The organism is Massilia eburnea (assembly GCF_009720745.1).
GTDB lineage: Bacteria > Pseudomonadota > Gammaproteobacteria > Burkholderiales > Burkholderiaceae_D > Rugamonas > Rugamonas eburnea.
The window spans coordinates 1-113,494 of the sequence record NZ_WNKX01000020.1 but is presented as its reverse complement, the minus strand read 5'-3'; the positions used below and the strand labels follow the sequence as shown (position 1 = coordinate 113,494).

99 protein-coding genes are annotated in these 113,494 nt (G+C 62.1%); 60 read left to right on the top strand and 39 right to left on the bottom strand.

Features of this window, described 5'->3' with window-relative positions; genetic code table 11:
* Nucleotides 1-67: 67 nt before the first annotated feature.
* Nucleotides 68-550, bottom strand: a complete 483-nt coding sequence (locus GM658_RS22130; RefSeq protein WP_155456226.1) for a DciA family protein — start codon at nucleotides 548-550, stop codon at nucleotides 68-70.
* Between the two features lie 145 nt (nucleotides 551-695).
* On the opposite strand from GM658_RS22130, the gene secA reads away from it, so the two are divergent.
* Nucleotides 696-3,458, top strand: coding sequence for a preprotein translocase subunit SecA (gene secA / locus GM658_RS22125; protein ID WP_155456225.1), 2,763 nt, complete (start codon nucleotides 696-698; stop codon nucleotides 3,456-3,458).
* Nucleotides 3,459-3,659: 201 nt separating this feature from the next.
* On the opposite strand, the gene GM658_RS22120 is transcribed toward secA, so the two are convergent.
* The 3 genes from GM658_RS22120 to GM658_RS22110 all read right to left on the bottom strand — a co-directional run bounded on the left by GM658_RS22120 (nucleotide 3,660) and on the right by GM658_RS22110 (nucleotide 7,429).
* Entirely contained in the window at nucleotides 3,660-5,633 is a 1,974-nt protein-coding gene (locus GM658_RS22120) for an ATP-binding protein (RefSeq protein ID WP_155456224.1), read from the bottom strand.
* 145 nt (nucleotides 5,634-5,778) lie between these two features.
* Nucleotides 5,779-6,186 (bottom strand): type 2 periplasmic-binding domain-containing protein, encoded by a 408-nt coding sequence (locus tag GM658_RS22115; RefSeq protein WP_155456223.1) that lies wholly within the window; start codon nucleotides 6,184-6,186, stop codon nucleotides 5,779-5,781.
* Between the two features lie 10 nt (nucleotides 6,187-6,196).
* Entirely contained in the window at nucleotides 6,197-7,429 is a 1,233-nt protein-coding gene (locus tag GM658_RS22110; RefSeq protein WP_155456222.1) for a porin, read from the bottom strand.
* A 251-nt stretch (nucleotides 7,430-7,680) separates the two neighbouring features.
* Here GM658_RS22110 and argJ point away from each other — a divergent pair, with 251 nt between their 5' ends.
* From argJ to mutT, 3 genes are read left to right on the top strand one after another with little or no spacing between them, the layout of a single operon-like run.
* On the top strand, nucleotides 7,681-8,919 hold the full coding sequence (gene argJ, locus GM658_RS22105) for a bifunctional glutamate N-acetyltransferase/amino-acid acetyltransferase ArgJ (RefSeq protein WP_155456221.1): 1,239 nt from the start codon (nucleotides 7,681-7,683) through the stop codon (nucleotides 8,917-8,919).
* A gap of 5 nt (nucleotides 8,920-8,924) precedes the next feature.
* The gene (locus tag GM658_RS22100) at nucleotides 8,925-9,791 is read left to right on the top strand and encodes an ATP-binding protein (protein WP_155456220.1); all 867 of its coding nucleotides are present in this window, start codon (nucleotides 8,925-8,927) and stop codon (nucleotides 9,789-9,791) included.
* A complete protein-coding gene (gene mutT, locus GM658_RS22095; protein ID WP_155456219.1) occupies nucleotides 9,788-10,180 on the top strand; it encodes an 8-oxo-dGTP diphosphatase MutT in 393 nt (130 codons plus the stop codon). Before GM658_RS22100 ends, mutT begins: the two co-directional genes overlap by 4 nt.
* Nucleotides 10,181-10,221: 41 nt before the next feature.
* On the opposite strand, the gene yacG is transcribed toward mutT, so the two are convergent.
* From yacG to GM658_RS22060, 7 genes are all read right to left on the bottom strand, one after another.
* On the bottom strand, nucleotides 10,222-10,410 hold the full coding sequence (gene yacG / locus GM658_RS22090) for a DNA gyrase inhibitor YacG (RefSeq protein WP_155456218.1): 189 nt from the start codon (nucleotides 10,408-10,410) through the stop codon (nucleotides 10,222-10,224).
* Between the two features lie 8 nt (nucleotides 10,411-10,418).
* Complete coding sequence (zapD, locus tag GM658_RS22085) at nucleotides 10,419-11,174, bottom strand: cell division protein ZapD (protein ID WP_155456217.1); 756 nt, start codon at nucleotides 11,172-11,174, stop codon at nucleotides 10,419-10,421.
* A 61-nt stretch (nucleotides 11,175-11,235) separates the two neighbouring features.
* A complete protein-coding gene (coaE, locus tag GM658_RS22080) occupies nucleotides 11,236-11,838 on the bottom strand; it encodes a dephospho-CoA kinase (protein ID WP_155456216.1) in 603 nt (200 codons plus the stop codon).
* Between the two features lies 1 nt (nucleotide 11,839).
* Nucleotides 11,840-12,709: a prepilin peptidase gene (locus tag GM658_RS22075; protein ID WP_155456215.1), complete on the bottom strand. Its 870-nt coding sequence runs from the start codon at nucleotides 12,707-12,709 to the stop codon at nucleotides 11,840-11,842.
* Nucleotides 12,710-12,714: 5 nt separating this feature from the next.
* Nucleotides 12,715-13,926, bottom strand: a complete 1,212-nt coding sequence (locus GM658_RS22070; RefSeq protein ID WP_155456214.1) for a type II secretion system F family protein — start codon at nucleotides 13,924-13,926, stop codon at nucleotides 12,715-12,717.
* Between the two features lie 10 nt (nucleotides 13,927-13,936).
* The gene (gene pilB / locus GM658_RS22065) at nucleotides 13,937-15,664 is read right to left on the bottom strand and encodes a type IV-A pilus assembly ATPase PilB (RefSeq protein ID WP_155456213.1); all 1,728 of its coding nucleotides are present in this window, start codon (nucleotides 15,662-15,664) and stop codon (nucleotides 13,937-13,939) included.
* An 82-nt stretch (nucleotides 15,665-15,746) separates the two neighbouring features.
* Entirely contained in the window at nucleotides 15,747-17,036 is a 1,290-nt protein-coding gene (locus tag GM658_RS22060; RefSeq protein ID WP_155456212.1) for an HlyC/CorC family transporter, read from the bottom strand.
* A gap of 126 nt (nucleotides 17,037-17,162) precedes the next feature.
* Between GM658_RS22060 and GM658_RS22055 the strand changes: the two genes are divergently transcribed.
* Nucleotides 17,163-18,044 carry a helix-turn-helix domain-containing protein gene (locus GM658_RS22055; RefSeq protein WP_155456211.1) on the top strand — a complete coding sequence of 294 codons (882 nt, stop codon included), beginning with the start codon at nucleotides 17,163-17,165 and terminating at the stop codon, nucleotides 18,042-18,044.
* Nucleotides 18,045-18,120: 76 nt separating this feature from the next.
* On the top strand, nucleotides 18,121-18,606 hold the full coding sequence (locus GM658_RS22050) for a NuoB/complex I 20 kDa subunit family protein (protein ID WP_155456210.1): 486 nt from the start codon (nucleotides 18,121-18,123) through the stop codon (nucleotides 18,604-18,606).
* On the opposite strand, the gene uraH is transcribed toward GM658_RS22050, so the two are convergent.
* Complete coding sequence (uraH, locus tag GM658_RS22045; protein ID WP_155456209.1) at nucleotides 18,591-18,944, bottom strand: hydroxyisourate hydrolase; 354 nt, start codon at nucleotides 18,942-18,944, stop codon at nucleotides 18,591-18,593. The two genes, GM658_RS22050 and uraH, sit on opposite strands and share 16 nt — an antisense overlap.
* 93 nt (nucleotides 18,945-19,037) lie before the next feature.
* Between uraH and puuE the strand changes: the two genes are divergently transcribed.
* The 11 genes from puuE to GM658_RS21990 all read left to right on the top strand — a co-directional run bounded on the left by puuE (nucleotide 19,038) and on the right by GM658_RS21990 (nucleotide 36,699).
* The gene (puuE, locus tag GM658_RS22040; protein WP_155456208.1) at nucleotides 19,038-19,988 is read left to right on the top strand and encodes an allantoinase PuuE; all 951 of its coding nucleotides are present in this window, start codon (nucleotides 19,038-19,040) and stop codon (nucleotides 19,986-19,988) included.
* A 79-nt stretch (nucleotides 19,989-20,067) separates the two neighbouring features.
* Entirely contained in the window at nucleotides 20,068-21,534 is a 1,467-nt protein-coding gene (gene xdhA, locus GM658_RS22035; RefSeq protein ID WP_155456207.1) for a xanthine dehydrogenase small subunit, read from the top strand.
* Between the two features lie 12 nt (nucleotides 21,535-21,546).
* Entirely contained in the window at nucleotides 21,547-23,874 is a 2,328-nt protein-coding gene (gene xdhB / locus GM658_RS22030) for a xanthine dehydrogenase molybdopterin binding subunit (protein ID WP_155456206.1), read from the top strand.
* Between the two features lies 1 nt (nucleotide 23,875).
* A complete protein-coding gene (xdhC, locus tag GM658_RS22025; protein ID WP_155456205.1) occupies nucleotides 23,876-24,799 on the top strand; it encodes a xanthine dehydrogenase accessory protein XdhC in 924 nt (307 codons plus the stop codon).
* Between the two features lie 2 nt (nucleotides 24,800-24,801).
* Nucleotides 24,802-26,115: a guanine deaminase gene (gene guaD / locus GM658_RS22020; RefSeq protein ID WP_155456204.1), complete on the top strand. Its 1,314-nt coding sequence runs from the start codon at nucleotides 24,802-24,804 to the stop codon at nucleotides 26,113-26,115.
* Between the two features lie 28 nt (nucleotides 26,116-26,143).
* Nucleotides 26,144-27,574 carry an adenosine deaminase family protein gene (locus GM658_RS22015; RefSeq protein WP_229417017.1) on the top strand — a complete coding sequence of 477 codons (1,431 nt, stop codon included), beginning with the start codon at nucleotides 26,144-26,146 and terminating at the stop codon, nucleotides 27,572-27,574.
* A 424-nt stretch (nucleotides 27,575-27,998) separates the two neighbouring features.
* Nucleotides 27,999-31,412 carry a TonB-dependent receptor gene (locus tag GM658_RS22010; RefSeq protein ID WP_155456203.1) on the top strand — a complete coding sequence of 1,138 codons (3,414 nt, stop codon included), beginning with the start codon at nucleotides 27,999-28,001 and terminating at the stop codon, nucleotides 31,410-31,412.
* A 111-nt stretch (nucleotides 31,413-31,523) separates the two neighbouring features.
* The gene (locus tag GM658_RS22005; RefSeq protein WP_155456202.1) at nucleotides 31,524-33,176 is read left to right on the top strand and encodes a bifunctional metallophosphatase/5'-nucleotidase; all 1,653 of its coding nucleotides are present in this window, start codon (nucleotides 31,524-31,526) and stop codon (nucleotides 33,174-33,176) included.
* Nucleotides 33,177-33,188: 12 nt separating this feature from the next.
* Nucleotides 33,189-34,430, top strand: coding sequence for a phospholipase D-like domain-containing protein (locus GM658_RS22000; protein ID WP_155456201.1), 1,242 nt, complete (start codon nucleotides 33,189-33,191; stop codon nucleotides 34,428-34,430).
* On the top strand, nucleotides 34,427-35,449 hold the full coding sequence (locus GM658_RS21995; RefSeq protein ID WP_155456200.1) for a S1/P1 nuclease: 1,023 nt from the start codon (nucleotides 34,427-34,429) through the stop codon (nucleotides 35,447-35,449). Before GM658_RS22000 ends, GM658_RS21995 begins: the two co-directional genes overlap by 4 nt.
* An 11-nt stretch (nucleotides 35,450-35,460) precedes the next feature.
* Nucleotides 35,461-36,699 (top strand): MFS transporter, encoded by a 1,239-nt coding sequence (locus tag GM658_RS21990; protein ID WP_155456199.1) that lies wholly within the window; start codon nucleotides 35,461-35,463, stop codon nucleotides 36,697-36,699.
* Here the strand turns inward: GM658_RS21990 and GM658_RS21985 are convergent.
* From GM658_RS21985 to GM658_RS21965, 5 genes are all read right to left on the bottom strand, one after another.
* On the bottom strand, nucleotides 36,626-37,495 hold the full coding sequence (locus GM658_RS21985; RefSeq protein ID WP_229417016.1) for a transporter substrate-binding domain-containing protein: 870 nt from the start codon (nucleotides 37,493-37,495) through the stop codon (nucleotides 36,626-36,628). The two genes, GM658_RS21990 and GM658_RS21985, sit on opposite strands and share 74 nt — an antisense overlap.
* Before the next feature lie 75 nt (nucleotides 37,496-37,570).
* Entirely contained in the window at nucleotides 37,571-38,542 is a 972-nt protein-coding gene (locus tag GM658_RS21980) for an ABC transporter permease (protein ID WP_155456198.1), read from the bottom strand.
* 4 nt (nucleotides 38,543-38,546) lie between these two features.
* Nucleotides 38,547-39,629 (bottom strand): ABC transporter permease, encoded by a 1,083-nt coding sequence (locus GM658_RS21975; RefSeq protein WP_155456197.1) that lies wholly within the window; start codon nucleotides 39,627-39,629, stop codon nucleotides 38,547-38,549.
* Between the two features lie 2 nt (nucleotides 39,630-39,631).
* A complete protein-coding gene (locus GM658_RS21970; RefSeq protein WP_155456196.1) occupies nucleotides 39,632-41,161 on the bottom strand; it encodes an ABC transporter ATP-binding protein in 1,530 nt (509 codons plus the stop codon).
* A gap of 80 nt (nucleotides 41,162-41,241) precedes the next feature.
* Complete coding sequence (locus GM658_RS21965; protein WP_155456195.1) at nucleotides 41,242-42,240, bottom strand: BMP family lipoprotein; 999 nt, start codon at nucleotides 42,238-42,240, stop codon at nucleotides 41,242-41,244.
* A 392-nt stretch (nucleotides 42,241-42,632) separates the two neighbouring features.
* Here GM658_RS21965 and GM658_RS21960 point away from each other — a divergent pair, with 392 nt between their 5' ends.
* The 5 genes from GM658_RS21960 to GM658_RS21940 all read left to right on the top strand — a co-directional run bounded on the left by GM658_RS21960 (nucleotide 42,633) and on the right by GM658_RS21940 (nucleotide 47,802).
* Nucleotides 42,633-44,906 carry a TonB-dependent receptor gene (locus tag GM658_RS21960; protein ID WP_155456194.1) on the top strand — a complete coding sequence of 758 codons (2,274 nt, stop codon included), beginning with the start codon at nucleotides 42,633-42,635 and terminating at the stop codon, nucleotides 44,904-44,906.
* An 81-nt stretch (nucleotides 44,907-44,987) separates the two neighbouring features.
* A complete protein-coding gene (locus GM658_RS21955) occupies nucleotides 44,988-45,686 on the top strand; it encodes a DUF969 domain-containing protein (RefSeq protein WP_155456193.1) in 699 nt (232 codons plus the stop codon).
* Nucleotides 45,683-46,633 (top strand): DUF979 domain-containing protein, encoded by a 951-nt coding sequence (locus tag GM658_RS21950; protein ID WP_155456192.1) that lies wholly within the window; start codon nucleotides 45,683-45,685, stop codon nucleotides 46,631-46,633. Before GM658_RS21955 ends, GM658_RS21950 begins: the two co-directional genes overlap by 4 nt.
* Complete coding sequence (gene pcp / locus GM658_RS21945; RefSeq protein WP_155456191.1) at nucleotides 46,630-47,274, top strand: pyroglutamyl-peptidase I; 645 nt, start codon at nucleotides 46,630-46,632, stop codon at nucleotides 47,272-47,274. Before GM658_RS21950 ends, pcp begins: the two co-directional genes overlap by 4 nt.
* Before the next feature lie 48 nt (nucleotides 47,275-47,322).
* Nucleotides 47,323-47,802, top strand: coding sequence for a hypothetical protein (locus GM658_RS21940; protein ID WP_155456190.1), 480 nt, complete (start codon nucleotides 47,323-47,325; stop codon nucleotides 47,800-47,802).
* Between the two features lie 17 nt (nucleotides 47,803-47,819).
* Here GM658_RS21940 and GM658_RS21935 read toward each other — a convergent pair whose 3' ends face one another.
* Genes GM658_RS21935 through GM658_RS21925 form a run of 3 tightly spaced genes read right to left on the bottom strand, consistent with a single transcriptional unit; the run spans nucleotide 47,820 to nucleotide 50,742 of the window.
* Complete coding sequence (locus GM658_RS21935) at nucleotides 47,820-48,728, bottom strand: LysR family transcriptional regulator (protein ID WP_155456189.1); 909 nt, start codon at nucleotides 48,726-48,728, stop codon at nucleotides 47,820-47,822.
* A complete protein-coding gene (locus GM658_RS21930; RefSeq protein ID WP_155456188.1) occupies nucleotides 48,713-49,639 on the bottom strand; it encodes a pseudouridine-5'-phosphate glycosidase in 927 nt (308 codons plus the stop codon). Before GM658_RS21930 ends, GM658_RS21935 begins: the two co-directional genes overlap by 16 nt.
* 5 nt (nucleotides 49,640-49,644) lie before the next feature.
* Complete coding sequence (locus GM658_RS21925) at nucleotides 49,645-50,742, bottom strand: carbohydrate kinase (protein ID WP_170298916.1); 1,098 nt, start codon at nucleotides 50,740-50,742, stop codon at nucleotides 49,645-49,647.
* 220 nt (nucleotides 50,743-50,962) lie between these two features.
* Between GM658_RS21925 and xapA the strand changes: the two genes are divergently transcribed.
* The 7 genes from xapA to GM658_RS21890 all read left to right on the top strand — a co-directional run bounded on the left by xapA (nucleotide 50,963) and on the right by GM658_RS21890 (nucleotide 59,689).
* On the top strand, nucleotides 50,963-51,802 hold the full coding sequence (xapA, locus tag GM658_RS21920; RefSeq protein ID WP_155456187.1) for a xanthosine phosphorylase: 840 nt from the start codon (nucleotides 50,963-50,965) through the stop codon (nucleotides 51,800-51,802).
* Nucleotides 51,803-51,933: 131 nt separating this feature from the next.
* Nucleotides 51,934-53,127, top strand: a complete 1,194-nt coding sequence (locus GM658_RS21915) for a phosphopentomutase (RefSeq protein ID WP_155456186.1) — start codon at nucleotides 51,934-51,936, stop codon at nucleotides 53,125-53,127.
* Complete coding sequence (gene deoC, locus GM658_RS21910) at nucleotides 53,124-54,086, top strand: deoxyribose-phosphate aldolase (protein ID WP_155456185.1); 963 nt, start codon at nucleotides 53,124-53,126, stop codon at nucleotides 54,084-54,086. Before GM658_RS21915 ends, deoC begins: the two co-directional genes overlap by 4 nt.
* A 12-nt stretch (nucleotides 54,087-54,098) precedes the next feature.
* Nucleotides 54,099-56,486: an aldehyde dehydrogenase family protein gene (locus GM658_RS21905; RefSeq protein ID WP_371865216.1), complete on the top strand. Its 2,388-nt coding sequence runs from the start codon at nucleotides 54,099-54,101 to the stop codon at nucleotides 56,484-56,486.
* 132 nt (nucleotides 56,487-56,618) lie between these two features.
* Complete coding sequence (gene deoA, locus GM658_RS21900) at nucleotides 56,619-57,941, top strand: thymidine phosphorylase (RefSeq protein WP_155456184.1); 1,323 nt, start codon at nucleotides 56,619-56,621, stop codon at nucleotides 57,939-57,941.
* A gap of 118 nt (nucleotides 57,942-58,059) precedes the next feature.
* Nucleotides 58,060-58,464, top strand: coding sequence for a cytidine deaminase (locus GM658_RS21895; protein WP_155456183.1), 405 nt, complete (start codon nucleotides 58,060-58,062; stop codon nucleotides 58,462-58,464).
* 10 nt (nucleotides 58,465-58,474) lie between these two features.
* On the top strand, nucleotides 58,475-59,689 hold the full coding sequence (locus tag GM658_RS21890; protein WP_371865214.1) for a nucleoside deaminase: 1,215 nt from the start codon (nucleotides 58,475-58,477) through the stop codon (nucleotides 59,687-59,689).
* Here the strand turns inward: GM658_RS21890 and GM658_RS21885 are convergent.
* The 7 genes from GM658_RS21885 to GM658_RS21855 all read right to left on the bottom strand — a co-directional run bounded on the left by GM658_RS21885 (nucleotide 59,682) and on the right by GM658_RS21855 (nucleotide 63,543).
* Nucleotides 59,682-60,062, bottom strand: coding sequence for a YybH family protein (locus tag GM658_RS21885; RefSeq protein ID WP_155456182.1), 381 nt, complete (start codon nucleotides 60,060-60,062; stop codon nucleotides 59,682-59,684). The genes GM658_RS21890 and GM658_RS21885 overlap by 8 nt on opposite strands.
* Nucleotides 60,063-60,461 carry a VOC family protein gene (locus GM658_RS21880; RefSeq protein ID WP_155456181.1) on the bottom strand — a complete coding sequence of 133 codons (399 nt, stop codon included), beginning with the start codon at nucleotides 60,459-60,461 and terminating at the stop codon, nucleotides 60,063-60,065.
* Nucleotides 60,461-60,886 (bottom strand): VOC family protein, encoded by a 426-nt coding sequence (locus GM658_RS21875; RefSeq protein ID WP_155456180.1) that lies wholly within the window; start codon nucleotides 60,884-60,886, stop codon nucleotides 60,461-60,463. Before GM658_RS21875 ends, GM658_RS21880 begins: the two co-directional genes overlap by 1 nt.
* 78 nt (nucleotides 60,887-60,964) lie before the next feature.
* Complete coding sequence (locus GM658_RS21870) at nucleotides 60,965-61,744, bottom strand: LytR/AlgR family response regulator transcription factor (protein ID WP_155456179.1); 780 nt, start codon at nucleotides 61,742-61,744, stop codon at nucleotides 60,965-60,967.
* A 3-nt stretch (nucleotides 61,745-61,747) separates the two neighbouring features.
* Complete coding sequence (locus tag GM658_RS21865; protein ID WP_155456178.1) at nucleotides 61,748-62,644, bottom strand: sensor histidine kinase; 897 nt, start codon at nucleotides 62,642-62,644, stop codon at nucleotides 61,748-61,750.
* Entirely contained in the window at nucleotides 62,637-62,876 is a 240-nt protein-coding gene (locus GM658_RS21860; protein WP_155456177.1) for a hypothetical protein, read from the bottom strand. The genes GM658_RS21865 and GM658_RS21860 overlap by 8 nt, the downstream gene beginning before the upstream one ends.
* Nucleotides 62,877-62,991: 115 nt before the next feature.
* Nucleotides 62,992-63,543, bottom strand: coding sequence for a GNAT family N-acetyltransferase (locus tag GM658_RS21855; protein ID WP_155456176.1), 552 nt, complete (start codon nucleotides 63,541-63,543; stop codon nucleotides 62,992-62,994).
* Nucleotides 63,544-63,623: 80 nt separating this feature from the next.
* On the opposite strand from GM658_RS21855, the gene GM658_RS21850 reads away from it, so the two are divergent.
* The 4 genes from GM658_RS21850 to GM658_RS21835 are packed head-to-tail and all read left to right on the top strand — an operon-like array spanning nucleotide 63,624 to nucleotide 66,055.
* Nucleotides 63,624-63,995 (top strand): VOC family protein, encoded by a 372-nt coding sequence (locus tag GM658_RS21850; RefSeq protein ID WP_155456175.1) that lies wholly within the window; start codon nucleotides 63,624-63,626, stop codon nucleotides 63,993-63,995.
* On the top strand, nucleotides 63,995-64,678 hold the full coding sequence (locus tag GM658_RS21845) for a hypothetical protein (protein ID WP_155456174.1): 684 nt from the start codon (nucleotides 63,995-63,997) through the stop codon (nucleotides 64,676-64,678). The genes GM658_RS21850 and GM658_RS21845 overlap by 1 nt, the downstream gene beginning before the upstream one ends.
* Nucleotides 64,675-65,106: a nuclear transport factor 2 family protein gene (locus GM658_RS21840; protein ID WP_155456173.1), complete on the top strand. Its 432-nt coding sequence runs from the start codon at nucleotides 64,675-64,677 to the stop codon at nucleotides 65,104-65,106. Before GM658_RS21845 ends, GM658_RS21840 begins: the two co-directional genes overlap by 4 nt.
* A 4-nt stretch (nucleotides 65,107-65,110) precedes the next feature.
* The gene (locus GM658_RS21835; protein ID WP_155456172.1) at nucleotides 65,111-66,055 is read left to right on the top strand and encodes a sensor domain-containing diguanylate cyclase; all 945 of its coding nucleotides are present in this window, start codon (nucleotides 65,111-65,113) and stop codon (nucleotides 66,053-66,055) included.
* Between the two features lie 340 nt (nucleotides 66,056-66,395).
* Here GM658_RS21835 and GM658_RS21830 read toward each other — a convergent pair whose 3' ends face one another.
* Together GM658_RS21830 and GM658_RS28915 are read right to left on the bottom strand one after the other, a co-directional pair.
* Nucleotides 66,396-66,725, bottom strand: coding sequence for a hypothetical protein (locus GM658_RS21830; protein WP_155456171.1), 330 nt, complete (start codon nucleotides 66,723-66,725; stop codon nucleotides 66,396-66,398).
* Entirely contained in the window at nucleotides 66,722-66,895 is a 174-nt protein-coding gene (locus GM658_RS28915; RefSeq protein WP_170298915.1) for a hypothetical protein, read from the bottom strand. Before GM658_RS28915 ends, GM658_RS21830 begins: the two co-directional genes overlap by 4 nt.
* Before the next feature lie 157 nt (nucleotides 66,896-67,052).
* Between GM658_RS28915 and GM658_RS28910 the strand changes: the two genes are divergently transcribed.
* The 5 genes from GM658_RS28910 (at nucleotide 67,053) to GM658_RS21805 (ending at nucleotide 69,039) form a co-directional block, all read left to right on the top strand.
* Nucleotides 67,053-67,418, top strand: a complete 366-nt coding sequence (locus GM658_RS28910) for a hypothetical protein (RefSeq protein ID WP_170298914.1) — start codon at nucleotides 67,053-67,055, stop codon at nucleotides 67,416-67,418.
* Nucleotides 67,419-67,448: 30 nt separating this feature from the next.
* Nucleotides 67,449-67,724 (top strand): hypothetical protein, encoded by a 276-nt coding sequence (locus GM658_RS21820; protein ID WP_229417015.1) that lies wholly within the window; start codon nucleotides 67,449-67,451, stop codon nucleotides 67,722-67,724.
* Between the two features lie 58 nt (nucleotides 67,725-67,782).
* Nucleotides 67,783-68,097, top strand: coding sequence for an immunity protein CdiI family protein (locus GM658_RS21815; RefSeq protein ID WP_155456169.1), 315 nt, complete (start codon nucleotides 67,783-67,785; stop codon nucleotides 68,095-68,097).
* A gap of 44 nt (nucleotides 68,098-68,141) precedes the next feature.
* Complete coding sequence (locus tag GM658_RS21810) at nucleotides 68,142-68,495, top strand: hypothetical protein (RefSeq protein ID WP_211841911.1); 354 nt, start codon at nucleotides 68,142-68,144, stop codon at nucleotides 68,493-68,495.
* Between the two features lie 127 nt (nucleotides 68,496-68,622).
* Nucleotides 68,623-69,039, top strand: coding sequence for a hypothetical protein (locus GM658_RS21805; protein ID WP_155456168.1), 417 nt, complete (start codon nucleotides 68,623-68,625; stop codon nucleotides 69,037-69,039).
* A 156-nt stretch (nucleotides 69,040-69,195) separates the two neighbouring features.
* Here GM658_RS21805 and GM658_RS21800 read toward each other — a convergent pair whose 3' ends face one another.
* The 3 genes from GM658_RS21800 to GM658_RS21790 form a co-directional block, all read right to left on the bottom strand.
* Complete coding sequence (locus GM658_RS21800; RefSeq protein ID WP_155456167.1) at nucleotides 69,196-70,350, bottom strand: glycoside hydrolase family 5 protein; 1,155 nt, start codon at nucleotides 70,348-70,350, stop codon at nucleotides 69,196-69,198.
* A 66-nt stretch (nucleotides 70,351-70,416) separates the two neighbouring features.
* Nucleotides 70,417-71,052 (bottom strand): TetR/AcrR family transcriptional regulator, encoded by a 636-nt coding sequence (locus GM658_RS21795; protein WP_155456166.1) that lies wholly within the window; start codon nucleotides 71,050-71,052, stop codon nucleotides 70,417-70,419.
* Complete coding sequence (locus tag GM658_RS21790; RefSeq protein ID WP_155456165.1) at nucleotides 71,039-72,478, bottom strand: aminotransferase-like domain-containing protein; 1,440 nt, start codon at nucleotides 72,476-72,478, stop codon at nucleotides 71,039-71,041. Before GM658_RS21790 ends, GM658_RS21795 begins: the two co-directional genes overlap by 14 nt.
* Nucleotides 72,479-72,739: 261 nt before the next feature.
* Here GM658_RS21790 and aptA point away from each other — a divergent pair, with 261 nt between their 5' ends.
* The 8 genes from aptA to GM658_RS21750 are packed head-to-tail and all read left to right on the top strand — an operon-like array spanning nucleotide 72,740 to nucleotide 83,479.
* Nucleotides 72,740-74,056, top strand: a complete 1,317-nt coding sequence (gene aptA, locus GM658_RS21785; RefSeq protein WP_155456164.1) for an omega-aminotransferase AptA — start codon at nucleotides 72,740-72,742, stop codon at nucleotides 74,054-74,056.
* Nucleotides 74,057-74,068: 12 nt separating this feature from the next.
* A complete protein-coding gene (ald, locus tag GM658_RS21780) occupies nucleotides 74,069-75,184 on the top strand; it encodes an alanine dehydrogenase (RefSeq protein ID WP_155456163.1) in 1,116 nt (371 codons plus the stop codon).
* Between the two features lie 15 nt (nucleotides 75,185-75,199).
* The gene (locus tag GM658_RS21775) at nucleotides 75,200-76,702 is read left to right on the top strand and encodes a CoA-acylating methylmalonate-semialdehyde dehydrogenase (RefSeq protein WP_155456162.1); all 1,503 of its coding nucleotides are present in this window, start codon (nucleotides 75,200-75,202) and stop codon (nucleotides 76,700-76,702) included.
* A gap of 7 nt (nucleotides 76,703-76,709) precedes the next feature.
* Entirely contained in the window at nucleotides 76,710-78,077 is a 1,368-nt protein-coding gene (locus GM658_RS21770; RefSeq protein ID WP_155456161.1) for an NAD(P)-dependent oxidoreductase, read from the top strand.
* Nucleotides 78,077-79,363 (top strand): NAD-dependent dihydropyrimidine dehydrogenase subunit PreA, encoded by a 1,287-nt coding sequence (gene preA, locus GM658_RS21765; protein ID WP_155456160.1) that lies wholly within the window; start codon nucleotides 78,077-78,079, stop codon nucleotides 79,361-79,363. The genes GM658_RS21770 and preA overlap by 1 nt, the downstream gene beginning before the upstream one ends.
* Nucleotides 79,360-80,838 (top strand): NCS1 family nucleobase:cation symporter-1, encoded by a 1,479-nt coding sequence (locus tag GM658_RS21760; RefSeq protein WP_155456159.1) that lies wholly within the window; start codon nucleotides 79,360-79,362, stop codon nucleotides 80,836-80,838. Before preA ends, GM658_RS21760 begins: the two co-directional genes overlap by 4 nt.
* On the top strand, nucleotides 80,839-82,233 hold the full coding sequence (gene hydA / locus GM658_RS21755) for a dihydropyrimidinase (RefSeq protein WP_155456158.1): 1,395 nt from the start codon (nucleotides 80,839-80,841) through the stop codon (nucleotides 82,231-82,233). It begins immediately after the preceding gene.
* A gap of 10 nt (nucleotides 82,234-82,243) precedes the next feature.
* Nucleotides 82,244-83,479: a Zn-dependent hydrolase gene (locus GM658_RS21750; RefSeq protein ID WP_155456157.1), complete on the top strand. Its 1,236-nt coding sequence runs from the start codon at nucleotides 82,244-82,246 to the stop codon at nucleotides 83,477-83,479.
* Nucleotides 83,480-83,494: 15 nt separating this feature from the next.
* On the opposite strand, the gene GM658_RS21745 is transcribed toward GM658_RS21750, so the two are convergent.
* Entirely contained in the window at nucleotides 83,495-84,130 is a 636-nt protein-coding gene (locus GM658_RS21745) for a TetR/AcrR family transcriptional regulator (protein WP_155456156.1), read from the bottom strand.
* A gap of 96 nt (nucleotides 84,131-84,226) precedes the next feature.
* Here GM658_RS21745 and GM658_RS21740 point away from each other — a divergent pair, with 96 nt between their 5' ends.
* The 4 genes from GM658_RS21740 to GM658_RS21725 are packed head-to-tail and all read left to right on the top strand — an operon-like array spanning nucleotide 84,227 to nucleotide 89,766.
* A complete protein-coding gene (locus tag GM658_RS21740) occupies nucleotides 84,227-85,363 on the top strand; it encodes an acyl-CoA dehydrogenase family protein (protein WP_155456155.1) in 1,137 nt (378 codons plus the stop codon).
* Between the two features lie 10 nt (nucleotides 85,364-85,373).
* Nucleotides 85,374-86,579, top strand: a complete 1,206-nt coding sequence (locus GM658_RS21735; protein ID WP_155456154.1) for an acetyl-CoA C-acetyltransferase — start codon at nucleotides 85,374-85,376, stop codon at nucleotides 86,577-86,579.
* Between the two features lie 12 nt (nucleotides 86,580-86,591).
* A complete protein-coding gene (locus GM658_RS21730) occupies nucleotides 86,592-88,724 on the top strand; it encodes a 3-hydroxyacyl-CoA dehydrogenase NAD-binding domain-containing protein (RefSeq protein ID WP_155456153.1) in 2,133 nt (710 codons plus the stop codon).
* Between the two features lies 1 nt (nucleotide 88,725).
* Nucleotides 88,726-89,766, top strand: coding sequence for a CaiB/BaiF CoA transferase family protein (locus tag GM658_RS21725; protein ID WP_155456152.1), 1,041 nt, complete (start codon nucleotides 88,726-88,728; stop codon nucleotides 89,764-89,766).
* A gap of 25 nt (nucleotides 89,767-89,791) precedes the next feature.
* Here GM658_RS21725 and GM658_RS21720 read toward each other — a convergent pair whose 3' ends face one another.
* Together GM658_RS21720 and GM658_RS21715 are read right to left on the bottom strand one after the other, a co-directional pair.
* The gene (locus GM658_RS21720; protein ID WP_371865212.1) at nucleotides 89,792-91,549 is read right to left on the bottom strand and encodes an allantoate amidohydrolase; all 1,758 of its coding nucleotides are present in this window, start codon (nucleotides 91,547-91,549) and stop codon (nucleotides 89,792-89,794) included.
* Between the two features lie 80 nt (nucleotides 91,550-91,629).
* A complete protein-coding gene (locus tag GM658_RS21715) occupies nucleotides 91,630-92,559 on the bottom strand; it encodes a LysR substrate-binding domain-containing protein (RefSeq protein WP_155456151.1) in 930 nt (309 codons plus the stop codon).
* A 113-nt stretch (nucleotides 92,560-92,672) separates the two neighbouring features.
* Between GM658_RS21715 and GM658_RS21710 the strand changes: the two genes are divergently transcribed.
* Genes GM658_RS21710 through GM658_RS21700 form a run of 3 tightly spaced genes read left to right on the top strand, consistent with a single transcriptional unit; the run spans nucleotide 92,673 to nucleotide 95,567 of the window.
* Nucleotides 92,673-93,881: a urate hydroxylase PuuD gene (locus GM658_RS21710; protein WP_155456150.1), complete on the top strand. Its 1,209-nt coding sequence runs from the start codon at nucleotides 92,673-92,675 to the stop codon at nucleotides 93,879-93,881.
* Nucleotides 93,881-95,107, top strand: coding sequence for an ArgE/DapE family deacylase (locus GM658_RS21705; RefSeq protein WP_155456149.1), 1,227 nt, complete (start codon nucleotides 93,881-93,883; stop codon nucleotides 95,105-95,107). Before GM658_RS21710 ends, GM658_RS21705 begins: the two co-directional genes overlap by 1 nt.
* A 10-nt stretch (nucleotides 95,108-95,117) precedes the next feature.
* Nucleotides 95,118-95,567 carry an acyl-CoA thioesterase gene (locus GM658_RS21700; RefSeq protein WP_155456148.1) on the top strand — a complete coding sequence of 150 codons (450 nt, stop codon included), beginning with the start codon at nucleotides 95,118-95,120 and terminating at the stop codon, nucleotides 95,565-95,567.
* A gap of 113 nt (nucleotides 95,568-95,680) precedes the next feature.
* On the opposite strand, the gene GM658_RS21695 is transcribed toward GM658_RS21700, so the two are convergent.
* Complete coding sequence (locus tag GM658_RS21695) at nucleotides 95,681-98,050, bottom strand: S9 family peptidase (protein WP_155456147.1); 2,370 nt, start codon at nucleotides 98,048-98,050, stop codon at nucleotides 95,681-95,683.
* A 143-nt stretch (nucleotides 98,051-98,193) separates the two neighbouring features.
* On the opposite strand from GM658_RS21695, the gene GM658_RS21690 reads away from it, so the two are divergent.
* Nucleotides 98,194-99,534 carry a S41 family peptidase gene (locus tag GM658_RS21690; RefSeq protein ID WP_155456146.1) on the top strand — a complete coding sequence of 447 codons (1,341 nt, stop codon included), beginning with the start codon at nucleotides 98,194-98,196 and terminating at the stop codon, nucleotides 99,532-99,534.
* 49 nt (nucleotides 99,535-99,583) lie between these two features.
* Here GM658_RS21690 and GM658_RS21685 read toward each other — a convergent pair whose 3' ends face one another.
* Nucleotides 99,584-100,033 (bottom strand): outer membrane beta-barrel protein, encoded by a 450-nt coding sequence (locus GM658_RS21685; RefSeq protein ID WP_155456145.1) that lies wholly within the window; start codon nucleotides 100,031-100,033, stop codon nucleotides 99,584-99,586.
* Nucleotides 100,034-100,148: 115 nt separating this feature from the next.
* Between GM658_RS21685 and GM658_RS21680 the strand changes: the two genes are divergently transcribed.
* A complete protein-coding gene (locus tag GM658_RS21680; RefSeq protein WP_155456144.1) occupies nucleotides 100,149-102,452 on the top strand; it encodes a DNA polymerase II in 2,304 nt (767 codons plus the stop codon).
* Here the strand turns inward: GM658_RS21680 and GM658_RS21675 are convergent.
* Complete coding sequence (locus GM658_RS21675; RefSeq protein ID WP_155456143.1) at nucleotides 102,449-102,952, bottom strand: hypothetical protein; 504 nt, start codon at nucleotides 102,950-102,952, stop codon at nucleotides 102,449-102,451. The genes GM658_RS21680 and GM658_RS21675 overlap by 4 nt on opposite strands.
* A 301-nt stretch (nucleotides 102,953-103,253) precedes the next feature.
* Here GM658_RS21675 and GM658_RS21670 point away from each other — a divergent pair, with 301 nt between their 5' ends.
* The 4 genes from GM658_RS21670 to GM658_RS21655 all read left to right on the top strand — a co-directional run bounded on the left by GM658_RS21670 (nucleotide 103,254) and on the right by GM658_RS21655 (nucleotide 111,614).
* Nucleotides 103,254-106,325: a TonB-dependent receptor gene (locus tag GM658_RS21670; RefSeq protein WP_229417014.1), complete on the top strand. Its 3,072-nt coding sequence runs from the start codon at nucleotides 103,254-103,256 to the stop codon at nucleotides 106,323-106,325.
* 64 nt (nucleotides 106,326-106,389) lie between these two features.
* Nucleotides 106,390-107,910 (top strand): tryptophan halogenase family protein, encoded by a 1,521-nt coding sequence (locus tag GM658_RS21665; protein ID WP_155456142.1) that lies wholly within the window; start codon nucleotides 106,390-106,392, stop codon nucleotides 107,908-107,910.
* Nucleotides 107,907-110,549 carry a beta-mannosidase gene (locus tag GM658_RS21660; RefSeq protein WP_155456141.1) on the top strand — a complete coding sequence of 881 codons (2,643 nt, stop codon included), beginning with the start codon at nucleotides 107,907-107,909 and terminating at the stop codon, nucleotides 110,547-110,549. Before GM658_RS21665 ends, GM658_RS21660 begins: the two co-directional genes overlap by 4 nt.
* Nucleotides 110,550-110,627: 78 nt before the next feature.
* Nucleotides 110,628-111,614 carry a LacI family DNA-binding transcriptional regulator gene (locus GM658_RS21655; RefSeq protein ID WP_170298913.1) on the top strand — a complete coding sequence of 329 codons (987 nt, stop codon included), beginning with the start codon at nucleotides 110,628-110,630 and terminating at the stop codon, nucleotides 111,612-111,614.
* Nucleotides 111,615-111,624: 10 nt separating this feature from the next.
* On the opposite strand, the gene GM658_RS21650 is transcribed toward GM658_RS21655, so the two are convergent.
* The gene (locus GM658_RS21650; RefSeq protein WP_155456140.1) at nucleotides 111,625-111,834 is read right to left on the bottom strand and encodes a hypothetical protein; all 210 of its coding nucleotides are present in this window, start codon (nucleotides 111,832-111,834) and stop codon (nucleotides 111,625-111,627) included.
* A gap of 225 nt (nucleotides 111,835-112,059) precedes the next feature.
* On the opposite strand from GM658_RS21650, the gene GM658_RS21645 reads away from it, so the two are divergent.
* Nucleotides 112,060-113,208, top strand: coding sequence for a sugar-transfer associated ATP-grasp domain-containing protein (locus GM658_RS21645; protein ID WP_155456139.1), 1,149 nt, complete (start codon nucleotides 112,060-112,062; stop codon nucleotides 113,206-113,208).
* Nucleotides 113,209-113,494: the final 286 nt, after the last annotated feature.

Genomic DNA, 113,494 nt, shown 5'->3' with positions numbered 1-113,494 from the left:
GGGTCAGCTCTGGCAATCGGACATTTTGCGCAGCAAAATGTCCGATTGCCAGAGCTGACCCCGACTTTTATTTTGCATCCTTGACGCGGCGGCGAGCGACAAGGCGCCGCATCGCTTCGATTAGCGGCTCGTTGGCGGCAGTCGGCTCCAGCTTCTGGCTTAGCTCGTCGAAGGAATCGACGGCTGCTTCCGGCAGTTTCAGGCCTTCGCCGCTGGGGCCGACGTGGGCAATCCCTTTTGGCATCTGTACGCGGAAACGGATGTTGTTAATCTGCCACCCTTTTTCGTTCAGTGCCTGCTGCAATTTTGGCACCTGCTGCTTGAGTTTTGCCCCCACCGCGGGGTTGGGGATGGCCAAGGTCAGTTCGCCGCCGTCGAAAGCGAAGATTTCGCAGCTTTTGAAGGCCGAAGGCAGCACTTCCGCACAGTCGCGTTGTAAATTTACCATGCGCTGCACGGCCGGCAGCAAAGCGGCCAGGCGTGCGTTTCCGCGCAGGAAATCCGTGGCTTCCTGCGGGGCGTGCTTGCGGTCGGTGAATGAAAAGCGCATCCCATCATTTTACCGTGGCGGACCCAGCCGGTGAATTTTTCAACGCTAGCCTATTGTTATATAGGCCAAGATCCCAACCTTGCCCGGAACGCATGATAAAATCACGCACTTTTGCCATTGGCGGACCCGAGGAAGAATTTAAGAAATGTCCTTACTGACCCAGATTTTCGGCAGCCGCAACCAGCGTCTGCTTAAGCAATACCAAAAAACGGTAAAGGCGATCAACGCCCTGGAGCCGGAGTTTGAAAAGCTGTCGGATGCCGAGCTGCAAGCGAAAACGCCGGCCTTCAAGGAACGCGTTGCCAATGGCGAATCGCTGGACGACCTGCTGCCGGAAGCCTTCGCCGTCTGCCGCGAAGCATCCAAGCGCGTATTCAAGATGCGCCACTTCGACGTACAGCTGATCGGCGGCATGGTATTGCACTACGGCAAGATCGCCGAAATGGGCACCGGCGAGGGCAAAACCCTGACCGCCACCCTGCCGGCCTATCTCAATGCGCTGTCCGGCAAGGGCGTGCACATCGTGACCGTCAACGATTACCTGGCCCAGCGCGACGCTGAGACCATGGGCAAGCTGTACCGCTGGCTGGGCCTGTCCTGCGGCGTGAACCTGTCGCAGATGCCGCACGACCAGAAACAGGTCGCCTACGGCTCCGACATCACCTACGGTACCAACAACGAATTCGGCTTCGACTACCTGCGCGACAATATGGTGTTCGAAGCGGCCGACCGCGTGCAGCGCGGCCTGAATTTCGGCATTGTCGATGAAGTGGACTCGATCCTGATCGACGAAGCGCGTACGCCGCTGATCATTTCCGGCCAGGCCGAGAACCATACCGACCTGTACCACAAGATCAACCTGGTGCCGCCTCAGCTGACCCTGCAGATCGGCGAAGAAACCCCGGATGGCAAGGGCAAGATCGAAGTCCCAGGCGACTACACCAAGGATGAAAAAGCGCACCAGGTGCTGCTGACCGAAGCCGGCCACGAGAAGGCCGAAGCCATCCTGACCAAGATGGGCCTGCTGCCGGAAGGCGCATCCCTGTACGACTCCGCCAACATCACCCTGGTGCACCACCTGTACGCAGCACTGCGCGCGCATGCCCTGTACTTCAAGGACCAGCACTACGTGGTGCAGAACAATGAAGTGGTGATCGTCGACGAATTCACCGGCCGCCTGATGACGGGCCGCCGCTGGTCCGACGGCCTGCACCAGGCAGTCGAAGCCAAGGAAGGCGTGAAGATCCAGAACGAGAACCAGACCCTGGCCTCGATCACCTTCCAGAACTACTTCCGCATGTACGGCAAGCTGGCCGGCATGACCGGTACCGCCGACACCGAAGCTTACGAATTCCAGGAAATCTACGGCCTGGAAACCGTGGTGATCCCGCCGAACCGTCCTTCGCAGCGCAAGGACCGCCAGGACCAGGTGTACAAGTCCAACGCCGAAAAGTACAACGCGATGATGCTCGACATCCGCGACTGCTACGAGCGCGGCCAGCCGGTGCTGGTGGGTACCACCTCGATCGAAAACTCCGAACTGCTGTCCGGCATCCTGGACAAGGCCAAGCTGCCGCATAACGTGCTGAACGCAAAACAGCACGCCCGTGAGGCGATGATCATCGCCCAGGCGGGTTCGCCGAAAGCGATCACCATCGCCACCAATATGGCAGGCCGCGGTACCGACATCGTGTTGGGCGGTAACGTGGAAAGCCAGATCAAGTTCATCGAAGAGAATCCTGAGCTGAGCGACGCAGACAAGGCCGCGCAAGCGCAATCGCTGCGCGACAACTGGCAGGCCTTGCACAACCAGGTGGTTGCAGCCGGCGGCCTGCACATCGTCGGTACCGAGCGCCACGAATCCCGCCGCGTCGACAACCAGCTGCGTGGCCGTTCCGGCCGCCAGGGCGACCCGGGCTCCTCGCGCTTCTACCTGTCGCTGGACGACCCGCTCCTGCGCATCTTCGCCGGCGACCGCGTGCGCGCCATCATGGACCGCCTGAAGATGCCGGAAGGCGAGCCGATCGAGGCGGGGATCGTGTCCCGTTCCATCGAATCCGCGCAGCGCAAGGTCGAAGCACGCAACTTCGATATCCGTAAGCAGCTGCTGGAATACGACGACGTCGCCAACGACCAGCGCAAGGTGATCTACTCGCAGCGCAACGAGCTGCTGGAAGCGACCGAGATCTCCGACACCATCATGAGCCTGCGCCACGGCGTGTTCACCGACGTGGTGCGCCAGTTCGTGCCGGAAGAATCGGTGGAAGAGCAGTGGGACATCCCGGCCCTGCAGAAGACGCTGGCCGCAGAGTGGATGATCGAGATTCCGCTGACCGAGATGATGGAGAAGGAAAACAATATCACCGACGAAGACATCGTCGAGCGCGTGGTGGCGGCAGCCGATGCCGTATACCAGGCCAAGGTCGATATCGTTTCCAAGGAAGCCTTCGCCGGCTTCGAGCGCAACGTCATGCTGCAGTCGGTGGACACCCACTGGCGCGAGCACCTGGCAGCGCTGGACCACCTGCGCCAGGGTATCCACCTGCGCGGCTATGCGCAGAAGAATCCCAAGCAGGAATACAAGCGCGAAGCGTTTGAACTGTTCGGCACCATGCTGGACATGATCAAGAACGACGTGATCCGCATGGTGATGATGGTCCGCATCCAGTCGCGCGAAGAAGTCGAGGCAGCGGAAGCGGCCATGAACCAGTCGCACCTGGAAAACGTCCACTACCAGCACGCGGACTTCAACCCGAACGCCGCTCCAGAAGAACTGCTGGCCCCAGCCGCCATCCCGTCGGAAGACCTGCAGGCAGCATTGGACGCAGGCTTCAAGGTCGGCCGCAACGACCCATGCCCGTGTGGCAGCGGCAAGAAATTCAAGGCTTGCCACGGCAAGCTGGCATAAGCCTTAACGCCCCACCCAACGGCCCGGCCGCGCAAGCGCCCGGGCCGTTTTTATTCGGTTGACCATGCTATATTTTCGGAGGGCATATCGGCTGCCTGCTGATGCCTTGCATTGTCTGCGTGGCTCCGGTCTACCTCAGGAGTGTTGGAAAACTCCTTGCGATGAGGTCCTTGCCGGCCCAAGGCAACTCTGTCAATCCAGTTAATCGCGCTGTGGCGAACTGCAAGGGATGACAAGGCGGACCGTGGTGCCTTGACCTGGCGCGGAATCAATCGTGATACGCCCGCCCATCACGCCGGTGACGATGTTATAGACGATGTTCATGCCCAGGCCTGTGCCGCCATTGCCCATCTTGGTGGTGAAGAATGGATCGAAGACGTGGCGCAGGACTTCTTCCGCCATGCCAGCGCCGTCGTCGCGGAAGATAATTTCGATCTGATCGTCCTCAATGGCGCGGGCCGACAAGCTCACGTGCCCGCAGTTACGGCCTTCAAAAGCATGCATCAAGGCGTTGTTGATCAGGTTATTCAGCACTTGGTAAAAGCTGCCCGGGTAGGAGTCCAGCTCCAGTTCCGGCGGCACGTCGACTTCCATCTGGATCGCACTGCGGCGCAGGCGCGGCGTGTAGGTCGCGGCGGTATCGAGCGCCACGGTTTGCAGGCGGAAGTGGCGGCGCTGGTCGTTGGTCTGGTCGACCGCAATCTGCTTGAACGACGCGATCAGGGCCGCGGCCTTTTCCAGAGAGCTGGAAATCAGGCCACAGGCCAGCTGCACTTCTTCCAGGTGGTTATTCAGGGTGGAGCGGCGGATCGCGCCGTCGGCCAGGGTCTGCTTGAACTCCTTTACCCGGTCGTCCAGCGCGGTCGAGGCCAGCAGGCTGTTGCCGATCGGCGTATTCAGCTCGTGTGCGATGCCGGCCACCAGTGAGCCGAGGGAGGCCATTTTTTCAGAGGCAATCAGGTCGTGCTGCGTGCGCTGCAAGGTTTCCAGTGCATTCGACAAATCTTGGTTGGCCTGCTCCAGCGCGGCCGACCGTTCTCGCACGCGCGTTTCGAGCGCATCGTTCAATTCGCGTAACTGCTGCTTGGCGTTCATCTCCTGCGTCAGGTCGAGCAGGGCCCAGATGATGGCGTGGCGGCCGTCAAGCTGCAGGGAGGATGACCAGATCGCTACCTGGCCTGGACGCTCGCCCGGCAACATCACTTCCGCCATTTCGCCCTGTACCACGCCATGCAGGCGGATCTTGTTCCAGATGCGCTGGCGCTCGTTTGGGGAGGCCCAGAATTGCACTTCATCCGAGCGCTTGCCAATGAGCTCGTGCAGCGGAATGCCGAAGATGCGCGCCAGGGCCTGGTTGGCGCCGATGATGCGTCCATCCTGGTCGGAGACCGACAGCGGAAGGGGGGTCATGTCGAACAGTGTGCGGAAGCGTTCTTCCGATTCGCCCAAGCGGCGCTGCGACTCCTCCAACTGGGCGATACGTTCACGTAGTGCGACACTCATCAGGTTCAGCGAGTGGGTGACCACTTGCAGCTCATCGCCGCCTTGTTCGGGCAGTTGGCTGAATTCTCCTTGCGCCAGTTTTTCCGAATGGTTCGCCAGGGCGCTGAGGCGCTGGCCAATGCCGCGCGTCATGGCGATAAACAGCAGCAGGGCCAAGGCGAAGCCGAGCGCGGCGATCATGCCGCCCTGGCGCAGCACGTCGTCGCGCGCTGCCACCAGGTCGACGGTGGACAGGCCAAAATGCAGCGTGCCCACCTGGTTATCCTTCAGCAGCAGGGGCGCTTGCGCGTGCAGCAGCTTGCCCTCCACCGCTGTGCGAACGCCGCCCAGTTGCGCTTGGCGCAATGACTCGGGCATGAAAGTCGGGCGTTCGCCAGCTTCCAGCACGGTCTCGCCGGAGGCGTCGAGAATCACGATATAGCGCAGGAAGCTGTCGCGCGGGTCGGACAGCATTTCCGACCAATAGCTGCGCAGTTCGCCAAGCCGGCCGCTGCTGGCGTACGGCGTCAGGGTCAGGTTGAGGTTGACGGCGTATTCATGGGCCACCCGGTCGGCATTGCGGCTGACGGCATTGCTCATCAGCCGCAGGCTATTGCCGATTAACAGCGCCACCACCACCGACAGAACGAACGCGCTCAGCAGCAGAAATTTCGCGCGCAGCGAAAGCTTCAAATGCAACTCCCCAGGACATTTTATTGTTTAAATATCACGCCATTGTATCGCTTCATTTGTGGAAGTTGCCGAAATTTAAAAAAAACGCCGCCCGGCTGTTGCGGGGCGGCGTTGGCGCGTAGCAGGCGCAGTAAAGGTTTGCGGCTTATGGCAGGGTCAGGATGACTTTGACGCTGTCGTCGGCAGCCGATTTGTCGATATAGCCGATGGCTTTAGGGTCTTCCGCCACGGCCTTTTTGACCTCGGCGTTCGACTTGTATTCCTTCGGCGGCGTGGCCTTGCCGGTGAACACCAGCTTGGACCAGATGGCTTTCACCTGGGCTGGGTCCTTGTCGGCGACCTTCTGGTAGAAGTCGGCGCGGATCTTCGAGCCCTCGGCCTGGTCCACCGGGGTGAACATGGCCGATTTGCCGAGGAAGAACTGGCTCGCCTGTTCCGAGAACATGCGCGAAGCCGGGTTGTCCTTGTTGACGATCACAACGATCTCGGCCGATGCGGGCAGGGCTGCCGCAGCCAGGACGGAAGCGAGGAGGGCGGTCAGGATTTTTTTCATGGCCATCTCCTTAGAACACGAAGTCGATGCCGGCGGCATAGACGTTGACGCTCTTATCATAGCTCGGCACGCCGGATGGCAGGATCAGGGAGCCGCCCTTGACCGTTGGCTTGACGTGGTCAATCTGTACCTTCAAGGCCAGCGACTTGGCGAAGTCCCAGCGCATGCCGATCAGGTCGGTTTTCTGCTCAGGCGATACCAGCAGACCGCGGACGCTGGCCAGCGTTGGCGCCAGCGGGTGGCCGGCCGGCACGGTCGGTACGTTCACCGAGGAGCCGGCGCCCTTGTAGTAAGCGTGGGCGTAGTAAGGCAGCACTTTGCCGAAGCGGTAGCCGGCCATCAGGTAGCCCGAATTGGTTTCCGGGATGTAGACCGGGTCTTGCGCACGGCGCTGGGCATATTCAGCTTGCAGAACGATGTTCTTCCAGTCCATCGTCATGCCGATTTCGGTGAAGCTCATATGCTTGCCGCCCTTCAGGGTCAGGTCGTCGGCCAGTTGAACCAGCATCGGCACGTGGGTGGCAGTCAGGCTGTCGGTCAACGCGTTCATCGGCTGCAGGTTGTTGACTTCAATCTTGGCGCGGGCGTGCGCCAGGCGGCCGGTGAACGGGCCGTATTCGGCGGTCAGGGCCAGGCCGAATACCGGCGACTGGTGCTTGGCCACGGAGCCGCCGCCGGTCGGGATGTACAGCTTGCCACGGCTTACGCCGCCGAAGGCCTGCACGGTGACGTTGGTGTCGCCGAAGGCGTGCTGCCAGTTGACGTCGCCACCGTCCACGTTTTCGATCGGCGCCTGGCCGTACATCTCGATCGGTGGGCGCATCATGGTGTTGGCGTAGCCCACGTTCTGGTAGTCCGAGATCAGGAAGGCTGGCAGCACCACGCGGCCGACGCGCACATTGGTCTCGTCGTTCAGCTTGTACTTCAGGAAGCCCCAGGTCAGGTCGGTGGTGAACTGCTGGCTGGTGTTCTTGCGCGTCAGCACCTGCACGGTGCCCGACAGGCTGTCGCTGAAGGTGTAGGTTGCCTGCAGGCCCAGGTTGCTGTCCAGGCCGATGCGCGGCGAATCGCCGGTGCCTGCGGCCTGGTTGTAGCGCGCGAATTTCGCGTCGTCCTTGTCGGTCTGGGCGACGCCGAGCGTGCCGAAACCGCTGATGTTCAGGTTGCCGTCGCCCAGGGTGCCGGCTTGGGCCAACATGCCGGTTGCAGCCAGCACAGCGGCGGCGAGTAACTGTTTCTTCATGAAGTGATCCCGATTCGAATGTTGTTCTATTGATAGTGCGGTGCACCAAAGTCGTGCCAATTTTGTCATGGCAGTTTCCCAGAATAAACTAAACATGCACCGAGTTGAATCGGAAACTGCACAAATAGAGAGCATCTTCTAGAATTTGTGGGGTTTTTGAGTTCTTTAATTAGTCTTATTGCACCGCGCACTGAAATGCGCGTGCGTTTAAAATAACAGCTTCGTTCCCCATCAAGATTGAGAAGAAAACCATGGCCGTCAATTCCCCTATCCCTGTCGCCGCAGACCTGAAGCCGGTAGCCGGTATCGAGCTTGGCTTTGCCGAAGCCGGTATCAAGAAGCCGGGCCGCAAGGACGTGCTGGTCCTGAAGCTGGCCGATGGCGCCGCCGTGTCCGGCGTGTTCACGCTGAACCGCTTCTGCGCCGCGCCTGTACAGATTTGCAAGGAAAACCTGGCGGCCGTGAAAGGCGGCGCCAAGCCGATCCGCGCCCTGATGGTCAATACCGGCAACGCCAATGCAGGTACCGGCGAAGCGGGCATGGCGAATGCGCGCGCCACCTGCGCTGCGCTGGCCAAGGAACTGGGTTGCGACGCGCAGCAGATCCTGCCGTTTTCCACCGGCGTGATCCTGGAGCCGCTGCCGGTCGAAAAGATCGTGGCCGGCCTGCCGAAAGCGATCCAGAACCTGAAGGCGGACAACTGGTTCAATGCGGCCGAAGCGATCATGACCACCGATACCCAGCCTAAAGCTGCGTCGCGCACCGTCGATATCGCCGGCCACAAAGTCGCCATGACGGGCATTTCCAAGGGCGCGGGCATGATCAAGCCGAACATGGCCACCATGCTGGGCTATCTGGCCTTCGACGCCAAAGTAGCGCAGCCGGTGCTGGACGTACTGGTCAAGGAAGCGGCCGACAAATCCTTCAACTGCATCACCATCGACGGCGATACCTCGACCAACGATTCCTTCATGATGATGGCGACCGGCGCCGGCACCCTGGTGGTCGATTCGGTCGACTCGCTTGAATACAAGGCGCTGGCGGCTGCGGTGACCGAGCTGTCCGTATTCCTGGCACAAGCCATCGTGCGCGACGGCGAAGGCGCCACCAAGTTCATGACCATCACCGTGGAAGACGGCAAGGATGCCGCCGAATGCCGCAAGATCGCTTATTCGATTGGCCACTCGCCGCTGGTGAAGACTGCATTCTTCGCTTCCGACCCTAACCTGGGCCGCATCCTGGCCGCCATCGGCTACGCCGGCGTGGACGACCTGGACGTGAGCAAGATCAACCTGTACCTCGATGATGTGTGGGTAGCCAAGGACGGCGGCCGCAATCCGGACTACAAGGAAGAAGATGGCCAGCGTGTGATGAAGCAAAGCGAGATCACCGTGCGCGTGAAGCTGGCGCGCGGCACCGCCGCTTCCACCGTCTACACCTGCGACCTGTCGCACGACTACGTGTCGATCAACGCCGACTACCGTTCCTGATACGGATGTCGCGCCAATTCGACCAATTCCTCAAGCGTGCCGAGGCTTTGCTGGCGCGCGTGGAAGCCATCCTGCCGCCCGCCGCCCTGGCGCATGACTGGGAGGCCTCCAGCGCCTTCCGCTGGCGCAAGCGCAATCACGTCGGCTTCCTCCAGCCGGTGCCCCGGCCGGCGCAAATCGCTTTCGACGACTTGCAGCACATCGCTCGCCAGAAGGCGCAGATCGAGCAGAACACGCGCCAGTTCGTGGAAGGCAAACCGGCTAACAATGTGCTGCTGACGGGAGCGCGCGGCACCGGCAAATCCTCCTTGATCAAGGCCTGCCTGGGCGCGTTCGCCGCTCAGGGCTTGCGCCTGATTGAAGTCGACAAGGACGACCTGCATGACCTGCCCGACATCATGGACCTGGTCGCAGGCCGCCCCGAGCGCTTCGTGGTGTTCTGTGACGACCTGTCGTTCGAAGAAGGGGAGAGCGGCTACAAGGCGCTGAAAGTGGCGCTGGATGGCTCGGTGTCGGCCGTGACCGACAATGTGCTGATCTATGCAACGTCCAACCGCCGCCACCTGATGCCGGAGCGTATGTCGGACAACGCGACTTACAAGCATGACGAGGATGGGGACCTGCATCCGGGCGAAACCGTGGAGGAGAAGATTTCCCTGTCCGAGCGCTTTGGCCTGTGGCTGTCGTTCTACCCGTTCAAACAGGACGATTACCTGGGCATCGTGGCGCACTGGCTGGCGGCGTTCGGCTGCACGGTGCCGCAGATTTCCGATGCCCGCGCCGAGGCGCTGCAATGGGCGCTTCAGCGCGGCTCGCGTTCGGGCCGCGTGGCCTGGCAGTTCGCGCGCGACTATGCGGGGAGGCTGCAATGAGCAGGCCGATTGATGTTGCGGTTGGCATCCTGATGCAGCCGAACGGGGATGTGCTGCTCGGGCAGCGGCCTGAAGGCAAGCCGTACGCTGGCTATTGGGAATTCCCGGGCGGGAAGGTTGATCCGGGCGAGACTATCCTTGAGGCGCTCAAGCGCGAGTTTGTTGAGGAACTGGGCATCCATATCACCAGCGCTGAGGAATGGTGCGGGGTGGAGCACGTTTATCCGCATGCGCATGTGCGGCTGCATTTCTTTATCAGCCGGGAATGGACGGGGGAGCCGCAGGGCCTGGAGGGGCAGGCGTTTGCGTGGCAGGGGACGGTTGGCGTTGAGCCGCTGCTGCCGGCGACGATTCCCTTGCTGGAGTGGCTGGACCGGGTGCGTTACTAAACCCGGTAAACCAGGGGCAGACCCAAGGGTCTGACCCTGGTTTACCGGGTTTCCGGCGCGTCCTCGTCCAGCGGATCGGTCGGCGCAGCGCCCGGAATGGTGTACTTTTCCTCAGCCCACGCGCCCAGGTCGATCATCTTGCAGCGCTCGCTGCAGAAAGGGCGGTACTTATTGGCTTCCGTCCACTCTACCTTGGCATGGCAGGTGGGGCATTCAACGACAGTCGGCATGGCAGAACTTAGAAATTACAGAGGGTGAGCTCGAATGGTACATCTTCTTCCAGCGGCTTGGGTTTCAAATCGCCGCCCTGGGAGGTAAAGCGCACCCACAGCATGTACTTATTGGCCGAGATCTCGGGAATGGCGCCCAGCGACTCATCCACCGCCAAGCGCAGCATCTGGTAGACCTTACCCTGCAGCATCTGCTGGTAACTGCCGGCATTGGCAATCATCTTCACCGGCGCGCCCGAGTCGCGCAGCAGGCGCAGCACCAGTCCCAGCGCATCGAACAGCGGCGCCAGCGGATTGAACCAGGTCACGATATCGTTGAAACGCTTTTCCGCCGGCTGCTTCTGCCAGGCGTAGTAGGAAGGCAGGTCGAATTCACAGGCGCCGCCCGGAATGATGGTGCGGCCGCGGATGCTCATCAGCCACTCATTGTCGCGCACATTCTGGCCAGTCTTGCCCTGCGCCGCGACGAGGGCGCTGGAAACACTATCGAGTTCGGCCAGGATGGCGTCCAGCATATCGGCCTGGACATTCGGGTTGGAGCGGTAGCCCATCAGGCTCTGGCGCTGGCGCTCGAGTTCCTGCAGGAGATCGGATTTCAGGTCGGCGCGCCCGGCCACTTCGAGCATGTCGAAGATGGTGGCCAAAGCGACGTGGTGCTGCATCGGGTGTTCCTGATGCACGAAGAACTTGAACTTCTCGTAGAGATCCTCCAGGCGCAACAGCGTGCGGATGCGCTCATTGAAAGGATATTCGTAAACGATCAAAGCGTTCCTCGTATGGAAGACCTAGTGATAATCTCGTGATTCTGAACCATGCGAAGCAAAATTACAAATATTGCTGATAAAAATCATGCAAACGGTCCACCTGGGGCGTTAAATCTTCGATTCGGCCGCCATTGTCTATGACATCGTCCGCCGCTGCCAGGCGTACCGCACGAGGTACCTGAGCCGCCATAATAGCGCGTACTTGCTCTTCGGCGAGTCCGTTACGCGCCATCACGCGAGCAACTTGCACTTCTTCCGGACAATCGATCACCAGCACACGGCTGACGCGTTGTTTCCAGCTGCCGGATTCAACGAGGAGGGGAATGGCCAGCATGACGTAGGCGCCGCTGGCATCGGCTGCGGCCGCCTCGGTGGCGGCGCGGATCATGGGGTGCAGGATAGCTTCCAGCCGGCGCTTGGCGGCCGGCTCCCGGAAGACGAGTTCGCGCATCTGGGCGCGGTCCATGGCGCCGCGGCTGTCAGCCATCTGGGCGCCGAATTCGGCCAGGATGTCGGGCATGGCGGCGCCATTGGGCCCGGTCAGGCTGTGGGCAATCTGGTCGGTGTCAACGATGCTGGCGCCGCGCTCGGCAAACATATTGGCGACCAGGCTCTTACCGCTGCCTATGCCGCCAGTCAGGCCGATGACCAGGCGCGGCGGCATGTCAGCCCGTCACCCCGTAGATAAAGGCAGTGATTTGCTGGCCGCACAGCAGCGCAACCAGGCCGGCGCCCGCCAGGTAGGGACCGAACGGGATCTTGTGGTCAAAGCCCATGCGCGAAGCGATGATGATGGCGATGCCGATCACCGAACCGACGCCTGCCGACAGCAGGATAATGGCCGGCAGCATCTGCCAGCCCATCCAGGCGCCCAGGGCCGCCAGCAGCTTGAAGTCGCCGTAGCCCATGCCTTCCTTGCCGCGCAACAGCTTGAATACCCAGTACACGGTCCACAGCACCATATAGCCGGCGGCGGCGCCCAGCACCGCGTCCTGCAGCGGGACGAACATACCCTTCACGTTGACCAGCAGGCCCAGCCACAGGAGCGGGAAGGTCAGGTCGTCCGGCAACAGCTGGGTGTCGATGTCGATGAAAGTCATCGCCAGCAGCAGCCAGCCGAACACCAGGGCGGCCATGCCTTCCCAGCCAAAACCGAAGTGCCACACCAGGCCGGCCGACAGCAAGGCGCTTACCGCCTCGATGACCGGGTAACGGGCCGAAATCTTCGCCTTGCAGGAGCTGCACTTGCCACCCAGGACCAGCCAGCTGATCACGGGCACGTTTTCCAGCGCCGTGATCTGGTGGCCGCAATGCGGGCAAGCCGAACGCGGCACGACCAGGTTGTACTTCTCGGGGTGCGGCTCAGGCTCGTCGCGTTCGCAGGCGCAAACGCTGTCGACTTCGCGCTGCATCATGATGGGCAGGCGGTGGATCACAACGTTCAGGAAACTGCCAATCAGCAGGCCCAGAATGCCGGCCACCACAGCGGCGGCCAGCGTTGCGGGCGGGGAGAACAGCATCAGTGTTTCTTGCATTCTTTTTATACCACCGAACCGAGTTTGAAGATTGGCAGGTACATTGCGACCACCAGGCCGCCGATCAGCACGCCCAGGATCACCATGATCATCGGTTCCATCAGGCTGGAGAGCTGGGAAACCGCCTCGTCCACTTCATCCTCGTAGAAGTCCGCCACCTTGCCCAGCATCGAGTCCAGCGCACCGGATTCTTCACCGATGGCCACCATCTGCGTCACCATGCTCGGGAACACGTCCGCGTTCTGCATGGCGATGGTCAGGCTGGTACCGGTGCTGACTTCGGTCTGGATCTTCTTGGTCGCTTCCGAATAAACCTTGTTGCCCGAAGCGCCGCCCACCGAGTCCAGCGACTCAACCAGCGGCACGCCGGCTGCGAACATGGTGGCCAGGGTGCGGGTCCAGCGCGCGATCGTGGCTTTGCGGATCACATCGCCGAAGATCGGTGCTTTCAACAGCAAGCGGTCCATCGTGGCCTGCATCTTTTCCGAGCGGCGCCAGGTCTGGAAGAAGAAATACAGCCCGGCGAAGAGGGTGCCAAAGATGATGTACCAGTACTTGACGAAGTATTCCGACAGCGCCATCACGAACAGGGTTGGCGCCGGCAAGTCCGCGCCGAAGCTGGAGAATACCTCTTTAAAGGCAGGCACCACCCAGATCATGATCACAGCCGTCACGATGAAGGCCACGGCCAGCACGGCGATCGGATAGGTCAGCGCCGACTTGATCTTGGCCTTGATGGCCAGGGTCTTTTCCTTGTAGATCGCCAGACGGGTCAACAGGTCTTCCAGGATACCGGCCTGTTCACCGGCCGCCACCAGGTTGCAGAACAGCGGGTCGAAGTACAGCGGGTATTTGCGGAACGCCATGTTCAGGCTGGTACCGGTCTCGATGTCGGCGCGCATGTCCAGGATCAGCTTTGCCACCGATGGATTGGCGTGGCCCTTGCCCACGATGTCGAAGGCTTGCAGCAGCGGCACGCCTGCCTTCATCATGGTCGCCAGCTGGCGGGTGAACAGGGTGATGTCCTTGTCGGTGATCTTCTTGCCGGCGCGGTAGGTCTTTTTCTTGACCTTGGTCACCATGATGCCCTGGCGGCGCAGGGTCACGTTGACCACCGCCTCGCCGCCGGCGCGGATTTCGCCGCGCACGGTCTTGCCGGTTTTATCTTTGCCTTCCCATGCGAAGACTTGTTCTTTCGCGTTGCCCGCAGTAGCCATTTCCTATTTCCTATTCGTTGGTGCAGCCCAGCACTTCTTCCAGGCTGGTCAGGCCACCCTTGACCTTGACCAGTCCCGATTGGCGCAGCGACTTCACGCCTTCCGCTTCCGATTGTGCCGCGATCTGCATCGCGTTGCCGTGTGACAGGATCAATGCTTCGATCGCGGGCGTGATCGGCATGATCTGGTAAATACCGACCCGGCCTTTGTAGCCCGAGCCGTTGCAGCGCTCACAGCCCACCGGGCCATAAGGCTTCCATGTGCCATCCAGGTCGTCTTCCTTGAAGCCCGCCTTGAGCAGGAGCTCGGCCGAAATATCGACCGGTTTCTTGCAGGTGCACAGGCGGCGCGCAAGACGCTGCGCTGTAATCAGGATTACGGAGGAGGCAATGTTAAATGGGGCGACCCCCATGTTCATCAGACGCGTCAGCGTGGATGGCGCGTCGTTGGTGTGCAGCGTCGAGAACACCATATGGCCGGTTTGCGCCGCCTTGATGGCGATATCGCCCGTTTCCAGGTCACGGATCTCACCGACCATGATGATGTCGGGATCCTGGCGCAGGAAGGCTTTCAAGGCCACCGGGAAAGTAAGGCCGGCCTTGTCGTTCACGTTGACCTGGTTCACACCCGGCAAGTTGATTTCGGCCGGGTCTTCCGCGGTCGAGATGTTGATGCCGGGCTTGTTCAGGATGTTCAGGCAGGTGTACAGCGACACCGTCTTGCCCGAGCCGGTCGGGCCGGTCACCAGCACCATGCCGTAGGGACGCTGGATCGCTTCCAGCAGGATTTCCTTCTGGTCCGGGTCGTAGCCCAGCGAGTCGATGCCCATCTGGGCCTGGGTCGCGTCCAGGATACGCATCACGGTCTTTTCGCCGAACAGGGTCGGCAGGGTCGAGACACGCAGGTCGATGGTCTTGGTGGCCGAGACGATCAGGCGCATGCGGCCGTCCTGCGGCACGCGTTTTTCCGAGATGTCGAGCTTGGACAGCACCTTGATGCGCGACACCAGCTTGTCCTTGATGGTGGTCGGCGGCTGGGCGTGCTCGATCAATACACCGTCCACGCGGAAGCGGATGCGGTAGAACTTTTCAAACGGCTCGAAGTGCAAGTCGGATGCGCCCATATTGACCGCATCCATCAGCATCTTGTTCAGGAAACGCACGATCGGCGCGTCTTCGACTTCGGCATCGGCAGCGCCCTGCGCCGGCGCGGCGGCTTCTTCCTCGGCGAACTGGATGTCCCCTTCCTCGCCGGTCATGTCCAGGATGGTCTGCTGGGAACTCTTGGTCAGGTTCTCCAGCAGCTTGAGCAGCACGTCGTGCTGCACGATGACCGGCTCCACCGAAGATTCGGCCTGGAACTTGATCTGGTCCAGGGCCTGGATATTGGTGGGGTCGGACAGGGCGACCGACATCTTGTTGCCGCGCTTGGCCAGCGGGATCACGCGCTGGGCCAGCATCAGCTTGGTGTCGATGGCCTTTTGCGGCAGCAGGTCGGTATTGATCGAACTCAGGTCGAGCAGGGGGTACGCGAAGGTATCGGCACAAAAGGCCGCGAGTTCCGCCGGTTTGATGGTGCCGCCAGCGAGCAGCACATCAATAAAGGTGGATTTCTCGGTCTGCGCCTTTTTATTGAGTGCGTCCGCCTGCGGCGGGGTAAGACGCCCCGCTTGCATCAGGGCCCGGGCCAGGCCCGACATGGGGGAGCCTGACGCCGAGTTCGGTTGTACTGCAGCCATAGGAGCGCACTATCAGAATGTTAATTAGAGTGAGTCTCCGGATGATGCCTATAGGAATCATTTTTGTAAAGCTCCGCACCGTTCACTCTGCGTGGCGGGGCTCCGGGCGTCGTAATTTCACTACTTTGATAGCCTGGTCTTGTGCTTGCACCACTTCTACGATGCAATTACCCACCTTGACCGAGATGGGTGCATCCGGGATGTCCTGCAACACTTCCAGCAGCAAGCCGTTCAGTGTCTTGGGCCCATCCAGGAGAAAGTTTAAACCCAGACGCTTGTTAATGTCACGTAATGCCGTGCTTCCTTCCAGCAAGCATTCGCCATGCTCGTCCCAGCCGAAGCTGTCGGCGCGCGCCGCGCTCGGGGTGGAGGTGGTGAATTCGCCGATCATTTCCTCGATGATGTCGTCCAGCGTGACCAGCCCTTGCACCTCGCCATACTCGTCGACCACGATGGCCAGGCGCTCCTTGTTTTCCTGGAAATTCTGCAGGGCGGCGAAGGCCGGGGTGTCCTGCGGGATGAAGAAGGGCTCGGACAGCAGCTTGCGGAAGTGTTCGACGGTGAGTTCGTCGTCTTCGTTCAGCAGCGCGATGGCCTTGCGCACGTGCAGGATGCCGACGATCTGGTTGATTTCACCGTCATACACGGGCAGCTTGTTGTGGAAGCAGGTGGTGAGCTGGGACTTGATTTCCTCCACCGGCATGGCCAGGTCGAGCGCCTCGATCTGGGCGCGCGGGGTCATGATGTCTTCCACCGAGATGGTGTCCAGGTCGAACAGGTTGAGCAGGATGCTTTTGTGCTTTTTCGGGATGAAGCTGCCGTTTTCCAGCAGCACCGAGCGCAATTCGTCAGGCGACAGCTTGCCTTCCTGGATCTGGCCGGTGGGCTTGATGCGGAACAGGCGCAGCAGGGTGTTCACAAACAGGTGCACGAACCAGAGCAGGGGCTTGGAAACGGACAGCAGGGGCCGCAGTACCAGCGAAGCCGGCAGCACGATCTGGTCGGCATAGCGCGCACCCATGATCTTGGGCGAAATCTCGGCCAGCACGATCAGGATGAACACCACGATAACAGTCGATAACAGGATGACATGCTGCTCCAGTCCGAACTGGGTGATGGCGATGGCGGTGGCCAGGGCGATGGCCATGGCGTTGAGCAGGGTGTTGGCGACCAGGACCAGGGAAAGCAGCTGTTCCGTGCGCTCCAGCAGCCACAAGGTGGCGATGGCGCGGCGGCTGCCGCGTTTGGCCTGGTGGCGCAGGCGGAAGCGATTGGCCGCCATCAGGGCGGTTTCGGCCATGGCGAAGAAGGCCGAGGCGAGAATCAGGAAGGCGAGGGCAGCAAATTGCGCCCACAAGGGAACGGTATCCAAGGTCGTGATGACAAGTCAATAAGAGGACGATTTTAGCACGCTGCCCTGGAGGCAAGATTGCCTGGCAGCCGGCGCCCGTGCTGGGCGGGCCGGCACGCGGCCGCCGCCCGCCCTATAATGCTGGCCATGCGTGACGCGGACCTGACTCTGGCGCCAATGCGCCTGGCCATCGCCCCGCCGCCCAAGCTGGCCGGGGTGGTGCGCTATTTCCATATCGAGTGTCACAGCCCGGGCGCCGTGCTGGTGCCGGCCACGCCTTGTCCCATGGTGACCTTCTTCATTCGCGGCGGTTCGCGCTTCGCCGGCGCCGATGGGCGTGAGCGGATTCACAGTGCACCCTTCGTTACCGGCCCGCTGACCAGCCACTTCCCCGCCGTGTGGGAGGCGGGCACCACGTTTGCCAGCGCCGTGATCGATGCCGGCGCTTTCGGGCGGCTTTTCGACGTCGCGCCGGGCGAACTGCGGGATGCGGTGGTGCCGCTGGCCGATGCCGCCCCGGACTGGCCGGGCATTCCCGCGCTGGAGGAGCAACTGCGCGGCGGGAAGGATAGCGGGACCTGGGTGGCGCACCTGTCCGACTGGCTGCTGCGCCGGCTCGACCAGCGCGAAGCAGGGCTGCGCCGGGGCGTCCAGCCGTTCTCCCTGCCGCCATTGATGCTGGCCCTGCCTACCGAAGAAATCGCGGCGCGCTTCGGCATCAGCGTGCGCCAGCTGGAGCGCCGCGTCATGGCCAGCTACGGCCAGAGCATGCGTGACAGCCGCCGCATGATGCGTTACATCCGTGCCCTGTCGCGCATGATCGCCACGCCCTTGCGGCACGGCGGCTTGACGCGGCTGGCCGTCGACTGCGGCTACCACGACCAGGCGCACATGGTGCGTGACTTCGTGCAGTACACCGGCCTGGCGCCCAAGGCCCTGATGGATAGCGCGGCCGACCCTGCGGGCGCTTTGCGCCTGCTGCGTTATGACGATGCCTCGCGCCCCATCGTCACCCGCGAGGACTACTGAAGCGCGCGTGTCGCATCCATACAATATTTTCCCAGCGTTCCCCGCTATCGTAGCGTCGCTAATTTAGGGGAACGATATGGAACTGGACGCTACACTCGAGCGCGACGGCTATGTGCTCACTTCGCTGGACACCCTGATGGAGACCGTCCGCACCAACAGCCTGTGGTACCTGAGCTTTGGCCTGGCCTGCTGCGCGGTGGAGATGATGGAAGCCGCTTCGGCGCGCTACGACATGGACCGCTTCGGCATGTGCCCGCGCCCATCGCCGCGCCAGGCGGACCTGATGATCGTGGCCGGCACCCTCACCAACAAGATGGCGCGCGCCATGCGCAAGGTGTACGACCAGATGCCGGAGCCGCGCTATGTGGTGTCGATGGGCTCCTGCGCCAACGGCGGCGGCTATTACCACTATTCTTATTCCGTGGTGCGCGGCTGCGACCGCATCGTGCCGGTGGACGTCTACGTGCCAGGCTGCCCGCCCACGCCGGAAGCCCTGCTGTACGGCCTGACGCAGCTGCAGCAGAAAGCCCGGCGCGGCGAGCGTGCTCAACTGCCCCGGTAAGTCGAATACGACCAGGGCGACACCACCAGCGGCACGTGGTAGTTCTGGTCGGCGTGTGCGATGCCGAAGGCGATCGTCACTTCATCAATGAAGCGCGGTTCCGGCAACGCGACGCCAGCCGCTGCGAAATAGGCGCCGGCGCCAAAGACAAGCTCATACCGGCCAGGACGCATGGATTCGCCTTCCAGCAGCGGCGCGGCGCAGCGGCCATCGGCGTTCGTCACGTCTTTCTTGACCAGCGAGCGCGCGCCGCCGTCCAAGGCGTACAGCGCCACACTGACACCGGCGGCGGGGCGGCCGTTGGCGGTATCGAGAACGTGGGTTGAGAGTTTTCCCATAGTCATTCCTTATTTTCCTTATCGGGCTGATCATATACCGGTGCCATAACGCCAATATATTATTGAGCATATACCTTTCATCCCGGACCCATCATGAGCAATTACCCCCGCGACCTCATCGGCTACGGCCGCACGCCACCCCACCCGCAATGGCCAGGCCAGGCCCGCGTGGCCCTGCAATTCGTGCTGAATTACGAGGAGGGCGGCGAGAACTGCGTACTGCACGGCGACCCGGCATCGGAGACTTTCCTGTCCGAGATCATCGGCGCCGCGGCCTTCCAGAACCGCCACATGAGCATGGAATCGATCTATGAATACGGTTCGCGCGCGGGCCTGTGGCGCGTGCTGCGCATGTTCGAGGAGCGCAAGCTGCCGCTGACCATCTTTGGCGTGTCGATGGCGCTGCAGCGCAACCCGGAGGCGGTGGCCGCCTTCCGGGAACTCGGCCACGAAATCGCCTGCCATGGCCTGCGCTGGATCACCTACCAGAACATGGATGAGGAAACCGAGCGCGCCCACATGAAGGAAGCGGTGCAGATCATCAAGGAGCTGACCGGCAGCGCGCCGCAGGGCTGGTACACCGGCCGCGATTCGCCCAACACGCGCCGGCTGGTGGTGGAGCACGGCGGTTTCCGCTATGACGCCGACTATTACGGCGACGACCTGCCGTTCTGGCAGGAGGTGGCGCACAGCGGCGCCGACGGCAAGCCAGCCGTCAGCCCGCAGCTGATCGTTCCCTATACCCTGGACACCAACGATATGCGCTTTGCCGCAATGCAAGGCTTCAATAGCGGCACGCAATTCTTCGATTACCTGAAGGACGCATTCGACGTACTCTATAAGGAAGGGGACCCGGCCGGCCTGAACCAGCCGAAAATGCTGTCGATCGGCCTGCATTGCCGCCTGATCGGCCGTCCGGCGCGTGCTGCAGCATTGGCGCGCTTCCTCGATTACGTGCAAAGCCATGACAAAGTGTGGATCACGCGCCGCATCGACATTGCCGAGCACTGGCATAAGCATCATCCATATATGCGAAACCTCTGATATTCAAAATCAGAGAATTCTTATATGGACAGGATGCGGTAGTGTTAGTCTTGCAAGCTAGGAGACCTGCGAGGCCAAGATGTCAGAACCGATCCGCTTTTACTACCGTGGCGCCGTGCATGAAGTACGGGACGCCGCCCCGACGCAGACCGTGCTGCAGCACCTGCGCGAAGACTTGCGCTGCACCGGCACCAAGGAAGGCTGTGCCGAAGGTGACTGCGGCGCCTGCACCGTGGTGCTGGGCAGTGTGGTCGATGGCAAGCTGGAGCTGAAAGCGGTCAATTCCTGCATCCAGCTCACCCCGACGCTGGACGGCAAAGCCCTGTTCACCGTGGAAGACCTGCAACAGGCTGACGGCGCGCTGCACCCGGTGCAGCAGGCGCTGGTCGAATGCCACGGTTCGCAATGCGGCTTCTGCACGCCGGGCTTCGCCATGTCGCTGTGGGGCCTGTACCTGAAGAAGGAAGGGCAGTGCGCCTCGCGCAAGGAGATCGACGATTGCCTGTCCGGTAACCTGTGCCGCTGCACCGGCTACCGTCCGATCATCGACGCCGCCCAGCGTATGGTCGAACTGCCGAAAGTCGCATTCGATGCCGCCCGCGTGGCCGAGCAGCTGGAAGCGCTGAAGCGCGGCTCGCTGGCCGTCTACAGCGCACATGGCCAGACTTTCCTGGCGCCGCGCACGCTCGATGAACTGATCCAGCTGCGCGCGGCGAATCCGGCTGCGGTGCTGCTGGCCGGTTCCACCGACGTCGGCCTGTGGATTACCAAGCAGATGCGCGAACTGGGCGACATCATCTATCTGGGCCACGTCGACGCACTCAAGGTGCTGCGCGAGGCGGACGGCATGATGGAGATCGGCGCCGGAGTGTCGCTGGAAGACGCCTACAACGCGCTGTGCCGGCACTACCCGGACGAACTGGGCGAATTGCGCCAGCGCTTTGCATCCCTGCCGATCCGCAATGCGGGCACGCTGGGCGGCAACGTCGCCAACGGCTCGCCGATCGGCGACTCGATGCCGTGGCTGATCGCGCTGGGCGCGCAAGTGGTGCTGTGCGGCGCGGCCGGCGAGCGCGTGCTGGCGCTGGAAGACTTCTACCTCGATTACATGAAGAAGGATTTGCAGCAGGGAGAATTCGTGCAGGCCGTGCGCGTGCCGCTGCCGCGCGCGGACGTACGCTTCCGCACGTACAAGCTGGCAAAGCGCTTCGACCAGGACATTTCCGCCGTGTGTGCGGCCTTTGCTTTCCGCATGGACGGCGACGCGATTGCAGAGGCACGCATTGCATTCGGCGGCATGGCCGCCACGCCAAAACGCGCGGCGCAGGCGGAAGCTTTGCTGAACGGCCGTGTATGGAGCGCGGCGGCGCTGGCCGATGCCATGGCGGCACTGGCGCGCGACTACGCTCCCCTGAGCGATATGCGCGCCAGCAGCGAATACCGCATGAAGACGGCGCAGAACCTGCTGCGCCGGTTCTGGCTGGAGACGCGCAGCGATGCGCCGCTGGCGGCCGACGCCGTCAACGCCTTCGCCGTCAGCGCGTGAAAGGAATTCAACATGAATCATCCCGTCACTCCTGAACTGAAGGCCGCCACCTGGACCGGTGTCGGCGTTCCCCGCCCGCACGAATCGGCTGAGCTGCACGTGCTGGGCCAGGCGACCTACACCGACGATATTCCCGAGCTGCACGGCACCCTGCACGCGGCGCTGGGCCTGTCCTCGAAAGCGCACGCGCGTCTTGCTTCGCTGGACCTGGATGCGGTGCGCTCCGCGCCAGGCGTGGTGGCCGTGTACACGGTGTCGGATATCCCGGGCACCAATGACTGCGGCCCGATCATCCACGACGATCCGATCCTCGCCGATGGCATCGTGCAGTACGTCGGCCAGCCGATTTTCATCGTGGTGGCGGACTCGCATACCAATGCGCGCCGCGCCGCCAAGCGCGGCGTGGTTAACTACGAAGAGCTGCCGGCGATCCTGACGCCGCAGCAGGCCAAGGCCGCCAAGTCCTATGTGCTGCCGCCAATGCAGCTGCTGCGTGGCGATGCGCAAGCCGCATTCGAGAAGGCCCCGCACAAGGTCAAGGGACAGCTTTATGTCGGCGGCCAGGAACAGTTCTATCTGGAAGGCCAGATCGCCTACGCCATCCCGAAAGAGGGCAAGGCGTTGCTGGTACAGTGCTCGACCCAGCACCCGAGCGAGATGCAGCACGTGGTGGCGCATGCCCTCGGCCTGCATTCGCACCATGTGCAGGTGGAATGCCGCCGCATGGGCGGTGGCTTCGGCGGCAAGGAATCGCAATCCGCGTTGTGGGCCGCATCGGCCGCCATCGCCGCCGCGCGCACCGGCAAGCCGGTCAAGCTGCGCGCCGACCGCGATGACGACATGATGGTGACGGGCAAGCGCCACTGCTTCTACTACGAGTACGAAGTGGGCTATGATGCCGAGGGCCGCATCGTGGCAGCTAAAGTCGACATGACCTCGCGCGCCGGCTTCTCGGCCGACCTGTCGGGGCCGGTCGCCACGCGCGCAGTCTGCCACTTCGACAATACCTACTACCTGTCGGACGTGGAAATCCACGCTGCCTGCGGCAAGACCAATACCCAGTCGAATACCGCCTTCCGCGGTTTTGGCGGACCGCAGGGCGCCATCGCCATCGAGTACATCATCGACGAGATTGCGCGCAACCTGGGGCGCGACCCGCTGGACATCCGCCGCCTGAATTTCTACGGCAAGATTGAGCGCAACCAGACCCCATACGGCCAGGTGATCGTGGACAACGTGATCCACGAACTGGTGGCGGAGCTGGAGCAGACCAGCGAATACCGCGAGCGACGTGCGGCGGTGGCAGCCTATAACGCCAGCAGCCCGGTTCTCAAGCGCGGGCTGGCGCTGACGCCGGTGAAGTTCGGCATCGCTTTCAACGTGACCCACCTGAACCAGGCGGGCGCGCTGGTGCATGTGTATGTCGACGGCTCGGTGCTGGTCAACCATGGCGGCACGGAGATGGGGCAGGGCATCAACACCAAGGTGCTGCAGGTGGTGGCGCATGAACTGGGCCTGGACCTGGAGCGCGTGCGCATCACGGCCACCGATACCAGCAAGGTGGCGAATACATCGGCTACCGCGGCATCGACCGGTGCGGACTTGAACGGCAAGGCGGCGCAGGATGCGGCGCGCCAGATCCGCGAGCGGCTGGCGGAATTTGCCGTGCGTACACTGGGCGGGGAAATTTCCGATGTCCGCTTCTACGGCAACGAGGTCCACGTCAACGGGCAGAGCGTGCCGTTCGAGTCGCTGGTGCAGAAGGCTTACCTGGCCCGCGTGCAGCTCTGGTCCGATGGCTACTATGCTACGCCGAACCTGCATTGGGACCCGAAGACCATGAACGGCCATCCGTTCTCCTATTACGCCTACGGCGCTGCCGTCTCAGAAGTAGTGGTCGACACGCTGACCGGCGAATGGAAGCTGCTGCGCGCCGATGCACTGTACGACGCAGGGCAGTCCTTGAACCCGGCCATCGATATCGGCCAGGTGGAGGGCGCCTTCATCCAGGGCATGGGCTGGCTGACGACCGAACAGCTGTGGTGGAACCCGGCAGGCAAGCTGATGACGCATGCACCGTCGACCTACAAGATTCCTGCGATCTCCGATTGCCCTGAAGACTTCCGCGTGCGCCTGTTCCAGAACCGCAATGTGGAAGATTCGATCCACCGCTCGAAAGCCGTCGGAGAACCGCCGCTGTTGCTGCCGTTCTCCGTGTTCTTTGCGATTCGCGATGCCATTTCGGCGGTAGGCGGGCATCGCGTCAATCCTCCGCTGAACGCCCCGGCGACCAGCGAAGAAATCCTGCGCGCCATTGCGGCGGTAGAAGCGGCGGCTTGATATGGCTGACTGGTTGACTCCAGCCGGGGAACCGGCGGTGCTTGTCACGGTCGCGCGCGCCGAAGGGTCGGTGCCGCGCGAGGCGGGAACCCATATGCTGGTTACCGCGGGCGGCCAGTTCGATACTGTCGGCGGCGGCCACCTTGAACACAGGGCGCTCGACATCGCGCGCGGCATGATCGGCGCCGGCCGAAGCGCTGCCGTGCACCTGGAACGCTTTCCGCTCGGCCCGAGCCTCGGCCAATGCTGCGGCGGCGTGGTATGGCTGCTCTTCGAGCCGGTTGCCGGCGGACTGGATGAAGCGATGGCGCAATTGCGCCAGCGGCGCCGTGAGGATAGTTGCCGTATCACCGCGATCGATGGCGCGGCAGAGTGCCGGCTCACGGATGTACGGCATAAGGAAACGCATATCCACACTGACGGCAACGGGCGCCGCTGGCTGATTGACCCGGTCAGGGCGCCGCGCGCGCACCTGGTGCTGTTCGGTGCGGGCCATGTCGGCGCCGCCATCGTGCGCGCGCTGGGCGAGTTGCCCTGCACCGTGACCTGGGTCGACGAGCGCGACGCCATGTTCCCGGGCGAAGTGCCGGACAACGTCACGATCGAAGCCACCGACACGCCGGAAGCCTGCGTCGACGAGGCGCCAGACGGCGCCAGCTACCTGGTCATGACCCACAGCCACGCGCTCGACCAGCGCCTGTGCGAGGCCATCCTTTCGCGCCACAACGTCGGCTGGTTCGGCCTGATCGGCTCCAAGACCAAACGCGCCCAGTTCAGCAATCGCATGGAAGCCAAGGGCCTGAGCGTGGAATCCATGGTATGCCCGGTCGGCCTGCCGGGTATCATCAACAAGGCGCCGGCGGTGATTGCCGCTTCGGTTGCCGCACAATTACTGTTAGTCTGGGAATCCCAGGCGAGAGATTAAGCATGAGCAAAACAAGCAGCGTGCAAGCCTACCGAGCGGGCTTGCTGTATTTTCACGCCGATCCGGCCTTCATTGAACGCGCCCATGCATGGCACGAAGATGGCCTGCTGGTCGTCGAAAACGGCAAAGTGCGCACGGCCGGCGACTACGCCACGCTGGCGCCGACGCTGCCGCCCGGCACGGACGTGAAGGACTATCGCGGCAAGCTCATCATGCCCGGCTTCATCGACTCGCACGTGCATTACCCGCAGACCGATATGATCGCTTCGCCGGCGCCCGGCCTGCTGCCATGGCTGGAGCAGTACACTTTCCCGACCGAACGCCAGTTCGCCGATCCGGCGCATGGTGCGCAGGTGGCGGAATTCTTCCTCGACGAGCTGCTGCGCAATGGCACCACGACGGCCATGGTCTATTGCACCGTGCATCCGCAATCGGTGGACGCCTTTTTCAGCGCCAGCGAAAAGCGCAAGCTGCGCATGATCGCCGGCAAAGTAATGATGGACCGTCATTGCCCGGACTTCCTGTGCGATACCGCCGAACGCGGCGCGGAGGAAACGGAAGCGCTGATCCAGCGCTGGCATGGCCGCTCACGGCTGCTGTACGCCATCACCCCGCGCTTCGCCCCGACGTCGACCGAGGCGCAGCTGCAGCTGGCCGGTGAGCTGGCGCGCAAATACCCTGACACTTTCCTGCAGACCCACGTCTCCGAAAACAAGGAAGAATGCAGCTGGGTCAAGTCGCTGTTCCCGCAGGCACGCAGCTACCTCGACGTCTATGACCGCTACGGCATGCTGCGCCCGCGCGCCGTGTATGGCCACTGCATCTGGCTCGATGAAAGCGACCGTGCGCGCATGGCCGAAACCAGGGCCGCCGCCGCGATCTGCCCGACTTCCAACCTGTTCCTGGGCTCGGGACTGTTCGACTTCGAACAAGCCGACAAGGCTGGCATGCTGCTATCTCTGGCCACCGACGTGGGCGCCGGCACTTCGTTCAGCATGTTGCAAACGATGAATGAAGCCTATAAAGTAGCGCGCTTGAAGGGCAGCTACCTGCCCGCCATGCGCATGTTCTACCTGGCGACGCTGGGCGCGGCGCGCAGCCTGCACCTGGAAGAGTCGATCGGCAGCTTTGCCGCAGGACGCGAAGCGGACTTCATCGTGATCGACCCGCAGGCCACGCCGCTGCTGGCACGCCGCAGCGCCAATACCGACAGCCTGGAAGAGCAGCTGTTTGCACTGGCCCTGCTGGGGGATGACCGCGCCATCGCGGCCACCTATTCGGGCGGCCGCCTGGTGCATGCGCGGGCGCAGGGCTGACCACGTCCACCACGCCGAGGGAAACCAGATGCAGAAGAAGATGCACACGCCACTGAGCAGCCTGATGCTCGCCGCCGCCATCAGCGCCGCCTTTGCCGCGCCGGGGGCCGGCGCCGCGACCAATGCGGAAGTCACCGCACGCCATTTTGCCTCGCTGGTTTCCGGCCCGGCGCCCAAGACGGCCGAGCTGACCATGTTCTTCAACAATATGCCGAAGGGCGCCGACCTGCACCACCATTACTCGGGCGCCATTTATGCCGAACAGTATTTGGAATGGGTTGCCAAGCTGGGCTACTGCATCGACAAGACCAGCTGGAGCGTCAAGACCGACAAGCCGGCCGACCCGAAGAGCTGCGCGACAGTTGGCGAGCTGGAGCAGGACCCGGTCGCTTACCGCGCCCTGCTGCACAAATGGTCCACTTTGGACTTCTACAACCACAGCGAAGACCAGCTGGCGCCCGACCTGGCTTTCTTCACTACCTTCCCGCGCTTTAACGACGTGGCGTCGACCAATGGCAACGATGGTCAGCAGCGCCTGAAGCAGCGCGCGATTGCCGAAAACGTCAGCTATATCGAGACCGTGTTCGAGATCGCGCCGATCACCTTCGACGCCGAGTTTGACGGCAAGCTCAAGGACGACGCAGCCTTCGCCGCCTACCTGGCTAAGCTGGAAGCGAGCCCGGCCTTCAACAAGGGCATCGCCGACTACAGCGCCTATGTCGACAGCAGCAGCGCTGGTATCGACGATGAACATTTCACCATGCGCTACCAGCCTTTCGTGCTGCGCTTCCTGTCGCCTTCCATCGTGTTCTCGCAGATGGCGGCTGGCTTCAAAATCGCTAGCCAGAACCCGAAAGTGGTGTCGGTGAATATTGTCGGCGCCGAGCATTACCCGGTTTCGATGCGCGACTACGAGCTGCACATGCGCATGTACAAATTCCTGAGTGCAAAGTATCCGAACGTGAAGCTGTCGCTGCACGCCGGCGAACTGGCGCTGGGCCAGGTGCCACCGGAAGGCTTGAAGTTCCATATTGCCGAAGCGATCGACATTGCCGGCGCCAAGCGTATCGGGCACGGCATGGACATCGCCCATGAACGCCAGCCGCTGGCCATCTTGAAGAAGATGCGCGAGAAAAATATTCCAGTCGAAGTGAACCTGACTTCGAACGAATTCATCCTCGGCGTGAAAGGGGAGGCGCATCCGCTCAACATCTACCGCAAGTATGGCGTGCCGTTTGTGCTGTCGAGCGACGATACTGGCGTCAGCCGCAATACCCTGTCCAATGAGTATGTGCTGTTCGCCAGCCGCTATAAGACCAGCTATGCGGAAGTCAAAAAGCTTTCATATGACAGCATCCGCTATGCCTTCCTGGCCGAGGCCGACAAACAGCGCCTGCTGAAACAATTGGACGCCCGCTTTGCCAAGTTCGAAGCCGACGTAGCAACTTCACTGAAGTAAGCCCCTTCTTAGCCGCACTTGTGGCCCTTTTGCCACAAGTGCGCGCATCTTTTCGCATTTTCTTAATGTTAATAAAGTGTCTTCGGGCGTGTGCTTCTTTATAATTTTGCCTTAGCACGCGCGCTTTTTTGCTGAAAAACGTATAACGAAAGGCAATTTATTTTCCCTACGTATAAATACGCAAGGGAAAATGAATTTGTCTTGGACCCGGCCTTTAAGGCATAGTTGACGAAAAAATACGTCTATGCAACTGGGAATTCCCCCGCGTCACACAAATGTCACGAAGCTGTAGCACCCACGTCATGGTTGGTGCTTAAACTCGCTGGGCGGCAACTATTTTTGCAACATTAGTAAAAAGCGCAAATGCGGCATGCAGGAAGATGCCGACATTTACCAATAATTTGTTCTCTTTTGGGGTATATCAATGATGAATCAAAAACGGCTCCGGCTGACGCAGATAGCGTTTAGCTTGTCCCTGGTGTTTGCCGCTCCGGCATTCGCACAGAACACGACTTCCGCGATTGGCGGTCGCATTTCAGGTTCTGATGGCAAGCCAGCTGCTGGCGCGACCGTGACCATCACTCACGTTGAATCCGGTTCGACCAGCAACGTCACGACTGACAGCGAAGGTCGCTACATCGCGCGAGGCCTGCGTGCCGGCGGTCCGTACACGATCACCATTACCAAGAACGGCGTTTCCGAAAAACGTGACAATGTCTTCGTCGAGCTGGCTGAAACTGCCGCGGTCGACGCTACCCTCGGCCAGGCTATCCAGACCGTGACCATCGCCGGTTCCGCCGCCCGCGCCGAAAAGTTCAGCAAGTCCAACCAGGGCGCCGTGACCTCGATCAGCTCAGCCGACCTGGACATCCAGGCTTCGGTCAACCGCAGCCTGCAGGACTACGCCCGCATGGATCCGCGCGTTTCGCAGACCGACAAGGAGCGTAACGAAATCTCCGTAGCCGGCCAGAACTCGCGTTTCAACTCGATGACCATCGACGGCGTTGCCGTGAGCGATACCTTTGGCCTGGAAGGCTCCGGTTCGCCGTTCGCCAAGCAGCCGATTTCGATCGATGCGATCCAGTCCTCGCAGATCAACGTCGCCAACTATGACGTGACGCAGAAGGGCTATGTCGGCGCCAACATCAACGCCGTCACCAAGTCCGGTACCAACAACTTCCACGGTTCCTTGTACAGCGTGTTCCGCAACCAGGATATGGCCGGCGACCGCTACAACCAGTCCACCGACACCTACAGCAAGCCGCCTACTTCCAAGACCACCACCAACGGCGGCACCCTGAGCGGCCCGATCATTCAGGACAAGCTGTTCTTCATGGTGAACTATGAGAAGTACAAGTCGAGCCTGGCCTCCCCGTCGTACGGCCCGATCGGCTCCCCGCTGACCAATATCGGCATTACCACGGGCCAGATCCAGCAAGCCAAGGACATCGCCAAGAACACCTGGGGCATGGACGTTGGCACCGAAGTGATCACCCCGGCGCAAATGAACGTGCGCGACAAGCTGGCTAAGATCGACTGGAACATCAACGACGATCATCGCCTGATGGTGCGCTGGTCGAAGACCCAGCAGTCCGAGCCAATGTTCTCCGGCATCGGCAACAACAGCCTGTCGCTGAGCAGCTACTGGATCACCAACAACAAGACCCTGGAAACCAAGGTCGCACAGCTGTTCTCCGACTGGACCCCGAACTTCTCGACCGAAATCAAGTGGTCGCGCCGCGATTACGACAGCCTGTGGACGACCGGCTCGACTCTGCCGGCGATTGGCCTGAACTGGAGCGGTCCTAATCCTGTCGGCACCCCGACCAGCGTGGCAACCACCAGCCGCTTCCTGGACATGGGCACCGAGTTTAGCCGCCAACGCAATGTGCTGGGCACCAAGACCGACGACATCTACCTGGGCGCCAACTGGAACCTGGGCGCGCATGAAGTCAAGTTTGGCGCGGACATGAACAAGAATGAAGTGACCAACATCTTCTTGCAGAACGTCTACGGCAACTACACCTTCGGCTGCATCCCGAACGTGCCGTACAGCTTCCTGGGCGGTGCGAATGCTCCTGCGACCTTCTGCAGCAGCAACAACGACAATATGACCAAGGCCATCATGGAGAACTTCACCCGTGGCCGTCCATCGAGCTTCTCGGTGCAGGTTCCGGCTGCCGGTCATACCTTTGACGATGCGATCGCCAAGTTTACCCTGAAGGATACCGGCCTGTTCGTGCAGGATACCTGGAGCGTGACTGATCGCCTCACTATCAATGCCGGCCTGCGTGTCGACATCGAAGACCTGCCGGAGCGCCCAACTCTGAACGCCGCTGTAGCCCTGCCACGCGTGGCTGGCGCTGCGCCTAGCACCCGTGCTACCGGCGGTTTCGGCCTGGACAACACCAACACCATCGACGGCCAGAAACTGTGGCAGCCGCGTGCTGGCTTCAACTACAAGCTCCCTAGCGAGCGTCCAATGCAGATCCGCGGCGGCGCCGGCCTGTTCCAGGGCGTGGCAATGTCGGTCTGGATGGCGAACCCATACCAGAACAACGGCGTGGCAACCCGCACTGTGACCTGCGGTAGCTCGACCTCGCCTTGCCCGGACGCAATGTTCAGCCCGGACATCAACAAGCAGCCGACCAACCTGGGCGCAGCCTCGAGCCAGGCCAACGTGGACGCTCTGGCAGCAGGCTTCCGCCAGCCTTCGATCTGGAAAGCCAACCTTGCCTTCGACCACGAACTGCCATGGTATGGCATGACCTTCACGGCTGAAGTGCTGTCGCTGAAGACCAAGGACGGTATCTACTACCAGAACCTGAACCTGGGCGAACAGACCAAGACCGGTACCGACGGCCGTGCCTTGTACTACAGCACCCAAGCGCTCAACCCAGCTTGCTGGACCGCAACCGGCAGCCTGACCACCAGCGGTACGACCTGTACCGGCGCTCGCAGCAAAGCGTTAAGCAACTCGAGCTTCGGCAACGTGCTGGTGGCCTACAACACCCAGGAAGGCAAGTCGAACCTGGCAACCCTGTCGCTGACCCGTCCTCTGATCGGCGGCTTCGGCTGGTCCGTGTCGTACACCTACACTGACGCCAAGGAAGTGTCGCCACTGCAGGCTTCGACTTCCGGTTCGACCTACAATGCGCGTGCTTCGTTTAACCCGAACGAAAACACTACGGCAAATTCCCAGTACCTGGTGAAGGACCGTATCGCAGCTTACGTCAACTTCCGTAAGGCCTTCTTCGGCAACTACCGTACCACCTTCGGCGTCAACTACGAAGGCCGTACCGGCAAGCCGTACAGCTGGACCTTCAACAACGACGCCAACGGCGACGGCGTCAGCAGCAACGACTTGATGTACATCCCACGTGCACCAGGTTCGGGCGATGTGATCTTCGCTGGCGATACTGCAGCCAGCCACGCCAACGAAGACCGCTTCTGGGCAACTGTTAACCAGTCGCGTGCCTTGCGCAACGCCGCCGGCGGTGTTGTGCAGCGCAACTCTTCGTTCGCTCCATGGACCAACAACTTCGACGTTCGCATCAAGCAGGAGATCCCTGGCTTCATGAGCGGTCACAAAGGCGTGCTGTCCTTTGACATCATGAACTTCGGCAACCTGCTGAACAAGAAGTGGGGCCGTATCAACGAGATGCCTTACTCCTCGTCGGGCGGCGTGACCCGTTCGTTCGTGGACTTCGCTGGTATTGACCCAGCCACCGGCAAGTACGTGTACCGCGTGCGCGACTCGGTGAAGGACTTCGACGTTCGCCAGGCTCGCGGCGAATCGCAATGGCAGCTGCAAGCTTCCGTGCGCTACGAGTTCTAAGCATGGTTGCATAAACCTGAAAAACGGGCCGCGAGGCCCGTTTTTTTTGGTGCGTAACATATCGTTTCCCGACGCTCGCCGCGTGCGGCAGCGCCTGTACAATCAACTCTCATGAAAACTTTTTTGCGCCCCCTTGTCCTGGCAGCCTTGTTGACCGGCTGCGCGGCACAGCATCCCGACAGCCGGGTTGAGCTGACCCTGGCCGCCCTGAACGACCTGCACGGCTACCTTGAGGCTTCCGCATTCGAGGAGCGCAAGGCGGGCGGTGTCGATGCCCTGGCCGCCACGCTGCAAGCCTGGCGCACGGATGATCCGGATATGCTGCTGGTGGGGGCGGGCGACATGATCGGCGCCAGTCCGGCCATGTCGGCCATGTTTGCCGATGAACCGACGATCGCCGCACTGAACCTGCTCGGCATGCGCGCTACTTCGGTCGGCAACCATGAATTTGATGCGGGCCGCGTCGAACTGCTGCGCCAAGCCAAGGGCGGCTGCACCTCGCCACGTGCCGAGAAAGCCTGCCAATTCCAGCCTTCGTGGGATGGCGCCAAATTCAGCTACCTGGCCGCGAACGTGATCGACACGCGCACGGGAGAGACCTTGCTGCCGGCCTATCGCATCGAAGAAGTGAAGGGCGTTAAAGTCGCCTTCATCGGCACGGTGCTGAAGGATGCGCCCGAGCTGATCGCTGCGGCCAGCATCACAGGCCTGCAATTCATCGACGAGGCGCAAGCCGTGAACCGCCTGCTGCCGGAACTGCGCGCGCAAGGCGCGACCGTGTTCGTGGTGCTGATTCACCAGGGCGGCACTTCGAAAGCGAAATACGACCAGCAGTATTGCGATGACCTTGGCGGCGACATTGCCGACGTGGTCAAGCGCCTTGATCCTTCCATACGCCTGGTAGTCAGTGGCCACTCGCACACAGGCTACCTGTGCCGCGTTGACGGCAAGCTGGTGACGCAGGCGGAAAAGTTCGGCCATATGCTGTCGCGCATTTCACTGGTGGTGGATCGCAAGACGGGCAAGGTGGTCGATGCCAGCGCGCGCAACATCGTCGTGGAGCCGGGCAAATATGCCAGCGTGCCGGAAGTCGATGCCCTGGTGGCATCGGTGCGTGCGCGCAGCAGTGCGGTGCTGAACCGGCCCGTCGCGAAGATCGCGGTACCGTCGATCAGCAGGACCTTGATGCCGGATGCCGATGAGTCGCCGCTGGGCCAGGTGGTCGCGGATGCGCTGCTGGCAGCGAGCGGCAAATGGGGCGCGCAGATCGCTTTCACCAATACGGGCGGCATCCGCACCTCGCTGGATGCCGGCGCCGGAAACGTGGTGAGCGTTGCGCAAACCCAGGCCGTGCTGCCGTTCGGGAACGAGCTTGTGGTAATGGATATGACCGGCGGCCAGATCGCCACGTTGCTGGAGCAGCAGTGGGACGGCAATGAACCCGATAAGCGCGGCTTGCTGCAGGTTTCCGAAGGCTTCACCTACACCTGGGATACCGGCAAGCCGAAGGGCCAGCGCATTGTGCGCGACAGCATCCGGTTGCATGGTTTGCCGATCGAAGCTGGCGCCAGTTACCGCGTTGCAGTGTTTAATTTCCTGGCCGAGGGCAACGATGGCTTCGTGACCTTCCGCCAGGGCAGCAACCGTGCAGCGACCGGAGTACGCGACGTCGATGCGTTGCGCAACTATCTGGTGCGCATGGAGCAGGACAAGAAGCTGGCCGGCGCCCAAGACGCCGTGCCACGCATTATTCGCATCAAGTAAGAAAGGACCATCATGCGCCGCATAATCATTGCCGCCGTATTGGCAGGCTGCTTTGCCAGCGCCCACGCGGCATTCCAGATTCCCGGTTTTGAGCTGGTGCAGACAGCGCCGGTTGAAACCACGCTGAAAAGCGATGACCTGCGCGGCCCCGTCGAGGTGTGGAGCGAATTGTTCGACAACGCGAAGAGCGACATCTGCATCGGCCAGTTCTACATCGCCAGCGTGCCGGGGGCGCCGTTCGAGAAAGTGATCGAGCGGCTGGAAGCTGCCGGCAAGCGCGGCGTAAAAATCCGCTTCCTGGTCGACAAGAAGGGTGTCACCGGGCTCTCGGACAAGGCAACCGTGGAGCGCCTGCGCGCCATTCCGAACCTGGAGATGCGCGTACTGAATGTCAGCGAGCTGACGGGCAATGGCATCATTCATGCCAAATACCTGACGGTAGACCATAAGGTAGCCTTCATCGGCAGCCAGAATTTCGACTGGCGCTCGTTCACCCATATACACGAAACCGGCTTGCGCATTACGGACGCGAAAATCGTCGGTCAGGTACAAGCCATCTTCGAGCAGGACTGGGCGGCGCAAGCGGCGCTGGCCGCAGGCAAGAGTGTCGCTCCGCTGCAGGCGAAAACCGCCATCCTCGCCAACGCAGCCCCGGTGGCACTGCCGGCGGAACCCAATTTCCTGGTCGCCAGCCCAGGTGGTTTCAATCCGGCGGGCGTGTCCGATTCCGAAGTCGTGCTGCCAGCCTTGCTGGCCGATGCGAAACAGGAAATCCGCGCATCGATGCTCGATTACGCGCCTTTGAGCTATGGGCCGAACGGCACGCGCCCTTACTACGCCGTGATCGACAACGCGCTGCGCGCTGCCGCCACGCGCGGCGTGAAGGTCAAGCTCATGGTGTCGAACTGGAACCTGGAACAACCAGCGTTGCAGTACCTGAAAAGCCTGGCCATCCTGCCGAATGTGGAAGTGCGCATCGTGACGTTGCCGAAAGCCTCCACCGGGTTTATCCCGTTCGCCCGCGTCTTGCACAGCAAGACCATGGTCGTCGACGGCAAGCTGGCGTGGGTCGGCACCAGCAACTGGGCTGGCGGCTACTTCGACCTTTCGCGCAATATGGAAGTGGTGATGCGCAATGAAGCGATGGCCAAGCGCCTGTATGCGCTGCAGGAGCAGGCGTGGAGCTCGCCGTATGCCGCGCCGCTGGACATCAACAAGGATTATCCTAAACCGAACAAGGGTAAAGAAGAATGAAGAAACTCGCATTGATCGCAGCGCTGTCCGGCGCCTTCCTGTCCACCAATGCCATGGCCTGGGGTAATGCCGGCCACCGCATCGTGGGCGCGATTGCCGATAACCTGATCAAGGGCTCGAACGCAGAGAAGCAGGTCAAAGCGCTGCTGCTGCCTGGCGAAGACCTGGAAAAGATCGCCAACTGGGCCGACTGCGTGAAGGGCACTTTCTGCGGCCCGCAGTCGCAGGAAATGAACGACTACGTGGCGACGCATCCGGATCACACGGAATACCACTACACCGATGTGCCGTTCCAGCTGAACGAATACCACCTGCATGGTGTGGGTACTTCCGAGCATGACGTGGTGCAGACGCTGCAGCAATGCATCGCCACCTTGCAGGACAAGGGCGATGGCAAGTTCACCAAGCGCCAGGCGCTGTTGATCCTGACTCACCTGGTGGGCGATATCCACCAGCCGCTGCACGTAGGCGCCGCCTTCGTCGATAAAGACGGCAAGTTTGTGGTGCCGCAGTCCGACAAGGAAGTCGACTCCCTGAACATCTTCGATTCGCGCGGCGGCAACAACCTGCAGATGGACGAGGCGGCACTGGCAGCGGCGAGCGCCAAGACCATCCCGCCTGGCGATGAAGCGCCGTCCAAGTACCCGACCAAGCCTTTCCACTCTTACTGGGACACGACGGTGGTCGATTACGCCATGCGCCGCAGCAGCATGCGCAGCGTGGACAAATTCTCGCAGTGGGCCATCGACGGCAAGCCGGCGATTACCTTGCCGAAGGGCGATGCCAGCACCTGGCCGGTGCAATGGGCCAACGATTCGCTCGCCGTCGCCAAGCAGGCCTACGCCGACGTGAAGGTCGGTGTAGCGAGCAAACAGAGCGCCCGCAACGGTGCGTCCTACACCGTGTGGGCGATGACGGTGCCGGACAACTATCCGGTGCCATCATCTGCACTCGCGCGCGAACAGTTGATCAAGGGTGGCTACAACCTGGCCGCCGTGCTGCAGAAAATCTGGCCTTAACAGCTTAAACGATGGCTTCCCAGCTCCCATCCAGCAACCGGCTTTCCGCCAGCGTATGGGTACTGGGGCTGGTCAGCATGCTGATGGACATTTCATCCGAAATGATCCACAGCCTGCTGCCCTTGTTCATGGTCGGCACGCTCGGCGCCAGCAGCCTCGCGGTCGGCATCCTCGAAGGCTTGGCCGAAGCGACTGCGCTGGGCGTTAAGGTTTTTTCCGGAACCCTCAGCGACTACCTGGGCAAACGGAAATTCATTGCGGCCCTAGGCTACGGCATGGGGGCCTTCTCCAAACCGTTGTTTGCGATCGCCGGCTCAATGGGCATGGTCACAACTGCCCGCCTTCTCGATCGCGTTGGCAAAGGCATACGCGGCGCGCCGCGTGACGCGTTGCTGGCCGACCTGACGCCGGAGGCCATGCGCGGCGCGGCATTCGGCTTGCGGCAGTCGCTCGATACCGTTGGCGCTTGCGCCGGTCCTTTGCTTGCTTCCGGCCTGATGCTGTTGTGGGCCAATGATTTCCGCAGCGTGTTCTGGGTCGCCGTGATTCCCGGCATGCTGGCGACGCTGCTGATGGTGGTTGGTGTACGCGAGCCCGCCGCCGCGCCAGGACACAAGCGTATCAATCCACTGCGGCGCGACCAGCTGCGCAAGCTCGACCGATCCTACTGGTGGCTGGTCGGCCTAGGCGTGCTGTTCATGCTGGCGCGTTTCAGTGAAGCCTTCCTTGTCTTGCGTGCGCAGGAGCGGGGCATGGCCGTAGCCCAGGTGCCGCTGGTGATGGCCGCCATGAGCTTCGTCTATGCGCTTGCTGCTTACCCTTTCGGGAAATTGTCGGACCGCATCAGCCACCGCGTCCTGCTGGCTGCAGGCTTGCTGGTGCTGGTGGCGGCGGACGCGGTGCTGGCGCTGGCGCAGGGCTGGAAGGCAGTGATCGCCGGTGTATTCCTGTGGGGCCTGCATATGGGCATGACGCAGGGCCTGCTGTCGGCGATGGTGGCCAACGCTGCGCCATCCCAATTGCGCGGCACTGCTTTTGGATTGTTCAATCTTGCCAGCGGCGGTGCGCTGTTGGTATCGAGCGCGCTTGCCGGCTGGCTGTGGGACCGTTACGGGGCAGCACTCACTTTCGGCGCAGGGGCGGTCTTTGCGTTGCTGACGCTTGTTGTGCTCGCGCTTACGGCCGGAACCACAACTCGCTACGCTGAAGCGGAGTCTCCGGGGGAAGCAGGGGATTCGGAAGATCGATGATGTGGCGTTTTCCGATGGACGCACGTTCTATCAGCGGGCCTTTATATTGGCGGAACAGCGCTGCCAGGCTGCCGTCCTGCACCATCATCTCCATGCCGGCCCTGATGCGCGCTGCAAGCTTGTCGCCCTCGGCATCGTGCCTGACGAAGAAATAGCGGGGCAGGGGATAGCGCAGCATCAAGGTCGGTTCAATGGTGATGCTGGGACGCGTCTTGTGCTGCATGTCGAATTCCCGCGACGCTTCGTCCAGCGCGCGCGGGAAGAAATCGAAGCGTCCTGCTTCCAGCATGGCGTACAAGGCGTCCGGGCGCGGCGCTACCACCACGCTGATGCCCGCCGCACCGAGTACATCCGTATCGATCCAACCCTGGCCCTGGCCGGCGCTCAGGCGCTTCAATTCGTCGATGGTGCGGATAGCGGCAAAGCGCGGCAAGTCGTCTTTGCGAACGACCAGCAGGCGCATGCCCATCAGGCCGCGGTCGATCGGTATGCGGATCGGAGTGAATTTCTTTTCAAGCTCCAAGTCGGTCGCGCGGGCGAAGACGTTGATGCTCCCCTCCGGGTAAGACATCTCCGCCAGGAGGCGCGCAACGGAAAGCGGTTCTTTCGATGGGGAGAGCTTGTAGGGCCCGAACCTGGCGGCGGTCTTTTCCATTGCCGCATGCAGCACGATCCAGTCAAAGTCGCCGGTGCTGTCCTGCACGGTGAAGTATTGAGGGTAGACGAGCCGCATCTCCCCGGCATGCGCGTTAAAGCACAGGCAACATAGAAGAACCTGCAACAGTCGTCGGATCATGGCGGAGCTCCCTTGCACCATGAAATATAAAACAAAAACCCCGCCGGAGCGGGGTTTTCGTTGCGTGCTGTTGTCTCAGCGGGATTTGACGAAGGGGACGCCGATGGCTTTCGGAGCCACCGACTTGGCCATCAGGCCGGCCAATACGATGACGGTGACGACGTAAGGAACCATCTGGATCAGGGCGCCCGGGATGCGGCCGATCACAGGCAGCTCCACACCTTCGAGCTGGATCTGCACGGCGCCGAAAAAGCCGAACATCAGGCAGCCGAGGAAGGTGTACACGGGACGCCAGTTGCCGAACACCATGGCGGTCAGCGCCAGGTAGCCGGCGCCGGCGGACATGTCGCGCAGGAAGAAGCCCGATTGGACGATCGCAAGATACGCGCCGGAGAAGGAGCACAGTACGCCGGCGATCAGCATGGCGCTGTAGCGGGTCCGTTCCACCGATACGCCGGCTGCGTCGGCGGCGTGCGGGTTTTCGCCGCAGGCGCGCAGGCGCAGGCCGAAGCGCGAGTGGTAGAGGAACCAGTGCACCAGCGGTACCAGCAGGAAGGCCAGGTAGACCAGCACGGAGTGGCCGCCAATCAGCTTGGTGTAGAACCAGCCGAGGAAGGGCACATCGGCCACGGCGGCGCTGCCAGGCAGCACCACGTCGAACAGGCGCGCATCACCCAGGTCAGGGGTGCGGCCGCCTTGCTGGAAGAAGTATTGCGCGACCACGAAGGTCAGGCCGCTCATGGCGATGTTGATGGCGATGCCCGCTACCAGCTGGTTGCCCTTCTGGGTGACAGCGACGAAGCCTTGCAGCATGGCCAGCGCAACAGACACGCCCATGCCGGCCAGGATGCCGAGCCAAGGGTTCCTGGTGGCGAAGGCCACGGCAGCGGAGACGAAGGCGGAGGCCAGGATCTTGCCTTCCAGGCCGATGTCGATCACGCCGGAGCGTTCGGCGAACAGGCCGGCCATGGCGGCGAAAATCAGCACCGGCGCGTTGCGCACAGTGGAGACAAGGATGGAGCCCAGGTGGAGGTCTTCGAATGTCATGGTCTTATCCCTTGCGCGATTTGAGCAGCTTGATGATGGCCGGGGCGTAGAGGTATTCCATCGCGCCGCAGAACAGGATGATCAAGCCCTGGATGAAGATGAAGGTTTCGGTCGGGATGTTCGGTTTTTCCAGCGACAGGTCGAAGCCGCCCTGGATCAGGGCGCCGAACAGCACGGACGACAGGAAGATGCCTACAGGGTTCTGGCGGCCCATCAGCGCGATCGCGATGCCAACGAAGCCGGCGCCGCCGACGAAATTCAGCGACAGGTAGTGGGTCGAACCCATGATGGAGTTGACCGCGCCCAGGCCGGCCAGCGCACCGGAAATTGCCATCACGATGATGATCATTGCGCTGATCTTCACGCCCGCGTAGTGGGCAGCATGCTGGTTCAGGCCCAGTGCGCGCACCTTGTAGCCCCAGGCGGAGCGGCTCATGACGACGCCGTAGACGACCAGTGCGAAAATGGCGAAGAACAAACCGATGTTCAGCGGTGTTTCTCCCAGAATCGGGAACCAGGCATTCAGGCGAGGCATCTCGGCGGCGGCGGAGAAGACGCGCGAGGCTGTGTTTTGTTCGCCCGGCGGAATGAGGAAGGCCACGATCACGAAGTTCATCAACGAGGTGCAGATGAAGTTGAACATGATGGTGGTGACCACGATGTGCGAGCCGCGCTTGGCTTGCAGGTAGCCTGGAATGAAGGCCCACAGTGCGCCGAACAGGGCAGCGCCGATGATGCCGACGGGGATCAGGAGATACCAGGGCAGCGAGGCGTCAAAGGCCAGCATGGCGAGCGTCACGCCAAGGCCGCCAAAATACATCTGGCCTTCGGCGCCGATGTTGAACAGGCCGGCCTGCATCGCAAGCGACACGGCCAGGCCGGTGAAGACGAAGGTGGAGGCGTAGAACAGGGTGTAAGACAAGCCTTCCGGATTGACGACGGCGCTGTTGATCAGGATTTTCATCGACTCGACCGGATCTTCGCCGAGAAGATGGATCGCGAGCGCGGATACCAGCAGCGCGGAGAGCAGGTTCAGGATGGGCAGGACAAAGCCGGTTGCCCAACGTGGCATATCGTTCGTGGTCATAATCAGTGTTTGTGCATGCCACCCATCAGCAGGCCGATGCGGGTGGTGTCGAATTCGTCGATTTTCAGTTCGCCGGTGATTTTGCCGCCGCACATCACGAGGATGCGGTCGGCCAGGGCGCGCACTTCTTCCAGTTCCACCGATACCAGCAGGATCGCCACGCCCTGGTCGCGCAGGGCCAGCAGCTGGGTATGGATGGATTCGATGGTGCCGATGTCCACGCCGCGCGTCGGCTGGCCGACCAGCATCAGCTTCGGCTTGGCCAGCACTTCGCGCGCGATCACCACCTTCTGCTGGTTACCGCCGGACAGCAAGCCAATGCGCAGGTCCGGATTGGCCGGGCGCACGTCGAACTCTTTCATCAGGCCCGCGCAGCGCTGGGCGATGCCCTTGAAGTCGATCAGGCCCCATTTGTTCTTCACCTTGTCCTGGTAGCCGAAGAAGGTGTTCTGCATGACGGAGAAGGCCTTGATCACGCCATCGCGCAGTCGGTCTTCCGGCACATGGCCGATGCCCAGTTCGCGGAACCTGGTCGGCAGGCCGTCGGCGTCGCTGCGGCCGGCGAAGGGCAGGGGCTTGCCTTCGAAGTCCGCTTCGCCGGCAGTCGGCAGCTTCATGCCGGACAGGATTTCCATCAGTTCGGATTGGCCGTTGCCGCTCACGCCCGCAATCGCCACGATCTCGCCGGCGCGCAGGGTGAAGTTGATGTCTTGCAGCAGCTTGACGCCGTTTTCATCGGAGAGCTGCAGGTTCTTCACTTCCAGCACCGGAGCGCCGGGATTGTAGGCGCCGCGCGGCAGGTTGTTTTCGATCGGGCGGCCGACCATCATCTGCGCCAGTTCTTCCTTGGTCGTCGAGGCGGTTTCCACGGCGCCCACCACGCGGCCGCCGCGCATGACGGTGACGGTGTCGGTGATGTCCTTGATCTCCTGCAGCTTGTGGGTGATCAGGATGATGGTCTTGCCCTGCTCCTTGAACAGCTTCAGGATTTCGAACAGCGATTCGGTTTCCTGTGCAGTCAGCACGGCGGTCGGCTCGTCCAGGATCAGGATATTGGCCGAACGGTAGATCTGTTTCAGGATCTCGACGCGCTGCTGGGCGCCCACGGACAGGTCGTGGATGGTGGCCAGCGGATCAACGTCCAGGCGATAGCGTTCGCAAATTTCGCGCAGCTTCTTTTCGACGGTGGCGCGGTGCTCGCGCAGGCGGAAACCGCCTTCGCTGCCCAGCATCACGTTATCGAGCACGGTCATGTTCTCGACCAGCATGAAGTGCTGGTGCACCATGCCGATGCCGAGGCGGATCGCCTCGTGCGAGTTGTGGATGTGCTGCACCTTACCGTCCAGCAGGATCTCACCGCCATCTGCGCGGTAATAGCCGTAAAGGATGCTCATCAAGGTCGACTTGCCGGCGCCATTCTCACCCACCAGGCCATGGATGGCCCCTTTGGCGATGGAGAAACTGACGTCCGTATTCGCCTTCACCGCCCCAAAATGCTTGGAGATATTGCGGAATTCTACTGCTGGCGTCATAAGGATTTTCGGTCTTATTTACTGAAAAACGCGCCGGACGGGAAACCCCGTCGGCGCGTTCTCTTTATAGGAACTGCTGGTTAGGCCGGGCAAGCGGCGTTGGTGGTGCGGATGTCGATGACCTTCACTTTGCCATCGATGATGTCCTTGCGTGCGCCCATCACCTTCTTCTCGATTTCCGGGGTGATCAGCTTGCGGTTGTTCTCGTCCAGGGCCCAATCCACGCCGCCTTCCTTCAGGCCCTTGGCGGTCACGCCGGCCTTCCAGGTGCCGTTCTTCATTTGCATGAAGGAGTCATACACGGCGTTGTCCACACGCTTGACCATGGAGGTCAGCACCGAGCCCGGGTACAGGTGGTTCTGGTTGGAGTCGACACCGATGGACAGCTTGCCTTTTTCCTTGGCGGTCTGCAGGGTGCCCATGCCGGAGCCGCCGGCCACGGCGAACACCACGTCCACGCCGCGGTCAAACTGGGCGCGTGCCAGCTCGCCGCCCTTGGCAGGATCGTTCCAGGCTGCCGAGGTGGTGCCGACCATGTTCGAGATCACTTCGACTTTCTTGTCGGTGGCTTTCGCGCCCTGGGCATAGCCGCAGGCGAAGGTGCGGATCAGTGGGATATCGATGCCGCCGATGAAGCCCAGCTTCTTGCTCTTGGAGGCCATGGCCGCAGCCACGCCCACCAGGTAAGAGCCTTCTTCTTCCTTGAACGTGACGGAATTGACGTTATTGCCTTGCGCCACGCCGTCGATCAGGACGAAATGGACTTTCGGGAATTCTTTGGCGACTTTCTGCACCGCCTGGGTCTGGGCGAAGCCGATCGAGGCGATCAGGTCCAGGTTCTTGCGGGCAAGGCCGCGCAGCACCTGCTCAGCCTGGGTGTCGCTGCTGGCTTGTACTTCGATGAACTTGATGCCTGTTTCCTTCGAGAAGCGCGACGCGCCTTCGAAAGCGGATTGGTTGAACGACTTGTCGAACTTGCCGCCCGCGTCGTACACGATGCCCAGCTTCGGATCAGCCGCGTTTGCGCTGGCTGCTACCGCAACTGCGGCCATCATCAGGCTAAATTGTTTGATTTTCATGTAAGGGCTCCGTCGAAGTTCGATATTGTATATTTTTATGGAGTGCCTCGTTCCGCTTTTTCGCGCCAAAGCAAGCCACGGCACCTTGTAGCTTGCCTACAACACACAAATGCAATTTTTATACATGCACCCTTGATTAATTCTTGGGCACGTAATCAAACTGCAATCACCAGTTCCAGTGGTCGAATCCGCTTCTCAGGGCATGGATTCGTGGCTCACTACTATGCAGCAGGCGCTATATGTATGGCAAATACGTTTTTGCTTACTTATTTATATGCCAGTCAACTAAATGACGGCTTATTCGTAAGTAAGGGAACGTGCTTTCTTTCATGTTAGGATTTGCGCCAATGCAACATTAGCTTACTTACCATTTAAAGATTGGAACGTCGGGTATGGAAAAACGCCTCAAACACTCCCTCATCGCCCTGGCTGTCGCCAGCGCCTTCCCACTGCACAGCGCGTTCGCGCAAGAAACCACCGTTGAAGAAGTTAAAAAGCCTGGCCAGCTGGAGACCGTGATTGTTACGGCGCAGCGCCGCGCTGAAAACATCAAGGACGTGCCGATGGCGATCGCCACCCTGAAGGGGGAAAAGCTGGACGTGCTGACGTCCGGCGGCCAGGACATCCGTTTCCTGAACGGCCGTTCGCCGTCCGTGTCCGTGGAATCGGACTACGGCCGTACCTTCCCGCGCTTCTATATCCGCGGCTTGGGTAATACCGACTTCGACCTGAACGCTTCCCAGCCGGTCGGCCTGGTGATGGACGACATCGTGCAGGAAAACCCGATGCTGAAGGGTTTCCCGGTATTCGACGTGGACCAGATCGAAGTGCTGCGCGGCCCGCAGGGCACCCTGTTCGGCCGCAACTCGCCGGCCGGTGTAATCAAGTTCGACTCCGCCAAGCCGGTCTTCCACCAGGAAGGCTACGTTAACGTCGGTATCGGCAAGGACCGCGTGCGCAACCTTGAAGGTGTCTACAACATGCCGGTCAACGATGTGCTGGCAGCCCGTATCTCGCTGCAATCGCAGCACCGCGGCGACCGCGTGCATAACGACCGCCCAGGCGCACCGACCACCGATTTCGAAGGCTATGCGGACAATGCCGGCCGTATCCAGTTCCTGCTCAAGCCTAACAAGGACTTCAGCGCGCTGCTCAACCTGCACGCCCGCGACATGAACGGCAACGCGACCTTGTTCCGCGCAAATATTTTGAAGAAGGGTAGCAATGACCTGGTCGATAACTTCGACTACAAATCCTACCCGACCGACGGCGGCAACTCGCAGCACCTGAAGACCAAGGGCGCCAACCTGCGCCTGCGCTGGGACACCCCGGGCGTGACCTTCCACTCCATCACCGGCTATGAAACGCTGGACTTCTACAGCCGCGGCGACGTGGATGGCGGCTACGGCGCTTCCTTCCATCCACCGATGGGCCCTGGCTTCATTCCATTCCCGGTCGAAACCGCCGACCTGATGCCAAAGCATCACCAGACGTCGCAGGAGTTCCGCGCCGAATCGAACAACAAGGGGCCACTGCAATGGATCGCCGGCGTGTTCTATTTCGACGAGCATATCCAGATCGATTCGATTTCCTTCGATTCCTTCACTGCAGGCAATCCGCAGAACAAAGACTATGCGACCCAGCAGCAGGATGCGAAGTCGTATGCGGCATTCGGTACCATTAACTACACCGTGACGCCGGACTTCAAGATGCGCGCCGGCCTGCGCTATACCAAGGACAAGAAGGACTTCGTCGCCGAACGATTCCAGTTCACGCCTCCGAACGATGGCCATTCCTACCTGCCGTTGCATAACACTTCCAGCAACGTAAGCTGGGACCTGAGCGGCACTTACACCGTCGACAAGGACACCAATGTGTTCGGCCGTATCGCCACCGGCTACCGTGCGCCGTCCATGCAGGGCCGCCTGTTCGACCTGACTTCCCAGCCATCGATGGCCGGCGCCGAGAAAGCGCTGTCGTTTGAAGTGGGCGTGAAGGAAGACCTGTTCGACCGCCGTGCGCGCTTCTCTGCCACCGTGTTCGATTACCGCGTGAAGGACAAGCAACTGACCGCCGGTTCGGGCACCGTCAACATGAACCAGCTGATCAACGCCGACAAGGTCACTGGCCGCGGCGTCGAACTGGACCTGCAAGCGAACCTGAGCGATTCGTGGGCACTGACCTTTGGCAGCAGCTACAACGATACCAAGATCGAAGACCCGAACCTGTTCGTCCAGTCCTGCGGCGGCGGTTGCACGCCGACCGATCCACGGATCCAATTCAAAGACGCGAATGGCAACGTGATCGGCAGCGCGGCCCTGATCGACGGCAATCCGCTGCCGCGTGCACCGAAGTGGCAGCATAACGTCACCTTGCGTTACAGCCAGCCGCTGGGCAACGGCGAGTTGTATGCCTTCACCGATTGGTCGTATCGCACTTCGTACAACTTCTTCCTGTACGAAGCCACCGAATACGAGGCCAAGTCGCTGCTGGAAGGCGGCCTGCGCGTTGGCTACCGCTGGGACGACGGCAAATATGAGCTGGCAGCATACGGCCGCAACATCACCAACCGTATCCAGGCCCTGGGCGCCATCGACTTCAACAACCTGACCGGTATCGTCAACGAACCGCGCACTTACGGCGTGCAGTTCAAGGCGAACTTCTGATCGACTGACCGGCCTGCATGAGACGCGCACTTCGGTGCGCGTTTTTTTTTGTATCATTGGACCTTCCTTGGGGGAGGGACGATGCAAAATGCTGTGAATCTTTGGCCGCTCCTTGGCGTGGCCGTGATCGTGCTTGGATTTCTCTTGCGGCTGCACCCGGTGCTGGTGGTGGTGGCGGCATGCTTTACTACCGGCTTCGCTGCCTGCATGCCGGTGGCGGCGCTGCTAGCCTCTCTCGGCACGGCCTTCGTCAAGACACGCAACCTGCCGATGATCTACTTGCTGCCGCTGGCGGCGATCGGCTTGCTGGAGCGCTTCGGCTTGCGCGAGCACGCGCAGGAGGCGGTGGCGCGCGTGCGCTCCGCCACTGCGGGACGGCTGCTGATTGTCTACCTTGCGGTGCGCGAGCTGTCGGCCGCGATGGGACTGACTTCGCTGGGCGGCCACCCGAATATGGTGCGGCCGGTGGTGGCGCCGATGGCGGAGGGCGCGGCAGAAGCTCGGCTGGCGGCGCGCGGCGTGTCCCTGGGCGAGGCGCAGCGCCACCGTATCCGCGCCATGGCCGCCGCCACGGATAATGTCGGCCTGTTCTTCGGCGAGGATATCTTCGTGGCCTTCGGCGCCATCGTGTTGATGCAGACCGTGCTGCGCGCCGAGGGCATTGAGGTCGATCCCCTGCGCATGGCGCTGTGGGGTATTCCTACCGCCATCAGCGCGTTCGTCATCCATGCCTGGCGTCTGCGCCGGCTGGACCGCTACCTGGAGCAGGGCGGCGCATGATAATCCGTATCGAATACTTTTACTGGCTGCTCGGCATCATGCTGGCCCTGGTCTCGCTGATGTCGTTTGGCGACCGCAGTAATCCGCGCCGCTGGACTACCGGCTTGTTCTGGGCGCTGTATGCCATCGTCTACCTGTTCGGCGAGCGCTTGCCGCCCTCACTGGCGGGGCTGGCGATGGTCGTCATGGCTGTGCTGGCGGGTTTTGGCGGCGTCCGCAGCGGCAAACCGGATGTGCTGCCGGAAGAAGTGCGCCGCGCCAGTGCGCTGCGCCTTGGTCACAGGCTGTTCGTTCCGGCGCTGGTGATTCCAGCGGTGACCATGGCTGGAGCGACCTTGCTGAAGGACGTCCGCCTGGGTGAACTGTTTGTGCTGGACCAGAAGTACCTGACGCTGGTGAGCCTGGGCTGTGCTGCGGTAGTCGCTGTCGGCGTAGCTTGCTGGCTGACGCGCTCGACCCCGCTGCAGGCGGGCCGCGAGGCGCGCCGCCTGGTCGATGCGATGAGCTGGGCCCTCGTGCTGCCGCATATGCTGGCGGTGCTTGGCCTGCTGTTCAGCGAGGCGGGCGTGGGCAAGGCCGTGGCGCACGTGACCACGAGCTATATCGGCCTCGATTCGAAACTGGTGGCGGTGGTGGTGTACTGTTGCGGCATGGCCCTGTTCACGATCGTGATGGGTAATGGCTTTGCGGCTTTCCCGGTGATGGCGGGCGGCGTCGGCGCGCCGGTCCTGGTGGCCAAATTCGGCGGCAATCCTTCGGTGATGGCGGCAATCGGCATGTTCAGCGCCTATTGCGGTACATTGATGACACCCATGGCCGCGAATTTCAATATCATCCCGACCGCGCTGCTCGACCTGCCGGATCGTAATGCAGTGATCAAGGCGCAGATCGGGACTGCCTTGCCGCTGCTGGTCGCGAATATCGTTCTTTTATACGTCCTTTTATGAAAACTGTCCTGCTTACCGGCTTTGAGCCATTCAACAAGGAGCCGATCAATCCGGCGTGGGAGAGCGTGCGTGCGCTGGACGGCTGGAGCGGGAGCGGCTTTACAGTCGTGGCGCGCCAATTGCCTTGCGTTTTTGGCGCAGCCATCGATACGATGCGCGCCGCGCTCGATGAACTCAAGCCCTCGCTGGTGATTGCCATTGGCCAGGCGGGCGGCCGGGTCGACTTGTCGGTGGAGCGCATCGCCATCAATATCGACGATGCCCCGATTGAAGACAATCGCCAGCAGCAGCTGGTGGACCAACCGATTGTGGCCGGCGGCCCGGCAGCCTATTTTTCAACGCTGCCGATCAAGGCCATCGTGCAGGCGTTGCGCGCGGCCGGACTGCCGGCGTCGGTTTCGCAGAGCGCGGGCACATTTGTCTGCAACCACATCTTCTATGGCTTGATGCACGCGCTGGCTGCGCGTGCCGACGTGAAGGCTGGCTTCATCCACATTCCCTATCTGCCGGAGCAGGCGGCACGACATCCTGGCGCGGCCAGCATGTCGCTGGCCCAGATGGTCGAAGGCATTCGCATCGCCGTGCGCACATCGCTGGCAATCTCCACCGATATTTCGGCCAGCGCAGGCGCCACGCATTAACGCGGCTATGGCACAATCGGTTGGTTACTAATTTTGCAACCATCCGATATGACTCCGCAGCAGTTTGTTGGCACCGCAGTGCGCCTGTTTTCCATTTTCCTGATGCTGGTGGCGTTTACCTCATTCCTCTTTGTGCAAACGGCCGGGGGAGCCAATGGACAGCAAGCGATATACCTTTACCTGATACCGCTGGCTTACCTTGCCGTTTCCCTGTTGCTGTGGTTCTTTCCCATGACTGTGGCGCATGCGCTAGTACCCCGCACGTCCCATACCAACACCATCAATCTGCAATCACGCGAGATGATGATTGTTGGGTCGGTCATCCTTGGCTTGTGGGCAGTGTTGGCATCGGTGCCGCAACTGGCTTCGCTGTTTGTGCTGGTGGCCGGTAATGAGGGCGCATTGACCTATCTGGATGGGGGGCGCAAAGTGGAATTCCTGGCCCTGCTATTGCGCAGTCTGCTGGGGTTCTTCCTGATCGTGCGACCCACTCTGGTGGCAAACCTTGCCGGCCGCCGCGCCGATTGAGCGGCGCGGCAGGGGCATCATTCTTCGCGCTGGGGCGGGCGGAGAATGTTGAGGAAGGCGCGCACAACGGGTGCGTCGTCCAGCGTGGTGTAGGTGATGTACAGGTTCGCCGAGGGCGGGCTGGTGCGGATCGGCAGGAATACCACGCCTGGCCAGCCGATACGCGCCGTGGTCTCCGGCATCAGCGTGACGCCGAGGCCCGCGCCAACCATGGCCAGCAAAGTCTGCGGCTCATGCGCTTCCTGGAAGATCTCCGGCTGGAACCCGGCATTCACACAGCACTGGATCAGATAGCGCGGAAACGCGGACTTATCCAGGGCCAGCGTCAGCATCGGATCGTCGGCAATATCGGTCAGCTCGATCGCATCCATCTTCGCCAGCGGGTGATGTTCGTTTACAGCCACGCACACGTTTTCGCGAAAGCAAAGCTCCTGCTTCAGGTTGTCGCGGCGCAGTTCATCGTCGTCCAGTTTCGGCTCACGCCAGAAGCCTACGTCGATCTGCTTGGCGCGCAGCGCGTCATACTGCACCGTCGGCCCCGATTCGTGGATGGTCCAGGTGACGCGCGGATACTTGCTCTGGAATTCTTCGAGCATTGAAGGAATCGGGCCCCACATCGCGGAGCCGACAATGCCCACGCGCAGCCGTCCCACTTCGCCGCGGTCGATCTGGCGCACGGTATCGATGGTCATGCGCATCTTGGCGAGCAGGTCGGAAGCTTCCTGCATCAGCGCCTTGCCGGCGACGGTCAGCTCGAATGTGCGGGTGGTGCGGGCGAACAGCTTGACCCCCAGCTCCGCTTCCAGCTTCATGATCTGCTGTGAAAGCGGCGGCTGGGAGATATGCAGGCGTTCGGCCGCGCGGCTGAAGCTCTTCTCTTCGGCGACGGCGAGGAAGTACTTTAACTGTTTCAGGTCGATGGACATGGATGCTCCTGCAGCGCGCGTGCCAGGGCGGCGCCGACACGCGCGTTGTTTTTTACCAGTGCGATATTGGTCTTCAGGCTGCGGCCTTCGGTCAGGGTCTTGATGCGGGCCAGCAGGAATGGGGTGACCTTCTTGCCGGTGACGCCGTTTTCATCCGCTTCCTGCAGGGCGCGCAGGGTGATGGCGTCGATTTCTTCCTTCGGCATGGCTTCCTCGGCAGGCACCGGTGCGGAAACCACCACGCCGCCATTCAGGCCGAGGGCCCATTTGGTCGCGATGAAGGAAGCTTGTTCTGCCGCGGTATCCAGCTGGAAGTCGGCGTTGAAACCGCTCTCGCGCGTGAAGAAGGCCGGGAAGCCGGGCTGGCCGACGGAGACCACCGGCACGCCGTGCGTTTCCAGGTATTCCAGCGTCAGGCCGATGTCGAGGATGGACTTCACGCCCGCGCAGACAACGGCGACGTTGGTCTGGGCCAGCTCCTGCAGGTCGGCCGAGATATCCATGCTGGTCTCGGCGCCGCGGTGCACGCCGCCGATGCCGCCGGTGACGAAGACCTTGATGCCGGCCAGCTGGGCGCAGATCATGGTTGCCGCCACGGTGGTGGCGCCCAGTTTGCCCTGCGAGAGCACGTAAGCCAGGTCGCGGCGCGATACCTTGATCGCGTCCGGCGAATTGCCCAGTTCTTCCAGCTGTTCCTCGGTCAGGCCGATGCAGATCTTGCCGCCGATGATGGCGATGGTGGCCGGCACGGCGCCTGCGTCGCGGATAATCTGTTCCACTTCACGCGCGGTCTGCACGTTCTGCGGGTAGGGCATGCCATGCGAAATAATGGTCGATTCCAGCGCTACGACAGGCTTGCCGGTCGCGCGCGCATTGGCGACTTCGGGCGAGAAAGACAGGAATTGGTGCATGGTTCTTACTCCTCAAGGTGCGCGGCGAGCACGTCTGCGCTCAGCTCGGGCGAAACGGTGTGTGGGCTGGCCAGCGTGATGGAGGCGGCTTTCAGGCCGCGCTGGCAGGCCAGGGTCAGTTGTCCGGGGTCTTGCAGCAGCGACCAGCAGACAGCGGCCGAGAAGGCGTCGCCGGCGCCGGTGACGTCGATGACGCGGGCGTCATGCGCAGGCAGCCAGTGCAGGGCCTTGTCCAGGGTGTGATAGACGCCGCTGGCGCCGCAGGTCACGATGATGTCCTCGACGCCATCGACTTGCAGTTCGTGGCAGGCGGCTTGCACGTCGGCTTCGGTCGGCAGGGCGCGGCCAGTGCGGGTTTCCAGTTCGCCGCGGTTCAGGATCAGGAGCGACAGGCCGTTCAGGTCCTTCGGCAGGCGCGCCATCTTTGGCTGCGAAACGGCGACCACCACCAGCGGCACGCTGGAGGCGCGGGCGTCGGCCATCAGCATGGCGATCGATTCGAGCGGCAGGTTCAGGTCCGCCACCACCATGCCGGCGGAATTGCGCTGCGGCTGGCGGCTGGCGATCCAGCCAGGCGTCATCTGGTCGAAAATGGCCATGTCGGCCAGGGCCACCACCATCTCGCCGGAAGCGTCCAGTACGGCGGTGTAGGTGCCGCTGCCGATGCCGTTCACCTGCAGGCTGCCTTCCATGCCGATGCCGAATGCTTCGGCCTGCGCGCGCAGGGCGCGGCCGGAAGTGTCGTCGCCGAGGGCGGTGAGCAGGGAGCAGGGCAGGCCAAGCTGGGCCAGGTTGGCGGCGATATTGCGCGCCACGCCGCCGAAACTCTCCTCGGCGCAGGCCGGGTTGGAGGTGGCCATCTGCAGCGGGGCGAGGGGGCGCAGCTTGCGATCCAGGCAGGCGGCGCCGATGCACAGCACGGTGCGTTCATTGCGCAAAACATAAGCGCGGCCCAGGAGTTTGCGCTCGCGGATCAGGCTGGCGATGTGGCCGGCCACGGCAGAACGCGACAGGGCGAGCTGCTCCGCCAGCTCTTGCTGGGAAATAAAGGGATTGGCGCGGATCAGCTCATACAGCTGTTCCCGGCGGGAGAGGTCGGTCACGAAAAGCTCGCTATAAACATTTGTTTGCGATGCTAAACATTTGTCCGTTCGATGTCAAACGGGGCGGCTCCTATAATAAACCCATATTTATAGCGCTTGCGTATAAATAGCAAAGAAAAATGGTATTTGCCATACATATAGACGATGATGCATAGTGTCGTGGTACGTTCAAGGGCCTGTTCTGGCCAGCTCACCTAAAGATATAAAAACGAGGAACTCCATGTCTTCCAATACTCCTTTCCAGGCTGCCGCCATCATCCGTGCTCGCATGCCGGCCAATTTCCAGCCACGCGTTGCAATGATCCTGGGCTCCGGCCTTGGTGTGCTGGCTGAACAGATGACTGATGCAGTGTCGATTTCCTTCGATGAACTGCCAGGCTTCCCGATCTCCACCGTGCACGGCCACGCCGGCCAGCTGGTGCTGGGCACGCTGGCAGGCGTGCAGGTGGTATGCCTGAAGGGCCGCGGCCACTTCTACGAAGGCTATGGCCCGGCGGTGATGACGTCCGCTGTGCGCACCATCAAGCTGCTGGGCTGCGAGATGCTGTTCGTGACCAATGCGGCGGGTTCGCTGCGCGCCGAGGTGGATGCGGGTTCGCTGGTGGCGCTGAATGACCATATCAACTTCCTGCCTGGTACGCCGATGGTGGGGCCGAACGACGAGCGTTTCGGTCCGCGCTTCTTCTCGATGGCGAATGCTTATGATGCGGATCTGCGCAAGCTGCTGCAGGCTACCGCTGCTGACAAGTCGATCACGCTGCATGAAGGTGTGTACATTGCCTATCCAGGGCCGAACTTTGAGACGCCTGCGGAAATCCGCGCGTTCAAGACGCTGGGCGCCGATGTTGTCGGCATGTCCGTTGTGCCGGAAGTCGTGTCGGCGCGCCATTGCGGGCTGAAGGTGGTTGGCGTTTCCGTGATTACCAACCTGGCGGAAGGCCTGTCGCCGTTCCCGCTGTCGCATGAGCAGACGCTGAAGTATGCGGCGATTGGCGCGGAGTCGCTGATCAAGCTGATTCTGGCGTTCCTGGAGAATGTGGCTAAGACTCCTAAAGCCTAGAACCGGTAACCCAGTCGGTTGGCCGCCCCGTCTGACCCGCAGGGTCTGACACTGATACGCGGCTGTCGCAGGCCAGTGTCTGACCCTGTGGGGCAGACACTGCTTTTATGGTTTTGATTTGAGAGGCAAAAATGTCCCGCGCCTTCATCCTGTTGTTAGACTCCTTCGGCCTCGGCGCAACGCCTGATGCCGTCAAATACGGCGACCAGGCCTGCAACACCTTCGGCCACATCGCGGAATGGGCTGCCAAGGAAGGCAAGCCGATGTCCCTGCCCACCATGGAGAGCCTTGGCCTGGCCGCCGCTGCGCATACCGCCTCGGGCGAGTGGGCAGCGGGCTTCGCGCAGCGCGACGGGTTCAAGGGCGCCTACGGTGCGGCGCGCGAACAATCCACCGGCAAGGACACCCAGTCCGGTCACTGGGAAATCGCCGGCGTGCCGGTGCTGTTCGACTGGGGCTACTTCCCGAAGACCGTGCCGTCCTTCCCGAAAGAGCTGACCGACAAGCTGCAGGAACTGAGCGGCGTGCCGGGCTTCCTTGGCAATTGCCACGCCTCCGGCACCACCATCATCAATGAGCTGGGCGATGAACACGTCGCCAGCGGCAAGCCTATCCTCTATACCTCGGCCGACTCCGTGCTGCAGATCGCATGCCATGAAGAGCACTTCGGCCTGCAGCGCCTGTACGATATGTGCGAGAAGGCGTATGAGCTGGTGCAGCCGTACAACATCGGCCGCGTGATCGCCCGTCCGTTCGTCGGCGCCAACGGCGACTACAAGCGCACTTCCAACCGCCACGACTACGCCGTGCCGCCAAGCGCGCCCACCCTGCTGGACCACGTGAAGAACGAAGGCGGCGAGGTGATCGCGCTGGGCAAGATCAGCGATATCTACGCCGCGCAAGGCGTGAGCCGCGTAATGAAAGGCGCCGACAACATGGCGCTGTTCGACAAGCTGCTGCAAGCGCAGGACGAAGCGGGCGACAAGTCGCTGACCTTCGTGAATTTCGTCGACTTCGACCAGGCTTTCGGCCACCGCCGCGACGTCGCCGGCTATTCAAACGCGCTGCATGAAATGGATGCGCGCCTGCCGGAGTTCATCGCCAAGCTGAAGGACGGCGACCTGTGCGTGATTACCGCCGACCATGGCTGCGACCCGACCTCGCCAGGCTCCGACCATACCCGCGAACATATTCCCGTGCTGTTCTTCGGCCCTGGCGTCAAGCCACGGTCGCTCGGCATCTCCGAGACCTTCTCGGACATCGGCCAGACCATCGCGCATCACCTGGGCGTGAAACCTCTTTCCAACGGAACCAACCTGCTATGACCATCAATAATGACTTCAAGCGCAACGAGGCGATTGGCCTCGACCTGGGCTGGCTGAATCACATTCACGTGAACAAGGCCGCCGCGGACCGCCGCGCAGCGTCGCTGGCGAACCGCCGCACTGTCAAGAAAGAGTACCAGGCCGCATGGCTGGTGAAGGCGATCGAACTGATCGACCTGACCACGCTGGCAGGCGACGACACCCCGGGCCGCGTAGAGCGACTGTGCATGAAGGCCATGCGCCCGCTGCGCCAGGACCTGGTGGAGGCACTGGGCCTGCAGGAACGCAAGCTGATGACCGGCGCCGTCTGCGTGTACCACGAGATGATCCAGCACGCCGACGCCGTGCTGAAGGGCCGCCTGCCTATCGCGGCGGTGTCGACCGGCTTCCCGGCCGGCCTGACCAGCATGGAAACCAAGGTGCGCGAAGTTGAATTGTCCGTCGCCGCCGGCGCGAAGGAGATCGACATCGTGATCACCCGCCAGCACGTCCTGACCGGCAACTGGCAAGCGCTGTACGATGAAATGCTGGCTTACCGCAAGGCTTGCGGCGAAGCGCACGTGAAGGCCATCCTGGCCACCGGCGACCTGGTGACGCTGGAAAACGTGGCGAAAGCATCGTGGGTCTGCATGATGGCAGGCGCGGACTTCATCAAGACCTCGACCGGCAAGGAAGGCGTCAACGCCACCATCCCTGTGTCGCTGGTGATGGTACGCGCGATCCGCGAATACTACGAGCGCACCGGCTTCAAGGTGGGCTACAAGCCGGCGGGCGGCGTAAGCACCGCCAAGGCCGCGCTGCAATACATGACCGTGATGAAGGAAGAACTGGGCAACGAATGGCTGGAGCCGCACCTGTTCCGCATCGGTGCATCGAGCCTGCTGACCGACATCGAGCGCCAGCTGGAGCACCATGTGACCGGCGCCTATTCCGCCGCCCATCGCCACGCGCAACCATAAGAAGACACCGCCATGCCAACTATTAACGAGATCCTCAACACCATGGACTACGGCCCTGCACCAGAAAGCCAGAAAGAAGCGCAAGCGTGGCTGGAGCAGCGCTCCCGCAAGTTCGGCCTGTTTATCGACAATGAATGGACATCGCCAGGCGAAACCTTCGCTTGCTACAACCCGGCGGACGGTTCGCAGCTGGCGGAACTGACCCAGGCGAGCGCGGTCGACGTGGCGCGTGCGGTCACTGCCGCACGCAAGGCGCTGCCGGGCTGGCAGGCCCTGGGCGGCCATGGCCGCGCCAAGATCATGTACGCGATCGCGCGCCTGATGCAAAAGCATGCGCGCCTGTTCGCCGTGCTGGAAACCCTGGACAACGGCAAGACCATCCGCGAAACCCGCGACGCCGACCTGCCGCTGGTGGCGCGCCACTTTTACTACCACGCCGGCTGGGCCCAGCTGCTGGACGAGGAATTCCCGGGCCATCGCGCCGTGGGCGTGGTCGGGCAGATCGTGCCATGGAACTTCCCGCTACTGATGCTGGCGTGGAAGATCGCTCCAGCGCTGGCCGCCGGCAACACCATCGTCTTCAAGCCGGCTGAATTCACGCCGCTGACCGCGATGCTGTTCGCCGAGATCTGCCAGCAGGCCGGCGTGCCTGCAGGCGTGGTGAACATCGTGACCGGCGACGGCCGCACTGGTGAAGCCATCGTCGGCCACCAGGGCATCGACAAGCTGGCCTTCACCGGTTCCACCGAAGTGGGCCGCATCATCCGCGAAGCCACCGCCGGCACCGGCAAGAAACTGTCGCTGGAACTGGGCGGCAAGTCGCCCTTCATCGTCTTCGAAGACGCGGACCTGGACGCTGCGGTGGAAGGCCTGGTCGATTCGATCTGGTTCAACCAGGGCCAGGTTTGCTGCGCCGGTTCCCGCCTGCTGGTGCAGGAATCCGTGCAGGACCGTTTCCTGAAGAAGCTGAAAGCGCGCATGGACAACCTTCGCCTGGGCTCCCCGCTGGACAAGTCGATGGACATCGGCGCCCTGGTCGATCCGATCCAGAAGCAGCGCATCGCCGGCCTGGTGGATTCCGCCCGTGCCGAAGGCTGCGAAGTGTACCAGCCCGCCGGCTGCGAACTGCCGGCCACCGGCTCGTGGTTCCCGCCGACCCTGATCACCGGCGCGTCGACTTCCGCCGCCGTGGCGCAAGCTGAAATCTTTGGCCCGGTGCTGGTGGCGATGAGCTTCCGCACTCCGGCTGAAGCCGTGCAGCTGGCGAACAACACCGTGTACGGCCTGGCCTCCTGCGTGTGGACCGAGAACATCTCGCTGGCGCTGGACATGGCGCCGCAGATCAAGGCTGGCGTGGTCTGGATCAATACCGCCAACCAGTTCGACGCCGCTTGCGGCTTCGGCGGCTACAAGGAATCGGGCTACGGCCGTGAAGGCGGCCGCGAAGGCATGTTCGAATACCTGGTGCCGGTGTCGGAAGATGCGCGTCCCGCTGCACCTTCGTTCAAGAAGCCTGCCAAGCCTGACACCGAGTTCACCCCGTCGGCCGATCCGTTCGCGGTCGACCGCACGGCCAAGCTGTACATCGGCGGCAAGCAGGCGCGCCCTGACGGCGCTTACTCGCGCGCGATCCACGGCGCCGACGGCAAGTTCCTTGGCGAAGTGGGCGAGGGCAACCGCAAGGACATCCGTAACGCCGTTGAAGCAGCGCACAAGGCGACCGGCTGGACCAAGGCGACTGCGCATAACCGCGCGCAGGTGCTGTATTACATCGCTGAAAACCTGGCGGCGCGCGGCGCCGAATTCGCGGAGCGTATCGCTGCGCAGACCGGCAGCAAGAACGCTGAGAAGGAAGTCCAGGCTTCGATCGAGCGCCTGTTCTACTGGGCGGCTTGGGCCGACAAGTACGACGGCCTGGCGCACCAGCCGCCGATGCATGGCATTACCGTGGCGCTCAATGAAGCGATCGGCGTGATCGGTATCGTTTGCCCGAATGAGAATCCGCTGCTGGGCTTTATCTCGCTGGTGGCGCCGGCGATCGCCGTGGGCAACCGCGTGGTGGCTGTGCCTTCGGAAGCGTATCCGCTGTCGGCAACCGATTTGTACCAGGTGTTTGATACTTCGGACCTGCCGGGTGGCGTGGTGAATATCGTGACCGGCTCGGCCGATGAACTGGCGCGTACGCTGGCTTCGCACTTCGATGTGGATGCGATCTGGCGCCACGATGGTTCGGCTGCCGGCTGCGCGGAAGTGGAGAAGCTGTCGGCCGGGTCGCTGAAGCGGACCTGGACCGGTGGCGCGAAGGGGCGTGACTGGTTCTCGACCGCGCAGGCGGGCGGGCGCGTGGTGCTGGCGCATGCTTCGCAGGTTAAGAATATCTGGATTCCTTACGGCGTTTAAACCGCTAAACCCGGTAAACCTGGGTACGACCCAAGGGTCGGACCCATCCACTGCACGATGCGCTGGCAGGGTCTGACCCTTGGGTCAGACCCAGGTTTACCGGGTTGGAAGTAAAAAAGAAAAGAGAAAAAAATGTTCCTCCCCCAGGAAATCATCCGTAAAAAACGCGACGGTGGCGTGCTGTCGAAAGAAGAAATCCAATTCTTCGTCAAAGGCATCACCGACAACAGCGTCAGCGAAGGCCAGATCGCCGCGCTGGCGATGGCAGTCTTCTTCAACGACATGTCCATGGACGAACGCGTGGCGTTCACCCTGGCCATGCGCGATTCCGGCGAAGTGCTGGACTGGAAGTCCCTGAACCTGCCCGGCCCGGTGATGGACAAGCACTCCACCGGCGGCGTCGGCGACGTGGTGTCCCTGATGCTGGGCCCGATGATCGCGGCCTGCGGCGGCTTCGTCCCGATGATCTCGGGCCGCGGCCTGGGCCACACTGGCGGCACGCTGGACAAGTTCGATTCCATCCCCGGCTACTCCACCGTCCCGACCAACGACAAGTTCCGCGAAGTGGTGAAGGACGTCGGGGTGGCCATCATCGGCCAGACGGCGTCGCTGGCGCCGTCGGACAAGCGCTTCTACTCGATCCGCGACGTCACCGCGACCGTGGAGTCGGTGGCCATGATCACCGGCTCCATCCTGTCGAAGAAACTGGCGGCGGGCCTGGACGTGCTGGCGATGGACGTGAAGGTTGGTTCCGGCGCCTTCATGCCAAGCTACGAGAAATCGGTTGAGCTGGCCGAATCGATCGTCAAGGTGGGTAATGGCGCGGGCACCCTGACGTCGGCCCTGCTGACGGACATGAACGAATCGCTGTCGCCGTGGGCCGGCAACGCGCTGGAAGTGCGCGGCGCAATCGATTACCTGACCGGCAAATTCCGTCCTGCTCGCCTGCATGAAGTGACCATGGCGCTGTGTGCCGAGATGCTGGTGCTGGGCAAGCTGGCCGCCAGCGAGGCCGAGGCGCGCGTCAAGCTGCAGCATGCCCTGGATTCGGGCGAAGCGGCAGAGCGCTTTGCGCGCATGGTGAAGGCGCTTGGCGGGCCGGCGGACCTGGTGGAGAATATGGATCGGCACCTGGAGCGCGCGCCGATCGTGGTGCCGGTTCCGGCGCCGCGTGCGGGGTATGCTGCTTCGACTGTTTGCCGCGAGATCGGGCTGGCGGTGGTGTCGCTGGGCGGCGGGCGCCGGCGTCCGACCGACGCGATTGATTTTGCTGTCGGTTTGACTGACTTGGCGGAGCTGGGGCAGCCTTTGCAGGCCGGCCAGCCGCTGGCCATGGTGCATGCGCGCACGCAGGCTGCTGCGGAGCAGGCGGTGCGCGAGGTGCAGGCGGCATACACTATTGCGGATGCGGCGCCTGCTGCCAATCCGATTGTGTACCGTACTATCCGGCCTTAAACCCGTAAACCCGGGTACGACCCAAGGATCGGACCCGCCATATCCGCAGTCCGTGGCTCCGGCATACCGCGGGTCTGACCCTTGGGTCTGACCCAGGTTTACCGGGTTTGGAGAATGCATGAGCAACGAAAAACTGATCGAAGAAGCCAAGGCCGCGCGCCTGAAAGCCTACACGCCGTACTCGAACTTCAAAGTCGGCGCAGCGCTGCTGGCGAAGGACGGCAAGATCTTCCACGGCTGTAACGTGGAAAACGCCAGCTATGGCCTGTGCAACTGCGCCGAGCGCACCGCCTTCTTCAGCGCGATAGCGCAAGGCTACAAGCCGGGCGACTTCGACAAGCTGGCCGTCGTCGGCGAGACCGACAAGCCGATCGCCCCGTGCGGCGCCTGCCGCCAGGTAACGCTGGAGTTGGGCGGCAACCAGCTGCCCGTGGTGCTGGCCAACCTGAAGGGCGACACGCGCGAAACAACTGCGGCAGAATTGCTGCCGGAAGCCTTCGGTGGCTGGGACCTCAAGAAGTAAAGAAGCAAGCGTGAAGAAGGCCATTGACGTTCAAACAGCGGTCGCCATGGCGGCGTCCGAAGCGATTGCAGCAAAAAGCCAGGGCACCTTCGGTGTCGGCGGCGTCCTGCTCGACGCCAGCGGCACCGTGCTCAAGGCGCTGCACAACAACGTCATCAAGCTGGGCCTGATTTACGACCCCACGGCGCACAGCGAGCGCCAGTTGATCGACTGGTACTTCGCCGAACGCGCCAAGGGCCGCGAATTGCCGCCGCCTGAAGAATGCACCATCGTCACTTCGCTCGACCCGTGCTGCATGTGCACGGGCGCGATCCTGGCCGCCGGTTTCAACGTGGTCGTGGCGGCGCCGGACGGCAAGGCCGGCATCAACTACAACGGTTCCGCCTTCTTCCCGTCGCTGCCGGCCGCGCTGCGCCCGCAAGCGGAAAAGACCTTCTCGTATCCGGCGGTGCTGGGCACTTCCTCGTATTCGCGGCGCGGGGCAGGGGCTGCGCCCAAGCCTTTCTTCATCGGCAAAACCATCTCCGAGCCGACGCAAGCCTTATGCTCGCTGGTGTTCGAGGCCACATCGGCCACCGTGATGGACCTGTTCAATATCGATCCGCCGCAGCAGGAACTGAAAGACCCTGCCGCGCTGCCGGATGACCACTTCATCGTGCGCGCCCTGAAGCGCGCCTTTCCCGATGCGCTGACTTACCGCTGCGCGCCGCGCACGCCGGATGCCGGCCTGGCGCCATACCTGCAGCAGGCGATGGCGCGCGACAAGGCGCACGGCGGGAATGGCGATGCGGTGGCGCTGCTGGACTCCTTCGGCAACTTGCTGCTGTGCTGCCACGGCCGCCAGCAGACGTCCGCCATCCGCACGGCGTTCATGGAGTGCACGCGGGCTTATGCCCAGCTGCGCTACAAGCTGATGGAAGGCGCCGATGCGGCGACCCAGGCGGAAGTGCGCCATTATCTGGGGCACCCGAAAGACGGCACGTTTGTTTTCGCGCACGGGCCGGATGCCAGCGCGCTGAGTTTCATGGCGCTGGGCGCTTACGGTTCGACGATGGAAGGGGCGCTGCCGCTGAATAATCCGGCGCAGTTCCAGTACGTGCGCGCCGCGATGCCGGAACAGGCGCTGCACGACATCTGCAGCCACCTGCCGCCGCTGTACCGCAACCTGATCAAGATCCGCCCGGCCCAGGTTGCGGACGCGGCCCTGGTGGCAGCGCTCAGCTGAGCATATTGGCGTCGCGCGCCAGCTGCCAGCTGCCGGCGACGTTCTTGCGGTAAACCGACAGCACATGGCCTTCCTTGCGCATGGTCGCGCCGCCCGCCAGCGGCGTGATCTCCACCTGCAGCCGGGTGGTGCAATACGCCAGGCTGCCGCTGACTTCCACCTGCTGCACGTCGGCATGCGATGCAACGCGATGGGAGGCCAGCACGGCGCGCACGCCTTTCTCGAAAGCGTCACGGCCGCGCATGATGGGCTGCCCGGGCACGTAGAATTCAACGTCTTCCGTCATCAAGGGCAGGATGCGCTCGACCTCGGCGGCCAGGGTGGCGCGCGTCCACTCGGCGACCAGGTCGCGGATGGCCTGTTCGTCGCTCATTCAGGCTCCTTCGAAGGAGGCGCTGGCATCGGTCTGCATCATGCCGAAGATATTGCCGTCCGGGTCCTTGGCATAGGCCAGCCAGCCCACGCCCGGGATCGGCATGCGCGGCACGGCAACGGTGCCTTTGAGTTCCTTCAGCTGCGCCAGTGATTTGTCGAGGTCTTCCACGTCGACGGTGCAGACGAAGGCGTTGACGGAGGCTCCTTCCTCGGGGCGCGGTCCACGGCGCGGCAGCAGGCCGCCATTGATGCCGGGCGCGCCCACCTCGCCGGTGCCGACCAGCCAGTACTCGCCGCCTTCCCATTTGGAAAAGCTCCAGTCGAACATTTTGCCGTAAAAGTCGATCAGGGCTTTCGGCGCGCTGGCATGGATTTCAAAGTGAACAGTGCGTCCCATCAGTGCTCCCAGGGATCGTAAGTGCCGATGCTCCACACATGCCCCTCGGGATCGCGGCAGGTGAAGCCACGGCCGCCGTAATCTTCATCCTGCAAGGGCATCTCGATTGGCGCCCCGGCCCGCACGCAGCGCGCGTGCACTTCGTCGGCGTCGTTGACCACCAGGTAGGCGCTTTGCGTGACCGCCATGCCTACCTGGGCGGGCTGCTTCAACAGGCGGCCGTACTCGGTATCAAAAATGGAGCTTAGCATGATCATGCCGTTGCCATAGGAAAGCTGGGCGTGGGCGATGGTGCCGTCTTCGTTGGGGACCACCAGGGCGGCCTTGAAACCCAAGGTTTTACAGAGCCAGTCAATCGCGGCGGGCGCGTCGCGGTAACGCAGGCAAGGCATGATGGTCGCGCGCGTAGCCTTTGGAATCGTCATCGTTCTCTCCCTGAAAACGCAGCATGGAAAGGACAATATAGACTAGCACCGTACGGGGAGCAAGCGGACGCTGGAGCCCTACATTTGCTGGAATAAATGGGTGTTGCCGCGGCTGACTTCGAGTTCTTCCGGTGAATTGCGCACGCGGACCATCTGGCGGCCGCGCAGGTCGCGCGTCACTTCGCTGATCGCGTCGACGCGCACGAGGGTGGAGCGGTGGATGCGCCAGAATTCGTTTGGATCCAGCTCATCTTCCAGCTCTTTCAAAGTCTTGCGGATAAGGAATTCGCCCTGTGCCGTCTGCACGCGCGTATATTTTTCATCGGCGCGAAAGAACAACACTTCCTTGGTCGAGATCATGCGCAGGCTGTTGCCGACCTGGGCCTGGATCCAGTGCAGGTACTCGGCCTGCGGCGCGGCGCCGGCCGGGCTGCGGCCGGTCTGCTGCAGCAGCTGGGTCAGCTGGCGTTCGATATTGCTGGGCGCCTTGCCCAGGCGCGACTGCAGGCGGCCGCAAGCGGTTTTCAGGCGCTCCAGGTTGACCGGCTTCAGCAGGTAATCGAGCGCGCCCTGTTCGAAGGCTTCAATCGCGTACTGGTCGTAGGCGGTGATGAAGACGATATGGCAGCGGTTGAACAGCATGCGCGCCGCCTCGATGCCGGTCAGGCCGGGCATGCGGATATCGAGGAAGACGATGTCGGGCTGGTGCTGGCCGGCGAGGGCGATGGCTTCGATGCCGTTGGCCGCTTCGGCCACGATGTCCAGCTCGGGCCAGGCTTCCTGCAGGCGCTTGCGCAGCATGTCGCGCATCGGTTCTTCATCGTCGGCGATGATGGCGGTGGCTGTGGGCTGGGTCATGATTTATGGCTTGGCGAAAATATCCGGTGCAAACGGGATGCAGATGGAGGCGCGGCAGCCGCCATCCATGGGCTGCTCGATCAGCAGCTGGGCGCGCGTGCCGTACATCAGCTTGAGGCGTTCGCGCACATTGGTCAGGCCCACGCCGTCGCCGGCATAGGCGTTGAAGCCGACGCCGTCGTCCTGCACGTCGACCTGCAGCACGCTGCCGCTGACGCTGGCGCGGATATCGATGCGGCCGCCTTCCACCTTGGGCTCGAGGCCGTGCTTGATCGAGTTTTCGATCAGGATCTGCAGCATCATCGGCGGGAAGGTGGCGCTTTCCAGCTCGGGCGGCACGTCCAGCGAGACGGCCAGGCGCGACTTCATGCGCGCCTGCATGATGGCGAGGTAGGAGCGCGCCATCTGGATCTGGCGGCCCAGCGTGCCGTTGCCGCGCGAGCGCATCTGGGGCAGGGTGGCGCGCAGGTATTCGATCAGGTGGGTGTGGATCTTGGCCGCTTCCGGCGGGTCGGTTTCGATCAGCTGGCCGATCAGGGCCAGGGTGTTGAACAGGAAGTGCGGCTCGACTTGCGCCTGCAGGGCCGACATCTGGGCTTCCACCAGGCGCCGTTCCAGGCTTTCGTTGCCTGCTTCTACTGCCGCTTCACGTGCTTCAATTTCCGCCTTGCGCTTGCCGCCGGCCAGGATCTTCAACCCTGCCGACAACAGCACAAAGAACGCAGCCTGCTCCGGGTGCAAAGCCGGCGTTGCCGCCAGCAGGAACGCCAGGACCCAGGTGACGACCAGCTGGCGCAACGGCACCTGGGCCAGCCAGTCGAAAAAGCTCCACCACATGGCGCTGGCGGTTTCGCCGATTTCGCCAACGAAGGAGAGCACGCCGCGTGCACGATTAGCCATGTTGTTTCTTGTCTGCGAATACGTTGATGGCCAGCTTGGCGATCAGCACGCCGATGAACAGGGTGATCACCAGCGGCAGGATGGTCAGGAACAGGGCGACCATGATGCACATGGCGATGATTGCCGGCCAGGACATGTGGTCCAGGGTGCGCACAAAGTGGCGGCCGATGCCGACGAAGGCTTGCCACACTTCTTTCACGGTTTCCTTGGCGCTTTTATTGATGGTTTTCATCACTTCCTCCTTGTTTTCGATGGTGCAACTGTACCCCTGTTGCTGGCAACATTGGCGGCCTATCCGACGAACTGCAAAGAGGGGTGGATGACCTGCTGCGGAGGCCGATAAACTGCTAGCGCGCGGCCTGCCAGTCGGAGCGCAGCAGGCCGAAAAAGTCGGTGTCGCAGATCTCGCCGTTAATGATCCAGCGCTCGCGCATCCGGCCTTCGTGTACAAAATGCAAGCTCTTCAGCAGCCTGGCCGAGGCGCTGTTGCGTGGGTCGATGTCGGCTTCGATGCGGTGCAGGCGCAACACGCGGAAGGCGTAGTCGATGACGGCGGCCATGGCTTCCTGCATATAGCCTTTGCCCCAGAATCCGCGGTCCAGCATATAGCCGATGTCGCAGCGGCGGTTCTGGCGGTTGAAACTATATAAATTGACGATGCCGGCCAGTTCGCCGCCGACCTCGATCCCCATGCGCAGCAGCTCGCCGCTTTCGTAGCCGGCCTGGGCGGCAGCCTGGTAGGCATCGGCCTGCTGCATGCTGTCCCAGGGCGCGCTGCTCCAGTAGCGCATGGCCTCGGCATCGGAATACATGCGGTACAGGGCCGGTGCGTCGGCCGGAGCCAGGAAGCGCAGCTGCAGGCGTGGCGCGGACAGGGTGAAGGGGACGAAGGCGGGCATGTCTGATTCATCGGAAAGTGGATTTTCATTCTAGCAAATGTTAGATTCCCAATGTCTATCCTTTCCCTGGGGAGTTCGGCATGCAACTCGGCGTCTTTTCCATCAGCCTCAACGTCAAGGACATCAAAGCCTCACGCGAGTTTTACGGCAAGCTGGGTTTCAAGGAATTTGGCGGGGATATCGCGCAGAACTGGCTGATCATGAAAAATGGCGAGCAGGTGATCGGCCTGTTCCAGGGCATGATCGAAAAGAACACACTGACTTTCAATCCGGGCTGGGACAGCAATGCCCAGCTGGTGCCCGGATTTACCGATGTGCGCCAGCTGCAACGCCAGCTGGAGGAAAACGGCATCCAGCTGGCCGCGCGCGCCGACGAATCGACGACCGGCCCGGCATACATCATCACCGTCGACCCGGACGGCAATCCAATCCTGATCGACCAGCATATCTGATGGCATCCGTACTCCTGCTTGCATTGGCGCTGGCTGCGGCCCAGCCGGTTGAATACGAACGCGAAGGCGGCACCGGCACCCTCACCATCACGCCCGCCGCCAAAGGCATGAAGAAGTTCGGCCTGTCCACTTTCGGCGCCAATGCGCATACCTGCGAATTGGGCGGCAATATCAAAGGCACCCAGGGCACGCTGTACGACGATGAGCCGGACCAGGCCGAATGCCGCATCACGTTCGCGCAGAAAGGGGACGTGATCGAAGTGACGAAGCAGTCGCAGGACTCCTGCATGGGCGTGTGCGGCGCGCGCGCCACCTTCGAAGGCAGGTATTATCTGCCGCCTCCGGCCTGCACCCCATCCGCCAGCAAGGCGGCCAAGGACGCCTTCCTGCTGCAATACAAGGCGAAGAACTACCAGCAAGCGTACGACACGCTGAGCGGCTGGCTGGGCGAGTGTTCGCATCTGCTGTACTGGATGGAGAGCGACCGTGCCCTGAATGACCTGGCACTGGCGCAGTATCATATGAATCAGCCTGCGGCCTGCATGGAGACGCTGGCCAAGACTTATGCGGCCGAAATGAAGACAATGAAAGCCGTTGAAGAGAACTTGCCGCCGGCCGATTATGAGTCGTATGCCAGCACGGCCAAGGCCACCTTCCATAACCTGAAATTGTGCGGAAAATGAAAACACGTATTGCATTCATCGCCGCCGCGCTGGCAATGTCCCTCAGCGCATCGGCTGCAACGCCCACCGAACAGCTGGTACGGCAGGCGGATGCCTGGGACAAGGCGATCATCCGCAAGGACAGCGCGGCCATCGCCGCCAATATGGCGGAAGACTTCCGCCAGATCAGCGCGCGCGGTGATCTGGCCGGCAAGGCGGCTTTCCTGGAAGTGATCATGTCGCCAAGGCTGGTCATCAATCCTTATACGGTGGAAGACATGGACGTCCGTTTCTACGGCGACGTCGCCCTGGTCAGCGGCAGCACGCGCATGACGGGAAGCTGGGACGGCAAGCCGTTCGGCAGCCATTACCGCTACGTCGACGTTTATGTGCGCAAGGACGGCCAGTGGCGCGTGGCCAATGTGCAGATCACCGAGATAAAGGAATAAGGCGATGAGCGACCGGCTGGATCTTCCCCCATCAAAGCTGGTCGCCATTATCGACGCCCAGCTCGAACTGGCGCGGCTGGGCCAGGCTTTCGGCCCGGTGATGGATTGCGCCGCCGCCAAGGCCATGCAGCTGACCGGCGCGGACGGCGCCGTGATCGAGCTGGTGGAAGGCAGCGAAGTGGTGTACCGCGCCGCGCACGGCCTGGCGGAGGCGCAGCTCGGCCTGCGCATGCAGATCAAGGGCAGCTTGTCGGGGCTGGTGCTGACCACGCGCCAGGCTGCTGCCTGTAACGATTCCGAAGTCGACGACCGGGTGAACCGGGAGGCCTGCCGCCGCGTGGGCTTGCGCTCGATGGCGATCCTGCCTTTGTTCTTTGGCGACCAGCCAGGCGGCGTGCTGAAACTGGCCTGGCGCGAACCGCGTCCCTTCGACCAGGACGAGGTGCCGATCGGGCAGGCAATCGCCGACATGACGGCCGCCATGATGTACCACGCTTCGCAGGAAGGTACGCAAGTCTTGCAGCGCAAGGTGACGCATGACCCGGCAACGGGGCTGGCGAACCGTTCTTCCTTCTACGAGCAGCTGCGCCTGCGCACCGATGATGCAATAGTCCACAGCAGCCATGTAGGCGTGATGGTGGCGCGCGCTCATCCTTATCGCCAGGAGGTGATGGTGGAACTGGCCAAACGCCTTGCCAAAGAGTGCCGCGAAGGCGATTTGCTGGCAAGACTAAGCGTCGATGAATTCGGCGTGATCTTGAGCGTGGCGGGGCGGCGCACCATTGTCCAGAGCCAGGTGCTGCGCTTCCGTCAGGCCGCCACTTCGGAGCCGGTGCTGCTGGCGGATGGCGGCAAGGTCGATCCGGCCATGCAGGTTGGCAGCGCGCTCTTCCCGGAAGACAGCAAGGCCATTTCTGAACTGGTGGCGATGGCGCGCAAGTCGGATTGATTCGCGCTTGGTCGCTCAGTCAAGCGGCAAATCCTCCTGCCGGCGGTAGCCTTTGCGGCGATTCGGCGTGTTGAGCAGGGCTTCGTCCGCCGCCATTATCTTTTGAATGTCTGGCTGAAGGCGGGCTTGCGTCGGAATCGGAAGCACGCGGGGAAGACCTGGGCGGGCCGGAGGCAACGCGCTCGAACATTTCGGTGGTGCTGGTTCGGGAGGCGCTAGCGTGGTTGCAGGCGCAGAGCTGGTTTGTGGCTCAGGTTGCCGGGCCATCGCCCGGCGGTGGTCATCAGCGCGTTTCCAGTGATTCTCGCCGGGGAACAGCAATGCGACTTCAGCCCAGGCGCTACGGGAAATCCCTTTGCAACGGCATGAACTCGTGCGGCGAGACGGCCACTCCCAGATGCACGATGTGATCGCCAATCACTTCAGCATAGGCGAATCCGATGCGATTCCAGGCGCGTAGCTGAGTGCCTTCAGGCAGGAAGACGGTTTTCCATTGATAACCATGCCTACGGATGCGGGTTGCGCTGACGCCCTCGGCACGCGCGAGCCATTCCTCAATCGCGATTGCGGCCAGTTCGCCGGCACAAGGTTCAGTTTGATGGGCATTGGCATATTGCAAGAGCCGGCACAAGGTATGGGCGGGTATCGCCAAAGTCGCTATGTCTTTCATGCTGTTTCCTCCGCTGTTTTGCGCTGAAACGCGCTGTTTTCCGCTGTTTTTTTGTTTTGATCACTTTGCTTGCCGAAGGTTCCCCAAAAAATCAGCGGGAAACAGCGGACAACAGCGGACAACAGCGGAAAACAGCGGAAAACAGCGGCTCCTTTCAGCGGAAACGACATACGCAGTTTGGCGCGCTATCAATGCCACTTTCGACCAAATGCTTGTGACCGGAAAACCTTTGGGGAAGATCTAGGCGATTTGCGTTTGGGAGAGGCGCTATACTCGGCCATAGAGAGTTCACTTTCGACCATCAGCAGTCATTGGGAAAGTTTTAGCTTGAATACAGAAGACATCCTTCATCAAATCATGGAGAACGCGTACCCAAGCTCCAGCGCGTTTGACGATGCGTTGTCGTCATTCGGCGGCTCAAGAGATGTGTTCTCAGAACGCTTTGCAAAGGAAGTGGCTCGGCAATATCTTCGAGGGAAACTGAATTTCGATATCGCCGATTCTGCGATCAATGCGCTGTCAGGTTGGACGCCGCTTGAAGATTTCTCTGCGTGCTGCTGGGCAATCTACCGTGCGTTCGACGAGGGAGAGTATTTGCATCAAGGGCAAGCTGCCGGTACCAATGAAGAGCTATTTACTCGGCCCATGCTGAAGAAGGCAATGGCCGAATTTTTTCCGGATGAGGCCAGCTAACGGCCAAAAGCCGTCATCGGATATAGAGTAATGAAAATGAATATCGATAGCGCTGAAGCTCGACTCCTTGCGAATGCACTTTATGAGATACGGGTGTTGCTGAGCCCATATATAGGCAGTGAAGTCGATGCTCTTATGGAGGTTCGTCTGGCCGCCCATCTCGCATATGCATTGCATAATGAAGCGTTGGCCATTACGGAAGGCGGCAGCTTTGACATGGGCGCTGCACTTCGAAAAGTGTCCGCGATCGACAACATCCTGCATGTCAATGAGGCCGCTCGTCTGGTAACCGAGTGGGCGAAATAAAGGCCCGCCAGGTGGTGAAGGAATCGGCCAACAACTGATGTACTAACTTGTGAGGCACATGGAAGTTTATAAGCTGCGATATAGTTTCGACCCAGGCTCTGGCATTTGTCTATGGTCAGAAAATGAACTGGCCAGAGACCGGTTCGGATATCCTGTTGAGTTGGACAGTCTTGAAATCGCGCCGCCTGTGAAGAAGCTGGCGGAAGAGTTGATTGCACGGTTTGATACATCCCTGGATTGGAGTGACCCTGCAGGGCCTTCACCATGGTCGGGTGCGGAATTTGAGAATTTTCGGGCCGATGCTGCCAGCCTTCTCTGCTCACTTCAGGAATGCTTGGGAACTGGCTTTGAGATAAGGGATTGCACCCGCTGACTGGGACCGGCCATAAACGGACCTCCAGGCTATCGCATTTTGAAATGAAATTATCACATCCGATTCCACTGCCGTTCACTCCAGATTCATTCGTTCGTTTGCTCCAATATGGCGCTCACCCATGTGAATCGCCATACAGCCACAAACAGATTGCTGAATGGTGTGACACGTTTTGGTGCCAATACCTCGAGGTAGATGGTCCGCCGGAAATCGACGTTATACTTCCGATACTGACGGACGTGGAAACACAGTGGGACTTGTATTTGGCCAACACCTTCACACTGGAAGAACTTCGTTCAAAAAGCTTTGAGAATGAGCTGATGCCTGTTGAATGGTTCAATGATTGGCTTAGTCAAGCCCTGAAACTGAGAGTGCAAAACGTAGGCCCGGATGCATGACAGGATGCGGCCACTAGCGGACCGTCAACAAATGGACTTCGAATTCATGCTCAATATCGCAGATATTACGTCTCTTGATGATTTGTCAGAACCAAAATTCGCGACATCTAAAATGTTGGTGGAGTGAATGCGTAAACTCGTCATTTTACTTGCCATAGCTATTTACGCGGCCAAAGTAGCTGGTGCCCAATTGAAGCCAGACGAGGTGTTAATACCCGTTCATGTCATTGTTGAACAAGAGCCCGATCACGAACTTTGGTCTCAAAAGGCTGCAAATGCCACAGCAAAACTGCGCTCGAAGAAGGCCTGTCTTTCACACGGCGGAACCTGGGAAAGGATGGGAATGCGCGGGAATTTCGGATGCAATCTGCCAACTCCGGATGCCGGGAAGTCGTGCACTTCCGACAATGATTGTGCGATGATTTGCACGCCGGTTGGAGAACAGATTGCCCGTTTTGGCCATTGCTCCCCGTCGTTTAATGTGTTTGGCTGTTTGCGTGGAATGAAAGACGGCGTATCAACTACGGCCATTTGCATTGATTAGCTTCAGCCATGTGGTCAACTGGACGCTTCCACACTGTGCGTTAAGCCAGATGCTCCTGGCATTGGGCGACCGCCTTGTAGAACCGTAAACGTCCGCAAAGGGGCGGAAGCTGCCGCCGGCCCGATGTTGCGCAGCTGAACAGGCCCCATCGGGTCCTCAGGCCCTCCAGTATTTGCTATAGACCGCCAGCACGTCCTGCTTGACGCGGTCCTGGCCGGTGACGGGGTCTTCGACCACGATCGCATATTCGTCCATATTGGTGGTGTTCTGCCGCCACTGCCAGCCGGTGTAGCCGACGCCTGCGGCGTTCATGCGTGACAGGCCTGCGTCCAGGTAGAAGTTGCCGGGATCGTCACCGGTGCGCACGCCGAATTGCTGGATGAAGACCGGTACGTTGCGGTTGTTGCGCATGGCGACCAGGGCGCCAAGGCGGCTTTCCAGGTTGGCGAGATTTTCCGCTTGCGTCTTCCCGGTGCGAAGGAACAAGTTGCCGGTGTAGACCACACGGTTGGTCCAGCGCGGATCGCTGATATAGGCTTCGTCGCACAGGTTGATGTTATAGGAGTCGCGTGCGCCGATCAGGAATGGCGTGCGCTTGTCGACGCCGTCGACAGCCGCCATCAGCTCCTGGTAGAAAGCGGATACCTGCGCGGCCTGGTCTGCGCCGGCGCCGCCAAGCGGCTCGGGCAGCAGCTCGTAGAAGGCGATGTTGTTGTAGTCCTTGAGGATGCCGGCCAGGTACAGCCAGGCCTCCTTGAATTTCTGGCGCATGGCGAGATCGGTCCAGAAATTGTGGCCGCCGGGGTAAGCGCCGCCGGGATCGCAGTAGGCCGCCATGTTCGCATCCTGCATGCCGTTCTGGCCACAATTCGAGTCGATGGCTGCAACGACCCACAGGCCTGCGTTGATGCACCACTGGATTTCGGTGAGGAAGCGCTGCAGGTGCGTCGGATCGAAGTGGCCGGGCGACGCGTCGGCGCGGCTTTCGACATCGGCCGAGCCGTACAGGCCCCACCAGCGTATCAGCACGCGCACTACCTTGCCGCCTTGCGATGCGATATCCGCAGCATCCTTCTGTTGCATCTCGCCCCACGTGCCTTCGTTCATGCCACGCAAGACGACGCCCGCGCCGCCGGGAAGGCTCATTGATGAACCGTTCAGGCTCAATCGTGTCGGGGCGGCAGGTGGCGGAGGCGGTGGCAGCTCGGGAGTGGTGACAGTACTGCCGCCGCCACCGCCACCGCAGGCTGCAAGCAGGGCAGCGCCCAGCGTGGATATGAGAATGGTCCTGCGGCGCGGCGAAAAATTCATGGCTGTCCTCCGGTTTGGCCGGGTTCCATTAAACTCCCGCCCTGCATTTGCAGGCGTAACAATTTGTTAGCGCGCGGCCGGCACCAGGGCGGCGATCACCAGCTTGCTGATGGTCTCTTCGGCATCGGAAAAGTCGGTGGCGGTCAGCTCGCGGGCGCCCAGCACCAAATGCATTTGCGCGGCGAAGTCCGCGTACGATTGAGTCATGGCCCAGATGGCGAACAGCAGGTGGGTGGCGTTGACGGGGGCGATGCGGCCTGCGGCAATCCAGCGCTCGAATACTTCGATGTCCTTGCGCACCAGCGGCACTACGCGTTCGCGAATCTGCTCGCCGTACATGGGCGCACCGCTGATCACTTCCATCGCATACACGCGCGAAGCCAGAGGATGCTCGCGCGAGAAGGCCAGCTTGGCGCCGATGTAGGCGCGCAGCACCTCGGCAGGCTCGCCATCGGGCGCGGCGAGGTTGGCCATGCGTTCCAGCCAGTTGTCCAGCACCTCGTCCAGCACGCGCTGGTAGAGCGCCTGCTTGGTGGGGAAGTAGTACATCAGGTTCTGCTTCGACAGGCCGACGTTCTCCGCGATGGTGGCGACGGAGGCGCCTTCGTAGCCCGCTTCGGCGAACACGCGCACCGCTTCGGCGATGATGTCCGCCTCCAGGCGGTCGCGATTGAGCACGCGGCGCAATTTAGCTGATGCCATATTCTCTCCTCATGGCCTGCAGGAAGTTCCGCAGTTGCGGGCTGTCCGAATAAGCGACGTTGAAGCGGAACCAGATCGACGGCGGCTGCCGCAGCTGGAAGAATTCGCCCGGCGCGAGCAGGATGCCGGACTTGAGCGCCTGTTCGGCGATGGACTTGCCGTTGCACTCGGGCGAAGGCGCCTGCGCCCAGCCGGCGCTGACGAACATGCCGCCGCGCGGCCTGGCGATCGGCCTCATGCCGGCCAGGGCCAGCAGCTCGGTGGTGCGCTCGCGGCCTTCAGCCAATTGCGTGACCAGGCGTTCCACCATGCGCTTGTAAGGGCGTGCAGTGATGGCGTGGTATACGGCGCGCTCATTGACTTCGGAGGTGGTGAGGCCGGCAAGCATCTTCACGCGCACCAGTTCCGGCAGCAGCGAAGCCGAGGCGCAGATCGAGCCGACGCGCAGCACCGGCGACAGGGTCTTGGAGAAGCTGCCGACGCGGATCACGCGGCGAAGGCCGTCCATTGCCGCCAGCGAGGCTTCGCCGCGCGCAGTGAGCTCGCGGTAGATATCGTCTTCCACCAGCCAGAAGTCGAATTGTTCGGCGAGGCCCAGCAGCCGGTGCGCTTGCGCCTGCGTCAGGCTGGTGCCGAGGGGATTCTGCAGCACGGTGTTGACGAACATGAGCTTGGGCTGGCTTTCTTTCGCCTGCGCGGCGAGCAAGTCCATGTCCAGCCCGTTCTCGTCGCGCGGGATGCCGATGGCGTGGCAGCCGTGGTGCCGGATCAGCGACAGCAGGTTGCTGTACACCGGGTCTTCCACAAAGACGGTGTCGCCCGGCTTGGTGAGAGTGCGCAGGATCAGGTCGAAGGCGTGCGTGGCGCCGTGTGTCAGCAGGATCTGCTCGGCTTCGACGGCGAACAATTCGGCGCTGAGCGTGGTCGCCATGACCTGGCGCAGGCCGGGGAAGCCCAGCGGGTGGCCGTAACCGCGCAGGCGGTTGGCGGGGATGCGCATGGCGTGGCGCACGGCGTCGAGGATGGTGTCTTCGCCGTACCACTCGGGGGGCAGCCAGCCGGCGCCGACGGGCAGGGCCTCGGAGGCGCCGGAATACAGTTCCGGCGTCAGCGCGTCGACGGCGGATGGGGTGGCGAACATGGCGGCCGGCGCCGCCAGCGCCGGAGCTTCCTGCCTGGCAACGTAATAGCCGGAACCGCGGCGTGACGACAACAGTCCAAGCGTGACCAGGCGGTCGTAGGCTTCCACAACTGTGAAGGTGCTGATCCCATTACACTTCGCGAATTGCCTGACGGAGGGCATCTTGGTGCCCACGCGCAATTCGCGGCTGGCCGCCATGGCGCTGATGGCGTCCACGATTTTTTCTACCAGGCTGCCTTTTGCGGCGCGCTCGATGCTTAGTTCTGGCCAGGTCGGATTGGGCATGGGGGTCTCGAAAACTGTACTGTTTTTATTGCCTGTACGGTTGGGGTGTTTCTCTGTGTGTGTATATGTGCCATAGTTACCTTGCTGTCTATTATTGCATCATGATTTTGCCAACTGGTAAAGTTTTTTGAGCATCGTAAAAAAACCCTGTAAACCTGGGTACGACCCAAGGGTCGGACCCTGGCCTGCAGCTGCCGCGTAACGGGGTCTGACCCTTGGGTCTGACCCGGGTTACCGGGTTTAAAAAATAGGAGATAGCAAATGAACGAAGCCCGGCCGCAATCCCTGGCATCCTTCTGGATGCCGTTCACGAACAACCGCGACTTCAAAGCGAGCCCGCGCCTGCTGGTTTCCGCCGAGGGCGTGTACTACAAGGACGTCGACGGCAACCAGATCCTGGACGGCACGGCGGGCCTGTGGTGCGTCCCCTGCGGCCACCGTCAGCCCAGGATCGTGGCGGCGGTCAGTGAAATGGTCGGCCAGCTCGATTTCGCACCGACCTTCCAGATGGGCCACCCGGCTGCCTTCGACCTCGCTGAAAAGCTGATGGAATACACCAACCATCGCTTCGGCCACGTCTTCTACACGAATTCCGGCTCCGAAGCGGTGGACACCGCGCTGAAGATCGCGCTGGCCTATCACAAGGCGCGCGGCGAAGCCTCGCGCACCCGCCTGATCGGCCGTGAACGCGCCTACCACGGCGTAGGCTTCGGCGGCATTTCGGTCGGCGGCATCGCCGGCAACCGCAAGCCGTACGGCACGCTGCTGCCAGGCGTGGACCACCTGCCGCACACGCACAACCTGGAAAAGAACGCCTACAGCCGCGGCGAGCCGGAATACGGCGCCCACCTGGCCGATGAACTGGAACGCATCGTGGCGCTGCACGACGCCTCCACTATCGCCGCCGTGATCGTGGAGCCGGTGGCCGGTTCGACCGGCGTGCTGGTGCCGCCCAAGGGCTACCTGAAACGCCTGCGCGAGCTGTGCACCAAGCACGGCATCCTGCTGATCTTCGACGAAGTGATCACCGGCTTCGGCCGCCTGACCACGCCGTTCGCCACCGACTACTTCGACGTCGAGCCGGACATGATGACCACCGCCAAGGGCCTGACCAACGGCACCATCCCGATGGGCGCGGTGTTCAGCAAGAAGTTCATCCACGACGCCTTCATGGACGGCCCGGCCGGCATCGAGCTGTTCCACGGCTACACCTACACCGGCCACCCGGTGGCCTGCGCCGCTTCGCTGGCCACCCTGGAGGTATTCAAGGAACAGAAGCTGCTGGACCACGCCAAGGAAATCCAGCCGTATTGGGAAGATGCGGTGCATTCGCTGCAAGGCCTGCCGCATGTGATCGACATCCGCACCATCGGCCTGGTCGCCGGCATCGAGCTGGCGCCGCGTCCCGGTGCGCCTGGAGCGCGCGCCTATGCCGCGTTCAAGAAAGCTTTCGCGGATGGGCTGTTGATCCGCACCACCGGCGACATCATCGCGCTGTCGCCACCCCTCACCTTTGAAAAGAAGCACATCGACGAATTGTTCGGGAAGCTCGGAAAGGTGTTGAAGGACCTAGACTAGAGGAGACGAACCATGTTGGTAGGCGTACCGAAGGAAATCAAGAATCAGGAATCGCGCGTTGGCCTTACCCCGGCCAGCGTCAAGGAACTGACACTCCGCGGGCATCAGGTGATGGTGCAACACAACGCGGGCGCTGCAATCGGTCTGACCGACGAGATGTATGCCGGCTCCGGCGCCACGATCGTGGCCACGGCGGAGGAAATCTTCGCCAAGGCGGAAATGATCGTGAAAGTGAAAGAGCCGCAGCCGCAGGAATGCGCCATGCTGCGCGAGAACCAGATTCTTTACACCTACCTGCACCTGGCGCCCGATCCTGAGCAGACCAAGGCGCTGGTGAAATCCGGCGCGGTCTGCATTGCGTATGAAACCATCACCGGTCCGAACGGCGGCTTGCCGCTGCTGGCGCCGATGAGCGAAGTGGCGGGGCGCATGGCGATCCAGGCTGGCGCCGCCCACCTTGAAAAATCCAAAGGCGGCATGGGCTTGCTGCTGGGCGGCGTGCCGGGCGTGGCGCCGGGCCAGGTGGCCATTATCGGCGCCGGGGTGGTCGGCACCAATGCACTGCAGATTGCCGTTGGCATGGGCGCCCGCGTCACGGTGCTGGACAAGAACGTGGACCGCCTGCGCCAGCTGGACCTGGTCTTCGGCAACCGCATCCAGACCATGTATTCCAACGCCCACACCATCGACGACGCGGTGACCGAGGCCGACCTGGTGATCGGCGGCGTGCTGGTGCCGGGCGCCGCCGCGCCCAAGCTGGTCACGCGCAGCATGGTCTCGCGCATGAAGCAGGGCTCGGTGGTGGTGGACGTGGCGATCGACCAGGGCGGCTGCTTCGAGACCTCGCACGCCACCACGCACGAGAACCCGACCTTCGTGGTCGACGGCGTGGTGCATTACTGCGTCGCCAATATGCCGGGCGCCGTGGCGCGCACCTCCACCTTTGCGCTGAACAACGCCACGATCGGCCACGCCGTGGCGCTGGCCGACAAGGGCTGGGCCAAGGCCATGAAGGCCAACCCGCATTTGCGCAATGGACTCAATGTCTGCCAGGGCCACGTCACCTACGAAGCGGTGGCGCACGACCTTGGCTATCCCTATGTGCCGGCTGATTCACTGCTGGCGTAAACCCCAGAGCCTTCTATGAGCAATCTCGATACCATTACCCACTTTATCAATGGCGCAAAGGTCGATACGACCGGCGGGCGCTATGGCGACGTGTTCAATCCAGCCTTGGGCGAACCGGTGGCGCGCGTGGCGCTTGGCACGGTGGAAGAAGTCGATGCCGCCGTGCGCGCCGCCGAAGCGGCATTCCCGGCCTGGTCCAACACGCCGCCGCTGACCCGGGCGCGCGTGCTGTTCAAATACCTGGAGCTGTGCCACCAGCACACCGAGGAATTCGCCGCCATGCTGACCCGCGAACATGGCAAGACGTTCGCCGACGCCAAGGGCGAAGTGGCGCGCGGTATCGAGATGGTGGAATTCGCCGTCGGCATCCCGCAGATGATGAAGGGCGAATACACCGACCAGATCGCACGCGGCATCGACGCCTGGTCGATGCGCATGCCGCTGGGCGTGGTGGCCGGCATCACGCCGTTCAATTTCCCGGTGATGGTGCCGATGTGGATGTTCCCCATCGCCATCGCCTGCGGCAATACCTTCATCCTCAAGCCTTCCGAACGCGACCCTTCGCCGTCCCTGCTGCACGCGCGCTTGCTGAAGGAGGCCGGCTTGCCGGACGGCGTGTTCAACGTGGTGCAGGGCGACAAGGTGGCGGTCGATGCCTTGCTCGACCACCCGGCCGTGCAGGCGGTCAGCTTTGTCGGCTCGACGCCGATCGCGGAATACATCTACTCGCGCGGCTCGCATCACGGCAAGCGCGTACAGGCGCTGGGCGGCGCCAAGAACCATATGGTGGTCATGCCCGATGCCGATATGGCGATGGCGGTCGATGCCTTGATGGGCGCGGCTTTCGGCTCCGCCGGCGAGCGCTGCATGGCGATCTCGGTGGTGGCGGCCGTGGGCGACGCGGCAGACAAGCTGCTGGGCGCACTGAAAGAACGCACCGCTGCGCTGAAAGTGCGCGACGGCATGGCGGCCGAGGCGGAAATGGGGCCTGTCGTGACGGCCGCCGCCAAACAGCGCATCGAGCGCCTGATCGGCGAGGGCGTGGAACAGGGCGCGACCCTGGTGGTCGATGGCCGCCATTACACGGTGTCCGACCGCCCGAACGGCTTCTTCATCGGCGGCACGCTGTTCGACCACGTGACGCCCGACATGACGATCTACAAGGAAGAGATCTTCGGGCCGGTGCTGTGCATGGTGCGCCTGCCGGACGTGGCATCGGCGGTTGAATTGATCAACAAGAACGAATACGGCAACGGCGTCGCCGTCTTCACGCGCGATGGCGGCGTGGCGCGCGAATTCGTGCGCCAGATCCAGGTCGGCATGGTGGGCGTCAATGTGCCGCTGCCGGTACCGATGGCCTTCAACAGTTTTGGCGGGTGGAAGCGCAGCATGTTCGGCGACCACCACGCGTATGGCCCGGAGGGTGTGCGTTTCTACACCCGTCACAAGGCTGTGATGGAACGTTGGCCGAATACCGCCAGCGCTGGTGCACAGTTCGCATTCCCTCAAATGAAGTGAGGAACCAATGATCGAGTCACTCAAATACATACCGCAGCCAAAAGCCACGAACGAGGAGTTGGCCGGTCATTTCACCGACCTGGCGCCGCCGCTCAACGCACGCCAGGCTGCCATTGAAAGCTCGCGCTGCCTGTACTGCTATGACGCGCCGTGTACGCGCATCTGCCCGACCGGCATCGACGTTGCGAGCTTCATCCGCAATATCCACGAGAAGAACGTGAACGGCGCCGCTGTCACGATCCTGCAGCAGAACATCCTCGGCGGCAGCTGCTCGCGCGTCTGCCCAACCGAAATCCTGTGTGAAGACGCCTGCGTGCGCAACCATGATGCCGAAGGCCAGCCGGTGAAAATCGGCCTGCTGCAGCGCTTCGCACTCGACAACGCCGCGCTCGAAGGGCATCCGTTCCAGCGCGCCGCCTCGACCGGGAAGAAGGTCGCCGTGGTCGGCGCCGGCCCGGCAGGCCTGTCCTGCGCCCACCGCCTGGCCATGCTGGGCAACGATGTGGTGATCTTCGAGGCGCACGAGAAATCGGGCGGCCTGAACGAATATGGCATCGCCAAGTACAAGCTGACCGACAACTTCGCGCAGAAGGAAGTCGATTTCCTGCTGGGGATCGGCGGCATCGAGGTGCGCCATGGCCAGAAGCTGGGCCAGAACGTACACCTGAAGGACCTGCACGCGCAATACGATGCAGTCTTCCTGGGCCTGGGCCTGGGCGCCAGCCGCGCGCTGGGCCTGACCGGAGAGGACGCGCCGGGCCTGATGGCGGCGGTGGATTACATCGCCGAACTGCGCCAGGCGGACGACCTGGCCAAGCTGCCGGTGCCGCGCCGCGCCATCGTGATCGGCGCCGGCAACACGGCGATCGATATGGCGGTGCAGATCCAGCGCCTGGGCGCGGAAGAAGTGACGATGGTCTATCGCCGCGGCTTCGACGCCATGAGCGCGACCCACCATGAGCAGGACATCGCCAAGGCCAACCAGGTGCGCATGCTGACCTGGGCGCAGCCGCAGCAGGTCCTGCTGGACGAAGCGGGCCGCGTGCGCGGCATGCGCTTCGAGCGCACGGCGCTGGACGGCACGCGCATGATCGGCACCGGCCTGACCTTCGAGCTGACGGCCGACGCCATTTTCAAGGCCATCGGCCAGGCGATGGAACCGGCCGCGCTGGCCGACCCGCTGGCGGCCATGCTGAAGCGCGACGGCGACAAGATCCATGTGGATGACGGCTTCCGCACCGTCCTGCCGGGCATTTACGCCGGCGGCGACTGCGTATCGCTCGGCCAGGACCTGACCGTGCAGGCCGTGGAGCACGGCAAGCGCGCCGCCATGGCGATTCATTCCGACATCCAGGCGAAGAAGGGAGCAGCATAATGGCCGACCTGAGCATCAATTTCTGCGGCATCAAGGCGCCGAATCCGTTCTGGCTCGCCTCCGCGCCGCCGACCGACAAGGCATACAATGTGATCCGCGCGTTCGAAGCAGGGTGGGGCGGCGTGGTGTGGAAGACGCTGGGCGAAGATCCGCCGGCGGTGAACGTGTCCTCGCGCTACTCCGCCATCTACGGCAAGAACCGCGAAGTCATTGGTTTCAACAATATCGAGCTGATTACCGACCGTTCGCTGGAACTGAACCTGCGCGAAATCACCGAAGTGAAAAAAGCCTGGCCCGACCGCGCCATCGTGGTATCCCTGATGCTGCCTTGCGAAGAGCAGGCCTGGGCCGACATCCTGCCGAAAGTGGAAGCCACCGGCGCCGACGGCATCGAGCTGAATTTCGGCTGCCCGCACGGGATGCCGGAGCGCGGCATGGGTTCGGCAGTCGGCCAGGTTCCCGAATACGTGGAGCAGGTGACCGCGTGGTGCAAGAAGCACACCAGGCTGCCGGTGATCGTGAAGCTGACGCCCAACATCACCGACATCCGCCGCCCGGCGCGCGCCGCCAAGGCGGGCGGCGCAGACGCCGTGTCGCTGATCAACACCATCAACTCCATCACCTCGCTGGACCTGGACAGGATGGTCGCTTACCCGAATGTCGGCGGCGCCAGCACGCACGGCGGCTACTGCGGTCCTGCCGTGAAACCTGTGGCGCTGAACATGGTCGCCGAAATCGCGCGCGATCCGGAAACGCACGGCTTGCCCATTTCCGGCATTGGCGGCATCGGCAACTGGAGGGATGCGGCTGAATTCATTGCGCTCGGCGCGGGCTGCGTGCAGGTGTGCACCGCCGCCATGCTGCACGGCTTCCGCATCGTGCAGGAGATGAAGGATGGCCTGGAACGCTGGATGGACTCCAAGGGCTACAAGACGCTGGACGACTTCATGGGCAAGGCGGTGGGCAACACCACCGACTGGAAGTTCCTGAACATGAACTATAAATCCGTCGCCCACATCAGCCAGGACGATTGCATCAAATGCGGCCGCTGCTACGTCGCTTGCGAGGATACCTCGCACCAGTCGATCTTCCAGCTGGTCGACGAGGCGACGGGCACGCGCACTTATAAAGTCAATGACGACGAATGCGTCGGCTGCAACTTGTGCGAAATCACCTGTCCGGTGCAAGGTTGTATTACGATGGTCGCAGTCCCAACGGGCAAGCCTTATATGAACTGGACGCAGGATCCGCGCAATCCTCGTGCCGAAATCAAGGAGACTGCATGAGCGACAACACCCAGCTGTGGAACGAAGACCTGGCCCCGACCAATGAATCGCAGCGCACCTGGCGCTGGTATCACTTCGCTGCACTCTGGGTTGGGATGGTCATGTGCATTCCCGCCTATACGCTGGCGGCCAGCCTGATCGAAGGCGGCATGTCGGCCGGCCAGGCGGTGCTCACCGTCTTCCTGGCGAATACGATTGTCCTGCTTCCCATGCTGCTGATCGGCCACGCCGGCACCAAGTACGGCATCCCCTATGCGGTGCTGGCGCGCGCTTCGTTCGGCACTTCCGGCGCGCGGCTGCCGGCGCTGATGCGCGCCATCGTGGCCTGCGGCTGGTACGGCATCCAGACCTGGTTCGGCGGGCAGATGATCTACACCCTGCTGGGCGTGATGACGGGCGGCGAGATCGGCGGCGCCAGGATCGCCGGCCTGGGCATCAACGGCGCGCAGCTGCTTTGCTTTGTCGCGTTCTGGGCGGTCCAGTTCTGGTACATCGTGCACGGCATGGATGCGATCCGCAAGCTCGAGACTTATACGGCGCCGCTGAAAATCATCATTTGCTTCGTGCTGCTTGGCTGGGTGTACCAGAAGGCGGGCGGCTTTGGCACCTTGCTCGACCAGCCTTCGCAGTTCGTTGAAGGGGGCAGGAAGGCGGGACAGTTCTGGCCGACGTTCTGGCCCTCGCTGACGGCGATGATCGGTTTTTGGGCCACGCTGGCGCTGAATATTCCCGATTTCACGCGTTTCGCCAAGACCCAGCGCGACCAGGTGCTGGGCCAGTCGGTTGGCCTCCCTGTGCCAATGGGCATGCTGGCGGCGCTGGCGGTGATCGTCACGTCGGCCACGGTGGTCCTGTACGGCAAGGCGATCTGGGATCCGGTCGACCTGGCCAGCCGCATGAGCGGCGTCGCCGTGCTGGTGGCGCTGGTGATCCTGCTGATCGACACGGTGTCGGTCAACCTGGCTGCGAACCTGGTGGGGCCCGCCTATGACTTTTCCGCGCTGGCGCCGAAACATATCTCTTACCGCACCGGCGGCTACATCACCGCCGGCATTGCGCTGGCGATGATGCCGTGGAAGCTGCTGGAGACGACGCAGGGATACATCTTTACCTGGCTGATCGGCTATTCGGCGCTGCTTGGCCCGATTGCCGGCGTGCTGATCGTCGACTACTACCTGATCCGCAAGACCGAACTGAATGTCGGCGCGCTGTATGTCGGTAACGGCGAATACAGCTACACCAACGGCTGGAATTCCGCGGCGCTGCTGGCCTTCGCCTTCGGCGTGGCGCCGAACGTGCCGGGCTTCCTGAACGCGGCATTTCCCGCTTCGTTCGGCGATGTCGGCGCCGGTTTCAAGCTGATTTATACCTACGCATGGTTTGTCGGCATCGCAATTGCAGCGGTGGTGTACGGCATCTTGATGAAAGGCAGGTCGGCCAAAGCTGTGCCGCCCGCAATTCCGGAGAACGCATAAATGGCAATCTTGATTCGTGGCGGGACTGTAGTGAATGCGGACCGGGCTTTCCGCGCCGATGTGCTGTGCGATGGCGATAAGGTCGTCGCAGTCGGGCCGGCGCTGGCCGCGCCTGCAGGAGCCGAGATCATCGACGCCGGCGGCCAGTACGTCATGCCAGGCGGGATCGACCCGCATACCCATATGAACCTGCCGTTCATGGGTACAGTCACGCAGGACGATTTTTTCACCGGCACCGCAGCCGGCCTCTCGGGCGGCAATACGACGATCATTGATTTCGTCATCCCCAATCCGCAACAACCGCTGCTGGAGGCCTATCACCAATGGCGCGGCTGGGCGGAAAAGGCCGCCGGCGACTATAGCTTCCACGTGGCGATCACCTGGTGGTCGGATAAAGTGCACGAAGAAATGGGAACGCTGGTACGCAACCATGGCGTCAACAGCTTCAAGCACTTCATGGCGTACAAGAACGCCATCATGGCCGACGATGAAACGCTGGTGAAAAGCTTCCGCCGCGCGCTGGAGCTGGGCGCCATCCCCACCGTGCATGCGGAAAACGGTGAGCTGGTCTATCAGCTGCAGCAGGACTTGCTGCGCCAGGGGATCAGCGGCCCGCGCGCGCACCCGCTATCGCGCCCGCCAGCCGTGGAAGCAGAAGCGGCCAACCGCGCCATCGCCATCGCCAACGTCCTGAACACGCCGCTCTACATTGTGCACGTGTCGTGCAAGGAATCGCTCGATGCCATCACCCGCGCCCGGGCAGCAGGGCAGCGTGTGTATGGCGAAGCGCTGGCCGGCCACCTGATCGTGGACGACAGTGTGTACGACCATCCGGATTTCGACTTCGCCGCCGGCCACGTGATGAGCCCTCCGTTCCGCAGCCGCGAGCACCAGAAGGCGCTTTGGCAAGGCCTGCAGGGCGGTAACCTGCATACCACCGCGACCGATCATTGCACGTTCTGCGCCGAGCAAAAGGCTGCAGGGCGCAACGATTTCACTAAAATTCCGAACGGCTGCGGCGGCGTGGAAGACCGCATGGCCGTGATCTGGGATGAAGGCGTCAATAGCGGCAAGCTCACGCCTTCCGAATTTGTGCGCGTGACGTCGGCCAATGCGGCGCAGATTTTCAATATCTATCCGCGCAAGGGGCTGATCGCTGCCGGCTCGGACGCGGATATCGTGGTGTGGGATCCGGAAGGCAGCCGCACCATTTCAGCCAAGACCCAATTTGCCAAGGGCGGCTTCAATGTCTTCGAGGGACGTACAGTCAAGGGAATTCCAAGCACCACGGTGGCGGCCGGCAAGGTCGTCTTCCATCGTGGCGAATTGCGGGCGGTTGAAGGCGCGGGGCGCCATATCGACCGCCCTGCCTTTGCGCCAGTGACGGCGCGCTAAGGAGAAGATCATGAGCGACCTACGCATCAACAGCGACCGCCTTTGGGATTCGCTGATGGAACTGGCCAGAATCGGCGCCACACCGAAAGGCGGCGTCAAGCGCCTGACGCTGACGGACCTCGACAAACAAGGCCGCGACCTGGTCACCAGCTGGGCGCGCGGCGCCGGACTCTCGATCACGGTCGACCAGATCGGCAATGTCTTCATGCGCCGCGACGGCGAGGACAATACGCTGCCTCCGATCATGACCGGCAGCCATATCGACACGCAGCCGACCGGCGGCAAATTCGACGGCAACTATGGGGTATTGGCGGGCCTGGAAGTTGTCCGCACCCTGAACGACAAAGGCATCAAGACCAGGGCGCCAATTGAAGTCGCCTTCTGGACCAACGAGGAAGGCTCGCGCTTCGTCCCGGTGATGATGGGTTCCGGCGTTTTCTGCGGCGCATTCACGCTGGAACACGCATACGCCGCCAAGGATACTGAGGGTAAAACCGTTGGCGAGGAACTGGAACGCATCGGCTACAAGGGCGACGAAGTGCCCGGCCAACACCCGATCGGGGCCTATTTCGAAACCCATATCGAGCAAGGCCCGGTGCTCGAAGACGCCGACAAGGTGATCGGCGTTGTGCCGGCCGTAATGGGGCTGTCATGGTACGACTGCACCGTGACCGGCATGGAAGCCCACGCCGGCCCGACCCCGATGCACCTGCGCAAAGACGCCATGCAGGTCGCCGCCCAGATCATTCCCGAGGTGGTCGCAATCGCCAACCGCTACCCGCCATATGGGCGCGGTACGGTCGGCATGATGCAGGTCTTCCCCAACAGCCGCAACGTGATTCCCGGCCAGGTCAAATTCAGCATCGACCTGCGCAATGTGAACGACGAGCTGCTGAACAAGATGCACGAAGAGATTTTGGCGTTTGTCGACAGGACTTCCGCCGAAACCGGCTTGCCGGTCAAGATCGAGCGCGTGTCGTACTATCCGCCGTGTCCGTTCCACCCCGACTGCGTCGGCGCAGTGCGCAAGGCGACAGAGAAGCTGGGCTACTCCACGATGGACGTGGTCTCCGGCGCGGGCCACGACGCGATTTACGCCGCTCGTGTGGCGCCCGCAGGCATGATCTTCGTTCCCTGCAAGGACGGCATCAGCCACAACGAAATTGAAGACGCCAAAAAAGAACATCTTGAAGCCGGCTGCAACGTTCTGCTGCACGCCATGCTGGACCGGGCGGGCGTCGTCTGATCGCCCGCGGACGTATCACCGTCCGAAAGCGATGCGGGTGATGGCGACCGTGGCTTCGTGGGCCAGGTTTTCCAGCTCTTTGTGCTGGGGGCGGGTCTCGGAGATGAACAGCATGGTGCCCAGCATCTGCGCCACGATCAGCGTGCCGCGAATTTCGCACTGGGCCATGGTCAGCCCGGGGTCGATTTCGTGGATCAGGTTGCGCAGGGTCTTGCGGGCGCGGCTCATCATGGTGTCGAACAGCTTGGCGGCCACCGGATGGCGGTTGGCCAGCGCTGCGATCTCGAAGAACAAACCGCTCGATACCTGGTCGCGCAAATCGGCCAGGAAGTAGTCGATGATCGATTCAAACAGTTCAACGCGTGGCCCGGCGCCGGCGGCGGCAACGCGCTCGTCGATGCCGGCCTGGTAGCGGGCGAAAGTCTGCTCCAGCAGCGCCTCGATCAGGGCATCCCGGCTAGGATAGTAATGCTGCACGGTCGACAGGCTCACGCCCACTTGCTGCGCCACGCTACGCATGGCCAGTGCCGCGTAACCGTCGTGCGCCAACAACAAACGCGCCGCTTCCAGGATCGCGCTGGCGCGTTCAAATCCTTTGGAGGTGGTGTTCGATTCCTTTGCCTGCAGGGGCGTGTCTGATTTTTTCCGCATAAGGGACGAATTATGCCCGTTGATTGACAAATAGGTCAACTGACCGATACTATCTCGGTCAGTTGACCTATAACATCATCCGGAGACTGTTGCCCCATGATCCCTCGCACCTTATTCACCGAAGAACACGACATGCTGCGCCAATCCGCGCGCCGCTTCATGGAAACCGAAATTGCCCCACACCACGAACGCTGGGAAGAGCAGGGATATGTCGACCGTGAAGCGTGGCTGAAGGCCGGCGCTGCGGGCTTCCTGTGCCCGACCATGCCGGAGCAATATGGCGGCGTGGGCGTGGACCGCCGCTACAGCATGGTGCTGATCGAGGAGCAGGCCCGCATCGGCGCCTCCGGCCCCGGTTTCATGCTGCACTCGGAAATCGTGGCGCCTTACATCCTGCACTATGGCAGCGAGTACCTGAAATCGCATTACATCCCCAAGCTGGCCACCGGCGAAATGATCGGCGCCATTGCGATGACCGAACCGGGCACCGGCTCGGACTTGCAGGGCGTGGCCACTACGGCCATCCGCGACGGCGACCATTACGTGCTGAACGGTTCCAAGACCTTCATCACCAACGGCTGGAATGCGGACTGCGTGATCGTGGTCGCCAAGACCGACCCCAGCGCCGGCGCCAAAGGCATCAGCCTGTTCGTGGTCGACACTTCGATGGCCGGCTTCAGCAAAGGCAAGCGCCTGAAAAAGGCCGGCATGAAGGCGCAGGACACCTCGGAGCTGTTCTTCGACAATGTGCGCGTGCCGGCGCACAACCTGCTGGGCGAAGAAGGCGCCGGCTTCAAATACCTGATGCAGGAACTGCCCTGGGAGCGCATGCAGATCGCCATCATGGCTGTGCAAGCCGCCGAATCCGGCCTGGAATGGACGGTGCAGTACACGCGCGACCGCAAGGCGTTCAAGCGCCCGATCGCCGAATTCCAGACCATCGCCCATACCCTGGCCGAGATCAAGACCGAAGTGCAGATGTGCCGTGTATTCGTGGACCGCTGCGTGGAGCTGCTGCTGGAAGACAGGCTGGACGCGGCCACCGCCTCCATGGCCAAGTACTGGACCACAGAAATGCAGTTCCGTGTGCTCGACAAGTGCGTGCAGCTGCACGGCGGTTATGGCTATATGTGGGAATACCCGATCACCCGCGCCTGGGCCGACGCCCGCGTGCAGCGCGTGTACGGTGGCACCAATGAAATCATGAAAGAACTGATCAGCCGTTCGCTGTAAGGAGACCCGCTTGGAAGCTTATATCTTTGACGCCGTGCGCACGCCGCGCGGCAAAGGCAAGAAAGACGGATCGCTGCACGGCGTGACGCCGCTGCGCCTGGCCGAGACGGCGCTGCGTGCGCTGGTCACCCGCAATAACTTCGACAGCGCGCTGATCGACGACGTGGTGCTTGGCTGCGTGGAGCCGGTGGGTGAGCAGGGCGCTTGCATCGGCCGGGTAGCCGCACTGGCATCCGGCTATGCCGAATCGGTGGCCGGCGTGCAGATCAACCGCTTCTGCGCATCCGGCCTGGAGGCCTGCAATATGGCGGCGGCGCAGGTGATGTCGGGACAGTCCGACATGGTCGTTGGCGGCGGCGTCGAATCGATGTCGCGTGTGCCGATGGGATCTTCCGGCGGCGCTTGGCCGGTCGACCCGCAAAGCGCCTTCGACGCTTACTTCGTCCCGCAAGGTATTTCCGCCGATGCGATTGCCACCATCTGGGGTTACAGCCGCCGCGACGTGGACGCGTATGCCGTCGAATCGCAGCAGCGCGCCCACCGCGCCTGGAACGAAGGGCGCTTCGCACGCTCCGTGGTGCCGGTAGTGGACCGCAACGGCCTGACCATGCTGGCGCGAGATGAACTGGTGCGTCCCGATACGACGGTTGAATCGTTAGGCGCGCTGAAGGCTTCCTTCGCCGAAATGGGCGCCAACTTCGGCTTCGATTCCGTGATCACACAGCGCTACCCGCAGATCGAGCAGATGCAGCACGTGCACCATGCGGGCAACAGTTCCGGCATCGTGGACGGCGCGGCGGCAGTGCTGATCGGTACCCGCGAGGCGGGCGAGCGCGCAGGCCTGAAACCGCGTGCCCGCATCCGCTCCTTCGCCTCCATCGGCAGCGAACCATCGATCATGCTCACCGGGCCAAGCTATGCAGCTGAAAAGGCGCTCAAGCGCGCCGGCATGAAGGCCTCCGATATCGACCTGTATGAGCTGAACGAAGCCTTCGCCTCGGTCGTGCTGCGGTTCATGGACGTGCTGAACATTGCGCACGACAGGATCAACGTCAACGGCGGCGCGATCGCGATGGGACACCCGCTGGGCGCCACCGGCGCCATGATCCTCGGCATCCTGCTGGACGAACTGGAACGCCGCAACCTGCAGACCGGGCTGGCCACGCTGTGCGTCGGCGCGGGCATGGGTACTGCCACCATCATCGAGCGCATTTAAGGGAGACAGACAATGATCGATTACAGCCTGGATTCCCACGGCATTGCCACCCTGAGCTGGAATATGCCGGGACGCAGCCAGAACGTGCTGAATGAAGAAAGCTGCAACGCGCTGTGCGAGCTGGTGGAACGCGTGGTGGGCGACGCTGCCGTGAAAGGCATCCTGATGACGTCGGCCAAGCCTGACTTCATCGCGGGAGGTGACCTGGAATGGCTGCTGTCCGCCAAGACGGCGGAAGCGTTGTTTGAACGCGTGGTGCGCCTCGACCGCGCGCTGCGCAAGCTGGAAACCTGCGGCAAGCCGGTGGCCATGGCGCTGCCGGGAACGACACTGGGCGGCGGCCTGGAAGTAGCGCTGTGCGGGCACTATCGCGTGGCGGCCGACAATCCCAAGGCGCGCTTCGGCTTGCCGGAAGTGACGCTTGGCTTGCTTCCGGGCGGCGGCGGCACGCAACGCTTGCCGCGCCTTGTCGGCATCCAGAAATCACTCCCGCTGCTGTTGGAAGGGAAGCGCCTGACGGCCGCCGCTGCGCGTGAACTGGGCATCCTCAACGAAGTCGTTCCGGCGGGCAGTGAACCGGACGCCGCACACGCTTGGCTGCTCGGCGCCATCGCCGCGGGCGGCGCACAGCAACCATGGGATGCCAGGGGCTTCAAGATTCCTGGCGGCGCTGTGTCGTCGCCGGCTGTGCAGCAAGTGTTCATGGCTGCCAACGCAATGCTGCGCGCCAAGACCTACGGCAATTACCCGGCGCCGCGCAACATCCTCTCCTGCGTGTACGAAGGGCTGATGACGGACCTCGATACCGGCCTGATGACGGAGGCGCGCTACTTCGTGCAGACCGTGCTGTCGCCGCAAGCGAAGAACATGATCCGCACGCTGTTCTTCAGCATGAACCAGGCGAACAAGCTGGCGTCGCGCCCGAAGGACGTGCCGCAGCAGAAATACAGCAAGATCGGCGTACTGGGCGCAGGCATGATGGGGGCGGGCATTGCCTATGTCGCAGCCAAGGCTGGAATCGAAGTGGTGCTGGTCGACACTGCACAGGCATCGGCGGAAAACGGCAAGGCATATTCCGCGGGGCTGCTGGATAAACAGCAGAAACGCGGTCAGGTGTCTGCCGAAAAGGCAGCAGCCCTGTTGGCGCGCATCGTCCCAACCACCGACTTCGCCCTGCTGGCTGGGGCCGAGCTGGTGGTGGAGGCGGTATTCGAGGACCGCGCCATCAAGGCCGACGTGACGCGCCGTGCGGAAGCGGTGCTGGGCGGTGATGCAATCTTCGCTTCCAACACGTCTACCTTGCCAATCAGCGGCCTGGCGGAGGCCAGCGCGCGCCCGGCCAACTTCATCGGACTGCATTTCTTCTCGCCGGTGGACCGCATGGCAATCGTGGAAATTATCGTCGGCCAGCAGACATCCGACGCCACGCTGGCGCGGTCGATGGACCTGGTACGGGCGTTGGGCATGACGCCGATCGTAGTCAACGATTCGCGCGGCTTCTACACGAGCCGGGTGTTTTCGACATACGTGCTGGAGGGCCTTGCCTTGCTGGCCGAAGGCGTTGCGCCGGCATTGATCGAAAACGCCGGGCTGCAGGCCGGTATGCCGGTCGGTCCGCTCGCATTGACCGATGAAGTGTCCTCCGAATTGATCTGGAAGATCGATCGCCAGACGCGCCTGGATTTAGGCAGCGCCTACAAAGGCCGTCCCGGCCACGAAGTTGCGGCACGCATGGTGGAACTGGGCCGCATCGGCAAAAAGGCCGGCAAAGGTTTCTACGATTATCCGGAAGGCGGCAAGAAATCGCTGTGGGCAGGGCTGGCGGAGCTGTTTCCGCGCGCAGCGGTACAGCCGGACCTGCCGCAGGTGGTTGAGCGCCTGACCGTGGTGCAGGCGGTGGAAACTGCACGCTGCATGGACGAAGGCGTGCTGCGTTCCGCGCGTGACGCCGACGTCGGTGCTATCCTCGCCTGGGGCTTCCCGCCTTTCCGCGGCGGCCCGTTGAGCATGATCGACAATGCCGGGGCGGCAACCTTCGTGGCGCAGTGCAAACGCCTGGCCGCCGCGCATGGCGAACGTTTTGTACCGCCAGCGCAGCTGAAGGCGATGGCCGCAAGCGGGGCTACTTACTACACGGAGGGTTGAGATGGGTGTGCTGTCCGGTGTCAGGATTATCGAGATTGCCGGTATCGGCCCGGGGCCATTTTGCGGCATGCTGCTGGCGGACATGGGCGCGGAAGTGATCCTGGTTGAACGTCCCGGGCCGGCGGAGATCCCGACCGCCGGCATCCTGCGCCGCGGCAAGCGCTCGATGGAACTGGACCTGAAGGATCCCGGCGCCATCGACACCGTGCTGGAACTGATCGAGGACGCCGACGGCCTGATCGAAGGCATGCGGCCCGGCGCCATGGAACGCCTGGGCCTTGGTCCCGAGGTATGCCTGGCGCGCAATCCGCGCCTCGCCTACGGCCGCATGACGGGATGGGGGCAAACCGGCCCGCTGGCGCAAGCGGCGGGCCATGACAACAACTACATCGCCTTGTCGGGCGCATTGCATTACGCGGGCGCGGGCGACGTTCCGCCGGTCGCGCCGCCGACGCTGGTGGGCGACCTTGGCGGCGGCGCCCTGTATCTTGCGCTGGGCATCGTTTCCGCCATCCTGCATGCACGCGGCGGTGGCAAAGGCCAGGTGATCGACGCCGCCATCGTGGACGGTTCGGCGCATATGATGAACCTCCTGCTCGACCTGTCCGCAACTGGCTTGATGCGCGAGCAGCGCGGCACCTCGGTGCTGGATGGCCCGCACTGGTTCAACACCTATCGTTGCAAAGATGGCCGCGATATCACGGTCGGGGCGCTGGAGGGTAAATTCTACAAACTGCTGCTGGAAAAACTCGGGCTGGCCGATGACCGCCGCTTCGCGGCCCAGCATGCGGCGGGCCAGTGGCCGCTGCAGCGTGCGGCGATGGCCGAGCTGTTTGCAACGCGCACGCGCGATGACTGGTGCGCACTGCTGGAGGGAACGGATGCCTGCTTTGCGCCGGTGCTCTCGCCATCCGAAGCGGCACAGCACCCGCATATGAAGGCACGCGGAACGTATGCGAAAGTCGACGGCGTGCTGCAGGCGAATCCGGCCCCGCGATTCTCCGCAACCCCGTCGGAAGCCGGGCCGGTGATCAGAAAATGAAACCCAAAGGTTCGAGGTTGGCCTTTCAAACCTGAGGGCTGAAGCGGCGCAGGAAATCCAGCAAGACTTGCGCGGCCAGGTCGGCATCGTCTGCCGTCATCGTCTCCAGCGGATTGTGGCTGATGCCGCCGTTGCCGCAGCGGGTGAACAGCATCGCCACATCGGTCAGCGCGGCAATCGCCATCGCATCGTGGCCGGCGCCGGACAGAAGGTCGAAGCGCGGCAAGCCACGGCGCTCGACGGCGTCGCCCAGCTGCTGCATCAGCCATGGCGCGCAAGGCGCGGCCTTTGCTTCCACGATTTTTTCGACCTTGAATTCGATGTTGCGCCGTGAGCAGATAGCGGCCAGGCCATCCAGCACGTCCTTGACCGCAGCCTCTCGCACTGCATCGTCGGCGGCGCGGATATCGAGCGAGAGTTTGCAGGCGCCAGGGATCACGTTCACCGATCCGCCCGGCACCTGCAACTGGCCGACGGTACCGACAAGCGCCACGCCTTGCGAGCAGCGCTGTTCAACCAGCAGTACGATTTCGGCCGCTGCCGCCGCTGCATCCTTGCGCATATGCATAGGCGTAGTGCCGGCATGGCTTGCCACGCCTTGCAGTTCAACGAGGAAGCGCGAGCTGCCGGCAATCGCCGTGACCACGCCTACCGGCAGGCCGTGCTCGAGCAGCACGGGGCCTTGTTCGATATGCACTTCGACGTAGGCCGCAATGTCCTCGCGCCGGCGGGCGATGGAAGGAATGGCTGCCGCGTCGTGACCCGCTGCGGCCAGCGCATCGCGCATCCTGATGCCTTCGGCGTCGACGGCGTCCAGCAAGCCCATGTCGAATTTCCCTGTGACGGCGTTACTGCCCAGGAAGGTGCTGCGGAAGCGGACACCTTCTTCTTCCGCGAAGCCGATCACTTCGAAATGGAACGGCAGCTTCTCGCCCTCATCGTGCAAATACCGCACGATGGCGATGGGCAGCAAGATGCCAAGGCGGCCGTCGTATTTGCCGCCGTTGCGAACCGTGTCGTAGTGGGAGCCCGTGATGATCGTCTTCGCGCCTGGCGCGTCCGACAGGTATCGGCCAACCACATTGCCGACCGCATCGATCTCCACCTGCATGCCCGCACCGCGCATCCACGCCGCCAGCTGCGCCGCGGCTGCGCGGTGCGCGTCGGTCATGTAGGCGCAGGTCAGGGCGCCCTCATCGTCGCTCCATTGCGCCAGATCTTCCGACCACTGCATGATTTGCGGGCCGAATTGCAGCTGCACGCCAAGCAGGTCGTTCAGGCGGATTTCGGCGATACGATGAATCTGGCGCAGGCATTCCGCCAATTCGTCGGCGCGCTGGTTCTTCAGCCGGCGCGCGAAGGTGGCGATGACGGCTTCGCGCGTCAGCCCTAGCCCGGTCGGGCCCTTTACCGCGAGGATGAAGGGGAAACTGAACTTGGCGTTGTAGTCCGCATTCAGTTTGTGCAAAGTCGCGAATTCCTCGGCGCTGCACAGGTTCAGCCCAGACTTGGCTTGCTCGCTCGTCGATTCCGCGGTGAGTTCGCCGGCGATGGCCGCCTTGCCCGCCAGTTCCGGGTGAGCGCGCACAAGGCCAAGCTGTTCGGCCTCCGTCGCGCTGGAGACCACGCCCTGCAATGCCTGCTTCAACGCCGCCAGGGAGGCGAAGGGCCGCTGCGCCGCCGCCCGCTCCGGAATCCACGGCGAATGCTCATAAATACCGCGCAAGCGGTCAACAAAAGCGGCCAGGTCGCAGGAATTCAGTTCGGAGAGAGTCGTCGTCATCGCAGGCATCCCAAAATAGATCATCGATCATATCTCGCCCAGAACAGCACGCTATAAGCACCACTATATACCTGCCATTATCAAAGTGCCTTGGCGGCGGCGGTCACCTGGTCGCGCAGCCATTTGTGTTCGGGGGCCTGGTGCACGCGTTCGTGCCAAAGCTGGTAGAAGCGCATCGGCGGGAACTTCACCGGCGGGGTGAAGACTTTCAACGGCAGCGAGTTCTCGTAAAAACGCAAGAACTGGCGGCCGGTGGTCAGTACCAGGTCGGTTTGCGCCAGCATGTAGGGGATCAGGCTGAAATAGGCCGATTCCACCGCCACGTTGCGGCGCAGGCCCTGGCGTTCCAGGAAGGCGTCGATCACGCCGCCGTAGCCGGGCACCATCTGGGAGGGTGCGACATGGGGCAGGGTGAGATAGTCGTCCAGCGTCATGGCGTCGCTGGCGGTGCGCTTGGCATATGGGCTGCCGGCGTGCATGGCGCAGATGATCGGGTCTTCGAACAGCTTGGAAATGTGCAGGTGCTGCGGCGGTTCATCCCAGTTGGCGATCACCAGGTCCATGTCGCCGTCCGATAGCAGGCGCAGGTAGTCGGTGCCGGGGCCGATCGAGTGGATGACGACGCGGCTTTTGGGCGAGCCGCGCCGCAGCATGGCCACCACGTTCGGCAGGAACTGGCTGTCCAGGTAGTCCGGCGCGGCGATATTGAAGGTGCGGGCTTCTTCCTGTGCCACGAAGGGCGTCTTCTTCACGAACAGCGATTCCGTCTCGTCCAGGATGCGCTTGGCCGGCTTGAGAAGGCTTTCGCCGTGCTGGGTCGGCACCATGCCGCGCGCACCGCGCACCAGCAAGGGGTCGCCGGTCAGCTCGCGCAGCTTGCGCAGCGAGGCGGAGATGGAAGGCTGCGGTTGATTGAGCTTGAGCGCCACCCGCGATACGTTCTTCTCCACCAGCAGCAGGTAGAGAATGCGAATGAGGTGGATATCGAGGTGTTGCGGAAGGCCGGACATCTTGCTTACGTATATGAATTCGAATATCTTGAATATACGACATATTTCATGTTGCAGGGGCTCGAAAACGCGTATCTTCGATAGATTGCCACTTCTTCAACTCAAGGATTTACATGGAATACCTGCTGCCCTATGGCCTGGAATGGGCAAACCTGCTGGTGCGCTGGCTGCACATCATCACGGGCATTGCCTGGATCGGCGCTTCGTTCTATTTCGTGTGGCTGGATAATTCGATCCGCCCGCCGGCGCCTGGCTCGGACTTGGCGAAGAAGGGCGTGTCAGGCGAATTGTGGGCGGTGCATGGCGGCGGATTCTATAACCCGCAGAAGTACCTGGTGGCGCCGGCCGAACTGCCGAAGGAGCTCCATTGGTTCAAGTGGGAGGCTTACACCACCTGGCTGTCTGGCATTGCCTTGCTGACCATTGCCTACTACTTCAACGCACAAGCCATGATGGTGGATAAGCAGGTGGCCGACCTGTCCAGCCTCCAGGCCATCGGTATCGGCATCGGCTTCCTGGTCGCGGGCTGGATTGTCTACGACGCGCTGTGCCGCTCCCCGCTTGGCAAAAGCGAAAAATGGCTTGGCCTGGTGGTGTTCGTGCTGCTGCTTGTTTCCGCCTATGCGTTGACGCACTTGCTGAGCGGCCGCGCGGCCTTCATCCACATCGGTGCGATGATCGGCACCATGATGGTCGCCAACGTGGCAATGGTGATCATTCCGGGCCAGCGCAAGATGGTGCAGGCCATGCAGGCGGGCAGCCTGCCGGACCCGGTCCACGGCATCAAGGCCAAGCAGCGCAGCGTGCATAACAATTACTTTACGTTGCCGGTGCTGTTCATCATGATCAGTAACCACTATGCGATGACGTACCAGAACAGGAATGCCTGGCTGGTGCTGGGCTTCATCATGGCGGCAGGCGTCTTTATTCGCCACTTCTTCAACCTGCGCCACAAGGGCCGCGTTGAGTGGCGCTATCCGGCGATTGGCGCGGCGCTGCTGCTTGCGGTGGCGGTGGCGATTGCGCCGTCCAAGCCTGCCGCTGTAAAGCCTGCCGCAGATCCGGCCGCCCAATTTGCGAAAGTGAAGGCCATCATTGATACGCGCTGCGTGGCTTGCCATTCCGCGACGCCGACCCAGCCCGGCTTTGCTACCGCGCCAGCCGGCGTGCTGTTTGATACGGCAGACCAGGTACACCAGCGCGCCGCCCAGATCCACAAACGCGCTGTGGAGCAGAAGGATATGCCGATCGGTAACCTGACCAATATGACCGAAGCCGAACGCGCCGAACTGGGCGCCTGGTTCGCCGCAGGAGCAAAGTAATGAACGAGAAAATCACGCAATGGATCGATGCCCATTTCGACGAAGAAGTGGCGCTGCTGCAGCAGGTGCTGCGCGTTCCGACCGATACGCCGCCCGGCAACAATGCGCCGCATGCGGAAACCGTGGCGGAACTGGTCAAGGCCTACGGCTGGACCGCCGAGAAGCACGCCGTGCCAGAGCAGGAGGTGCGCGATTACGGCATGGAATCTATCACCAACCTGATCATCCGCCGGCCTTATGCGGCGGGCGGGCCGACCATTGCACTCAATGCCCACGGCGACGTGGTGCCTCCGGGCGAGGGCTGGACTTATCCGCCGTATGGCGGCGTGATCGAGAACGGCTATATCTACGGCCGTGCGGCCGCCGTATCGAAGTGCGATTTCGCGACCTATATTTTCGCCGTGCGCGCGCTGGAGGCGCTGGGTGTCAAGCTCAAAGGCGCGATTGAACTGCACTTTACCTATGACGAAGAATTCGGCGGCCTGCTGGGCCCTGGCTTCCTGCTGCGCGAAAAGCTGACCAAGCCGGATTATGTGATTGCGGCTGGCTTCAGCTACAACATCGTCACGGCGCACAACGCCTGCCTGCAACTGGAGATCACCGTGCACGGCAAGTCCGGCCACGGCGCCATGCCGGAAACCGGCCACGACGCGCTGCAGGCGGCGACCCGGATACTGAATGCGATCTACGGCCAGTTACCGGAACTGAAGAAGGTGAAGTCCAAAGTGCCGGGCATCGATTCGCCAACCATGCTGGTAGGCCGTATCGATGGCGGCACCAATACCAATGTGGTGCCGGGCAAAGTGGTGATGAAGATGGACCGCCGCATGATTCCGGAAGAAGATCCGGTCGCAGTCGAGGCGCAAGTGCGCAGGCTGATCGAGGAGGCGGTGCAGGGCGTGCCCGGCATCCGTCTTGAGGTCAAGCGCTTGCTGCTCTCCCACGCTTTACGTCCCTTGCCGGCCGGCGCGCAGCTGGTGGCGAACCTGCAGAAGAATGCCCGCGAGGTGCTGGGCGAGGATATCCCGGCCGTCGGTACGCCGCTCTACGCGGACGCGCGCCTGTATGGCGAGCATGGCATTCCGGCGGTACTATATGGTGCAGGGCCGCGCAGCGTGCCCGAATCGAATGCCAAGAAGGCGGATGAGAAATTGCTGCTGGAAGACTTGCGCAAGGCGACCAAGATCGTGGCCCTGACTCTGCTGGACTTCCTCGCGGCCGAGTAAAGGAGTGGTGATGTTTGAGCGGAAGATGCTGGCCGGCTGGGGCGATATGGACTTCAACAGCCATATGGCCAATACGGCTTACCTGAACAAGGCGGGCGATATTCGCATGATGTTTTTGGGCGAGCACGGTTTTCCGATGGCGGAATTCAAGCGGCTGAATATCGGTCCTGTCGTGATGAAGGACGATATCGCGTACTTCAAGGAAGTGCTGCTGATGGACCAGATCACGGTGACCCTGGCGCTGGCCGGGATGTCGCAGGACGGGAGCCGCTGGATGCTGCGTAGTGATGTTTATCGCAGCGATGGGAAGCTGTCGGCGCGCATCAACAGTTCGGGCGGGTGGCTGGACCTGACCGCGCGCAAGCTGGTGACGCCGCCGCCGGCATTATTGGCGGCTTGGACGTCGCTTTATCAGACGGATGATTTTCAGACGCTGCCTAGTAGCGTGGTGAAACCCTAAACCCGGTAATTCAGGGTCAGACCCAAGCCGGATGGCCGTCCCGTCAGACCCAAGACTCCCGGCGGCCGCGTACCAGGGTCAGACCCTTGGGTCTGACCCAGATTTGCCGGGTTTCACTTGAGCGTCCGCTCAAACAGCTGGTAAATACGGCGGTACTCGTCGTACCAGCTCTCCGGCTGCACGAATCCATGCCGCTCCATCGGATAAGGCGCCAGTTCCCAATGATCCTTTTTCAGCTCGATGAGCCGCTGCGCCATGCGCACCGAATCCTGGAAGAACACATTGTCGTCCACCATGCCATGCGCGATCAGCAGGTGGCCTTTCAGCTTGTCCGCGTACTCGATCGGTGACGAGACACGATAAGCCTCCGGATCGATATCCGGCGTATTGAGGATATTGGCCGTGTAGCCATGGTTGTAAGTCGTCCAGTCGGTCACGGGGCGCAGCGCGGCGCCGGCCTTGAACAATTCGGGCTCGCGCAGCAGCGCCATGAAGGTCATGAAGCCGCCGTAGCTGCCGCCGTAGATGCCCACCTTGCCGATATCGCCTTGCTGGTTCTCCGCCAGCCATTTGGCGCCATCGACATAGTCGTCCAGTTCAGGGTGCCCCATCTGCCGGTAGATCGCGGTACGCCAGTTGCGGCCATAGCCCTTGGAAGCGCGGTAGTCCATGTCCAGCACGATGTAACCCTTTTCCACCAGCAGGTTGTGGAACATCTGCTCGCGGAAGTAGTTGGGGTAGCGTTTGCTCGTGTTCTGCAGGTAGCCGGCGCCATGCACGAACATCACGATCGGGTACTTCCTGCCCGGTTCCAGCGTGGCCGGGCGGTACAGCTTGGACCAGATCGGCTGGCCCGCGCCATGGACCGATGGCACGGCCACCAGTTGCGGCTGGATCCACTCGCGCGCCTTGTAATCGGCGGTGCGGGTATCAGTCAGCTTAGTTGCCGCGCCGCCGGCGGCCGGTACGGTCGCCAGCTGCACAGGCATGTAGGCGCTGGAGTAGTGCACCAGCAGCTTGCGCTGGTCCGGCGAAAGGGCGAACTGCTCGACGCCGCCATCGAGCTGGGTGACTTCGCGTACCGACGCGTCCTTGGCTGATGCCGAGCACACTTCGTATTCGCCCGGGTTGCGGCGGTTGCACAACATATAGGCCAGGCTGCCGTCGGCGTTCCATTTGACGCTGGTGGCTTCCCATTTGCCGCTGGTCAGGGCGCGCTGCTTGCCATCCGCATCCAGCGTGTACAGGTGGGAGTAGCCGCTTTCCTCGGACATGAACCACAGCGTGCTGTTGTCCGGCAGCCAGCCGAATTCGTTGTAGCTGTTGTTGATCCAGGCGTTATCGCTCAGGTGGTGCAGGGTCTTCAGTTTTGCGCCTTCCAGGTCGACGGCGGCCAGCCAGCGGTCCTTGTTGTCCACCGCGCGCAGCATGACGGCGAGCTTGCCGCCGTTGCTGCTCCAGGCAATGCCGTCACCCTCGTCGTCATCCAGGCGGATGGCGCGGTTGCCTTTCAGGGCTGGCTGCTTGGCCGCTTCACGCAGGCTGGCCAGCGGGTCGGTGGTGATGCCGGGCAGGCTGTCGAAAGGCAGGTCCTTGATCGCGCCGCTGTGCAGGTCCACCAGCTTCAGGGACTGTGCCAGCGGCAGGTTGCGGCCGACGCGGGTGCGCTGGTCGTCGAATTCCTCGTAGCCTGATTCAGTGACATAGCGCGGCATTTTGCCAATGCGGCCGTTCTCGCTCGACTTTGGCGACGTGGCGACCAGCAGCCAGCGGCCGTCCGGCGAAAGCGAAGAAGCATCGATGGATACCTTTTCGCCGAAATAGAGCGGGGCAGGCGCGCGGGTGGCGTCGGCGGCGCGCAATTCCTTGGCGCGGGCGCGCGTCTCGTCGCGTTCATCCTTCTGGCGCTTGAGGGTAGTGATCAGGCGCAGCTGCATGTCGCGCAGGTAGTCTTCGTCGGGCGCAGCGGCGGGATCCTTGGCCGCGCGCGGCAGGGCGACCGGGGAGACCAGGCGGTCGGCGCGGTTCCAGCTGAACCAGTCATTGCCGACTTTGAACTGCACATTCGCGCCATCGGCCGAATACTGTGGTGCGGAGGCGTTGGCCGTGCCGCGGCTGATTTGCACCAGGGCGCCGGATTTCAGGTCGCGCTCGAACAGGTCGCCGTTGCGCAGCACGATGGCGCGCGTGCGTTCGCGGTTGAAGACCATGTTCGGGCTGTCCTGCTTGGCCTGTTCGGAATCGGCCACCAGGCGTGGCTTGTCGCCGGCCTGGAAGGTGTCGCGCAGCGAGGAGCCGCTGCGCTTCTGTTTATAGAACACCTGCTTGCTGTCCCAGCTCCACCACGCGCTTTCCACAGGTGGGCCGATCCAGTCCGGGTTGGCCATGGCCTGGTCGAGGGTAATTGGGGTCGGGGCAGGTGCGGCTGCGAATGCAGGCGCGGCCAGCAGGGCGGCCAGCGCGGGGAGGGATAGTCGGCGCATACAGTGGTAGTGAGAAATCGAGGAGGCATTCTAGCAGCCGCCCACTGCGCGAAAAGTATCAGGCTTGTAACAGGGTAGCGTCCTTGCCGCAGGGCCTCTAGAATGACGCTCATTCAGCAAATTCAGCCTATTCAGGAGACAAGATGGCAAAAAGCCATGTAGCGGCACTGGTACTGGCCCTGGCGGCCGCCGGCGCGATGGCGCAGCAGCAGCCTGCAATGCAGTGGGAGACCGCGGCCCTGGCCGGGTCTTATAAAGAAAACATCAGCGAGGACGAAAAGATCGCCGGCCTGTCCAAACTGTGGTCGGAAGTGAAATACAACTTCGTCGATACCGCGACGCTGGAAAAGCTGGATTGGGACAAGCTTTACCTGGAAGCCCTGCCGCGCGTGCGCGCCACGCGCAGCACCGAAGACTACTACCGCGTGCTGCAGGAACTGGTAGCGAAGCTGAAGGACGGCCACACCGGCGTCTATCCGCCGCAAGAACTGTCCGACCGGATGCTGGGCATTCCGCTGCTGAAAACCCGTCCGATCGACGGCCGCGTGATCGTCACCGAGGTGCTTGACCCGGGCTTGCGCGCCAAGGGCATCATGCCGGGCCTCGAAGTCACTGCAGTGGATGGGATGGAAGTGAAGGCTTACGCTGCCCGCGAGCTTGCGCCCTACGTGAGCGCTTCCACGCCCCAGGATGAAGAACTGCGCACCTTTGGCTACCTGTTCCTGCGCGGCCCGGTTGGCACTGCGCCGCGTGTCGCCTTCCGCGACGCCGCCGGCAAGCAATTCGAGCAACAGCTGCCGCGGGTGAGCCTTGAGGTCCGCAAGGCCGCCATGGCCAATTCGCCATCGTTCGAATTCAGCATGCTGCCGGGCGACGTCGCCTATGTTTCCCTGAACAGCTTTAATGACAACAGCGCCGCCGAAGCCTGGCTGGCAGCTTTCGATGAAATCGCCAAGTCCTCCGCCCTGGTGATCGACGTGCGCCGCAACGGCGGCGGCAATTCCGACGTGGGCTACAAGATCCTGTCCACGCTGGACGACAAGGCTTTCCTGACCAGCCGCTGGGCCACGCGCGACTACAAGCCGACCTGGCGCGCATGGAACAAGGAGCAGCCGATGTATGCGGAGGCACCGGAGGCGGTTCAACCAGACCCGCAACGCCAGTACAAGAAGCCCGTGCTGGTGCTGACCAGCGCCGGCACCTACTCGGCGGCTGAAGACTTTGTGGTCGCCTTCGACAGCATGCAGCGCGGCACCCTGGTGGGCGAAGCCACCGGCGGCAGTACCGGCCAGCCCCTGTTCATCAAGCTGCCGGGCGGCGGGAGCGCGCGTATCTGCACCAAGCAGGATACCTATCCGGACGGCCGCGCCTTCGTCGGCGTCGGCGTTCAGCCGCAGCACATCGTCAAGCAAACCGTGGAGGGCGTGCGCGCCGGCCGCGATGAAGTGCTGGAAGCGGCCCTGGCTACGCTGCAGCCGAAATAAAAAAAGCCGCCGGACCAAGATCCGGCGGCCTTTCCTTCAAAGCAGGCGCTTAGAAGTTGTACGCTACGCCTACGCTCAGGTTGTGGGCGTTGTTGTATTGACGCTGCAGTTCAACGCGGCCGGTGAACTGTTTGGTGAACTCGTAGCTCACGCCGGCGCCGAACAGGCCGCGGTTGACGTGCTCGCCTTCGCTGCTCAGGCGGTTGAAGCCCAGGCGGCCGTACACGGCTACTTTGTTGGCGACCGGTACGGAACCGATCACGGAGAGGGCGGTCTGCTTGACGCTGCCGTCGAAGTCGCCCAGGTCACGGTAGCCCAGTTCTACAGCCACGTTCTGGTTGAAGTTGTAGCCGCCGAACACGCCAACGCTGGTGTCGCTGGAGTAGTGCTTGAACTTGGAGGAGCCGATGTCGGCGCCAGCGTAGAAATTGCCTTGTGCTGCGGAAGCGGCGAAAGAGGTAGCTGCCAGCAGGGCCGCAACGGTGATTTTCTTGATCATTCTGTTTCCTATTATTTAACTAGATTGCCTTACTTGGTGTAGGGCAACATTAGATTTTAGCGAATACTTTCAACTGTTGCAAATCCACTGTGTGTGCGTACAGTATAATTTCGCCATGCCTGGTTTTATCCTTACCCGCGCCTGGCGCGATGCCCGCGACGGCACGGAAATCGAGTTCTGGCTTGCCACCGATGAAGGTCCGCGCAAAATCCTGTTGACGCAACAAGCCTCGGTGGCTTTCGCCGAGGCTTCGTTGCGCGACACCATTGCCACCCTGGCGGCCGGCATGCCGGGCATCGACCTGCGTGAAGTGGCGCTCAAGACTTTCCAGCGCGAGCCAGTGGTCGGTATTTACGCCAGCCATTACAAGCAGCTGCTGGCGCTGGAGCGCAAGCTCGGTGAGCGCGGCATCCGCCTGTACGAGGCGGACATCAAGCCGCCGGAGCGCTACCTGATGGAGCGCTTCATCACCGCTGGCGTTGAATTCGAAGGCGGCAAGCTGCGTCCCGCGCCGGAATTCCGCCCGCGCCTGCGCATGGTATCGCTGGATATCGAGACCAGCGCTTTCGGCGACCTGTATTCGATTGCGCTGGAAGGCTGCGGCCAGCGCCAGGTTTATATGCTGGGCGAACAGCCGGCCGTGGCGCCGGACGTCGACTTCGACCTGGAATACTGCGCGACGCCGCGGCGCGTGATCGAAAAGCTCAACGAATGGTTCCGCGTGCACGACCCGGATGCCATCATCGGCTGGAGCGTGGTGCAGTTCGACCTGCAAACACTGCAAAAGAACGCTGAGAAGTACAAAGTACCGTTGCTGCTCGGGCGCGAAGGCCGCCCGGTCGACTGGCGCACGCACCAGGCGCGCGATGGCTATGTGTTCGCCTCCATCCCCGGCCGCATTGCGATCGACGGCATTGAAGCCTTGCGCGCAGCCTCGTGGAATTTCCCTTCCTTCAGCCTGGAAAACGTGTCGCAGGAGCTTTTGGGCGAGGGCAAGGACATCGGCAGCGATTACGACAAGATGGCCGAAATCGAACGCCGCTTCCGCGAAGACAAGCCGGCCCTCGCGACCTATAACCTGAAAGACTGCGAGCTGGTGACGCGCATCTTTGAAAAGACACGCGTGATGGACTTCATCCTGGAGCGCTCGCACGTGACCGGCCTGGTGCCCGACCACATGGGCGGGTCGATTGCCGCCTTCAGCCACCAGTACCTGCCGCGCATGCACCGCGAAGGCTATGTGGCGCCTAACGTAGGCGAGATTCCCGCCGTGGCCTCACCGGGGGGCTTTGTCATGGATTCACGTCCCGGCCTGTACGATTCGGTGGTGGTGCTGGACTTCAAGAGCCTGTACCCCTCGATCATCCGTTCCTTCCTGGTCGACCCGGTCGGCATGGTCGAGGGAGAAACGGAGGAGGATCCGGTGCCCGGCATGCGCGGCGCGCAATTCTCGCGCACGCGCCACTGCCTGCCCGCCATCACCACCCAGCTGTGGCAAGGCCGCGATGCCGCCAAACGCGAGAAGAACGACGCGCTGTCGACGGCGCTCAAGCTGCTGATGAACTCTTTTGTCGGCGTGCTTGGCTCCACCGACTGCCGCTTCTACCACCCGCAGCTGATTTCCTCCGTTACCCTGCGCGGCCACGAACTGCTCAAGCTCACGCGCGAGCTGGTGGAGAAGGAAGGCTACGAAGCGATCTACGGCGACACCGACTCCATCTTCATCTGGCTTAAACGCCAGCACGAAACGGAAGAAGCGCTGGCCATCGCCCGTGAGCTGGTCGAGAAGATCAACAAATGGTGGCGCGAGCGCCTCAAGCGCAAATACAAGCTGGAAAGCTATCTGGAAATCGAATTCGACACGTATTACCAGAAGTTCTTCATGCCGACCATCCGCGGTACGGACATGGGCAGCAAGAAGCGCTACGCCGGCCTGACCAGCGATGGCGACATCATTTACCGTGGACTGGAAGTGGCGCGCAGCGACTGGACCCCGCTGGCGCAGCAATTCCAGCAAGGCCTGTTCGCGCGCATTTTCCGCGACGAGCCATACCAGGACTTTGTGCGCGAATACGCCCGCAAGACCCTCTCCGGCGAGCATGACGAGCTGCTGGTGTACCGCAAGCGCCTGCGCCACCGGCTGGATGAATACCAGGTCAATGTGCCGCCGCAAGTGCGTGCGGCACGCCTGGCCGATGATTTCAACAAGGCGCAAGGCCGCCCATTGCGCTACCAGAACGGCGGCCGTATCAGCTATGTGATCACCACCGGCGGACCGGAGCCGCTGGAAGTGCAGCGCTCACCGATCGATTACCAGCATTACCTCGATAAACAGCTGCAGCCCATCGCCGACGCCATCCTGCTGCCGCTGCACGACAGCTTCTCCGCGCTGACCACGGCGCAGCAGGCGCTGTTTTAAGGCCGCGGCATCACCCACTTGGTGAGAAATAGCACCAGCAGCGTACCGGCCAGGTCGCCCAGGGCCATAGCCGCGAAGCTATGCAGTAGATCGCCGCGCCCTTCGTACAAGGCGAACCAGATGTGGTGCAGCAAGGGACTGGCCAGCGAATAGGCAACTGCGCACACCAGCACCTGCCAGGCTGAGAGGTTGGCCAGCGAGCCTTTCAAATCAAGCCAGCGCTGGGCGCCAAGGTAGACCAGGTACGGGGCCGCGCTGGACAAAATGCCGCCGGCAAAGGCGCGCACCGGGTCATGCGGGAACAGGATGGTGAAGCAGTAGAGCCAGGAAACCAGCAGCAGGCCGATCGCGCCGGCCTCGGCAAACAGCAGGGTGGCCAGCAGGCGCACGCCTGCAGGCAGGTAGACCCAGTTGATGCCTTCCGCGAATTCCAGCTGTTTGAACAGCAGCTCATTGATCAACAGGGCAGCGCCGAACATGATCATTGTTGCGAGGACCATGAAGAAATTCTGGCGAAGGCTGGGCATGCGGTGGTTTTGTCCGGGACGATTCGGCGAATCTTAGCAGAAAGTCCGGCCCCTGCGGCCCGTGGCAGGTGTGGCAAATTAGCCTCACTGTTGTTTACTAAAACAAAACTAAACTTCTTCTAAACGCAGAAAGTTTGTTGAAGTAGGCAAGGTTCCTTGTTTAACTATCCCTAGTGGAATGCGATTCCCACCGGGAGACAGGCGATACCCCCGCCGTTTAGTAAATCGCCGTCCCACATAGAGCCCCGCCGCTGGGCATAACCAGGAGACCTATATGACGTTAAGAACCAACCTTGCGCCGATCACCATGGCTGTCAGCGCAGCCCTGCTGACCCTCGCCAACGCCCAGGCGCAAACCACGCAAGCCGCGCAGACCGGGCAAGCCGCGCAAGACCCGAACACGGTGGTGGTGACCGGCTACCGCTACGCGATCGAGAAAAGCCTTGACCAGAAACGCGATTCCAACTCGATCATCGAGGTGGTGACCGCGGAGGATATCGGTAAGTTCCCAGACAAGAACGTGGCGGACGCGCTGCAGCGCGTACCGGGCGTGATCATCGACCGCAGCGGCGGCGAAGGCAAGAACGTCAGTGTGCGCGGCCTGTCCTCGGAACTGACCCTGACTCAGTTGAACGGCAACTATATCGCCACCGCCGAATCGAACGGCGACCCGACCCGTTCCTTCAACTACATGCTGATGCCGTCCAATATGCTGTCCAGCGCGGAGCTGTTCAAGTCTCCGGAAGCGCGCATCGACGAAGGCGGCATTGGCGGCACCGTGATCCTGCACACCCGCCGTCCGCTGGACGTGAAGTCCGGCAGCGGCTTTGTGTCGGCGGAAGGCACCTGGGCCGACACCACCAAGAAGACCGACGGCCAGTTCGCCGGCCAGTACGCCTGGCACGACGAGAGCAACCGCTTCGGCGTCCTGGTCGGCCTGACCTCGCAAAAACGCACCACGCGCACCATGGGCGCCAGCACCGAAAACTGGCAGTGGTACGGCGACGACTACAAGGGCCACCCTGCGACCGACGTCAACGGCAAAGAGTCCAACCTGGATAGCTACTGGTGGGGCCAGTCTGGTTTTCACGACCAGAACGGCAAGTACTACACCAACTTCATGATGCCGACCTCGGTCAACCTCAACGTGAAGAACGAAGAGCGCGAACGCAAGGGCGGCCAGATGACCCTGCAGTTCAAGCCGGTCCGCAACCTGACCCTGACGGCCAACTACTTCCGCTTCGACCTGAAGCAGAATTCGCAGACCAACATCCTGAAAATCCCGGAATGGAACCTGGCGCGATATGACGGCGACGGCAACTGGCCGGGCGGCCGCATGCTGGATGGCCTGACCTTCGATCCGAGCAAGACCATCGTCACCGGCGCCCAATACAGCGCGCATCCTGGCAAGACCTACTACTGCAGCGAAGCGCAGGCGGCTGCCGGCGGCCAGCAACCTGGCGGCTGGGGTCCTGACGACTGCACCATTCCAACGCCGCAGATCACCGGCAGCTACAACCGCGAAAAAGCGCTGTCGCAGACCGCCGACTTCGAAGCCGACTGGCATGGCCAGAGCCTGGACGCGACCTTCAAGCTGGGCCGCACCTGGGCTTCGGGCGGTCCGGAAATGCAGATGACGATGCCGATCAAGCCGCGCATGCAAAATGCGGACGGCAGCTGGACCCTGGGTAACACCGCCAGCGCCTGGAATACCGTCGGCACGCCGACCATGACCTTCTCGCCGCAGCTGATGGACAACCTGGCAAAAGGCATCGGTGAAATCGACCTGGGTTCCACCTCTTCGTCTTGGACCAAGAACAGCACCCAGCAGAAGTACGGCCAGGCCGACTTCACCTGGCACACCGATACCAGCTGGCTGGATTCCCTGAACTTTGGCGCCAAGTACCGTGATGGCGGCACCCATCGTGCCACCGGCAACAACTACTGGGTGTGCAAGGGCGCCGATCCGTCCAACTACGACATGCGCTTCCAGAACGGCTGCGATCCGACTGCCAATAAGTTCCAGCCGCAGTTCCTGAACAGCGGGTCGCTGGGTAACCTGGTGGGCGGCATCAGTGCCAGCGCCTTCCCTGCGATTAACTACCCGGCCTACATCTCGTACCTGAACCAGACTTACGGCGGCATGCAGACCCGTAACGAAGACAACTTCGTGTACAACGTCAGCGAGAAGATCTCGGCGGCCTACGTGCAGGGCAATATCAAGATGGACCGCCTGCGCGGCAACGTCGGCCTGCGCTTCGTCAAGACCAAGCAGCACGCCGATTCGACCGACCAGGTTGACTACTACAACGACTACTTCTTCAACGGCGCCAACGGCAGCCCGGCTCCATGCCAGGCGGGCGGCGCGCCAGCAGTCGGCGCACCTGCCGGTTCCGGTTGCACCAGCGGCTTCACCCGCCTGCCGGAAAGCCTGTCGCACACCTCGTCGTTCGTGGTCAGCTCGCTCGACCGCACTTACAACGATGTGCTGCCAAGCCTGAACCTGGCCTATGACCTGAACCAGGACCTGGTACTGCGCGCAGCGGCATCGAAAGTGGTGGCGCGTCCAAGCTACGGCGACATCGCCTCGCCAGGCGGCCTGCAGTACTTCAGCCAGGAGTACGTCAATGACCGCCGCCTGATCGGTGGCGGCGACAAGCAGGGCTGGTTCGGCGCCGGCAGCAACAAGCAGCTTGAGCCGTACAAGGCCAACCAGTTCGACGTCGGCGTGGAATGGTACTTCCACCGCGGCTCCGTGCTCGGCCTGGACTACTTCCGCAAGAACGTCAGCAACTTCTCGGTGCCTGTGGTGCGCGACGTGACCATGGACGTTGCGGGCAAGAGCGTGGTGGTGCAAAGCTACTCGACCACCGCCGGCGGCCGTAACGGCGTCTCGCAAGGTGTCGAGCTGTATGCGCAGCACACGCTGTCCAACGGCCTGGGCTTCCAGTTCAACTACACGTACAACAAGACCAACCAGGCAGCAATCACCCTGGGCGATGGCACCGAAATCGGCAAGTCGCCGCTGGTCGGCAGCGCCAAGAACCAGGCTAACCTGACTGTGTTCTACGAAACCGCCGACTTCCTGGCGCGCGCTTCCTACAACCGCCGCGGCGTGGTAGTGGACGGCCTGGTCAACGGCTTAAACGTGTATGAAGAGCCTTACAGCCAGATCGACCTGAATGTGGCGTACAACATCACCAAGGAATTGAGCCTGACCGCCTCGGTGCTGAACCTGACGAAGCAAGAAACGCGTTCCCACCTGGGTGACGACACCAAGGACCGTTTCTACTCCAACGGTTATGCCGGCCGCGTCGCCTACTTTGGCCTGAACTACAAGTTCTAATGCTTCCCTCCTTCCTCCCCGCGCCTCACGGCCCGGGGAGGTTTTTTCCTGTTTGGAGTGCCGAATGAACCTGCACGACCGAATCAGCAAGATCACTATCGTTGGCGGCGGAAGCGCGGGCTGGATGGCTGCAGCGGCGCTGGCCACTTATCTGGGCAAGGGAGCTTCGGTACGCCTGATCGAATCCGAGGAAATCGGCATCGTCGGCGTGGGAGAAGCAAGCGTCCCGCATATCAGGATGTTCAATGGACAAATGCTCGGCATCGACGAGACAGAGTTCATCAAGCGTACGCAGGGCACGATCAAGCTCGGCATCGAATTCAACGACTGGAGCCGCATCGGCGACAGCTATATCCATGGCTTCGGTACCATCGGCCGCTCGGTCGGCCCGCTGCCATTCCACCAGTTCTGGCTCAAACTGTTCCAATCCGGGCGCGCTGCGCCGATTGGCGAATACTCGCCGCAAACCATCATGGCGCCGCAGGGCAAATTCGCGCCTGGCGACCGCAACGCGCCGCCGGGCTCGCCGCTGGCCGATATCGCCTACGCCTATCATTTCGACGCCAGCCTGTACGCGCGCTTCCTGCGCGAGCTGGGCGAACAGCGCGGCGTACAGCGCATCGAAGGCAAGATCGTTGGCGTCAACCAGCGCGCCGATGACGGCTTCATCGAATCGGTGACGCTGGAAAACGGCCAGGTGGTCGACGGCGAACTTTTCATCGATTGCTCCGGCTTCCGCGGGCTGCTGATCGAGCAGACGCTGAAGACCGGTTACGTCGACTGGACGCACTGGCTGCCTTGCGACCGCGCCATGGCCGTCCCTTGCGAAAGCGTGGCCCCGATCACCCCGTACACGCGCTCCACCGCGCGCACGGCGGGCTGGCAATGGCGCATTCCCCTGCAACACCGCACCGGCAACGGCTATGTGTATTCCAGCCGGCATATCAGCGACGACGAAGCCGCCGCGACCCTGTTGGCGAACCTGGACGGCAAGGCCCTGGCCGAACCGCGTGCGCTGCGCTTCACGACAGGCATGCGCAAGAAATGCTGGAACAAGAACGTGGTTGCGCTGGGGCTGGCCAGTGGGTTCCTTGAACCGCTCGAATCCACCAGCATCTACCTGGCGCAATCGGGCATTACGCGCTTGCTGGCGCTGTTCCCCAAGCGGGATTTCAACCCGCTGCTGTCGGAACGGTTCAACCGCGAATCCGAGTTCGAATATGAGCGGGTGCGCGACTTCCTGATCCTGCATTACAACGCCACCGAACGCAACGACTCGCCATTCTGGGACTACTGCCGCACCATGTCCATTCCGGACAGCCTGCGCGAAGCAATCGAATTGTTCCGCAGCGATGGACGCTACTTCCGCCATGGCGAAGACTTCTTCGCGCTGCCAAGCTGGGTGCAGGTGATGCTGGGGCAGCGCATCATCCCGCAAAGCTACCATCCGATCGTGGACGACATGCCGGAGGAAAAGCTGGTCGATGTCGTGGAAAGCATGCGGGCAATGCTGAAGAACGCCGTTGCCGCGATGCCGAGCCACCAGGAATGGATTGAGCGGCACTGGAAGGCGAGTGCACCATGAGCACGCATCTGTACTGGCGTTCCCTGGTGGTTCTGCTGCTTGGCCTGTGCCTGACGGCGGTTGCCGCAGTCGCCACAGCGGCAGCGCCGGAGCGCGTCCTCATCGACAAAGGCTGGACCTTCCGCCTGGTTCCCGGCAACGCGCAACTGGCCGCCCATCCGGAAGCGGCGGCATGGCATGCCGCAAAGGTCCCGGGCACGGTGCATACCGACCTGTTCGCGAACAAGCAGATTCCAGATCCATATGTCGGCGCGCCGGAAGCCGGCCTGCAATGGATCGGCCTCGCCGACTGGGAATACGTCGCCCGCTTCGACGCGCCTGCCGCCGCGCAGGAAGCCGCGCGCAGCGACCTGGTATTCGATGGTCTCGATACCTTCGCCGAAGTCTGGCTCAATGGCGACAAGCTGCTGGATGCCGACAACGCCTTCCGCACCTGGCGCATCCCGGTGCAGGGAAAGCTGCGCGCAAAAGGCAATGCGTTGCGCATCGTCTTGCGCTCGCCGATTGCCAGGCTTTTGCCGCAGGTGCAGGCCATGCCGCTCAAACTGGCCGGGAATTATCCATCCCCGTATGGCGATGAGCCGAAGGATGCCATGACCGGCAATTTCGCCCGCAAGCCCGGCTATCACTATGGCTGGGATTGGGGGCCGCGATACGTCACCGCCGGCATCTGGAAGCCGGTAGCGCTGGAAAGCTGGAACGCAGCACGTATCGACAACCTGCAGCTGCGCCAGGACCGCGTTGACGAAACGACCGCCGACATCATGGCGATCGCCTCGCTCGATGCGGTGCGTGATGGAGGCTTCGACCTGCGCCTGTGGCAAACCGCGCCGGACGGCAAACGCACGCTTGCGGCACAGCGCCGCACGGAGCTCCACGCCGGCGCCAATCGCATCGAGCTTCCCCTGCACATCGACCGCCCGCAGCGCTGGTTCCCCAACGGCTACGGCGCTCAGCCCCTGTACCGCTATGAACTGGAAGTCGCCGACGGCAAGGCCGTCATCGCCAAGTCCAGCGCCCGCACTGGCTTGCGGAGCATCGAATTGCGCCGCGAGCCGGACGACAAAGGCAAGACTTTCTATTTCGCGGTCAACGGAATTCCGGTCTTCGCCAAAGGCGCGAACAGCATTCCCTTCGATATGTTCCAGCCGCGTGTGAGCAAGGCCCAGCTGCGGCGCGTGCTGCAATCCGCACGCGATGCCAATATGAACTTCCTGCGCAGCTGGGGCGGCGGCTATTACGAGAGCGACGACTTCTTCGACCTGGCCGACGAACTTGGCCTGCTGGTCTGGCAGGACTTCATGTTCGGCGGCGGCATGCCGCCCGCCTACGACAACGCCTTCCGCGCCAACGTCGTCGCCGAGGCTCGCGACAATGTGCGCCGCCTGCGCAACCACCCGAGCCTAGCGCTCTGGTGCGGCAATAACGAAGAAGAAATCGCGTGGAAGTACTGGGGCCCCGGCAAGGAAATGGCTGCGGCCGATCCCGCCTTCGCCGCCAAAGTCTGGAACGGGTACCAGCAGCTGTTCGGCGCCGATTTGCGCAAAGTGGTGGCGGAGGAGGGCGGCGGCATCGCCTACTGGGCCAGTTCGCCCAGCGACGACCTGGCCGAAGTCGCCAATACGCCAGCAAGCGGCGATATGCACTACTGGGAAGTGTGGGGCAACCCCGCGCATCCGCCGTCGAAATACCTGGAGATCACACCGCGCTTCATGTCCGAATACGGCCTGCAGGCATGGCCGGTGCAGCGCACGATCGACGCTTTCGCCAAGCGCGGCGAACAAGGCATCGCCACGCCGGTGATCGAAGCGCACCAGAAATTCCTGGCTGGTAAAGGCAATGAGCGCCTGATGAAGTATGTAAATGTCGAATTCGGCGAACCGAAAGATTTCGCGCACTTCGTCTACCTTAGCCAGGCCGCGCAAGCCGAGGGTATCGAGCTGGCCGCCTTGCACCACCGCGCCAGCCGCCCGTATACCATGGGTTCCCTGTATTGGCAGCTGAACGACGTCTGGCCGGGCGCCTCATGGTCCAGCGTAGACTGGTTCGGGCGCTGGAAGGCGCTGCAGTTCCACGCACGCCGCTTTTACGCCCCAGTCGCCGTGGCCGCACTGCGCAGCCCTGAAGGCCGCACCACGGTCAGCCTGCTGAACGACCGCACGCATAGCGTGAAAGGCGAACTGCGCCTGCGCCTGATGACGCTCGACGGCAAGTTGCTGCGCGACGAGGGTAAAGCGCTGGAAATGGCGCCGTTGTCGGCGGCCAGCCTGGCGGAATATGCAGACAAGGATTTGCTCGGCAGCGCCGATCCCGCCAGCACGGTCGCGGTATTCGACCTTCAAGCCGAAGGCGAGCCGCCTTCGCGCCACGTGGTCTACTTCAAGGCGGCAAAAGACCTGCGCTGGCCGGCTTCCGGCCTGCATGCGGAATTGCGCCCTGACGGCGCAGGCTATCGGCTGGAGCTAAAGGCCACAAACCTCGCGCGCGCCGTGTGGATCGACTTTGGCGACACCGATGCCGAAGTTTCCGACAACGCCTTGACCTTGCTGCCGGGCGAAAGCATCTCCCTGCGCGTCTCTTCCAAGGCAGGGCTGGCAGCGCTGCGCAAGTCGCTGCGCATACGTTCGATAGCGGGGTAGTCGCCGGTTGACGCCCCCAAAAGCGGCTGATATAACGCAGCCAGAAGCGTTTATAAACCGGGAAAAGGGAGAGACTTTGTGAGTCAGGTCACACTGCGCGACATCGCGGAAGCTACAGGGCTGTCGATCGGCACCGTGTCGCGCGCGCTGAAGAACCAGGCCGGCATGACGGAAGACACTCGCAACAAAGTGCGCAAGGCCGCCCAAAAGCTTGGCTACGATTTCGCGCAACTTAAGAAGGGCCGCATCCGCCGCATCGTCTTCCTGCTGCATAGCCAGCACAACACGCTGGCATCCAGTCCTTTCTTCTCTCCGGTACTGCAGGGCGCGGAAGAGGCGTGCCGGCGCGAAGGCATTGCCCTGTCCTTTATCGCCGTTGGCCCGGCGGATCCTGTACTGAGCCAGATCCGGCTGCATCAGCCCGACGCCATCCTGTGCGCCGGATTCTTCGAGCCGGAAGTGCTGGCGGCTTTGCAGCAGGTCGGCAAGCCCATGGTGCTGGTGGACATGCACCGTATCGGCTTCACTTCGGTCAACCCGGACAACGCGCGCGGCGGCTACCTGGCCACCCAGCACCTGCTGCGCAGCGGACGCAAACGCATCGCCATGCTTTCCGGCTCGTTGGCGCACTATAGTATCCAGCAGCGCAACCACGGCTTCCGCAAGGCGCTGTTCGACGCCAAGGTTCATGCCGACCCGGACCTGGAAGTGATTGTGCCCAGCATCGGCGACGGCGAAGACGGCGTGGCGCTGGCCATGCAAAGCCTATTGAGCCTGCCCAAGCGGCCCGACGCGGTGTTCTGCTACAACGACAGTACAGCGCTGGCGGCCATGAAGTACTGCCTCAACCAAGGTATGAAGATCCCGCACGATATCGCAATCGTCGGCTTTGACGACATCAGCAGCGCCGCCGCCGCCATTCCTCCCCTCAGCACGATCCACGTGGACAAGGAGGCACTGGGGCGCGCCGGGGTTGAATTGCTGCTGCAGGATCCGGACGCAAACCCCGCCCAGATCACCATGCCGGTGGAAATGATCGTCCGCGAAAGCAGCTGCGACGATTAGGGGCCTTGCCTTACTCTGCCAGTGCGGCCTTTTCTTCGGCAGTCAGGCGCTTGGTCTTCACCACGACAACTGGAGGTGCGATGTTCTGCGCGGTGGCCGCGTGAACGGCCGGCGCACGTGCGGCCAGGAATTTAGGCGCTGCGGCGCCAGCTGCGGCGGACACACCGATCAGTGCCAGTGCGCCTACAAAGATAAATTCCATGTGCTTGCTAAGGTTCATACTGTTCTCCGTGAAATATTGTCCGTCTGAGAACATTATGGTGCGACGCAACATATAATTCAAATAATTTGTTTTAATGTTGAATATTCACAATACGTATAACTTGGCTGATATGCAGGAAACTAGTGTTGCGGCGCATAAATGGCGTTGGAAAATGAACACTTGTGCTCGCTGAATTGCCAAGAACATAATCGGATGTGTATGGTTTCTAAAAGGATAAGTCCCATGGAAATTATCGATTCGATCAAGCAGGCAGCTCGCGACAGCAACCGTACCGTCCTCAGCCTGTTGCTCGAGGCCTGGCGCCTGCGGCGCGGTTTAGGACGGCTGGGATTTTCCGAGTACCTCGACTTCCGGCTATATCAGACTGACCTGAGTTTCGAAGCCAAGTCGGAGTTCGGCGGCTGGCGGGTGCAGGCCATACTGGAGCAGATCCTCGTCGATACGCACTCGACGATTCTTACGATCGACAAGCTCACCATGTATGCGATGTTTCTTGGCTATGGATTACCGACGCCGGGCATCCGTGCGGTCTATCGGGCGCAAAAGCCGCAGCCATTCGTCAATCTCGATACACGGGAAGCGCTGGCAAGCTATCTTCGCGATTCCGGCAACTTGCCGGTCTATCTGAAGCCGTCGTTCGGCAGCTACGGCCGCGGAAACACACTGGTCAAAGCGGTGGAGGGCGACTCCCTGGTTCTGGGGAACGGGACGACGATCCCTATCGACGAGTTCACAAAGTCGATTGACGATGGCCGCACTTTCGGCTGGATCCTGCAGGAGCCGTTGTCGCCGCACACGCAGATCGCCGAAGTCTGCGGCGACAAGATCTCCGGCGTGCGCATCCACACCTTCCTTACGCCAAACGGTCCGCAGCTCGTCAAAGCCATTTTCAAGATCAACGTAGGCGGACGCGACTCCGACAACTTCCAGCACGGCGCAAGCGGCAATATGCTGGCCACCGTCGACATCGAGACGGGAACGGTCAGTCGTGTGATTACGGGTACGGGGCCCGGACAGAACACGGTATCTGTCCATCCGCGGACAGGCGCCGCGCTGGTGGGCTTCCAATTGCCGCACTGGCCCGAGATCAAGCGGCTGGTATGCGAGGCGCACCTGGCCCTGCCTGGGTTCATCTGTCCCGGATGGGATATTGCGATCTGCGACGATGGCCCCAGGATTCTGGAGGCGAATGCTTTCGGCGATATCGACCTTTCCCAGCATGCCTATCGCCGCGGCTTCCTCGACGAGCAGTTTGTGCACCTGATGAAGACGCGAGGCCTGGATAGCTTGTTGGCGGGGAATCGCGGGCTTCATAAAAAGTCAGCGAAGAACGGCCGCGTTGGACTACGGTCCCATCACTGGACCTGGTGAGAAAGTCTGAGGAGGAACCCCGGTCGGCAACGTCCGACTCTGCTATTTCATTTCATCAGTTGGCAGATTTCATACTAGCTTCGCCAAAGTGCAGGGGGCAGAATCATTGCATCGGTTGGCTACATTTCGATAGATTCGAAGCCAAGCGATATCGTCAGCTGTTGATTTGCACCGAAAATTGACCCACTTTGCCGCATAATTTGCATCAGAATCTGACCCACGTTTAAGACACAATCCTGCTCATGACATTGAGTGGGGAATTGGAGTGATCGACGTGGCATTACTA

What these genes read in the sequence shown, in the direction of transcription:
- GM658_RS21830 (WP_155456171.1), bottom strand. Translation starts at nt 66,725, where the DNA reads ATGAAAGACATAGCGACTTTGGCGATACCCGCCCATACCTTGTGCCGG.
- pilB (WP_155456213.1), bottom strand. Translation starts at nt 15,664, where the DNA reads ATGGCTGCAGTACAACCGAACTCGGCGTCAGGCTCCCCCATGTCGGGC.
- coaE (WP_155456216.1), bottom strand. Translation starts at nt 11,838, where the DNA reads ATGCCGCCGCGCCTGGTCATCGGCCTGACTGGCGGCATAGGCAGCGGT.
- GM658_RS21915 (WP_155456186.1), top strand. Translation starts at nt 51,934, where the DNA reads ATGTCCCGCGCCTTCATCCTGTTGTTAGACTCCTTCGGCCTCGGCGCA.
- GM658_RS21740 (WP_155456155.1), top strand. Translation starts at nt 84,227, where the DNA reads ATGATCCCTCGCACCTTATTCACCGAAGAACACGACATGCTGCGCCAA.
- GM658_RS22100 (WP_155456220.1), top strand. Translation starts at nt 8,925, where the DNA reads ATGTCGCGCCAATTCGACCAATTCCTCAAGCGTGCCGAGGCTTTGCTG.
- GM658_RS21770 (WP_155456161.1), top strand. Translation starts at nt 76,710, where the DNA reads ATGATCGAGTCACTCAAATACATACCGCAGCCAAAAGCCACGAACGAG.
- xapA (WP_155456187.1), top strand. Translation starts at nt 50,963, where the DNA reads ATGTCTTCCAATACTCCTTTCCAGGCTGCCGCCATCATCCGTGCTCGC.
- GM658_RS22055 (WP_155456211.1), top strand. Translation starts at nt 17,163, where the DNA reads ATGCGTGACGCGGACCTGACTCTGGCGCCAATGCGCCTGGCCATCGCC.
- secA (WP_155456225.1), top strand. Translation starts at nt 696, where the DNA reads ATGTCCTTACTGACCCAGATTTTCGGCAGCCGCAACCAGCGTCTGCTT.
- argJ (WP_155456221.1), top strand. Translation starts at nt 7,681, where the DNA reads ATGGCCGTCAATTCCCCTATCCCTGTCGCCGCAGACCTGAAGCCGGTA.
- GM658_RS21845 (WP_155456174.1), top strand. Translation starts at nt 63,995, where the DNA reads ATGGCATCCGTACTCCTGCTTGCATTGGCGCTGGCTGCGGCCCAGCCG.
- GM658_RS21705 (WP_155456149.1), top strand. Translation starts at nt 93,881, where the DNA reads ATGAACGAGAAAATCACGCAATGGATCGATGCCCATTTCGACGAAGAA.
- GM658_RS21725 (WP_155456152.1), top strand. Translation starts at nt 88,726, where the DNA reads ATGGGTGTGCTGTCCGGTGTCAGGATTATCGAGATTGCCGGTATCGGC.
- GM658_RS21790 (WP_155456165.1), bottom strand. Translation starts at nt 72,478, where the DNA reads ATGCCCAATCCGACCTGGCCAGAACTAAGCATCGAGCGCGCCGCAAAA.
- GM658_RS21720 (WP_371865212.1), bottom strand. Translation starts at nt 91,549, where the DNA reads ATGACGACGACTCTCTCCGAACTGAATTCCTGCGACCTGGCCGCTTTT.
- GM658_RS21850 (WP_155456175.1), top strand. Translation starts at nt 63,624, where the DNA reads ATGCAACTCGGCGTCTTTTCCATCAGCCTCAACGTCAAGGACATCAAA.
- GM658_RS21700 (WP_155456148.1), top strand. Translation starts at nt 95,118, where the DNA reads ATGTTTGAGCGGAAGATGCTGGCCGGCTGGGGCGATATGGACTTCAAC.
- GM658_RS21940 (WP_155456190.1), top strand. Translation starts at nt 47,323, where the DNA reads ATGACTCCGCAGCAGTTTGTTGGCACCGCAGTGCGCCTGTTTTCCATT.
- GM658_RS21645 (WP_155456139.1), top strand. Translation starts at nt 112,060, where the DNA reads ATGGAAATTATCGATTCGATCAAGCAGGCAGCTCGCGACAGCAACCGT.
- GM658_RS21715 (WP_155456151.1), bottom strand. Translation starts at nt 92,559, where the DNA reads ATGTCCGGCCTTCCGCAACACCTCGATATCCACCTCATTCGCATTCTC.
- GM658_RS21970 (WP_155456196.1), bottom strand. Translation starts at nt 41,161, where the DNA reads ATGACGCCAGCAGTAGAATTCCGCAATATCTCCAAGCATTTTGGGGCG.
- GM658_RS21995 (WP_155456200.1), top strand. Translation starts at nt 34,427, where the DNA reads ATGAAGAAACTCGCATTGATCGCAGCGCTGTCCGGCGCCTTCCTGTCC.
- GM658_RS21935 (WP_155456189.1), bottom strand. Translation starts at nt 48,728, where the DNA reads ATGTCCATCGACCTGAAACAGTTAAAGTACTTCCTCGCCGTCGCCGAA.
- xdhB (WP_155456206.1), top strand. Translation starts at nt 21,547, where the DNA reads ATGAATCATCCCGTCACTCCTGAACTGAAGGCCGCCACCTGGACCGGT.
- GM658_RS22010 (WP_155456203.1), top strand. Translation starts at nt 27,999, where the DNA reads ATGATGAATCAAAAACGGCTCCGGCTGACGCAGATAGCGTTTAGCTTG.
- pcp (WP_155456191.1), top strand. Translation starts at nt 46,630, where the DNA reads ATGAAAACTGTCCTGCTTACCGGCTTTGAGCCATTCAACAAGGAGCCG.
- preA (WP_155456160.1), top strand. Translation starts at nt 78,077, where the DNA reads ATGGCCGACCTGAGCATCAATTTCTGCGGCATCAAGGCGCCGAATCCG.
- GM658_RS21835 (WP_155456172.1), top strand. Translation starts at nt 65,111, where the DNA reads ATGAGCGACCGGCTGGATCTTCCCCCATCAAAGCTGGTCGCCATTATC.
- GM658_RS21930 (WP_155456188.1), bottom strand. Translation starts at nt 49,639, where the DNA reads ATGCACCAATTCCTGTCTTTCTCGCCCGAAGTCGCCAATGCGCGCGCG.
- GM658_RS21880 (WP_155456181.1), bottom strand. Translation starts at nt 60,461, where the DNA reads ATGGGACGCACTGTTCACTTTGAAATCCATGCCAGCGCGCCGAAAGCC.
- puuE (WP_155456208.1), top strand. Translation starts at nt 19,038, where the DNA reads ATGAGCAATTACCCCCGCGACCTCATCGGCTACGGCCGCACGCCACCC.
- GM658_RS22070 (WP_155456214.1), bottom strand. Translation starts at nt 13,926, where the DNA reads ATGGCTACTGCGGGCAACGCGAAAGAACAAGTCTTCGCATGGGAAGGC.
- GM658_RS21680 (WP_155456144.1), top strand. Translation starts at nt 100,149, where the DNA reads ATGCCTGGTTTTATCCTTACCCGCGCCTGGCGCGATGCCCGCGACGGC.
- GM658_RS21870 (WP_155456179.1), bottom strand. Translation starts at nt 61,744, where the DNA reads ATGACCCAGCCCACAGCCACCGCCATCATCGCCGACGATGAAGAACCG.
- GM658_RS21675 (WP_155456143.1), bottom strand. Translation starts at nt 102,952, where the DNA reads ATGGTCCTCGCAACAATGATCATGTTCGGCGCTGCCCTGTTGATCAAT.
- aptA (WP_155456164.1), top strand. Translation starts at nt 72,740, where the DNA reads ATGAACGAAGCCCGGCCGCAATCCCTGGCATCCTTCTGGATGCCGTTC.
- GM658_RS21745 (WP_155456156.1), bottom strand. Translation starts at nt 84,130, where the DNA reads ATGCGGAAAAAATCAGACACGCCCCTGCAGGCAAAGGAATCGAACACC.
- GM658_RS21760 (WP_155456159.1), top strand. Translation starts at nt 79,360, where the DNA reads ATGAGCGACAACACCCAGCTGTGGAACGAAGACCTGGCCCCGACCAAT.
- GM658_RS21975 (WP_155456197.1), bottom strand. Translation starts at nt 39,629, where the DNA reads ATGACCACGAACGATATGCCACGTTGGGCAACCGGCTTTGTCCTGCCC.
- uraH (WP_155456209.1), bottom strand. Translation starts at nt 18,944, where the DNA reads ATGGGAAAACTCTCAACCCACGTTCTCGATACCGCCAACGGCCGCCCC.
- GM658_RS21955 (WP_155456193.1), top strand. Translation starts at nt 44,988, where the DNA reads ATGCAAAATGCTGTGAATCTTTGGCCGCTCCTTGGCGTGGCCGTGATC.
- GM658_RS22000 (WP_155456201.1), top strand. Translation starts at nt 33,189, where the DNA reads ATGCGCCGCATAATCATTGCCGCCGTATTGGCAGGCTGCTTTGCCAGC.
- deoC (WP_155456185.1), top strand. Translation starts at nt 53,124, where the DNA reads ATGACCATCAATAATGACTTCAAGCGCAACGAGGCGATTGGCCTCGAC.
- GM658_RS21800 (WP_155456167.1), bottom strand. Translation starts at nt 70,350, where the DNA reads ATGAATTTTTCGCCGCGCCGCAGGACCATTCTCATATCCACGCTGGGC.
- GM658_RS22075 (WP_155456215.1), bottom strand. Translation starts at nt 12,709, where the DNA reads ATGCAAGAAACACTGATGCTGTTCTCCCCGCCCGCAACGCTGGCCGCC.
- GM658_RS21660 (WP_155456141.1), top strand. Translation starts at nt 107,907, where the DNA reads ATGAGCACGCATCTGTACTGGCGTTCCCTGGTGGTTCTGCTGCTTGGC.
- GM658_RS21685 (WP_155456145.1), bottom strand. Translation starts at nt 100,033, where the DNA reads ATGATCAAGAAAATCACCGTTGCGGCCCTGCTGGCAGCTACCTCTTTC.
- GM658_RS21690 (WP_155456146.1), top strand. Translation starts at nt 98,194, where the DNA reads ATGGCAAAAAGCCATGTAGCGGCACTGGTACTGGCCCTGGCGGCCGCC.
- GM658_RS21865 (WP_155456178.1), bottom strand. Translation starts at nt 62,644, where the DNA reads ATGGCTAATCGTGCACGCGGCGTGCTCTCCTTCGTTGGCGAAATCGGC.
- GM658_RS21965 (WP_155456195.1), bottom strand. Translation starts at nt 42,240, where the DNA reads ATGAAAATCAAACAATTTAGCCTGATGATGGCCGCAGTTGCGGTAGCA.
- GM658_RS21775 (WP_155456162.1), top strand. Translation starts at nt 75,200, where the DNA reads ATGAGCAATCTCGATACCATTACCCACTTTATCAATGGCGCAAAGGTC.
- GM658_RS21905 (WP_371865216.1), top strand. Translation starts at nt 54,099, where the DNA reads ATGCCAACTATTAACGAGATCCTCAACACCATGGACTACGGCCCTGCA.
- GM658_RS21805 (WP_155456168.1), top strand. Translation starts at nt 68,623, where the DNA reads ATGCGTAAACTCGTCATTTTACTTGCCATAGCTATTTACGCGGCCAAA.
- GM658_RS21670 (WP_229417014.1), top strand. Translation starts at nt 103,254, where the DNA reads ATGACGTTAAGAACCAACCTTGCGCCGATCACCATGGCTGTCAGCGCA.
- GM658_RS21840 (WP_155456173.1), top strand. Translation starts at nt 64,675, where the DNA reads ATGAAAACACGTATTGCATTCATCGCCGCCGCGCTGGCAATGTCCCTC.
- GM658_RS22110 (WP_155456222.1), bottom strand. Translation starts at nt 7,429, where the DNA reads ATGAAGAAACAGTTACTCGCCGCCGCTGTGCTGGCTGCAACCGGCATG.
- GM658_RS21960 (WP_155456194.1), top strand. Translation starts at nt 42,633, where the DNA reads ATGGAAAAACGCCTCAAACACTCCCTCATCGCCCTGGCTGTCGCCAGC.
- GM658_RS21795 (WP_155456166.1), bottom strand. Translation starts at nt 71,052, where the DNA reads ATGGCATCAGCTAAATTGCGCCGCGTGCTCAATCGCGACCGCCTGGAG.
- GM658_RS21990 (WP_155456199.1), top strand. Translation starts at nt 35,461, where the DNA reads ATGGCTTCCCAGCTCCCATCCAGCAACCGGCTTTCCGCCAGCGTATGG.
- xdhA (WP_155456207.1), top strand. Translation starts at nt 20,068, where the DNA reads ATGTCAGAACCGATCCGCTTTTACTACCGTGGCGCCGTGCATGAAGTA.
- mutT (WP_155456219.1), top strand. Translation starts at nt 9,788, where the DNA reads ATGAGCAGGCCGATTGATGTTGCGGTTGGCATCCTGATGCAGCCGAAC.
- GM658_RS21810 (WP_211841911.1), top strand. Translation starts at nt 68,142, where the DNA reads ATGAAATTATCACATCCGATTCCACTGCCGTTCACTCCAGATTCATTC.
- GM658_RS21695 (WP_155456147.1), bottom strand. Translation starts at nt 98,050, where the DNA reads ATGCGCCGACTATCCCTCCCCGCGCTGGCCGCCCTGCTGGCCGCGCCT.
- ald (WP_155456163.1), top strand. Translation starts at nt 74,069, where the DNA reads ATGTTGGTAGGCGTACCGAAGGAAATCAAGAATCAGGAATCGCGCGTT.
- GM658_RS21980 (WP_155456198.1), bottom strand. Translation starts at nt 38,542, where the DNA reads ATGACATTCGAAGACCTCCACCTGGGCTCCATCCTTGTCTCCACTGTG.
- GM658_RS21985 (WP_229417016.1), bottom strand. Translation starts at nt 37,495, where the DNA reads ATGATCCGACGACTGTTGCAGGTTCTTCTATGTTGCCTGTGCTTTAAC.
- GM658_RS21885 (WP_155456182.1), bottom strand. Translation starts at nt 60,062, where the DNA reads ATGAGCGACGAACAGGCCATCCGCGACCTGGTCGCCGAGTGGACGCGC.
- GM658_RS21875 (WP_155456180.1), bottom strand. Translation starts at nt 60,886, where the DNA reads ATGACGATTCCAAAGGCTACGCGCGCGACCATCATGCCTTGCCTGCGT.
- guaD (WP_155456204.1), top strand. Translation starts at nt 24,802, where the DNA reads ATGAGCAAAACAAGCAGCGTGCAAGCCTACCGAGCGGGCTTGCTGTAT.
- GM658_RS21665 (WP_155456142.1), top strand. Translation starts at nt 106,390, where the DNA reads ATGAACCTGCACGACCGAATCAGCAAGATCACTATCGTTGGCGGCGGA.
- hydA (WP_155456158.1), top strand. Translation starts at nt 80,839, where the DNA reads ATGGCAATCTTGATTCGTGGCGGGACTGTAGTGAATGCGGACCGGGCT.
- GM658_RS22005 (WP_155456202.1), top strand. Translation starts at nt 31,524, where the DNA reads ATGAAAACTTTTTTGCGCCCCCTTGTCCTGGCAGCCTTGTTGACCGGC.
- GM658_RS21820 (WP_229417015.1), top strand. Translation starts at nt 67,449, where the DNA reads ATGAAAATGAATATCGATAGCGCTGAAGCTCGACTCCTTGCGAATGCA.
- GM658_RS21815 (WP_155456169.1), top strand. Translation starts at nt 67,783, where the DNA reads ATGGAAGTTTATAAGCTGCGATATAGTTTCGACCCAGGCTCTGGCATT.
- GM658_RS21855 (WP_155456176.1), bottom strand. Translation starts at nt 63,543, where the DNA reads ATGCCCGCCTTCGTCCCCTTCACCCTGTCCGCGCCACGCCTGCAGCTG.
- GM658_RS21950 (WP_155456192.1), top strand. Translation starts at nt 45,683, where the DNA reads ATGATAATCCGTATCGAATACTTTTACTGGCTGCTCGGCATCATGCTG.
- GM658_RS21895 (WP_155456183.1), top strand. Translation starts at nt 58,060, where the DNA reads ATGAGCAACGAAAAACTGATCGAAGAAGCCAAGGCCGCGCGCCTGAAA.
- GM658_RS22015 (WP_229417017.1), top strand. Translation starts at nt 26,144, where the DNA reads ATGCAGAAGAAGATGCACACGCCACTGAGCAGCCTGATGCTCGCCGCC.
- GM658_RS22050 (WP_155456210.1), top strand. Translation starts at nt 18,121, where the DNA reads ATGGAACTGGACGCTACACTCGAGCGCGACGGCTATGTGCTCACTTCG.
- GM658_RS22115 (WP_155456223.1), bottom strand. Translation starts at nt 6,186, where the DNA reads ATGAAAAAAATCCTGACCGCCCTCCTCGCTTCCGTCCTGGCTGCGGCA.
- yacG (WP_155456218.1), bottom strand. Translation starts at nt 10,410, where the DNA reads ATGCCGACTGTCGTTGAATGCCCCACCTGCCATGCCAAGGTAGAGTGG.
- GM658_RS21730 (WP_155456153.1), top strand. Translation starts at nt 86,592, where the DNA reads ATGATCGATTACAGCCTGGATTCCCACGGCATTGCCACCCTGAGCTGG.
- GM658_RS21650 (WP_155456140.1), bottom strand. Translation starts at nt 111,834, where the DNA reads ATGAACCTTAGCAAGCACATGGAATTTATCTTTGTAGGCGCACTGGCA.
- GM658_RS21860 (WP_155456177.1), bottom strand. Translation starts at nt 62,876, where the DNA reads ATGAAAACCATCAATAAAAGCGCCAAGGAAACCGTGAAAGAAGTGTGG.
- GM658_RS22130 (WP_155456226.1), bottom strand. Translation starts at nt 550, where the DNA reads ATGCGCTTTTCATTCACCGACCGCAAGCACGCCCCGCAGGAAGCCACG.
- deoA (WP_155456184.1), top strand. Translation starts at nt 56,619, where the DNA reads ATGTTCCTCCCCCAGGAAATCATCCGTAAAAAACGCGACGGTGGCGTG.
- GM658_RS21750 (WP_155456157.1), top strand. Translation starts at nt 82,244, where the DNA reads ATGAGCGACCTACGCATCAACAGCGACCGCCTTTGGGATTCGCTGATG.
- GM658_RS21710 (WP_155456150.1), top strand. Translation starts at nt 92,673, where the DNA reads ATGGAATACCTGCTGCCCTATGGCCTGGAATGGGCAAACCTGCTGGTG.
- GM658_RS28915 (WP_170298915.1), bottom strand. Translation starts at nt 66,895, where the DNA reads ATGTCGTTTCCGCTGAAAGGAGCCGCTGTTTTCCGCTGTTTTCCGCTG.
- xdhC (WP_155456205.1), top strand. Translation starts at nt 23,876, where the DNA reads ATGGCTGACTGGTTGACTCCAGCCGGGGAACCGGCGGTGCTTGTCACG.